94 protein-coding genes, 3 tRNA genes and 2 pseudogenes (1 of these 99 only partly in view) are annotated in these 113977 nt (G+C 72.7%); 46 read left to right on the forward strand and 53 right to left on the reverse strand.

The window, feature by feature from the left end; all coding sequences use genetic code 11:
- Positions 1-1267, reverse strand: a 1267-nt coding sequence (locus ACH4D3_RS08325) for an MFS transporter (RefSeq protein WP_398317962.1), incomplete at its 3' end; no start/stop codon positions are given.
- Positions 1268-1349: 82 nt separating this feature from the next.
- Between ACH4D3_RS08325 and dusB the strand changes: the two genes are divergently transcribed.
- Positions 1350-2516, forward strand: coding sequence for a tRNA dihydrouridine synthase DusB (dusB, locus tag ACH4D3_RS08330; RefSeq protein WP_398317965.1), 1167 nt, complete (start codon positions 1350-1352; stop codon positions 2514-2516).
- Here dusB and ACH4D3_RS08335 read toward each other — a convergent pair whose 3' ends face one another.
- Positions 2517-4313, reverse strand: a complete 1797-nt coding sequence (locus ACH4D3_RS08335; protein ID WP_398317968.1) for a CDP-alcohol phosphatidyltransferase — start codon at positions 4311-4313, stop codon at positions 2517-2519.
- A gap of 482 nt (positions 4314-4795) precedes the next feature.
- Here ACH4D3_RS08335 and ppdK point away from each other — a divergent pair, with 482 nt between their 5' ends.
- Together ppdK and ACH4D3_RS08345 are read left to right on the forward strand one after the other, a co-directional pair.
- A complete protein-coding gene (ppdK, locus tag ACH4D3_RS08340) occupies positions 4796-7525 on the forward strand; it encodes a pyruvate, phosphate dikinase (RefSeq protein ID WP_398317971.1) in 2730 nt (909 codons plus the stop codon).
- Positions 7526-7850: 325 nt separating this feature from the next.
- Positions 7851-8984, forward strand: coding sequence for an acyltransferase family protein (locus ACH4D3_RS08345; RefSeq protein WP_398317974.1), 1134 nt, complete (start codon positions 7851-7853; stop codon positions 8982-8984).
- A gap of 49 nt (positions 8985-9033) precedes the next feature.
- On the opposite strand, the gene ACH4D3_RS08350 is transcribed toward ACH4D3_RS08345, so the two are convergent.
- Positions 9034-9519: an excalibur calcium-binding domain-containing protein gene (locus tag ACH4D3_RS08350; protein ID WP_398317977.1), complete on the reverse strand. Its 486-nt coding sequence runs from the start codon at positions 9517-9519 to the stop codon at positions 9034-9036.
- A gap of 183 nt (positions 9520-9702) precedes the next feature.
- On the opposite strand from ACH4D3_RS08350, the gene ACH4D3_RS08355 reads away from it, so the two are divergent.
- Positions 9703-10635 carry an oxidoreductase gene (locus tag ACH4D3_RS08355; protein WP_398317980.1) on the forward strand — a complete coding sequence of 311 codons (933 nt, stop codon included), beginning with the start codon at positions 9703-9705 and terminating at the stop codon, positions 10633-10635.
- A 40-nt stretch (positions 10636-10675) separates the two neighbouring features.
- On the opposite strand, the gene ACH4D3_RS08360 is transcribed toward ACH4D3_RS08355, so the two are convergent.
- From ACH4D3_RS08360 to ACH4D3_RS08385, 6 genes are all read right to left on the reverse strand, one after another.
- Positions 10676-11443 carry an SDR family NAD(P)-dependent oxidoreductase gene (locus ACH4D3_RS08360; protein WP_398317983.1) on the reverse strand — a complete coding sequence of 256 codons (768 nt, stop codon included), beginning with the start codon at positions 11441-11443 and terminating at the stop codon, positions 10676-10678.
- Positions 11444-11553: 110 nt separating this feature from the next.
- Positions 11554-12138, reverse strand: coding sequence for a TetR/AcrR family transcriptional regulator (locus ACH4D3_RS08365; protein ID WP_398317986.1), 585 nt, complete (start codon positions 12136-12138; stop codon positions 11554-11556).
- Positions 12139-12186: 48 nt separating this feature from the next.
- Positions 12187-12570 carry a nitrite reductase small subunit NirD gene (gene nirD / locus ACH4D3_RS08370; RefSeq protein WP_398317989.1) on the reverse strand — a complete coding sequence of 128 codons (384 nt, stop codon included), beginning with the start codon at positions 12568-12570 and terminating at the stop codon, positions 12187-12189.
- Positions 12567-15182, reverse strand: coding sequence for a nitrite reductase large subunit NirB (nirB, locus tag ACH4D3_RS08375; protein WP_398317992.1), 2616 nt, complete (start codon positions 15180-15182; stop codon positions 12567-12569). The genes nirD and nirB overlap by 4 nt, the downstream gene beginning before the upstream one ends.
- A complete protein-coding gene (locus ACH4D3_RS08380) occupies positions 15182-16414 on the reverse strand; it encodes an NAD(P)/FAD-dependent oxidoreductase (RefSeq protein ID WP_398317995.1) in 1233 nt (410 codons plus the stop codon). Before ACH4D3_RS08380 ends, nirB begins: the two co-directional genes overlap by 1 nt.
- A gap of 138 nt (positions 16415-16552) precedes the next feature.
- Positions 16553-17836, reverse strand: coding sequence for an MFS transporter (locus ACH4D3_RS08385; RefSeq protein WP_398317998.1), 1284 nt, complete (start codon positions 17834-17836; stop codon positions 16553-16555).
- Between the two features lie 133 nt (positions 17837-17969).
- Here ACH4D3_RS08385 and ACH4D3_RS08390 point away from each other — a divergent pair, with 133 nt between their 5' ends.
- Both ACH4D3_RS08390 and ACH4D3_RS08395 read left to right on the forward strand, forming a co-directional pair.
- Entirely contained in the window at positions 17970-18527 is a 558-nt protein-coding gene (locus tag ACH4D3_RS08390) for a TetR/AcrR family transcriptional regulator (RefSeq protein WP_398318001.1), read from the forward strand.
- 60 nt (positions 18528-18587) lie between these two features.
- A complete protein-coding gene (locus ACH4D3_RS08395; RefSeq protein ID WP_398318003.1) occupies positions 18588-19370 on the forward strand; it encodes a sulfite exporter TauE/SafE family protein in 783 nt (260 codons plus the stop codon).
- Here ACH4D3_RS08395 and ACH4D3_RS08400 read toward each other — a convergent pair whose 3' ends face one another.
- On the reverse strand, positions 19371-20279 hold the full coding sequence (locus ACH4D3_RS08400; protein ID WP_398318006.1) for an NAD(P)-dependent oxidoreductase: 909 nt from the start codon (positions 20277-20279) through the stop codon (positions 19371-19373).
- 107 nt (positions 20280-20386) lie between these two features.
- Between ACH4D3_RS08400 and ACH4D3_RS08405 the strand changes: the two genes are divergently transcribed.
- Positions 20387-20776, forward strand: a complete 390-nt coding sequence (locus tag ACH4D3_RS08405; RefSeq protein ID WP_398318009.1) for a winged helix-turn-helix transcriptional regulator — start codon at positions 20387-20389, stop codon at positions 20774-20776.
- Here the strand turns inward: ACH4D3_RS08405 and ACH4D3_RS08410 are convergent.
- Positions 20714-21343 (reverse strand): class F sortase, encoded by a 630-nt coding sequence (locus tag ACH4D3_RS08410; protein WP_398318012.1) that lies wholly within the window; start codon positions 21341-21343, stop codon positions 20714-20716. The two genes, ACH4D3_RS08405 and ACH4D3_RS08410, sit on opposite strands and share 63 nt — an antisense overlap.
- Positions 21344-21461: 118 nt before the next feature.
- The gene (locus ACH4D3_RS08415; protein ID WP_398318015.1) at positions 21462-21995 is read right to left on the reverse strand and encodes a hypothetical protein; all 534 of its coding nucleotides are present in this window, start codon (positions 21993-21995) and stop codon (positions 21462-21464) included.
- A 169-nt stretch (positions 21996-22164) separates the two neighbouring features.
- On the opposite strand from ACH4D3_RS08415, the gene ACH4D3_RS08420 reads away from it, so the two are divergent.
- The 3 genes from ACH4D3_RS08420 to ACH4D3_RS08430 all read left to right on the forward strand — a co-directional run bounded on the left by ACH4D3_RS08420 (position 22165) and on the right by ACH4D3_RS08430 (position 24471).
- Positions 22165-22752, forward strand: a complete 588-nt coding sequence (locus tag ACH4D3_RS08420; RefSeq protein ID WP_398318018.1) for an NADPH-dependent FMN reductase — start codon at positions 22165-22167, stop codon at positions 22750-22752.
- Positions 22753-22884: 132 nt separating this feature from the next.
- Positions 22885-23652 carry an SDR family oxidoreductase gene (locus ACH4D3_RS08425; RefSeq protein ID WP_398318021.1) on the forward strand — a complete coding sequence of 256 codons (768 nt, stop codon included), beginning with the start codon at positions 22885-22887 and terminating at the stop codon, positions 23650-23652.
- Between the two features lie 75 nt (positions 23653-23727).
- The gene (locus ACH4D3_RS08430; protein WP_398318024.1) at positions 23728-24471 is read left to right on the forward strand and encodes an SDR family oxidoreductase; all 744 of its coding nucleotides are present in this window, start codon (positions 23728-23730) and stop codon (positions 24469-24471) included.
- Here ACH4D3_RS08430 and ACH4D3_RS08435 read toward each other — a convergent pair.
- The 4 genes from ACH4D3_RS08435 to ACH4D3_RS08450 form a co-directional block, all read right to left on the reverse strand.
- Complete coding sequence (locus ACH4D3_RS08435) at positions 24420-25349, reverse strand: LysR family transcriptional regulator (protein ID WP_398318027.1); 930 nt, start codon at positions 25347-25349, stop codon at positions 24420-24422. The genes ACH4D3_RS08430 and ACH4D3_RS08435 overlap by 52 nt on opposite strands.
- An 88-nt stretch (positions 25350-25437) precedes the next feature.
- A complete protein-coding gene (locus ACH4D3_RS08440) occupies positions 25438-27081 on the reverse strand; it encodes a M4 family metallopeptidase (protein WP_398318030.1) in 1644 nt (547 codons plus the stop codon).
- Between the two features lie 128 nt (positions 27082-27209).
- The gene (locus ACH4D3_RS08445) at positions 27210-29390 is read right to left on the reverse strand and encodes a molybdopterin oxidoreductase family protein (RefSeq protein WP_398318032.1); all 2181 of its coding nucleotides are present in this window, start codon (positions 29388-29390) and stop codon (positions 27210-27212) included.
- 103 nt (positions 29391-29493) lie between these two features.
- Entirely contained in the window at positions 29494-30180 is a 687-nt protein-coding gene (locus ACH4D3_RS08450; protein ID WP_398318035.1) for a vancomycin high temperature exclusion protein, read from the reverse strand.
- A 165-nt stretch (positions 30181-30345) separates the two neighbouring features.
- On the opposite strand from ACH4D3_RS08450, the gene ACH4D3_RS08455 reads away from it, so the two are divergent.
- The 5 genes from ACH4D3_RS08455 (at position 30346) to ACH4D3_RS08475 (ending at position 37195) form a co-directional block, all read left to right on the forward strand.
- Positions 30346-31134: a sirohydrochlorin chelatase gene (locus ACH4D3_RS08455; RefSeq protein WP_398318038.1), complete on the forward strand. Its 789-nt coding sequence runs from the start codon at positions 30346-30348 to the stop codon at positions 31132-31134.
- Positions 31135-31247: 113 nt separating this feature from the next.
- Complete coding sequence (locus ACH4D3_RS08460) at positions 31248-32522, forward strand: deoxyguanosinetriphosphate triphosphohydrolase (RefSeq protein WP_398318041.1); 1275 nt, start codon at positions 31248-31250, stop codon at positions 32520-32522.
- A 140-nt stretch (positions 32523-32662) separates the two neighbouring features.
- Positions 32663-33928: an NAD(P)/FAD-dependent oxidoreductase gene (locus tag ACH4D3_RS08465; protein WP_398318044.1), complete on the forward strand. Its 1266-nt coding sequence runs from the start codon at positions 32663-32665 to the stop codon at positions 33926-33928.
- A gap of 29 nt (positions 33929-33957) precedes the next feature.
- Positions 33958-35883 (forward strand): DNA primase, encoded by a 1926-nt coding sequence (gene dnaG, locus ACH4D3_RS08470; RefSeq protein WP_398318047.1) that lies wholly within the window; start codon positions 33958-33960, stop codon positions 35881-35883.
- A 121-nt stretch (positions 35884-36004) separates the two neighbouring features.
- Positions 36005-37195: an RNA polymerase sigma factor gene (locus ACH4D3_RS08475; RefSeq protein WP_398318050.1), complete on the forward strand. Its 1191-nt coding sequence runs from the start codon at positions 36005-36007 to the stop codon at positions 37193-37195.
- A gap of 90 nt (positions 37196-37285) precedes the next feature.
- Here the strand turns inward: ACH4D3_RS08475 and ACH4D3_RS08480 are convergent, their stop codons facing one another.
- The 4 genes from ACH4D3_RS08480 to ACH4D3_RS08495 form a co-directional block, all read right to left on the reverse strand.
- Positions 37286-39214 (reverse strand): ABC transporter ATP-binding protein, encoded by a 1929-nt coding sequence (locus ACH4D3_RS08480; RefSeq protein ID WP_398318053.1) that lies wholly within the window; start codon positions 39212-39214, stop codon positions 37286-37288.
- A complete protein-coding gene (locus ACH4D3_RS08485) occupies positions 39214-40947 on the reverse strand; it encodes an ABC transporter ATP-binding protein (RefSeq protein ID WP_398318056.1) in 1734 nt (577 codons plus the stop codon). Before ACH4D3_RS08485 ends, ACH4D3_RS08480 begins: the two co-directional genes overlap by 1 nt.
- 139 nt (positions 40948-41086) lie before the next feature.
- Positions 41087-42535: an FGGY-family carbohydrate kinase gene (locus ACH4D3_RS08490; RefSeq protein ID WP_398318059.1), complete on the reverse strand. Its 1449-nt coding sequence runs from the start codon at positions 42533-42535 to the stop codon at positions 41087-41089.
- Positions 42536-42579: 44 nt separating this feature from the next.
- On the reverse strand, positions 42580-42885 hold the full coding sequence (locus ACH4D3_RS08495) for a YtxH domain-containing protein (protein WP_393636358.1): 306 nt from the start codon (positions 42883-42885) through the stop codon (positions 42580-42582).
- 149 nt (positions 42886-43034) lie between these two features.
- Here ACH4D3_RS08495 and ACH4D3_RS08500 point away from each other — a divergent pair.
- From ACH4D3_RS08500 to ACH4D3_RS08510, 3 genes are all read left to right on the forward strand, one after another.
- Positions 43035-43107: transfer RNA gene (locus tag ACH4D3_RS08500), tRNA-Asn, on the forward strand.
- Positions 43108-43112: 5 nt separating this feature from the next.
- A tRNA-Asn gene (locus ACH4D3_RS08505) sits at positions 43113-43185 on the forward strand.
- A gap of 199 nt (positions 43186-43384) precedes the next feature.
- Positions 43385-43458, forward strand: a tRNA-Ile gene (locus tag ACH4D3_RS08510).
- A 394-nt stretch (positions 43459-43852) separates the two neighbouring features.
- On the opposite strand, the gene ACH4D3_RS08515 is transcribed toward ACH4D3_RS08510, so the two are convergent.
- Both ACH4D3_RS08515 and ACH4D3_RS08520 read right to left on the reverse strand, forming a co-directional pair.
- Positions 43853-44437 (reverse strand): HD family hydrolase, encoded by a 585-nt coding sequence (locus ACH4D3_RS08515; RefSeq protein WP_398318062.1) that lies wholly within the window; start codon positions 44435-44437, stop codon positions 43853-43855.
- A gap of 12 nt (positions 44438-44449) precedes the next feature.
- On the reverse strand, positions 44450-45562 hold the full coding sequence (locus ACH4D3_RS08520) for a helix-turn-helix domain-containing protein (RefSeq protein WP_398318065.1): 1113 nt from the start codon (positions 45560-45562) through the stop codon (positions 44450-44452).
- A gap of 164 nt (positions 45563-45726) precedes the next feature.
- Here ACH4D3_RS08520 and ACH4D3_RS08525 point away from each other — a divergent pair, with 164 nt between their 5' ends.
- From ACH4D3_RS08525 to ACH4D3_RS08545, 5 genes are all read left to right on the forward strand, one after another.
- Complete coding sequence (locus ACH4D3_RS08525; RefSeq protein ID WP_398318068.1) at positions 45727-46233, forward strand: hypothetical protein; 507 nt, start codon at positions 45727-45729, stop codon at positions 46231-46233.
- A complete protein-coding gene (locus ACH4D3_RS08530) occupies positions 46230-46616 on the forward strand; it encodes a DUF6415 family natural product biosynthesis protein (protein ID WP_398318071.1) in 387 nt (128 codons plus the stop codon). Before ACH4D3_RS08525 ends, ACH4D3_RS08530 begins: the two co-directional genes overlap by 4 nt.
- Positions 46617-46759: 143 nt before the next feature.
- Positions 46760-47965, forward strand: a complete 1206-nt coding sequence (locus ACH4D3_RS08535) for a hypothetical protein (RefSeq protein WP_398318074.1) — start codon at positions 46760-46762, stop codon at positions 47963-47965.
- Positions 47962-48891, forward strand: a complete 930-nt coding sequence (locus ACH4D3_RS08540) for an NAD(P)-binding domain-containing protein (protein WP_398318077.1) — start codon at positions 47962-47964, stop codon at positions 48889-48891. Before ACH4D3_RS08535 ends, ACH4D3_RS08540 begins: the two co-directional genes overlap by 4 nt.
- Entirely contained in the window at positions 48888-50021 is a 1134-nt protein-coding gene (locus ACH4D3_RS08545) for a hypothetical protein (protein WP_398318080.1), read from the forward strand. Before ACH4D3_RS08540 ends, ACH4D3_RS08545 begins: the two co-directional genes overlap by 4 nt.
- 326 nt (positions 50022-50347) lie before the next feature.
- On the opposite strand, the gene ACH4D3_RS08550 is transcribed toward ACH4D3_RS08545, so the two are convergent.
- Positions 50348-50545, reverse strand: a complete 198-nt coding sequence (locus ACH4D3_RS08550) for a hypothetical protein (protein WP_398318083.1) — start codon at positions 50543-50545, stop codon at positions 50348-50350.
- A 355-nt stretch (positions 50546-50900) separates the two neighbouring features.
- Positions 50901-51129 (reverse strand): annotated as a pseudogene (locus ACH4D3_RS08555) (IS5/IS1182 family transposase); the annotation flags it as partial.
- A 748-nt stretch (positions 51130-51877) separates the two neighbouring features.
- Here ACH4D3_RS08555 and ACH4D3_RS08560 point away from each other — a divergent pair.
- Positions 51878-52306, forward strand: a complete 429-nt coding sequence (locus tag ACH4D3_RS08560) for a VOC family protein (protein ID WP_398318086.1) — start codon at positions 51878-51880, stop codon at positions 52304-52306.
- A gap of 88 nt (positions 52307-52394) precedes the next feature.
- Here the strand turns inward: ACH4D3_RS08560 and ACH4D3_RS08565 are convergent, their stop codons facing one another.
- Entirely contained in the window at positions 52395-52841 is a 447-nt protein-coding gene (locus ACH4D3_RS08565; RefSeq protein WP_398318089.1) for a hypothetical protein, read from the reverse strand.
- 186 nt (positions 52842-53027) lie between these two features.
- Between ACH4D3_RS08565 and ACH4D3_RS08570 the strand changes: the two genes are divergently transcribed.
- From ACH4D3_RS08570 to ACH4D3_RS08585, 4 genes are read left to right on the forward strand one after another with little or no spacing between them, the layout of a single operon-like run.
- The gene (locus tag ACH4D3_RS08570; protein WP_398318092.1) at positions 53028-53546 is read left to right on the forward strand and encodes a DUF2617 family protein; all 519 of its coding nucleotides are present in this window, start codon (positions 53028-53030) and stop codon (positions 53544-53546) included.
- A complete protein-coding gene (locus tag ACH4D3_RS08575) occupies positions 53543-53938 on the forward strand; it encodes a DUF4247 domain-containing protein (protein WP_398318095.1) in 396 nt (131 codons plus the stop codon). Before ACH4D3_RS08570 ends, ACH4D3_RS08575 begins: the two co-directional genes overlap by 4 nt.
- A gap of 49 nt (positions 53939-53987) precedes the next feature.
- Positions 53988-54428, forward strand: a complete 441-nt coding sequence (locus ACH4D3_RS08580; protein WP_398318098.1) for a DUF350 domain-containing protein — start codon at positions 53988-53990, stop codon at positions 54426-54428.
- Between the two features lie 49 nt (positions 54429-54477).
- A complete protein-coding gene (locus ACH4D3_RS08585) occupies positions 54478-56073 on the forward strand; it encodes a polyamine aminopropyltransferase (protein WP_398318101.1) in 1596 nt (531 codons plus the stop codon).
- Positions 56074-56183: 110 nt separating this feature from the next.
- On the opposite strand, the gene ACH4D3_RS08590 is transcribed toward ACH4D3_RS08585, so the two are convergent.
- The 14 genes from ACH4D3_RS08590 to ACH4D3_RS08655 all read right to left on the reverse strand — a co-directional run bounded on the left by ACH4D3_RS08590 (position 56184) and on the right by ACH4D3_RS08655 (position 74113).
- Positions 56184-58415: an MMPL family transporter gene (locus ACH4D3_RS08590; RefSeq protein ID WP_398318103.1), complete on the reverse strand. Its 2232-nt coding sequence runs from the start codon at positions 58413-58415 to the stop codon at positions 56184-56186.
- 168 nt (positions 58416-58583) lie between these two features.
- Positions 58584-59561, reverse strand: a complete 978-nt coding sequence (locus ACH4D3_RS08595; RefSeq protein ID WP_398318105.1) for a hypothetical protein — start codon at positions 59559-59561, stop codon at positions 58584-58586.
- 12 nt (positions 59562-59573) lie between these two features.
- Positions 59574-60029: a hypothetical protein gene (locus ACH4D3_RS08600; protein WP_398318108.1), complete on the reverse strand. Its 456-nt coding sequence runs from the start codon at positions 60027-60029 to the stop codon at positions 59574-59576.
- Positions 60026-60736, reverse strand: a complete 711-nt coding sequence (locus ACH4D3_RS08605; protein WP_356859024.1) for a vWA domain-containing protein — start codon at positions 60734-60736, stop codon at positions 60026-60028. The genes ACH4D3_RS08600 and ACH4D3_RS08605 overlap by 4 nt, the downstream gene beginning before the upstream one ends.
- 73 nt (positions 60737-60809) lie before the next feature.
- Positions 60810-61925, reverse strand: a complete 1116-nt coding sequence (locus tag ACH4D3_RS08610) for a protein kinase (protein WP_398318111.1) — start codon at positions 61923-61925, stop codon at positions 60810-60812.
- A complete protein-coding gene (locus ACH4D3_RS08615; RefSeq protein WP_398318114.1) occupies positions 61922-62965 on the reverse strand; it encodes a serine/threonine protein phosphatase in 1044 nt (347 codons plus the stop codon). The genes ACH4D3_RS08610 and ACH4D3_RS08615 overlap by 4 nt, the downstream gene beginning before the upstream one ends.
- Positions 62962-63741, reverse strand: coding sequence for a hypothetical protein (locus tag ACH4D3_RS08620; RefSeq protein WP_398318117.1), 780 nt, complete (start codon positions 63739-63741; stop codon positions 62962-62964). Before ACH4D3_RS08620 ends, ACH4D3_RS08615 begins: the two co-directional genes overlap by 4 nt.
- Positions 63742-63967: 226 nt before the next feature.
- Entirely contained in the window at positions 63968-64123 is a 156-nt protein-coding gene (locus ACH4D3_RS08625) for a hypothetical protein (protein WP_398318119.1), read from the reverse strand.
- Positions 64124-64200: 77 nt separating this feature from the next.
- Positions 64201-65628 (reverse strand): GAF domain-containing protein, encoded by a 1428-nt coding sequence (locus ACH4D3_RS08630; RefSeq protein ID WP_398318122.1) that lies wholly within the window; start codon positions 65626-65628, stop codon positions 64201-64203.
- 77 nt (positions 65629-65705) lie between these two features.
- A complete protein-coding gene (locus ACH4D3_RS08635) occupies positions 65706-66794 on the reverse strand; it encodes a rod shape-determining protein (protein ID WP_398318125.1) in 1089 nt (362 codons plus the stop codon).
- 169 nt (positions 66795-66963) lie between these two features.
- Positions 66964-70992: an SAV_2336 N-terminal domain-related protein gene (locus tag ACH4D3_RS08640; RefSeq protein ID WP_398318128.1), complete on the reverse strand. Its 4029-nt coding sequence runs from the start codon at positions 70990-70992 to the stop codon at positions 66964-66966.
- The gene (locus tag ACH4D3_RS08645) at positions 70992-72017 is read right to left on the reverse strand and encodes an AAA family ATPase (RefSeq protein ID WP_398318131.1); all 1026 of its coding nucleotides are present in this window, start codon (positions 72015-72017) and stop codon (positions 70992-70994) included. The genes ACH4D3_RS08640 and ACH4D3_RS08645 overlap by 1 nt, the downstream gene beginning before the upstream one ends.
- 48 nt (positions 72018-72065) lie before the next feature.
- Positions 72066-73730, reverse strand: a complete 1665-nt coding sequence (locus tag ACH4D3_RS08650; protein WP_398318134.1) for a trypsin-like peptidase domain-containing protein — start codon at positions 73728-73730, stop codon at positions 72066-72068.
- Positions 73727-74113 carry a CU044_2847 family protein gene (locus ACH4D3_RS08655; protein WP_398318941.1) on the reverse strand — a complete coding sequence of 129 codons (387 nt, stop codon included), beginning with the start codon at positions 74111-74113 and terminating at the stop codon, positions 73727-73729. The genes ACH4D3_RS08650 and ACH4D3_RS08655 overlap by 4 nt, the downstream gene beginning before the upstream one ends.
- A 226-nt stretch (positions 74114-74339) precedes the next feature.
- Here ACH4D3_RS08655 and ACH4D3_RS08660 point away from each other — a divergent pair, with 226 nt between their 5' ends.
- On the forward strand, positions 74340-78005 hold the full coding sequence (locus tag ACH4D3_RS08660) for a S8 family serine peptidase (RefSeq protein WP_398318137.1): 3666 nt from the start codon (positions 74340-74342) through the stop codon (positions 78003-78005).
- 249 nt (positions 78006-78254) lie between these two features.
- Here the strand turns inward: ACH4D3_RS08660 and ACH4D3_RS08665 are convergent, their stop codons facing one another.
- From ACH4D3_RS08665 to ACH4D3_RS08675, 3 genes are all read right to left on the reverse strand, one after another.
- Positions 78255-79631 carry a carboxyl transferase domain-containing protein gene (locus ACH4D3_RS08665; RefSeq protein ID WP_398318140.1) on the reverse strand — a complete coding sequence of 459 codons (1377 nt, stop codon included), beginning with the start codon at positions 79629-79631 and terminating at the stop codon, positions 78255-78257.
- Positions 79624-81081, reverse strand: a complete 1458-nt coding sequence (locus ACH4D3_RS08670; RefSeq protein WP_398318143.1) for an acyl-CoA synthetase — start codon at positions 81079-81081, stop codon at positions 79624-79626. Before ACH4D3_RS08670 ends, ACH4D3_RS08665 begins: the two co-directional genes overlap by 8 nt.
- A gap of 98 nt (positions 81082-81179) precedes the next feature.
- Positions 81180-82571, reverse strand: coding sequence for an SLC13 family permease (locus ACH4D3_RS08675; RefSeq protein ID WP_398318146.1), 1392 nt, complete (start codon positions 82569-82571; stop codon positions 81180-81182).
- Between the two features lie 233 nt (positions 82572-82804).
- Between ACH4D3_RS08675 and ACH4D3_RS08680 the strand changes: the two genes are divergently transcribed.
- Complete coding sequence (locus ACH4D3_RS08680; protein WP_398318148.1) at positions 82805-83512, forward strand: FadR/GntR family transcriptional regulator; 708 nt, start codon at positions 82805-82807, stop codon at positions 83510-83512.
- Positions 83513-83523: 11 nt separating this feature from the next.
- On the opposite strand, the gene ACH4D3_RS08685 is transcribed toward ACH4D3_RS08680, so the two are convergent.
- The gene (locus ACH4D3_RS08685) at positions 83524-84126 is read right to left on the reverse strand and encodes a hypothetical protein (protein WP_398318150.1); all 603 of its coding nucleotides are present in this window, start codon (positions 84124-84126) and stop codon (positions 83524-83526) included.
- Between the two features lie 99 nt (positions 84127-84225).
- On the opposite strand from ACH4D3_RS08685, the gene ACH4D3_RS08690 reads away from it, so the two are divergent.
- Positions 84226-84999 (forward strand): IclR family transcriptional regulator, encoded by a 774-nt coding sequence (locus tag ACH4D3_RS08690; RefSeq protein ID WP_398318152.1) that lies wholly within the window; start codon positions 84226-84228, stop codon positions 84997-84999.
- Complete coding sequence (locus ACH4D3_RS08695) at positions 84996-85856, forward strand: SMP-30/gluconolactonase/LRE family protein (protein WP_398318155.1); 861 nt, start codon at positions 84996-84998, stop codon at positions 85854-85856. Before ACH4D3_RS08690 ends, ACH4D3_RS08695 begins: the two co-directional genes overlap by 4 nt.
- A 54-nt stretch (positions 85857-85910) precedes the next feature.
- On the opposite strand, the gene ACH4D3_RS08700 is transcribed toward ACH4D3_RS08695, so the two are convergent.
- From ACH4D3_RS08700 to ACH4D3_RS08715, 4 genes are all read right to left on the reverse strand, one after another.
- Entirely contained in the window at positions 85911-87317 is a 1407-nt protein-coding gene (locus ACH4D3_RS08700) for an FAD-dependent monooxygenase (protein ID WP_398318157.1), read from the reverse strand.
- Positions 87307-88518: an MAB_1171c family putative transporter gene (locus tag ACH4D3_RS08705; protein ID WP_398318160.1), complete on the reverse strand. Its 1212-nt coding sequence runs from the start codon at positions 88516-88518 to the stop codon at positions 87307-87309. The genes ACH4D3_RS08700 and ACH4D3_RS08705 overlap by 11 nt, the downstream gene beginning before the upstream one ends.
- 103 nt (positions 88519-88621) lie before the next feature.
- Positions 88622-89806: an MAB_1171c family putative transporter gene (locus ACH4D3_RS08710; protein WP_398318163.1), complete on the reverse strand. Its 1185-nt coding sequence runs from the start codon at positions 89804-89806 to the stop codon at positions 88622-88624.
- Positions 89803-90330, reverse strand: a complete 528-nt coding sequence (locus ACH4D3_RS08715) for a toxin (protein ID WP_398318166.1) — start codon at positions 90328-90330, stop codon at positions 89803-89805. The genes ACH4D3_RS08710 and ACH4D3_RS08715 overlap by 4 nt, the downstream gene beginning before the upstream one ends.
- A 269-nt stretch (positions 90331-90599) precedes the next feature.
- On the opposite strand from ACH4D3_RS08715, the gene ACH4D3_RS08720 reads away from it, so the two are divergent.
- Genes ACH4D3_RS08720 through ACH4D3_RS08735 form a run of 4 tightly spaced genes read left to right on the forward strand, consistent with a single transcriptional unit; the run spans position 90600 to position 95296 of the window.
- The gene (locus ACH4D3_RS08720; RefSeq protein WP_398318169.1) at positions 90600-91958 is read left to right on the forward strand and encodes an extracellular solute-binding protein; all 1359 of its coding nucleotides are present in this window, start codon (positions 90600-90602) and stop codon (positions 91956-91958) included.
- A complete protein-coding gene (locus tag ACH4D3_RS08725) occupies positions 91955-92896 on the forward strand; it encodes a carbohydrate ABC transporter permease (protein WP_398318172.1) in 942 nt (313 codons plus the stop codon). Before ACH4D3_RS08720 ends, ACH4D3_RS08725 begins: the two co-directional genes overlap by 4 nt.
- Positions 92893-93762, forward strand: coding sequence for a carbohydrate ABC transporter permease (locus ACH4D3_RS08730; RefSeq protein ID WP_398318175.1), 870 nt, complete (start codon positions 92893-92895; stop codon positions 93760-93762). Before ACH4D3_RS08725 ends, ACH4D3_RS08730 begins: the two co-directional genes overlap by 4 nt.
- Positions 93763-93790: 28 nt before the next feature.
- Positions 93791-95296, forward strand: a complete 1506-nt coding sequence (locus ACH4D3_RS08735; protein ID WP_398318178.1) for an alpha-N-arabinofuranosidase — start codon at positions 93791-93793, stop codon at positions 95294-95296.
- A 24-nt stretch (positions 95297-95320) separates the two neighbouring features.
- Here ACH4D3_RS08735 and ACH4D3_RS08740 read toward each other — a convergent pair whose 3' ends face one another.
- Positions 95321-98074, reverse strand: coding sequence for a beta-galactosidase (locus ACH4D3_RS08740; RefSeq protein WP_398318181.1), 2754 nt, complete (start codon positions 98072-98074; stop codon positions 95321-95323).
- A gap of 97 nt (positions 98075-98171) precedes the next feature.
- Here ACH4D3_RS08740 and ACH4D3_RS08745 point away from each other — a divergent pair, with 97 nt between their 5' ends.
- Entirely contained in the window at positions 98172-98630 is a 459-nt protein-coding gene (locus ACH4D3_RS08745; RefSeq protein ID WP_398318184.1) for an RrF2 family transcriptional regulator, read from the forward strand.
- Positions 98631-98684: 54 nt separating this feature from the next.
- On the opposite strand, the gene ACH4D3_RS08750 is transcribed toward ACH4D3_RS08745, so the two are convergent.
- Positions 98685-100253: a substrate-binding domain-containing protein gene (locus tag ACH4D3_RS08750; RefSeq protein WP_398318187.1), complete on the reverse strand. Its 1569-nt coding sequence runs from the start codon at positions 100251-100253 to the stop codon at positions 98685-98687.
- 252 nt (positions 100254-100505) lie between these two features.
- On the opposite strand from ACH4D3_RS08750, the gene ACH4D3_RS08755 reads away from it, so the two are divergent.
- The gene (locus ACH4D3_RS08755; RefSeq protein ID WP_398318190.1) at positions 100506-101474 is read left to right on the forward strand and encodes an arabinan endo-1,5-alpha-L-arabinosidase; all 969 of its coding nucleotides are present in this window, start codon (positions 100506-100508) and stop codon (positions 101472-101474) included.
- A gap of 40 nt (positions 101475-101514) precedes the next feature.
- Here the strand turns inward: ACH4D3_RS08755 and ACH4D3_RS08760 are convergent, their stop codons facing one another.
- The 4 genes from ACH4D3_RS08760 to ACH4D3_RS08775 form a co-directional block, all read right to left on the reverse strand.
- A complete protein-coding gene (locus ACH4D3_RS08760) occupies positions 101515-102726 on the reverse strand; it encodes a helix-turn-helix domain-containing protein (RefSeq protein WP_398318193.1) in 1212 nt (403 codons plus the stop codon).
- Positions 102727-102910: 184 nt separating this feature from the next.
- Positions 102911-103852, reverse strand: coding sequence for a hypothetical protein (locus ACH4D3_RS08765; RefSeq protein ID WP_398318196.1), 942 nt, complete (start codon positions 103850-103852; stop codon positions 102911-102913).
- Positions 103853-103887: 35 nt separating this feature from the next.
- On the reverse strand, positions 103888-105486 hold the full coding sequence (locus tag ACH4D3_RS08770; protein ID WP_398318199.1) for a DUF6801 domain-containing protein: 1599 nt from the start codon (positions 105484-105486) through the stop codon (positions 103888-103890).
- A gap of 113 nt (positions 105487-105599) precedes the next feature.
- Positions 105600-106232 (reverse strand): hypothetical protein, encoded by a 633-nt coding sequence (locus ACH4D3_RS08775; protein WP_398318201.1) that lies wholly within the window; start codon positions 106230-106232, stop codon positions 105600-105602.
- A 652-nt stretch (positions 106233-106884) separates the two neighbouring features.
- On the opposite strand from ACH4D3_RS08775, the gene ACH4D3_RS08780 reads away from it, so the two are divergent.
- The 8 genes and pseudogenes from ACH4D3_RS08780 to ACH4D3_RS08815 all read left to right on the forward strand — a co-directional run.
- The gene (locus ACH4D3_RS08780) at positions 106885-107895 is read left to right on the forward strand and encodes an ABC transporter ATP-binding protein (protein WP_398318204.1); all 1011 of its coding nucleotides are present in this window, start codon (positions 106885-106887) and stop codon (positions 107893-107895) included.
- Between the two features lie 8 nt (positions 107896-107903).
- Positions 107904-108656 (forward strand): annotated as a pseudogene (locus tag ACH4D3_RS08785) (MlaE family ABC transporter permease); the annotation flags it as partial.
- Between the two features lie 6 nt (positions 108657-108662).
- Positions 108663-109469 (forward strand): ABC transporter permease, encoded by an 807-nt coding sequence (locus ACH4D3_RS08790; protein WP_115741938.1) that lies wholly within the window; start codon positions 108663-108665, stop codon positions 109467-109469.
- Position 109470: 1 nt separating this feature from the next.
- Positions 109471-110727 carry an MCE family protein gene (locus tag ACH4D3_RS08795; RefSeq protein WP_398318207.1) on the forward strand — a complete coding sequence of 419 codons (1257 nt, stop codon included), beginning with the start codon at positions 109471-109473 and terminating at the stop codon, positions 110725-110727.
- Positions 110724-111788 (forward strand): MCE family protein, encoded by a 1065-nt coding sequence (locus tag ACH4D3_RS08800; protein WP_398318210.1) that lies wholly within the window; start codon positions 110724-110726, stop codon positions 111786-111788. The genes ACH4D3_RS08795 and ACH4D3_RS08800 overlap by 4 nt, the downstream gene beginning before the upstream one ends.
- Positions 111785-112834 carry an MCE family protein gene (locus ACH4D3_RS08805; protein WP_398318213.1) on the forward strand — a complete coding sequence of 350 codons (1050 nt, stop codon included), beginning with the start codon at positions 111785-111787 and terminating at the stop codon, positions 112832-112834. Before ACH4D3_RS08800 ends, ACH4D3_RS08805 begins: the two co-directional genes overlap by 4 nt.
- Complete coding sequence (locus ACH4D3_RS08810; protein ID WP_398318216.1) at positions 112831-113844, forward strand: MCE family protein; 1014 nt, start codon at positions 112831-112833, stop codon at positions 113842-113844. The genes ACH4D3_RS08805 and ACH4D3_RS08810 overlap by 4 nt, the downstream gene beginning before the upstream one ends.
- A protein-coding gene (locus ACH4D3_RS08815; protein WP_398318219.1) for an MCE family protein crosses the window boundary here: on the forward strand, positions 113841-113977 show its start. It continues 1060 nt past the right edge of the window; 137 of the gene's 1197 nt are visible here — the first part of the coding sequence; the start codon lies at positions 113841-113843; its stop codon lies beyond the right edge, outside the window. The genes ACH4D3_RS08810 and ACH4D3_RS08815 overlap by 4 nt, the downstream gene beginning before the upstream one ends.

Genomic DNA, 113977 nt, shown 5'->3' on the forward strand with positions numbered 1-113977 from the left:
ACGAGGACGCGCCCACGCCCGTCGCCAGCACCGCGCCGACCACCGCCACGCCGAGGGTCTGGCCCAGCTGGCGGCTGGTGGAGGCGACGGCCGCGGCGACCCCGGCCTGGGCCCGGGGCATGCCGGAGACCGCGGTGTTGGTGATGGGCGCGTTGACGAAGCCGAAGCCGATGCCGAACAGGACGTAGCCGAGAAGGAGCGTCACGTCGGAGGTCTCGGCCTCGAAGGCGGCGAACAGCGTGCCGCTCACGGTCAGCGCGCCGCCCGCGATCAGCAGGGGCAGGCGCGGTCCCCGGCTGCCGACCAGCCGGCCGGAGAGCGGGGCGCACAGGAAGGTCGGGACGGCCATCGGCAGCATCCACAGACCGGCCTCCAGGGCGCTCAGTCCGCGCACGTTCTGGAGATACAGCGTGGACAGGAACAGGAAGCCGCCCAGCGCGGCGAACGCGCTGATCGCTATGACGGTGGCCCCGCTGAACGGCGCCGACCGGAAGAAGCGCAGCTCGATGAGGGGATCGGCGCGACGGGGCTCGTGCAGGAGCAGGCCGAGCAGCGCGGCGAGCGCCAGTACCGCGAAGGGCAGCACGGTGAGGAACCCGGCGTTCGGCGCCTCGATGATCGCGTACGTCAGGGAACCGAACAGCACGATCACCATCAGCTGGCCCAGCGGGTCGGGGCGCCGGGCCTTCGGCGCGCGGGACTCGGGGACGAAGCGCAGGGTGAGCAGGAGGGCGGCCAGGCCCACCGGCAGGTTGACCCAGAAGATCGAGCGCCAGCCGACCGACTCCACCAGCACCCCGCCCACCAGGGGACCGGCGGCCATGGAGATGCCGACCACCGCACCCCAGACACCGATCGCGCGGGCGCGCTCGCGCGGGTCGGTGAAGGTGTTGGTGATGATCGACATCGCGACCGGGTTGAGCATCGAACCGCCCACCGCCTGCATCATCCGGAAGACGATCAGCGAGGACAGGTCGGGGGCCAGCGAGCACAGCAGCGAGCCGAGAGTGAAGATCACCAGGCCGGTCATGAAGACCCGCTTGCGGCCGATCCGGTCGGCGGTGGAGCCGGCCAGCATCAGCAGCGCGGCCAGCACCAGCGTGTACGCGTCGATGGCCCACTGCAGGCCCGACGTGCTCGCGTGCAGGTCGCGCTGCATGGAGGGGAGGGCGACGTTGAGGATCGTGTTGTCGATACTCACGATCAGCAGGCTCATGCAGCAGATGGCGAGCACGAGCATGCGGCGGCGATGGGTCAGCTCGGGCATGAACTCCAGCCTACGCCCATTTCGATAGTGCGACTAACTAATGACTGATACATGATCTCCCCGGGTGCGTGACAATGGGGGAATGTCCACGCTCACCACGCCCGCCCCCGAGACCACCGCCGCGCCGCTGCGGATCGGCCCGCACACCGTCACGCCGCCCGTGGTGCTGGCGCCGATGGCCGGGATCACCAACGCGCCGTTCCGCACCCTGTGCAGGGAGTTCAGCGGGGGCAAGGGCCTGTTCGTGAGCGAGATGATCACCACCCGGGCGCTGGTCGAGCGCAACGAGAAGACCATGCAGCTGATCCACTTCGACGCGACCGAGACCCCGCGCTCGATCCAGCTGTACGGCGTCGACCCGGTGACCGTCGGCAAGGCCGTCCGCATGATCGCGGAGGAGGACCTGGCCGACCACATCGACCTGAACTTCGGCTGCCCGGTCCCGAAGGTGACCCGCAAGGGCGGCGGCTCGGCCCTGCCGTACAAGCGGAACCTGCTGCGGGCCATCGTCCGCGAGGCCGTCACCGGCGCCGGTGACCTGCCCGTCACGATGAAGATGCGCAAGGGCCTCGACGACGACCACCTCACCTACCTCGACGCCGGGCGGATCGCCGTCGAGGAGGGCGTCACCGCCATCGCCCTGCACGGCCGCACCACCGCCCAGCACTACGGCGGCACCGCCGACTGGGACGCCATCGCCCGCCTCAAGGAGCACGTCCCGGAGATCCCCGTCCTCGGCAACGGCGACATCTGGTCCGCCGAGGACGCGCTCAGGATGGTGCGGGAGACCGGCTGCGACGGCGTCGTCGTCGGACGCGGCTGCCTCGGACGGCCGTGGCTCTTCGCCGACCTGGTCGCCGCCTTCGAGGGGCGCACCGACTCCTTCGTACGGCCCACCCTGCGCGAGGTCGCCGACGTGATGGTCCGGCACGCCACGCTCCTCGGGGAGTGGATCGGGGACGAGGCGCGCGGCGTCATCGACTTCCGCAAGCACGTCGCCTGGTACCTCAAGGGCTTCGCCGTCGGCTCCGAGATGCGCAAGCGGCTCGCGATCACCTCCTCCCTGGCGGCGCTGCGCGCCGGACTCGACGAACTCGACCTCGACCAGCCCTGGCCCACCGGCGCCGACGGCCCCCGCGGCCGCACCTCCGGCAACAACCGGGTGGTCCTGCCCGACGGCTGGCTCAAGGACCCGTACGACTGCGCGGGCGTCGGCGCGGACGCGGAGCTGGACACCTCCGGCGGCTGATCAGCCCCCCGCCCCGGTGGGGTGCGGGGTCGAGCCGTACGCCGTCAGGAAGCGGTCGCGGAAGGAACTCATCTTCCACACCGGGGCGTCGTGGGCCGGTTTCAGCCCCTCCGTCCAGTTCCAGCCGTCGATCGCGTCGAGCACCTTCGGGTCCCTGGCGACGATCGACACCGGGACGTCCCGGCTGGCCTTGTTCCCGCTGACGCGGGCGAGGGGCTGGTGGTCGCCGAGGAAGACGAGGACGGTGTCGTCGGTGCCGTAGCGCTCCAGCCACTGGGTGAGGCTGGTGACCGAGTACTGGACCGACTTGCCGTACTCCTCCTTCGAGCGGGCGGAGTCGGTGATGATGTCGGGCGCCTTCACGCCCGCCGCCTCGATGCCCTCGTACACCGACCCGTCGCCGACCTCGTCCCAGCCGACCATCCTCGGGATCGGCGCCCAGGGCTGGTGGCTGGAGGTGAGGATGACCTCCGCCATCAGCGGCCGGTCGCGCTTCCTGCCGTGCTCCAGGCGCTGGAACGCCTCCAGCGCGTACTGGTCGGGCATCGTCGACCAGCTGAACTTCGGCCCCCGGTAGCCCATGTCGAACGCGTCGTAGACCTTGTCCAGCCCGTGCCAGTCCGCCTCCGGCCAGGCCTTCTGCACCCCCGGCATGATCCCGACCGTGTCCCAGTCGCCGGTCTTGCGGAACGCCTTGGTGAGCGTGAGGTGGTCGCCCGCGGTGACGGTGCGGTAGCGCTGCTGGTTGTCCACCCACAGGCCGGACAGGAAGGTGGAGTGGCCGAGCCAGCTGCTGCCGCCGTACGTCGCCGAGGTCAGCCAGCCGCTGCGGGCGTGGAAGCCCGCCTTCGCCAGCGCCCCGGTGCTCGTGTCCAGGGTCCGGCCGACACCCGGTGCCATCACCGGGTCCTCGATCGCGCTGCGGCCGTAGCTCTCGATGAACGTGAAGATCATGTCCTTGCCGCGCAGGTCCGGCACCAGCTCGGCGCCGGGTGTGGCGCCGAAGCGGTCCGCCTTCGCCTCCTTCGCGAAGGCCGCCTCGTCCCGCAGCGTGTCCACGACCCGGTGCGCCTGTGCCTCCATCGCCCGGGAGGCGCTGGTGGTGGCCACCGGCACGCCGAAGGTCTGCAGGCCCAGCGAGGCGCAGGTCATCCAGACGGTGGCCGTCATCAGCGCGCCCCGGGCCGCCCGCTCCCGGTGCGCGGCGAGCAGTTCGCCGAGCCGGACCGCCGCCAGCGCCATGCACACCAGCAGCGAGACGGCCAGCGCGACGGCGCCCACCGCGGCCCAGGCCGCCGTCGCCCCGCCCATCGAGTCCGCCACGAACGACTGGGCGTCGTCCAGCAGGCCCCAGTCCAGGACGAGGTTGAAGTTCCGGCCCAGGTACTCGGTGAAGCCCATGTCGAGCAGGTTCAGCACGGTCAGCGCGCCCAGGGCGGTCCCGAACAGCGCGGCCGCCACCAGGCGCGGCACCCGGGGCAGGCAGAGCAGCAGCACCGCCGCGACGACCGCCTCCACCGGAATCCGTGCGAAGCGGTTGGGCTCCAGGGCCGCCGACGTGTTCGGCAGCAGCAGCGCCCCGAGCACCAGAATGGCCGAAAGAGCCGTGGTGACCCGGCGGACCACGACGGCGGCGCGCGGGTGCCGGGAGCGCCACGCGCGCCGGTGGGCGAGGCGGGCCCCGAGGGCCTTGAGGGCCGCGACGGCCTTCAGCGGGGCGGGTCCGGGTGCGCCAGGGGTGTCGGGGTCGTCGTCGGCTGTCTGCGGCGGCCGGCGGAAAGGCGTGATGACGGGCACCCGAAGGTCCTTCCGTGCGAAACCCGGTGGACGGCGGGCCCCGGCGAGGGGGCCGGGACCCGCCGCACTCTCGTACGGCCGGCACCGGCGGTCCGTTCACGGGTCCGCATGGTGAAATCCGGCGGTCTGTGGGAGCGTGATTCTCGCCACCTCTGATAGGGGTGGTGCTCAGATGAGCGGATCTTGGGCGACTCCACTTCTCCAAGGTGTGGCACTGAGTGCCATGCATTGATCGTTCATCGAGCGAACTCAAACGTAGATAATGGCGCTCAGGTGAGCGGATAGTTCGGCGTACGAGCGTTCATGTGTTCAAGAAGTGAAAACACAAGCGGTCGGTCGCTTGCCAAGCCTTGACTTTCGATCCGCTGGCGGACGGGTGGTTACAGGCGCATGACGCACACGTGGACGTACCCACAGGCCTTTGATCTGGGTACATTCCTCGCCGTCAGGGCAGCCACCGCGTCCTCGAGGAGTCGAGACCCGTGTCGGAAAACAAAGATCCCCAGGTAGCGAACGCAGCGAAGTTCGTTTACGACTTCACCGAGGGCAACAAGGACCTCAAGGACCTCCTCGGCGGCAAGGGCGCCAACCTCGCCGAGATGACCAACCTGGGTCTCCCGGTCCCTCCCGGCTTCACGATCACCACCGAGGCCTGCAAGACCTACCTCGACAGCGGCGAGGAGCCCGCGGCACTGCGTGACGAGGTGAGTGCGCACCTCGACGCCCTCGAAGCGAAGATGGGCAAGAAGCTCGGCCAGGCCGACGACCCCCTCCTCGTGTCGGTCCGCTCCGGGGCCAAGTTCTCCATGCCCGGCATGATGGACACCGTCCTCAACATCGGCCTCTCCGACAAGTCCGTGCAGGGCCTGGCCAAGCAGGCCGGCGACGACCGCTTCGCGTGGGACTCCTACCGCCGCCTTATCCAGATGTTCGGCAAGACCGTCCTCGGCGTCGACGGCGACCTCTTCGAGGAGGCGCTGGATGCGGCGAAGACGGCCAAGAAGGTCGCGGTCGACACCGAGCTGGAGGCCGCCGACCTCAAGAAACTCGTCACCAAGTTCAAGAAGATCGTCAAGACCGAGGCCGGCCGGGACTTCCCGCAGGACCCGCGCGAGCAGATGGACCTCGCCATCAAGGCGGTCTTCGAGTCCTGGAACGGCGAGCGCGCCAAGCTCTACCGCCGCCAGGAGCGCATCCCGCACGACCTCGGCACCGCCGTCAACGTCTGCTCGATGGTCTTCGGCAACCTCGGCCCGGACTCCGGCACCGGCGTCGCCTTCACCCGCGACCCCGCCTCCGGCCACCAGGGCGTCTACGGCGACTACCTCCAGAACGCCCAGGGCGAGGACGTCGTCGCGGGCATCCGCAACACCGTCGCGCTGGCGGAGCTGGAGCGGATCGACAAGAAGTCGTACGACCAGCTGATGCAGATCATGGAGACGCTGGAGAACCACTACCTGGACCTGTGCGACATCGAGTTCACCATCGAGCGCGGCCAGCTGTGGATGCTCCAGACCCGGGTCGGCAAGCGCACGGCGGGCGCCGCCTTCCGCATCGCCACCCAGCTCGTCGACCAGGGCCTGATCGACGAGGCCGAGGCCCTCCAGCGGGTCAACGGCGCCCAGCTCGCCCAGCTGATGTTCCCCCGCTTCGACGACGAGGCGAAGGTCGAGAAGGTCGGCCGGGGCATCGCCGCCTCGCCGGGCGCGGCGGTCGGCAAGGCCGTCTTCGACTCGTACACCGCCGTCAAGTGGTCCCGTTCCGGCGAGAAGGTCATCCTGGTCCGCCGCGAGACCAACCCCGACGACCTGGACGGCATGATCGCCGCCGAGGGCATCCTGACCTCGCGCGGCGGCAAGACCTCCCACGCGGCCGTGGTCGCGCGCGGCATGGGCAAGACCTGTGTCTGCGGCGCCGAGGAGCTGGAGGTCGACACCAAGCGCCGCCGGATGACCGTGCCCGGCGGGCACGTCGTCGAGGAGGGCGACGTGATCTCCATCGACGGCTCCTCCGGCAAGGTCTACCTCGGTGAGGTGCCGGTCGTGCCCTCCCCGGTCGTCGAGTACTTCGAGGGCCGCATGCACGCGGGCGCCGAGGACGCCGACGAACTGGTCGAGGCCGTGCACCGGATCATGGCCTTCGCCGACCGCAAGCGCCGGCTGCGGGTGCGGGCCAACGCCGACAACGCCGAGGACGCGCTGCGCGCCCGCCGGTTCGGCGCCCAGGGCATCGGCCTGTGCCGCACCGAGCACATGTTCCTCGGCGACCGCCGCGAGCTGGTGGAGCGGCTGATCCTCGCCGACACCGAGGCGGTGCGCGAGGAGTCCCTGAAGGAGCTGCTGCCGCTGCAGAAGCAGGACTTCGTCCAGCTCTTCGAGTCGATGGACGGCCTCCCGGTCACCGTCCGCCTCCTGGACCCGCCGCTGCACGAGTTCCTGCCCGACATCACCGAGCTGTCGGTGCGGGTCGCGCTCGCGGAGTCCCGTCAGGAGCCGCACGAGAACGAGCTGCGCCTGCTCCAGGCCGTGCACCGGCTGCACGAGCAGAATCCGATGCTGGGCCTGCGCGGTGTCCGCCTCGGCCTGGTCATCCCCGGGCTGTTCACCATGCAGGTCCGTGCCATCGCCGAGGCCGCGGCCGAGCGCAAGGCGGCCAAGGGCGACCCGCGCGCCGAGATCATGATCCCGCTGGTCGGCACCGTCCAGGAGCTGGAGATCGTCCGCGAGGAGGCCGACCAGGTCATCGCCGAGGTCGAGGCGGCCACCGGCGCCAAGCTCAAGCTGTCGATCGGCACCATGATCGAGCTGCCGCGCGCCGCGCTGACCGCCGGACAGATCGCCGAGGCCGCGGAGTTCTTCTCCTTCGGCACCAACGACCTGACCCAGACCGTGTGGGGCTTCAGCCGCGACGACGTCGAGGCCAGCTTCTTCACGGCCTACCTGGAGAAGGGCATCTTCGGCGTCTCCCCGTTCGAGACCATCGACAAGGACGGCGTCGGCTCCCTGGTCGCCGCCGCCGCGAAGGCCGGGCGCGCCACGCGTCCCGACCTGAAGCTCGGCGTCTGCGGCGAGCACGGCGGCGACCCGGAGTCGGTCCACTTCTTCCACGAGGTGGGTCTGGACTACGTCTCCTGCTCCCCGTTCCGGATCCCGGTGGCCCGCCTGGAGGCCGGCCGGGCGGCGTCGCGGTCCAAGGGCAGCGACCACCGGTAACACCCGAAAAGCGACCACCGGTAACCCCTGAAAGGGGTCAAAGGCCCCGGAGCCGCCGTCTGTCACCCGACCACCCTCACCGATCGGCGGCGGCTCCGGACCACGAGAAAAGGCGGCACCCGTGCGGGGGTGCCGCCTTTTGTGACACGTGCAACGGTGTGAATTCCTGTCTGCTGAGCAGCAGCAATCTGTCAGCAGACTCGGAGGCCCCTGGCAGCGGACAGCGGCCGACACCCGGAACGGTGGTTGGATGACCCAGACGGATCACAGGGAACCGGCCGGTACGGCCCACCGTGACGGGAAAGGGGACAGAGCGGCGGGAAAGGTGCCCAGCCCCCGGACCGGCGCGGCGGAGACGGTCCCCGAGGCCGGGCCCCCCGTGGCCCGCAACCGGCTCGCGGCCCTGGACGGACTGCGGTTCCTGGCGGCCCTGTCCGTGGTCTTCTTCCACTTCGTCGGTCAGGTGCCCTCCACGATGCGGACCATGTGGGGCCGCCCCGTCGAGAGCGTCTTCCCCGAGGCCCAGGGCTACTTCGCCTACGGCCGGCTCGGCGTCGAACTCTTCTTCCTGATCAGCGGGTTCGTCATCTGCATGAGCGCGTGGGGCCGCACCCCGCGCGACTTCTTCATCTCCCGCGTCACCCGGCTGTACCCCATGTACTGGGTGGCCATCGCGATCACGGCCTGCGTGATCTACTTCGCCGGTGACCCGTTCGGGCAGCCGCACCCGCGGGTGATCTTCGCCAACCTGACGATGCTCCAGACGCCGCTGGGCGTGGAGAACCTGGACTCCGTCTACTGGACGCTCTGGCCCGAGCTGTGCTTCTACCTCACCTTCGCGGTCGTGGTGTGGAAGGGCCTGACGTACCAGCGCGTGGTGATCTACTGCGGCCTGTGGACGGTCGCCGCCGTGCTGGCCCCCGGCGCCGACATCCACCTGCTCACCCTGCTGGTGAACCCGCCGTCCGCGCCCTACTTCATCGCGGGCCTGGCCTTCTACCTCATGTACCGCTACCGCCCGACCCCGCTGCTGTGGGGCATCGTCGCCATGTCGTGGCTGCTGGCGCTGCACTACCTGCTGACGCCCGGCGGAGGCCGTCTGGACTGGGACGTGTGGCAGCCCGGGCGCGGCTGGCTGGTCCTGGTCATCACGGTGTTCTTCCTGCTGGTCGCCGCCGTCGCGCTCGGCTGGACCAGCCGCATCCGCTGGCGCGGACTGACCGTCGCGGGCACGCTGACCTTCCCGCTGTACCTGCTGCACGACGCCATCGGCGTCAACGTCATGCACCACTTCGGCGACCGGGCCGACCCGTGGGTCGTCGTCTGCGTCACCGTCGCCGCCCTGGTCGCGCTGTCCTACGTGGTGCAGCGGTTCGTCGAGCGCCCGGTGGCCCGGGCCGCACGGCGCTGGCTGAGCAGCGCCGCGTTCAGCCTCCGGGCGCCGGAGCCCCGCCGCTGAACGACGGGGCTCCAGGGGGCGCGCGACGCGGGCCGGGGCGCGGGGCGGTTCAGGCCGCGCCGTCACTCCGGCGGCGGCGCGCGGCCAGCAGCAGTCCGCCGCCCGCGAGCACGACGGCCGCGCCGCCCGCCGCCAGGTACGGGGTGCTGTCGTCGCCGCCGGTCTCGGCCAGGTCGGTGCCCTGCTGCCCGGTGGCCTCGGCGCCGCCGTCCCCGCTCCCGGAGTCCTGCCCGCTCCCGGCGCCCGCCGCGTCGTCCGTGTCCTCGGCACCGGTGTCCTTGGCGCCGGTGTCCTTGTCGTCGGCGGGCACGAAGCCGGCCGGCGGCTTGTCGCAGCCGACGCCGTCCTTGTCCCGGTCCAGGTGGTCGCCGTAGTGCTCGTCGCCCTTCGGGATGTTGGAGTGGCCGTTCTCGTACGCCTCGGAGCAGTTCTTGAACGGGTGGGCGCCGTCGTGGGCCTGGGCGGCGGCGGCCGGCAGGGCGGCCAGGGCGAGTGCGGCGACGGTGACGGCGGCGGGCTTGCGGAGCAGCTTCATCGAGAGTCCCGGGAATGGTGTGGATGGGCGGATATGAGGTGACGAAGCTATTGAGGTGACCGAGATGTGGTGGGGATATGAAGGACTCGTGATGAGAACGTGACGTGACCGGACGGTAGCTCTCCGCTCAGGGCCGCCGGGCGCGTACGGTGAGACGGGTCAGGACCGGGGAAGGAGCCGCGGATGACCGGCTGGAGCACGGGCGACATCCCCGATCTGGACGGGCGCGTCGCCGTCGTCACCGGGGCCAACGGCGGCCTCGGCTACGTGATCGCCCGGGAGCTGGCGCGCAGGGGTGCGTCCGTCGTGCTCGCCTGCCGCAGCGAGGAGCGGGGGAGCGCCGCAGTACGGCGCCTGCTGGGCGAGGTGCCCGACGCCGCCGTGGAACCGGCGCGACTGGACCTCGGGGACCTGGCCTCGGTCCGGGAGTTCGCCTACGGACTGCCGTACGAGCGGGTCGACCTCCTCGTCAACAACGCCGGGGTGATGGCGCTGCCGCACGGCACGACGGTCGACGGCTTCGAGACCCAGTTCGGCGTCAACCACCTGGGGCACTTCGCGCTCACCGGGCTGCTGCTGCCCTCCCTGCTGGCCGCGCCCGGCGCCCGGATCGTGACCGTCTCCAGCTTCCTGCACGCGCTGGCCAGGGTCGATCCGCGCGACCTCAACAGCGTGCGGCGGTACGGGCGCTGGACCGCCTACGCCCGCTCGAAGTCCGCCAACCTGCTCTTCACCCACGAGCTGGCACGCCGGCTCGCGGCCCGGGAGGGCGCCTCCGACGTCCGCGCGGTCGCCGCCCACCCCGGATACGCCGAGACCGGCCTGTCCACCGCCGCGCCCCGGGCCGAGGGGCGCCGGCTCACCGAGCGGGTGGTGCGGCTCGCGAACCGGGTCGTCGCCCAGAGCGCCGAGGACGGCGCGCTGCCCGTCCTGTACGCGGCGACCGCGCCCGGCGTGCCCTCCGACTCCTTCACGGGACCGTCCTTCGCGATGTGGCGCGGGACGCCCGCACCGTCCTGGCGGGCGTCCTGGACCACCGACGACGCGATGGGGGAGCGGCTGTGGGCCGCCTCCGAGCGGCTGACGGGCGTCATCTACGAGGCGCTGCTGCCCTGAGGAGCGGGCCGGGGGCCGGGGCGCCCCCCGGCCCCGGCGCTCAGGCGGTCTGGCCGCCGTCCACCACGAGGTCGGTGCCCACCACCGACGCCGCGTCGTCCGAGGCCAGGTACAGCACGGCCGCCGCGATCTCCGCCACCTCCGAGACCCGGCCGAGCGGCGTCTCCTCGCGCATCCGCTCGGCCCGCCCGGCCTCCGTCTCGCCCGGCCGCAGGGACATGGAGGTCGCCGTGGCGCCGGGGCTGACGGCGTTGATGCGGACCCCGTCCCCGATGTGGTCCAGGGCGGCGCCCCGGGTGAGGGCCGAGACGGCCGCCTTCGTCGCCGCGTAGGCCGCGGCGCCGGGACTGCGCTTGTGCGCTCCGAAGGTGGAGGCGATGTTCACGATGGTGCCGCCGCCCGGCTGGGTGCGCATGTGCCGGACCTCGGCGCGCAGGGCGAGGAACACGCCGGTGACGTTGATGTCGAGCTGCGTGTGCCAGTCCTCCTCGGACAGCTCGGCGACGGGCGCTCCGCCGCGGAAGACGCCCGCGTTGTTCACGGCGACGTCGAGGGAGCCGAAGTGGTCCACTGCCGCGGACACCAGGGCGTCCACGTCCTCGCGCCGGGTGACGTCCGCGGTGACGGCCAGCGCCTTGCCGCCCGCCCCCTCGACCAGGGCCGCCGTCTCGTCGAGCGGTCCCCGGGCGCGCCCGGCGACGACGACGTGCGCGCCCTCGGCGGCCAGGGCGAGGGCGACGGCCCGTCCGATGCCGGAGCCCGCGCCGGTGACGAGGGCGGTCCTGCCGGTGAAACGCTGGGTGGTCATGAATCTCCCCTTTTCTTGACCTTCTTGACCTGCGTGACCAGTTTTCTTGACCGATCGGTTCAATATGTGGCCGTGAAAACACCCCTCCGGCAGAGGGGCGTGTCCGGGTCTCAGTCGAGCAGTGCGAGCGCCTGTTCCGCCGCGTCCCGCATCCTGGCCGGGTCCGGCGAGGCCTTGCCGACCACCCGCATGCCCTGGAGCAGGACCAGCAGCATCCGGGCGAGGGCCAGCGGATCGCGCCCCGCGGGCAGGTCGCCCTCGGCGCGGGCCCGGGCCAGCGCCGTGTGCAGCACGGTCTCCAGCCGGTCCCAGTTCCGCTCGACCCGCCGGGCGGCGACCGCGTCGTGCGGGGCCAGCTCGGCGGCGGTGTTGGTGACGAAACAGCCGTGCAGGCGCGAGTCGTCGGCGCTCGCCTCGGCCGCGTAGCGCCGCACCAGGGCCCGCACGCCCGGCAGGGCCGGGCCCGGCCGGGACAGGTCCGCCAACAGGTCCGGGAGCAGCCCCTGCTCGTAGTGCGCCAGCGCCTTCAGATACAGCTCGCGCTTGTTGCCGAAGGTCGCGTAGATGCTGGCCCGCCCGACGCCGAGGTGCTCGACCAGGTCAGCCATCGACGTCGCCTCGTAGCCGCGCCGCCAGAACAGCTCCAGGGCTGCCCACAGCGCGGCGTCCGGATCGAACTCCTTGGTCCTGGCCACGAACCGCAGCCTAGGGCCATCTGAAACGATCGGTCAAGAAAGCCTGGCTCAGGCCGCCTCGACGGCCTTCACGGCCTTCACTTGGTACGTCTCCACCCGCATCGCCTCGTCGTCCAGGCACTCCCCGGTCGTGAGGTCGAAGCGCTGCTTGAGCAGCGGGGAGGCGACGAACGGGCGGCCCTGGTGGGTGCCGGTCAGGCCGCGGGAGAGGACCGCCGCGCCGGTGAACGGGTCCCGGTTGTCGATGGCGTACAGCCCGCCGTCCCGGTCGCGGAACAGGGCCACCTGGCCGCCGTCCGGCAGCAGGGCCGCCACGCCCCGGCCCGGGAGCAGGGCGCCGAGGTCGCAGGCCGTGAACCAGTCGTCCGGCAGCCGCAGCCGGACCTTCAGGCCGGTCGTGTCGGGGGCGAGGGTCTCGGGTGCCAGGGTCATCGCCGGGTGCTTCCTTCCAGGAGGTCGTCCGCCGAGGCGGGCCGCCGGCCGATGTCCAGCAGCGGCAGGTCGGGCTTCATCTGGTCGCGCTCGGGCACGAAGCCCACGACCGGGTCGGGGGTGTCGGGGGCGTTCACGAAGGACACGAACCGGGCCAGCTTCTCCGGGTCGTTGATCGTCTCGGCCCACTCGTCGCGGTAGTGCGCGACGTGGGCCGACATCAGGGACTCCAGCTCGTCGCAGATGCCGAGCGAGTCGTGCACGACGACGTCGCGTACGTGGTCCAGGCCGCCGGGGATGCGCTCCAGCCAGGTGGAGGTGCGCTCCAGCTTGTCGGCGGTGCGGATGTAGAACATCAGGAACCGGTCGATCAGGCGGACCAGTTCGGCGTCCGAGAGGTCCTGCGCGAGCAGGTCCGCGTGGCGCGGGGTGGCCCCGCCGTTGCCGCCGACGTACAGGTTCCAGCCGTTGGAGGTGGCGATCACGCCGAAGTCCTTCGACTGGGCCTCCGCGCACTCGCGGGCGCACCCGGAGACCGCCGACTTCAGCTTGTGCGGGGAGCGCAGGCCCCGGTAGCGCAGCTCCAGGTCGATCGCCATCCGCACCGAGTCCTGGACGCCGTAGCGGCACCAGGTCTGCCCCACGCAGGACTTCACCGTGCGCAGCGACTTCCCGTACGCATGCCCCGACTCGAATCCGGCGTCCACCAGCCGCGCCCAGATCAGCGGCAGTTGCTCGACGCGGGCGCCGAACATGTCGATGCGCTGGCCACCGGTGATCTTCGTGTAGAGCCCGAAGTCCCGGGCGATCTCGCCGATGACGATCAGCTTCTCCGGCGCGATCTCGCCGCCCGGGATGCGCGGGACGACGGAGTACGAGCCGTTGCGCTGGAGGTTGGCGAGGAAGTGGTCGTTGGTGTCCTGGAGCGCGGCCTGCTCGCCCTCCAGGACGTAGCCGCTCGCGCCGATGGCCGGGGCCAGCGAGGCGATGATCGAGCCGACCGCCGGCTTGCACACCTCGCAGCCCTCACCGCCCCGCGCGCCCTCCCTGCCGTGCCGGTCCAGCAGCTCCCGGTAGGAGGTGATCCGCAGGGCGCCGACGATCTCGTACAGCTCCTCGCGGGTCTGCGCGAAGCAGCCGCACAGCCCCTTGTCGACCTCGACGCCGCTCGCCTCCAGCTCGGCGGTGACCAGCTGGCCGAGCACCTTCACACAGGAGCCGCAGCCGGTACCGGCCCTGGTGCACTTCTTCACCTCGGGCACGGTCGTGCAGGAGTGCTCGGTCACCGCGCCGCGAATGGTGCCCTTGGTGACGTTGTGGCAGGAGCAGATCACCGCGTCGTCGGGCAGCGCGGACGGGCCGAGCTGGGCCGGGGCCCCGGCACCGGCGGGCAGCACGAGCGACTCGGGGGAGACCGGCGGGACCGAGCCGGTGAAGGCGCGCAGGGTGCCGTACGCCTCCGCGTCACCGACCAGGATGCCGCCGAGCAGCGTGCCGTCGCGGCCGACGACCAGCTTCTTGTACAGGCCCGCGCGGGAGTCGGAGTAGACGACGTCAAGGCAGTCCTCGGCGGTGCCGTGCGCGTCGCCGAAGGAGGCCACGTCCACGCCGAGCAGCTTCAGCTTGGTGGACAGGTCGGCGCCGGTGAAGGAGGCCTCCTGGGCGGCGATGGTGGCGGCGGCCGTCTCGGCCTGCTCGTACCCGGGCGCGACCAGCCCGTACACCCGCCCGTCGGCGGCCAGCGCGCACTCGCCGATCGCGAACACCCGCTCGTCGGTGACCGTGCGGCAGCGCTCGTCGACGCTGATGCCGCCGCGCTCGCCGACCGCCAGCCCGCAGTCCCGGGCGAGCTGGTCGCGGGGCCGGACACCGGCGCTGAACACCACCAGGTCGGCGGCGAGTTCGGAGCCGTCGGACAGCTTCATGCCAGCGACGGCGCCGTCCTCGCCGGTCACGATCTCCTGGGTGCCGACGCCCGTGTGGACGGACAGGCCCATCTCCTCGATGGTGCGCAGCAGCGCCGCGCCGCCGCCCTCGTCCACCTGCACCGGCATCAGGCGCGGCGCGAACTCCACGATGTGCGAGGTGAGTCCGAGCCCCTTGAGCGCACCGGCGGCCTCCAGGCCGAGCAGCCCGCCGCCGACCACGGCACCGGTGGTCGCCCGGGTCCTCGCGTACGCCTCGATGGCCAGGAGGTCCTCGATCGTGCGGTAGACGAAGCAGCCCTCGGCGTCCTTGCCGGGCACCGGCGGGACGAACGGGTAGGAGCCGGTGGCCAGGACGAGGACGTCGTACTCGACGACCAGCCCGGAGCGGGCGGTCACCTCGCGCGCCTTCCGGTCGACGGTCTCCGCCGGGTCCCCGACGCGCAGCTCGATGCCGTGCTCGTCGAGGAAGGCGAGGTCGGTCACCGACAGGTCCTCGGGGGTCTTGCCCGAGAAGTACGAGGTGAGCTGGACGCGGTCGTAGGCGGGGCGCGGCTCCTCGCACAGGACGACCACGCGGTGCGTGCGGGTCAGGCCGCGCTCGGCGAGGGCCTCCAGGAAGCGCTGGCCGACCATGCCGTGGCCGACCAGCACGATCGTCGGGGGGTTCCCCGGGGTGGCGGTCATCAGGAGCCTCCGTCTTGGGTGAGCAGGTGGAGCAGGGGGCCGCCGTCGGAGGGGAGCGGCTCTGCTCCCTCCCAGGCGCGCGCCAGCGCGCCGACGGTGCCGAGTTCGCCGACCAGGACCCCGCCCACCAGCCGGTCGTCACGGACGACGACCTTGCGGTAGGTGCCCCGGGTGGCGTCGGCGAGCTGCACGACGTCGTCGCCGGGGCGGGGGTCGGTCTCGCCGAACGCGGCGAGGTCGAGGGGGTCGAAGGGGCTGTCCGCCCCGGTGAGGGTGAGCCGGGTCAGGGCGCGGGTGCCGGTGTAGTGCCGGGCGGCGGTCCCGCCGTCCGCGAGCAGTCCGGCCAGCACCCCGGCCTGTTCGAGGGCGGGCGCGGCCAGGCCGTACACGCGGTCCGCGTGCTGGGCGCAGTCGCCGATCGCGCGGATGTGCGGGTCGGAGGTGCGCAGCTCGTCGTCGACGAGGACGCCCTTGCCGACCGCCAGCCCCGCCTCCCTTGCCAGCCCGACCCGCGGCCGGACCCCGCAGGCGAGCACCACCAGGTCGGCGCCGAGGGCGTACCCGTCGCCCATCTCCACCGACCGCACCGCACCGCCGACGCTGCGCACGTCCCGTACCCGGCACTCGGTGTGCACCTCCACGCCGAGCCCCTCCAGGTGCCGCCGCACCAGCGCGGAGGCCGCCGGGTCGAGCTGCCGCTCCATCAGCCGCTCGGACTGCTGGGCGAGGACGACCTGGGCGCCGCGCACGGCCAGCGCACGGGCCGCGGACACCCCGAGCAGCCCGCCCCCGATCACGACGGCCCGCACCCCCGGCCGCACCGCCTTCGACAACCCGAGGCAGTCATCCATCGTCCGGAACGCGTGCACGCCCTCGGGCAGCTCGTGGTCCGGGGTGAACAGGCCGCGCAGGGGCGGCAGCACGGCGTTGGAGCCGGTGGCCAGGACCAGCGTGTCGTAGGCGATCACGGAGCCGTCGGCGCAGCGCACGGTCCGCCCGGCCCGGTCGATGCCGGTGACCCGGCCGCGCAGCAGCCCGGCGGGCTCCGGCAGGGCGATCACCTCGGGGCCGTACCGTCCGGCCAGCACCTCGGCGAGCAGCACCCGGTTGTACGGGCGGTGCTCCTCGTCGCCGAGCGTCAGCGCGGGCGTGCCCAGCTCACCGAGCCGCCGGGCGAGCGTCACGCCCGCGAGTCCGGCGCCGATCACCACCACACGCGTTTTCGAGGTCATGGCACCGAGCGTGCGGTGCGGGTGTTACCCGGCCGCATCCCTTCTGTTTCCCACGGGGAACGCTGCCCTCAGCGGGCCCGGCCGGTGCGTGTGAGGGGCTCCGGCAGCAGCCGCCGCCGACGTGCGCCGGTCACCCGGTCACCCCTCGGTGCGCTGTCCCGGCCGCTCCACGGCGAGTTCGGCGCGGACGCCGGTTTCGGACGTGCGGTGACGGGAGGCGCGGGTACCGGCGGCAGGGGCCGCGAAAACGGCCGTTGCGACGAACGCCAGGACCACGACCATCGCCGGACGCAGTCCGTAGTGATCGCCCAGGAAGCCGAGGGTGGGCGGTCCCACCAGGAACGCGATGTAGCCGATCGTCGCCACCAGGCCGACCCGGGCGGTCTCGTCGGGCCCCGAGTCGCCCGCCGCCGACAGGGCCACCGGAAAGCCCAGGGACGCGCCCAGTCCCCAGAACAGGACGGCCGCCGCGGCCACGACGGCGTTGTCGGAGAAGATGACCAGGCACAGACCGATGGCCCCGGAGACCGCGCTGGCCCGCACGACGGTCGCCCGGCTGTACCGATTGAGGAAGAACGTGCCGCCGAAGCGGCCCAGGGTCATCGCGGCGGCGAACCCCACGAAGACGAGCGAGCCGACGGCGGCGTCGAGACCGTGGCCGTCGACCATGAGCAGCGGCAGCCAGTCGTTGGCGGCGCCCTCGGCGAGAGCCATGGCCAGGACGATGACCCCGATCATCAGGAGCCGCCGGTCCTTCCACACCTGCGGGCCCGCGGGCCGCGCGGAGTCCGAGGCGGGCGCCGCGGCACGGACGCCGGTCCCGGCCGGGACGGCACCGATGGCGTACCCGAAGATCGCGGCCGTCACCGCGGCCACCGCCAGGAGGTGCCAGTGGGCGGGGAACGCCGCGGCGGTGGCCGCCATGCCGGCCAGGCCGCCGATGACGGTGCCCAGGCTGAAGCACCCGTGCAGGGTGGGCAGCACCGCCCTGCCGGTGATCCTCTCCACGTCGGCACCGTCCACGTTGATCGCCACCTCGCCCGACCCGACCCCCACGCCGAACAGGCACAGCCCCGCGGTGACCAGGGGCGCGGAGCCGAGGGCGCTGCCCGCGCCCACCACGACCACGCTCGCGACGACGAACAGGGTGCCGAACGCCGTCACGGGTCTGGTCCCGAACCGCGACACGAAACGGCCGGAGCAGAGGATGCCGGCCATCGAGCCGACGGACAGACCGAACAGCACCAGCCCCATCTGCCCCGTGGACACGCCCAGACCGTCACGGACGTCCGGGGTGCGCGTGATCCATGAGGACATGGCGATGCCGTTGAGGAAGAAGAAGAGGTACAGCGCCCGGCGGCGACGGCGCACGGCACGGTCTGTCAAGGAAGGGCTCCGCCGGTGTTGGAGACAATGAGTCACGGGCGGGCGACGGTCCCGCGCCACCCACCGAGTATGCACAAATGTACACACCGGATCGGCGACCGAGAAGACCGAGACGACCGAGCAGACCGAGCAGACCGAGCAGACCGAGCAGACAAGGCGGACAACGGCGATGACAGGCAGCACTCGTGGCCCCAACGACCCCCGGCGCCGCGAACGCATCCTCGACGCCGCGCTCGACGTCGTCGCGGAGCACGGCGCCATCAAGGTGACCTTCCGCAAGATCGCGGAGGCGGCGGGCGTACCGCTCGGGTCGCTCACCTACTACTTCGACGACATGCAGCACCTGCTGACCGCCGCGTTCACCCGGCTCGCGGAGACCGTCTCCACCCGATACGGCGCCCTTCTGGAGGCCGCGCGGACCCGCCAGGAGGCCGAGGAGGCGGTCGTCGAGATCATCTGCGGCAAGGTCTGGGGGACCGACCGCAACCTCCTGCTCAGCTACGAGCTCTACGCCTTCGCCACCCGCAATCCCGAGGTGCGCGCCGTCATGCGCTCCTGGATGCAGGCCAGCCGGTCCTCCCTGGCCAGGCACTTCGACCCGCTCACCGCACGGGCCCTGGACGCGCTGGTCGAGGGATTCTCCATCCACAACTCCGTCGACCCGCGGCCCACCGAGCGCGAGGAGGTCGCCGCCGTCGTCCGTGCCGTCGTCGACGCCGGGGCGTGAACCTCAGAAGTCCCTCATCTTGATGGACGGCACATCCATCCCGTCCATAGGGTCGCGATCATGCCCGACATATCGCTGACCACGGTCGTCCTGCTCTGCCTCGCCGCACTCGCGGCCGGCTGGATCGACGCCGTGGTCGGCGGCGGCGGCCTCCTGCTCCTGCCCGCGCTCCTGCTCGGCCTGCCCTCCGGCACCCCGGCCGCGCACGCGCTCGGCACCAACAAGGCGGTCGCCATCGTCGGCACCACCGGCGCGGCGGTGACCTACGCCCGCAAGGCGCCGGTGGACGTGCGCACCGCCGTACGCATCGGCCTGGCGGCGCTGGCCGGGTCCTCGGGCGGTGCCTTCTTCGCCGCCGGGATGAGCACCGAGGTCCTGAAACCGGTGATCATGGTGGTGCTGCTCGCGGTCGCCGCCTTCGTGATCTTCCGCCCCGCCTTCGGCACCGCGCCCGCCACCGGCCCGGCCACCCGCCGCCAGATCCTCGCCGCGATCGGTCTGGCGGGCCTCGGCATCGGCTTCTACGACGGCCTGATCGGCCCCGGCACCGGAACCTTCCTGGTCCTGGCCCTCACCGCGCTGCTCCACCTGGACCTGGTGACCGCCTCCGCCACCGCCAAGATCGTCAACTGCTGCACCAACGCGGGCGCCCTCGCCACCTTCGCCTGGCAGGGCGCGGTGCTGTGGCAGCTGGCCGTCCTGATGGCCGCTTTCAACCTGGCCGGCGGCATGTTCGGCGCCCACACCGCCCTCAAGAAGGGCAGCGGCTTCGTCCGCGTCGTCCTGCTGACGGTGGTCTTCGCGCTCGTGGTGAACCTGGCATGGGAGCAGTGGGTGGCCTAGTCAGGCACGGTCCGTCGCCGCCCGGCGCAGGCTCAGCAGCTCCACCACCCCGGTCGTGTCCTCCTGCCCGTGCCCCTCGGCGAGCCGTCGCTCCATCAGGGTCAGGTACGGCGTCAGCAGCTCCGCGCTCACCCCCTGCTCCTCCGCCGTGCGCAGCAGGGTCGCGCTCCCCGCCACCTGCATCGCCAGGTTGGAGACGACGTCCTTGCCGTAGTCGCCGCTCGCCAGTTGCCCGGCGGCCCGGTGAGCCGAGCCGGACATCGCGCCGAGCCAGGACACCAGCAGCGGTGCGAAGTCCTCCGGGGCGATGTCCTCCGGGCCGATCAGGGCGAAGGCGTGCGCCATGCCCGCGAACATGCCGTACATCGCGCTCAGCAGCGCCACGTCGTGCAGCGCCGCGAATCCCGGGTCCGTACCGACGTAGCGCGTACCGGCCGGCACGGCGAGTGCGTCCCGGTGCTCGTCGAACAGCTCGGCGGAGCCGCTGTAGAGGATGTATCCGCCGGAGTCGGGAGACCCGATCATCGGCGGCACGGCCATGATCCCGCCGTCCAGGAAACGGGCCCCGCGTTCCCTCGCCCACCCGGCGCGGGCGCGGCCCTCGGCGGGCGTCCCGGTGGTGAGGTTCACCAGGTCCCGCCCGGTCAGGTCGGCCCCGTCGAGGGCCTCGCCGACCGAGGCGTCGTCGAGCAGGCAGACGATCACCAGGCGGCTCGCGGCCACCGCCTCACCGGCGCTCGCGGCGACCCTCGCCCCCTCGGCGGCGAGGGCCCCGGCACGGGCCGGGGTGCGGTTCCAGACGGTCACGGGATGGCCGGCGGCGAGCCAGGCGCGGGCCAGCGCGGCCCCCATGGCGCCGGTGCCGAGGACGGTGAGCGGAATACGGGCGGCGGGTGTCTTGTCAGTCATGATGATCAGGTTCCGACGGGGCCGGTGACCGCTCAAGTACCTACTTCGGAGTGGGTGGTTACCCCGGCGGAAGCGTGCAGGCAGCGGGCAGGGACGGGGTGACGGGTATGGGGAGCGCACGGCGGCCGGGGGCGTACCACTGCGGGGTCGACGCGGCGATCGACGTGATCGGCGGGAAATGGAAGGTACTGATCCTCTGGGCCCTCGGTGAGGGCGTGTACCGCTTCGGCGCGCTGCGCCGCGCGCTGCCGGGCGTCACCGAGAAGGTGCTCGCCGCGCAGCTGCGGGAGCTGGAGGCGGACGGCATCGTGCACCGCGAGGAGTACGGCGAGGTGCCGCCCCGCGTGGAGTACTCGCTGACCGCCCGGGGCGTCGCCCTCAACGAGGCGCTGGTGCCGCTCGGCGCGTGGGGCAGGCAGCACGTGCTGAACGCGTCACCGGCTCCCGGTCAGGTGGGCGAAGACGACCACGTTGCCCTGGTATCCGGTACTGCGTGAGTAGGGGCCGCCGCAGGTGATGACGCGCAGTTCGGGGCGGTCGGCGGCGCCGTAGACCTTCTCGTCGGGGAAGGCGTCGGCAGCGTAGACCTCCACCGCGTCCACGGTGAAGACGGCGACGCCCCCGTCGCGCCGGTCGATCTCGATCGCCGAGCCCTTCTCCAGGGCGCCGAGGCGGTAGAAGACGGCGGGCCCCTCGGCGTTGTCGACGTGCCCGGCGACGATCGCGGTGCCCTTCTCGCCGGGGGTGGTGCCCGCCTCGTACCAGCCGGCGAGGTTCTTCTTCCCGGCGGGCGGCACGTCCAGGCTGCCGGTGCCGGTCAGGCCCAGGCCGGTGAGCGGGGCATCCACGCCGATCGCCGGGATGCGGACGCGGTCCGGCGGGGAGGGCGGCAGCGCCGGTGCGGCGGCGCCCCGGTCGGCCGGCCCGGGCCGCTCGGTGCGGGCCTGCGCGGCCGACGGCTGCGGCGGGGCGTCGGTGCGGGCGCCGCCGAGCAGCAGCCACGCCCCCGAGCAGAGGGCGACGGCGGTGACGGCCGCTATCGCGGTGTCCTTGACCCTGCGCATGACGTCCCCTCTCCCTCGGATCCCTGGGACCCCCGGCCCCCTCCGGGCCGCGAGGGGCGTCGGACCCGGAGGGGGTGGGGAAGTGCGGTACCGGCGGACGGGCAGCGGAGGGTGCCCGTCAGATCCCGTCGCCTCTCGCCCGGCGATGCAGGAGCCAGGTACCGCCCGCGGCGGCGACGGCGAGAGCCGCCACACCGGCCGCGGTCTGCACGGGATCGGGGCCAAGAGCGCCGCCGACCCCCGTCTTCACGCTTCCTCTGGGGTACACCTGCTCGGCGGCCGAGGACAGCGTGACCACCAGGTCGCCCGTCACCCGCCGCTGATCGTCCCCACAGGTCGCGACGATCTCGTACGTCCCCGGCTGCGCGCTCGGCGGCACCTCGAAGCGGCCGGTCGCCTCCCCCTCGCCGGTGCCCGGCGCCAGCGGGAACGCGCCCGCGCCGACCGCGCTCGCGTCACCCGCCGCCGAGCCGCCCTCCCCGCAGGCCGCGGTCGTCACCTCGGCCCGCTCGCCCGGCACGACCGAGGCCGGATACACCGTCAGACCCCCGGTGCCGACGGTCTCCCCGGCGTACACCGGGGCCGCGGTGGTCAGACCGACGGCCGCGGCGGCGAGCGCGGTACCGGTCAGCAGGCGGGCGGTACGTCGCATCGGTGCTCCTTTGAGCTCTTCGGTGGCCCCTGCCCTACCGAGGAAAGGCGCACCGGCCCCGGCCCGCTCCCCGGGCGGGTGTGAACGGGTGACCGGTGCCGCCGAACGGGCCCGGTGGCCCGGGCCGCGGATTGACCTCAAGCAAACTTGAGGTGCCAGGCTCGCCCGCATGACCACAACGACCGCGCCGCTGCGCGTGACCCTGCTCGTCGGCAGCAACCGCCACGGCCGCTTCGGCCCCGTCGTCGCCGACTGGCTCCTGGACCACCTCCGGGCCCACGACGACCTGGTCCCCGAGGTGGTGGACGTCGCCGGGACCGAGCTGCCCACGACCTTCGCCCCGACCCCGGAAGCGACCGCCGCACTGGCGGAGATCACCCCGAAACTGGCGGACTCCGACGCGTTCGTCGTGCTGACCCCCGAGTACAACCACTCCTTCCCGGCGGGTCTGAAGAACGTCATCGACTGGCACTTCACCGAGTGGCGGGCCAAGCCCGTCGGCCTGGTCTCCTACGGCGGTCTGGCCGGCGGCCTGCGGGCCGCCGAGCACCTGCGCCAGGTCTTCGCCGAACTCCACGCCGTCACCGTCCGCGACACCGTCTCCTTCCACAACGCGGACGCGTCCTTCGACGACGAGGGCAGGCTCAGGGACCCGTCCGGTCCGGACGCGGCGGCCAAGACGATGCTCGACCAGCTGGTGTGGTGGGGCCGGGCCCTGCGGGAGGCGAAGGAGAAGCGCCCCTACGACGGCGCGTGAGACGTCACGGAAACACCGCCCGGCTGCCATAGGAGCTTCCTATGGCAGCCGCTGCAATTTCGTCTTTGCCTCCCTTCGATTTCCGGACCTACCGTGTGGGAGTCATCATGCGAAGGCGAAAGGGAAAATGCCATGGCCGTGCAGGAAAACGCGTCGGAGAACAAGGAACTCGTAGGAAAGCGGGCCCTGGTCACCGGCGGCACGCGCGGAATCGGAGCGGCGATCGTCCGCGGGCTCCTGGACGCCGGCGCCGAGGTGGTCACGACCGCCAGGTCGGCGACGGTCCCCGCGCCGGAGGGGGCGCGCTTCGTGCAGGCGGACGTGCGGACCCTCGCCGGGGCACAGGCGCTCGCCGGGGCCGCGCGCGAGGCGCTGGGCGGGGTGGACATCCTGGTCCACAACGCGGGCGGGGCACGGCCCCACAAGGACGGCCTGGTCATCCCCGACGAGGAGTGGCTGGACACCCTGCACCTCAACCTCCTCGCCTCGGTCCGGCTGAACTCGCTGCTGGTACCGGGCATGCGGGAACGGCGCTCGGGGGCGATCGTGCACATCTCCTCCGCCGCGGTAGCTCCCCCCGCACCCCCGTTCCTGCACTACCAGGCGGCGAAGGCGGCGCTGGACAACTACAGCGCCGGGCTGGCCGCGACGCTGGCCCCCTCCGGCGTCCGGGTCAACACCGTCAGTCCCGGCCGGACCTCCACCCCCGGCGGAGAGGAGACCCGGGAGCACTGGGCGCGCCTCGACGCCGGACCGGCCCCGAGCGGCACCGCCCCGCTGGGGCGCGACGGCCTGCCCGACGACATCGCCCACGCGGTGCTGTTCCTGGTGTCCGACCGCGCGGGCTGGGTGACCGGAACCAGCCTCGCGGTGGACGGCGGGGAATATCCCAGGGGCTGACCTCCAAAGGGGTGGAGCCGGAAAGTGCAGCTGAAAAAAGTGAAGCTGGAAATCCTGCGGAAAAGGGATTCGGAAATGGGTCAGTACAGCAACAGGAATGCCGTGATCACGGGTGGCGGCAGCGGCATGGGTCTCGCGATGGCGGAACTGCTGGTGGCCGACGGCGCCCGGGTGGTGATCACCGGTCGTTCGCAGACCACGCTCGACGCCGCGCGGGAGCGGCTCGGCGAGAACGCGGTGGCCGTCCGGGGCGACGTGGCCTCATTGCCGGACCTGGACGCCCTCACCGACCGGGTGAAGGCCGAACTGGGCACGGTCGACGCTCTGTTCGTCAACGCGGGCATCGCGACCCTCACGCCGCTCGACTCGACGACCGAGGAGGCGTACGACGAGCTGTTCGCGATCAACGTCAAGGGCGCCTGGTTCACCGTGCAGAAGCTCGCCCCGCTGCTGAACACGGGCGCCGGTGTCGTCCTCACCACCTCGGTCGCCAATGTCGTCGGCCTGGCGGACACCAGCGTCTACGCGGCCGGGAAGGCGGCGCTGCGCTCGATGGCCCGCAGCTTCTCCCGCGAGCTGCTGCCCCGCGGCATCCGGGTCAACGCGGTCAGTCCGGGCCCCGTCGACACCGGGGCCCTGGACGCGGCGATGACCGCCGAGGAGGCCGAGCGGTTCAAGGCGGAACGGGTCGCGGACAACCCCATGCGGCGCTTCGGCACCCCCGAGGAGATCGCCCGGGCCGCCGCCTTCCTCGCCTTCGACGCCACCTACACGACCGGCGCCGAGCTGGCCGTGGACGGCGGTGCCACCCAGCTCTGAGTGAACCGGTACCAGGTCTCCTGGCGCAGGAACTCCAGCAGCGCCGTCTCCGCCGGGCCCGCGCCGGGCCGGACCGCGGCGACCACGGGCTGGGACACGGCCGGGGACACCGGGCGCACCAGGTGCTCGTGACCGGGGGGCACCGCGGAGGCCGGGACGAAGGTCACCCCGAGGCCGTGGGCGGCCCAGCGCACGGCCGTCGCCGTCTGGGAGACCCGGGCGACGGTGGTCGGGGCCAGCCCGTTCTCCCGCAGCACGTCCACCAGGACGCCGTCGAGCGCGCTGGCCGGGTCGAACCGCACCCACGGCTCCCGCTCCAGGTCCCGCAGCGCGACCCGGTCCGCGGCGAGCTGCGGGTGCCCGGCCGCCAGCACCACGACGAACTCCTCGTCGCCGAGGTGGTGGCCGTCGTACAGGCCCTCGTTGCACGGTCCGGCCATGATGGCGAGGTCCAGCACGCCGCCGCGGGCCAGCCGCTCCAGCTCGGTCGGGTTCGGCTCCTCGAAGACGGTGACCTCCAGGCGCGGGAAGCGGCGGCGCAGCGCGCTCAGGGCGCCCGGCAGCTGCCGCGTGCCCAGGCCCATCTGCACCGCGACCACCAGCTCGCCCGCCAGCTCCTCGGAGCCGGCCCGCGCCGTCGCCCGCGCCCGGCGCGCCGCGTTCACCGCGATCTCCGCGTCCCGCAGGAAGGCGCGACCGGCCACGGTGGGCACCAGACCGGTCGGGGTGCGGGAGAACAGCTCCACACCGAGGTCCCGCTCCAGACCGCGGATCTGCTGGGACACCGAGGGCTGGGCGACGCGCAGCGCCTCGGCCGCGGCCGTCACCGAGCCCTCCTCGGCGACGGCCAGGGCGTACTCGAACTGCCGCAGGCTCATCGGCTCCCGTCCCGTCGTTCGTGCTCTCGTCGCAAGCGTAAGTGAGCGCGGGCGGGACGGGCGCCGGACGACCGAAGATCAGTCGGGGTCAGTCGACGTACACCGCGCTCCAGGCCGCGCCGACCGCGGCGTACTCGGCGCTGTCGGTGCCGTACAGGTCACCGGCCGCGCTCAGGGTGGCGGCGCGGGCGCCCGCGTAGTCGGTGGACGAGGTCATGTACACCGTCAGCGCCCGGTACCAGATGTCGCCCAGCTTGTCCCGGCCGATGCCGGAGACCGTGGACCCGTCGCAGGTCGGGGAGTCGTACGCCACGCCGCCCACGGTCCGCGCACCGCTGCCCTCGGCCAGCAGATAGGCGAAGTGGTTGGCGACGCCGGAGGAGTAGTGGACGTCCAGGTCGCCCAGCGAGGTGCTCCAGCAGTCGGCCGAGCTGCCGTCCCGGCTCGGCCGGTCCAGGTAGCGCAGGGCGTCCCGGCCGAAGCCGTCCCGGACCACTTTCTCGCCGATTCTGTAGTCCCCGGGGTCGGCGGAGTTGTCCGCGTGCCACTCCACGAGCGTGCCGAAGATGTCCGAGGTCGCCTCGTTCAGGCCGCCGGACTCGCCCGAGTACGTCAGCGCCGCCGTCTTGGACGTCACCCCGTGCGACATCTCGTGCCCGGCGACGTCCAGCGAGACCAGCGGCCCGAAGGTCGTCCCGTCACCGTCGCCGTACGTCATGCAGAAGCAACCGTCGTCCCAGAAGGCGTTGTTGTACTTGGTGCCGTAGTGCACGCGGTTGTACGAACCCTTGCCGTCGCCCGCGATGCCGCTGCGCCCGTGCATGTCCTCGTAGTAGTCCCAGGTGGCGTCCGTACCGTACTGCGCGTCCACCGCGGCCGAGGCGCGGTCGTCCGCGGTCCCCGTGCCCCAGTGGTTGTCGGCGTCGGTGAACGGCGTCGCGGGCGCCCGCACCAGGCAGACGGTGAGGAGGCACAGGTCGGTCCGGTTCTCCGCGTCACCCGTGTACGTGCCGCCGCGCGTCGGGTCCTGGAGCCGGTACGACGACCCGGACGGCGTCGTCTCCAGCGGCACCGTGCCCCCGTACAGCGACTTCCCGTCGCCGGACGCCGACTCGACGGTGTCCCAGGCGTCGATGCGGGCGCCCGTGCCCGCGTCGGTCAGCACGGTGCGCGCGACCGGGTTGCCGAGGGAGTCCAGCGCCGCCGCGTCGGTCCGCCAGGCCAGCCTCGGGGTGCCGTGCAGGGCGTCGACGACCAGCTCGGGCCGGGCGGTGAGCTTCTTGAGCAGCTCGCCCGGATTGGCCGCGCGCAACGCGTTCGAGGCCAGGTCGGCGGCCTTCGGTGCCGACAGCTTCGGCGTGACGGTGGGCAGGGAGAGCGGGGTGTCCGTCGCGCGGTCGGCGCCGCGGAAGCCGCCGTCGGGGGCGAGGTGGACGACGAAGTCGCCGCCCAGGACGGGAAGTTCGCGGTAGGTGCGGTCGTAGCGGACGTGCTGGGTGCCGTCCTCGTCGACGATGACGTCGCGGACCTCGGTGTCCTGATCGTCCGTCAGGCCCAGGGCGGCGGCGTGCTCCGACAGGGCGGCCGCGGCGTGGTCGAGGGCGGTGGCGCGGGCGGGTCGGCCGGCCGCCGCGGCGCCGGGGGCGAGGGCTGCGATCAGCAGGGTCGCGGTGGTGGCGGCGGTACCGGCCAGGGCGAGACGGGAACCCCTGACGTGCCGTATTCGGCTCATCGATCTCCTCGGGACGGGCGCGCTCTCGGCGCGCCTGCGGGCGCTGGTGCTGACTCGGATTCAAGGATCCGGGACATGACATGTCCATAGCGCTCACGTGGAGATCATGAGAGGAGAGGATGACGCCGCTAGGGCGTCACCGTTTCCACCCGCACCGCGCACACCTTGAACTCCGGCATCCGCGAGGCCGGGTCCAGGGCCGGGTTGGTCAGGGTGTTGGCGCGGCCCTCGCCGGGCCAGTGGAAGGGCATGAACACGGTGTCGGGCCGGATGCCGGTGGTGATGCGGGCCGGTGCCACCGCCCGCCCCCGCCGGGACACGACCGCCAGCGGGTCGCCCTCGGCCGCCCCCAGCCGTGCCGCCAGCCGCGGGTGCAGCTCCACGAACGGGCCGGGCGCGGCGGCGTTCAGCTCGGCCACCCGCCGGGTCTGCGCCCCGGACTGGTACTGCGACACGACCCGCCCGGTGGTCAGCAGCACGGGGTACTCGTCGTCCGGCTCCTCGGCGCTCGGCCGGTGCGTGACGGGCGCGAAGCGGGCCCGCCCGTCGGCGGTGGCGAAGCGGTCGAGGAAGAGGCGCGGGGTACCGGGGTGGGGCGCGGCGCGGAGGCCGGTACCGGCACCGGTGTTGGTGTTGGTGTTGGTGTTGGTGTCGGCAGTGTGCGTGCCGTCGGCCGCCGGTTGTGCCGGGCAGGGCCAGAAGACGCCGTTCTCCTCCGCCAGCCGCCGGTAGCCGATCCCGGAGTAGTCCGCCGGGCCGCCCGCGCTCGCCCGCCGCAGCTCCTCGAAGACCTCCTCGGGATCGGTCGGGAACCCCTTCTCCACGCCGAGCCGCCCGGCCAGCCCGTGCAGCACCTCCAGATCGCCGCGCACCCCGTCCGGCGGCGTGATCGCGCGCCGCCGCAGCAGCACCCGCCCCTCCAGGCTTGTCGTGGTACCCGTCTCCTCCGCCCACTGGGTCACCGGCAGTACGACGTCCGCGAGTTCCGCCGTCTCGGAGAGCACCACGTCGCACACCGCCAGGAAGTCCAGCGACCGCAGCCGCTCCTCGACGTGCGCGGCCCGGGGCGCGGACACGACCGGGTTGGACCCCATCACCAGCAGCGACCTGACGTCCGTCCCCAGCGCGTCCAGCAGCTCGTACGCGCTGCGCCCCGGCCCCGGCAGCGCGTCGGGGTCCACGCCCCACACCTCGGCCACGTGCCGCCGGGCCGCCGGGTCGGTCAGCTTGCGGTAGCCCGGCAACTGGTCGGCCTTCTGCCCGTGTTCGCGCCCGCCCTGCCCGTTGCCCTGCCCGGTCAGGCAGCCGTACCCGGACAGAGGCCGCCCGGCCCGCCCGGTCGCCAGGCACAGGTTGATCCACGCGCCCACCGTGTCCGTGCCCTTGGCCTGCTGCTCGGGTCCGCGCGCGGTGAGCACCATCGCCGCCTCGGGCGCACAGAACAGCCGTACCGCCTCCCGGAGTTCGGGGACGGACACCCCCGTGATCCGCTCCACGTACTCCGGCCAGTGCGCCATCGCCGCCGCCCGCGCCTCCTCCCAGCCGGACGTGCGCTCCTCGACGTACGCCTCGTCGACCCGGCCCTCGGCGACCACCAGGTGCAGCATGCCCAGCGCGAGGGCGAGGTCGGTCCCGGGCCGGGGCGCGAGGTGCAGGTCGGCCTGCTCGGCGGTCTTCGTCCGGCGCGGGTCGACGACGATCAGGGTGCCGCCGTTCTCCCGCAGCTCGGTGAAGTAGCGCAGCGAGGGCGGCATCGTCTCCGCCGGATTCGACCCCACGAGGATCACGCACCCGGTCCTCGGGACGTCCTCCAGCGGGAACGGCAGCCCCCGGTCGAGCCCGAAGGCCAGCGTCCCGGCCGCCGCGGCCGACGACATGCAGAACCGCCCGTTGTAGTCGATCTGCGAGGTGCCCAGCACGACCCGGGCGAACTTGCCCAGCGCGTACGCCTTCTCGTTGGTCAGCCCGCCGCCGCCGAACACCCCGAGCGCGTCCGCGCCGTACCGCGCCCGCGTGCGCTCCAGGTTCCCGGCGATCCGGTCCAGCGCCTCGTCCCAGCCGGCCGGCACCAGCGCGCCGTCGCCCGACCGCACCAGCGGCGAGGTCAGCCGTGCCCCCGGCGCCAGCACCGCCGCCGCCGTACGCCCCTTGCCGCACAGCGCGCCCCGGTTCACCGGGAAGTCCGTCCGCTCGGACACCTCGACGGTCCCGCCCTCGACGGGCGTCAGATTCATCCCGCACTGCAGGGCGCAGTACGGGCAGTGCGTGGGGGTGGTGATGGCGGGGTTGCGCGTGCCGGTGTTCTGCATGCCGCCCAGCCTGCGGCTGCCGTGTTACGCGACCGGGCGGCGCCCTGTTACACGGCGGGGACGGCGACCTCCCCGCCCCCGCCGGGCCGCGGTGAGGGAGGCGTCATCCGGCGTCGGCCAGGGCCCGCGCCACCCCCGGCTCCCTCGGCCCGAGGAAGTGCGGATCCGGCTCGAACACCGCGTCCAGCGCCGCCTTGCCCGCCGCGAGGATCTCCCGGGCGCCCCCGTAGTACCAGGTCACGTCGTGCTCGTCGTCGACCCCGACGCCGTACGACGCCACCCCCGCCTCCTGGCACAGCGCGACCGCCCGGCGGATGTGGAAGCCCTGGCTGATCAGCACCGCCCGGTCGACGCCGAAGATCTTCTTCGCCCGGACGCAGGAGTCCCAGGTGTCGAACCCCGCGTAGTCGCTCACGATCCGCCCGTCGGGCACCCCGTGCCGGACCAGGTAGGCGCGCATGGCGTCGGGCTCGTCGTACTCCTCGCGGCTGTTGTCCCCGGTCACCAGCACCACCTCGATCCGCCCCGCCCGGTACAGCCGCGCCGCCGCGTCCAGCCGGTGCGCGAGGTACGGCGACGGCTCCCCGTCCCACAGCCCGGCCCCGAAGACGACCGCGACCTCGGTGCGCGGCACGTCGGCGGCGGTGCGCAGCCGGTCGTCGGTGACCAGGTGCAGCCACGCGCTCGGCAGCAGCGCCAGCACGCACCCGGCCATCACGGCCCGCACCAGCCGCCGCCGCCCCTTGAGGGTGCGCGGCAGGCGCGGTCTGCGAAGTCTCGGGCGGCGCATCTCGGACGGTCCCTCCCCGGTCGGTTCCTGCCACCAGGGACGCCCGGGGAGTCCGTCCGGTTCGCCGACCGCTCACACGGACGGTCCGGCGCCGTGTGAACCGACGGAAAATCCCCGTGACACCCACGCAACGGGGAGGCAATATCCGGCCGCCACCCTCGGAGCATGACGGCGACGACAGTGGCGACGACAGCGACGAGCAGCAGGACCGCAGCGGCCACCGGCGGCACCCCCGCCCTGGTCGTCGTCGCCCACGGCAGCCGCGACCCGCGCGCGCTGAGCACCGTACGGGCCCTCCTCGACCGGGTCCGCGCCCTGCGCCCCGCCCTGCCGGTGCACCTCGGCCACGTCGAGCTGAACGAGCCCCTGCTCCCGGACACCCTCACCGCCCTCGGCGACGGGGCGGCGGTCCTCGTCCCGCTCCTGCTCAGCCGCGGCCACCACGTCAAACGGGACATCCCCGACATGGCCGCCGCCTCCCCGGCCCGCACCCGCGTGGCCGCCCCGCTCGGCCCGCACCCCCTCCTGGTGAACGCCCTGCACGCCCGCCTCACCGAGGCCGGCTGGCCCACCCACCCGGGCCCGGACCACGCCGTCGTCCTCGCCTCGGCGGGCTCCCGGGACCCGGAGTCCCGGGCCGACACCGCCCGCACCGCGGACGCCCTCGCCGCCCGCCTCGGCGTCCCGGTTGTCCCGGCGTACGCCTCGGCGGCGACCCCGACGGTCCCGGAGGCGGTACGCGCCTTGACTGCCCGGGGCCACCGCCGGGTGGCCGTCGCCTCCTGCTTCACGGCCCCGGGCCGCTTCGCGACCGAGTGCACGGCAGCGGCCCCGTGGATCGCCTCCGCCCCCCTGGGCACCCACCCGTCGATGGCCCGCCTGCTGCTCCACCGCTACGACGAAACGCTGATGAAGGACGGCGCCATGAAACGCCGGGCACTGGCAACCCCCTAGGGGCGCGGGGAACCGCGCGACAAGCCACGACGCAAGCCGCACTCGCCCGACAACCGCATCCGGCAGACGAGTAGGCCCCCCACCTGTCACACCTTCCGCATACTGTTCACGACATGGAAGGCACCGCACCCCCCGCCCCGTACGACCCCACGTCAGTGGCCCGCTACGCCCCCGAGCCCGACAAACGCCCCGGTCGCACCGCCTTCCAGCGCGACCGCGCCCGCATCCTGCACTCCGCCGCGCTGCGCCGCCTCGCCGGGAAGACGCAGGTCGTCGCGCCGGGGGAGGGCAGCCCCCTCTGGGACGCCAGCCCCCGTACCCGCCTCACGCACTCCCTGGAGTGCGCCCAGGTCGGCCGGGAGCTGGGCGCCGCCCTCGGGTGCGACCCGGACCTGGTAGAGGCGGCCTGCCTCGCGCACGACCTGGGCCACCCGCCCTTCGGGCACAACGGGGAACAGGCGCTCAACGCCTTCGCCGAGGACTGCGGCGGCTTCGAGGGCAACGCCCAGTCGCTCAGGCTCCTCACCCGCATCGAGCCCAAGCGGTTCACCGAGGACGGCTCCGTCGGGCTCAACCTCACCCGCGCCACCCTCGACGCCGCCACCAAGTACCCGTGGCCCCGCGGCGCCCACCCCGCCGCCCCCACCTCGCCCAAGTTCGGGGTGTACGACGACGACCGGCCCGTCTTCGAGTGGCTCCGCGAGGACGCCCCCGGCGCCCGCACCTGCTTCGAGGCCCAGGTCATGGACTGGGCCGACGACGTGGCGTACTCCGTGCACGACGTCGAGGACGGCCTGCACGCCGGTCACATCGACCCGAACTGCCTGCTCGCCGACCCCGAGCGCGAGGCCGTGTTCGAAGTCGCCGTCGGACGGTACGTGCCCGCCGGCACCGACCACGCCGAACTCGCCGCCGCCCTCGACCGCCTCCTCGCCCAGGACTGGTGGCCGCACGGATACGACGGCTCGGCGGCCGCCCAGGCGCGGCTGAAGGACGCCACCAGCCAGCTCATCGGCCGTTTCTGCCTGGCCGCCGAGGCCGCAACCCGGGCCGCGTACGGGGGCGGCCGGCTCACCCGCTACACCGCCGAACTGGTCGTGCCCCGCGAGACCCGCATGGAGTGCGCCGTCCTCAAGGCGGTCGCCGTCCGCTACGTCATGCAGCGCACCGAGCAGGAGCGGCTCCGCGCCGACCAGCGGATCGTGGTCGCCGAGCTGGCCGAGGCGCTCACCGCCCGCGCGCCGGACGGGCTCGACCCCCAGTTCCGCGCGCTGTTCGACGCGGCCGCCGACGACCGGGCCCGCAAACGGGTGGTCGTCGACCAGATCGCCTCCCTCACCGACGCCTCGGCCCGTTCGCTTCACGCCCGCCTGACGGGGCATCCATGAGACTGGCGGCGGGACAGGCATGGCACAGGCATGGCCCGGATCGCGGCATTCCGTGGCCTGATCGGGGCACTGCCCCTTCCCGCACCACGCCACGTGCGGGACGCTCGCATGTGGCGGCACCCTGACGAGGAGGCAAACAAGTGGTCGACGCGGATCAGACATTCGTCATCGTCGGAGGCGGCCTGGCGGGCGCGAAAGCGGCCGAGACGCTCCGCACGGAGGGTTTCACCGGCCGGGTGATCCTCGTCTGCGACGAACGCGACCACCCCTACGAGCGCCCGCCGCTGTCCAAGGGCTACCTCCTGGGCAAGGAGGAGCGCGACAGCGTCTTCGTGCACGAGCCCGCCTGGTACGCGCGGCACGACATCGAGCTGCACCTCGGCCAGACCGTCGTCGCGATCGACCGCGCCGCCAAGACCGTCCACTACGGCGACGACGGCACCCATGTCAGGTACGACAAGCTGCTCATCGCCACCGGCGCCGAGCCCCGTCGCCTGGACGTCCCCGGCACCGGCCTCGTGGGCGTCCACCACCTGCGCCGCCTGGCCCACGCCGAGCGCCTCAAGGGCGTCCTCGCCTCCCTCGGCCGGGACAACGGGCACCTGGTGATCGCCGGTGCGGGCTGGATCGGCCTGGAGATCGCGGCCGCGGCCCGCGAGTACGGGGCGGAGGTCACCGTCATCGAGCCCGCCCCGACCCCGCTGCACGGCGTCCTCGGTCCCGAGCTGGGCGCCGTCTTCGCCGAGCTGCACGAGTCGCGCGGCGTCCGCTTCCGCTTCGGCGTGAAGCTGACCGAGATCGTCGGCCAGGACGGTGTGGTGCTGGCCGCCCGCACCGACGACGGCGAGGAACACCCCGCGCACGACGTACTCGCCGCGATCGGCGCCGCCCCGCGCACCGCGCTCGCCCAGGCCGCCGGGCTGGAGATCGCCGACCGCGCGCACGGCGGCGGCATCGTCGTCGACGACCACCTGCGCACCTCCGACCCCGACGTCTACGCCGCCGGTGACGTCGCCTCCTTCCACCACGCCCTGTTCGACACCAGCCTGCGCGTGGAGCACTGGGCCAACGCCCTGAACGGCGGTCCGGCCGCCGCCCGCGCGATGCTCGGCAAGGGCCTCGCCCACGACCGCGTGCCCTACTTCTTCACCGACCAGTACGACCTGGGCATGGAGTACTCCGGCTGGGCGCCGGCCGGGTCCTACGACCAGGTGGTGATCCGCGGGGACGCGGCGAAGCGCGAGTTCATCGCCTTCTGGGTGAAGGAGGGCCGGGTGCTGGCCGGGATGAACGTCAACGTGTGGGACGTCACGGAGCCGATCCAGCAGCTGATCCGCTCGAAGTCCCAGGTGGACACGGAGGCCCTGGCGAATCCGCACGTATCCCTCGAAAGCCTCGTCGCCTAGCTGTCAGTCCGCCCCCGTAGACTTCACGCGTGGCAGGACGGATCAACGACGAGGACGTGAAGGCGGTACGGGACGCGGTCCCGATCGACGCCGTCGTCTCGGAGTACCTCCAGCTGCGAGGCGCGGGCGGCGGCAACCTGAAGGGGCTGTGCCCGTTCCACGACGAGAAGTCGCCGTCCTTCCAGGTCAGTCCGAGCAAGGGGTTCTTCCACTGCTTCGGCTGCCAGGAGGGCGGCGACACCATCACGTTCGTGATGAAGATCGACCACCTCACCTTCTCGGAGGCGGTCGAGCGCCTGGCCGGCCAGGCCGGCATCACCCTGCGCTACGAGGAGGGCGGGTACAACCCCTCCCACCAGCGCGGTGAGCGCATCCGCCTGGTCGAGGCCCACAAGATCGCCGCCCAGTGGTACGCGGAGCAGCTCGCCACCGGCCCCGAGGCGGACACCGGCCGCGCCTTCCTCGCCGAGCGCGGCTTCGACCAGGCCGCCGCCGAGCACTTCGGCGTCGGCTACAGCCCCCAGGGCTGGGACCACCTCACCCGCTTCCTGCGCGGCAAGGGCTTCAGCGACAAGGAGCTGCTGCTCTCCGGCCTGTCCCAGGAGGGCCGCCGCGGCCCCATCGACCGCTTCCGCGGCCGGCTGATGTGGCCCATCCGCGACATCGGCGGCGACGTCGTCGGCTTTGGCGCCCGCAAGCTCTACGAGGCGGACAACGGCCCGAAGTACCTGAACACCCCCGAGACCGCGATCTACAAGAAGTCCCAGGTCCTCTACGGCATCGACCTCGCCAAGAAGGACATCGCGAAGGCGTCCCGCGCCGTCGTCGTCGAGGGCTACACGGACGTCATGGCCTGCCACCTCGCCGGTGTGACGACGGCCATCGCCACCTGCGGCACCGCCTTCGGCGGCGACCACATCAAGATCCTGCGCCGGCTGCTGATGGACAACGGCTCGGCCCGCGTCATCTTCACCTTCGACGGCGACGCGGCCGGACAGAAGGCGGCCCTGCGCGCCTTCGAGGACGACCAGAAGTTCGCCGCCGAGACCTACATCGCCATCGCCCCCGACGGCATGGACCCCTGCGACCTGCGCCTGGCCAAGGGCGACGACGCCGTCGCCGACCTGGCCGAGCCGCGCACCCCGCTCTTCGAGTTCGCGCTGCGCCAGATCGTCGCCCGCTACGACCTGGACACCCCCGCCGGTCGCGCCGCCGCCCTGGACGAGGCCGCGCCGGTCGTCGCCCGGATCAAGAACAGCGGCGCCCAGCACGAGGTCGCCGTGCAGCTCGCCGGCATGCTCGGCATCCTCGACACCCAGTTCGTGGTCAAGCGGATCGCCCAGCTGGCCCGCTGGGCCCGCGACCGCGGCGGCAAGGGCCCCGCCCCCGACCAGCGGCAGCGCGGCGGCGGCCCGCAGCAGCAGGGCGGACCCATGGCGGCCACCCCCCGGGGCCCGGCCCTCAACCTTCGCAACCCGGTCTTCGCCACCGAACGCGAGCTGCTCAAGCTCGCCCTCCAGCGCCCCGAGCTGGTCTCCCCGGCCTTCGACGCGTACGGCGTCGACGAGTTCACCGCCCCGCCCTACGCCGCCGTACGCGAGGCGATCATGGAAGCGGGCGGCGCCGAGTTCGGCGTCCCGGACCCGCAGGACTACCTGGTCCGGGTCCGCGAGGCCGCCCCCGACGACGCCGTCCGCGCCATGGTCACCGAACTCGCGGTCGAGGCGATCATGCTGCACCGCGGCGTGAAGGGCGTCGACGAGGTCTACGCGGGCGCCCAGCTGGTCACCGTCCGCCGCCGCGCCGTCGAGCGCCGCATCCGCGACATCACCGGCCGCCTCACCCGCCTGTCCGGCCACGGCGACCCCGCCGAACTGGCCGCCGTGCAGAACGAGCTGTGGATCCTCCAGCAGTACGACCAGAACCTGCGCGAACACGGCGCCGCCGCGCTCTAGACCCCCGGTAACACCCGCGGGTAACCGTGCGGTCACGCCCCGGACGCAAAAAGTCACCGCACGCCCCTCGTGGCGGCGATGTGTCGTACCCCACACTGGGGGGCGGTACCTGAGTGCACGCGTGCGAGGCGGACAGCGGCGAGCGAGCCGGCTCCGCCCCCCGACGTACCGCCGCCGGTCCCCGCCGGCCGCGTCCATCCTGGAGGTCGCCCCCGTGCAGACCCAGACCCTCACCCAGACCGACACCGGTGCCGGCGGCGCGGAGCCGGACGCGGAGCGCGGTGTGCTCCTCGCGATGCCCGCGCAGCCCGGCGCCGGAGCGGCCCTGCCCCACCCCGGCGCCCCCGCGGACGTGCCCGAGCACCCGGAACCGCCGCCGCCCACCCGTACCGAGTCCGGCGGGCCCTCCTCCGACCTGTTCCGGCAGTACCTGCGCGAGATCGGCCGGATCCCGCTGCTGTCCGCGGCCGAGGAGGTCGACCTCGCCCGGCGGGTGGAGGCCGGACTGTTCGCCGAGGAGAAGCTGCGGCGGACCCCCGACCTGGACAGCCGCCTCGCCCTCGACCTCGACCGGCTCGTCGTCATGGGCCGCCTCGCCAAGCGCCGCCTGATCGAGGCCAACCTGCGGCTCGTGGTGTCGGTCGCCAAGCGGTACGTGGGGCGTGGCCTGACCATGCTGGACCTGGTCCAGGAGGGGAACCTCGGCCTGATCCGCGCCGTCGAGAAGTTCGACTACGCCCGCGGCTACAAGTTCTCCACCTACGCCACCTGGTGGATCCGCCAGGCCATGTCCCGCGCCCTGGCCGACCAGGCCCGCACCATCCGCGTCCCCGTCCACGTCGTGGAGCTGATCAACCGGGTCGTCCGCGTCCAGCGCCGGATGCTCCAGGAACGCGGCTACGAACCGACCCCGCAGGAGGTCGCCGCCCACCTGGACCTGGCGCCCGAACGCGTCGGCGAGGTGCTGCGCCTGGCGCAGGAGCCGGTGTCGTTGCACGCCCCGGTCGGCGAGGAGGAGGACGTCGCCCTCGGCGACCTCATCGAGGACGGCGACGCCGCCAGCCCCGTCGAGTCGGCCGCGTTCCTGCTGCTGCGCCAGCACCTGGAGGCGGTGCTCTCCACCCTCGGCGAACGCGAACGCAAGGTCGTCCAGCTCCGCTACGGCCTGGCCGACGGCCGCCCCCGCACCCTGGAGGAGATAGGCCGCCTCTTCGGCGTCACCCGCGAACGCATCCGCCAGATCGAATCCAAAACCCTCAACAAACTCCGCGACCACGCGTACGCGGACCAGCTGAGGGGCTATTTGGACTGAGGCGCGAGGTGCGCCGTCGCGCCGCAGCCGCGGGCAATCGTGCCGCAGGGCGGCACGGGTGGGCGCGGCACCCCGACGCCGGGCAACGGCCTAACCCACCTCAGCCACAGCCTCCGCGAACTGAGCCTTGTACAGCCGCGCGTACGCACCATCCGCCGCGAGCAACTCGGAGTGCGCCCCCTGCTCCACGATCGCCCCGTCCTCCATCACCAAAATCGTGTCCGCGTCCCGGATCGTCGACAGCCGGTGCGCGATCACGAACGACGTCCGCCCGTGCGCCAGCTTCGCCATCGCCTTCTGGATCAGCACCTCCGTCCGCGTGTCCACGGACGAGGTCGCCTCGTCGAGCACCAGGATCACCGGGTCGGACAGGAACGCCCGCGCGATGGTGATCAGCTGCTTCTCACCCGCGCTCACCCCCGTGCCCTCGTCGTCGATCACCGTGTCGTAGCCGTCCGGCAGCGTCCGTACGAACCGGTCGGCGTGCGCGGCCCGCGCGGCCTCCTCGATCTCCCCGCGGGTGACCTCCCGCGAGGCCCCGTAGGCGATGTTCTCCGCGATGGTGCCGCCGAACAGCCAGGTGTCCTGGAGCACCATGCCGATGCCGGCCCGCAGCTCGTCCCGGGACATCTTCGCGACGTCCACGCCGTCCAGGGTGATCCGGCCGCCGGACACCTCGTAGAACCGCATCAGCAGGTTGACCAGGGTCGTCTTGCCCGCCCCGGTCGGGCCGACGATGGCGACCGTGTGGCCCGGCTCCACCTTCAGCGACAGGTCCTCGATCAGCGGCTTCTCGGGGTCGTAGCGGAAGGACACGTGGTCCAGCTCCACCCGCCCGCGCAGGTCCTCGGGCCGGGCGCCCGGGATCGGGTCCGCCGACTGCTCCTCGGCGTCCAGCAGCTCGAAGACCCGCTCCGCCGACGCCACGCCCGACTGCACCAGGTTCGCCATCGACGCGACCTGCGTCAGCGGCATCGAGAACTGCCGGGAGTACTGGATGAAGGCCTGCACGTCGCCGATGGACAGCTGGCCGGAGGCCACCCGCAGCCCGCCGACCACCGCGACCAGCACGTAGTTCAGGTTGGACACGCACATCATCAGCGGCTGCATGATCCCGCTGTTGAACTGCGCCTTGAACCCGGCCTCGTACAGCGCGTCGTTCTGCTCGGCGAACTGCTTCGCCGACTCCTCCTGGCGCCCGAACACCTTCACCAGCGCGTGCCCGGTGTACATCTCCTCGATGTGCGCGTTCAGCTGCCCCGTCGAGCGCCACTGCTGCACGAACTGCGGCTGCGACCGCTTGCCCACCCGGGTGGCCACCACGAACGACAGCGGCACCGTCACCAGGGCGACCAGCGCCAGGATCCAGGAGACGTAGAACATCATCGCCAGCACGCCGATGATGGTGAGCAGCGAGTTGATCAGCTGGCCCATCGACTGCTGGAGCGTCTGCCCGATGTTGTCGATGTCGTTGGTGGCGCGGCTGAGCACCTCGCCGCGCTGGCGCTTGTCGAAGTACGACAGCGGCAGCCGGGACAGCTTGGTCTGGACGTCCTCGCGCAGCCGGAACATCGTCCGGTTCACCGCCCGGTTCACCAGCCGGGTGGCCACCGCCATCAGCAGTCCCGCCACCGCGAACGTCGCCAGCGCGAGCAGCAGCACCTCGCCGACCGCGCCGAAGTCGATGCCCTGGCCCGGGGTGAAGTCCGTGCTGCGGAGCATGTCGGCGACGTTGCCGTCCCCGTGCTCGCGCATGTTGTCCAGGACCTGCTCCTTCGTGGCCCCGGACGGCATGTCCCGGCCGACGATGCCCGCGAAGACCAGGTCGGTGGCCCGGCCGAGGATCTTCGGCCCGACCACGTTGAGGCCGACGCTGACGACGACGCACGCCAGCAGCGTGAACAGCGTCGCCCGCTCCGGCCGGAACTGGGACACGAGCCGTTTGCTCGACCCCTTGAAGTCCATCGATCGCTGGTCGGGGCCGCCCCCGGCCATCATGCGACCCGCAGGCCCGGCCATCAGGCAGCCTCCGCTTCCGTCAGCTGGGAGAGCACGATCTCCCGGTAGGTCTCGTTGTCCGCCATCAGCTCGTGGTGCCGGCCCACGCCGACCACCCGCCCCTCGTCCAGCACGACAATCCGGTCCGCGTCCCGGATGGTCGCCACCCGCTGCGCCACGATCACCACGGTCGCCTCGGCGGTCTCCCGGGCCAGCTCGGCCCGCAGCGCCGCGTCGGTGGCGTAGTCGAGGGCGGAGAAGGAGTCGTCGAAGAGGTAGATCTCCGGGCGCTGGACCAGCGTCCGTGCGATCGCGAGGCGCTGGCGCTGACCGCCCGACACATTGGTGCCGCCCTGTGCGATCGGCGCGTCGAGCCCGCCCTCCAGCTCGGAGACGAACTCCTTGGCCTGCGCCACCGCCAGCGCGTGCCACAGCTCCTCGTCGGTGGCGTCCGGATTGCCGTAGCGCAGATTGGTCGCGACGGTGCCGGCGAAGAGGTACGGCTTCTGCGGCACCAGGCTCACCACCTTGGCCAGCGTCTTCGGGTCCACGGTGCGCACGTCCACCCCGTCGACCAGGACCTCGCCGTCGGTCGCGTCGAAGAGGCGGGGGACCAGACCCAGCAGCGTCGACTTGCCGCTGCCGGTCGAGCCGATGACGGCGGTCGTCTCGCCCGGCTTGGCCACCAGGGCGATGTTCCTGAGCACCGGCTCCTCGGCACCGGGGTAGCGGAAGCCCGCCTCCCGGATCTCCAGGTGCCCGTGCCGGCGCAGCTCGGTGACCGGGGCCACCGGCGGCACCACGCTGCTCTCGGTCTCCAGGACCTCCTGGATGCGCTCGGCGCACACCTCCGCGCGCGGCACCATCATGAACATGAAGGTGGCCATCATCACGGACATGACGATCTGCATCAGGTAGGCGAGGAACGCCGTCAGGTCGCCGATCTGCATCCCGCCGCTGTCGATCCGGTGGGCGCCGAACCACACCACCGCGATCGACGACAGGTTCACCACCGTCATGACCACCGGGAACATCAGCGCGAGCAGGTTGCCGGTGCCGAGGGCCACCTCGGTCAGCTCGGTGTTGGCCTTCCGGAAGCGCTGCTGCTCGTACTCGTCGCGCACGAAGGCGCGGATGACGCGGTTGCCGGTGATCTGCTCGCGCAGCACCCGGTTCACCGTGTCGAGGCGCACCTGCATCTTCCGGAACAGCGGGCGCAGCCTGCGCACAATCAGCGTGACGCAGATCGCCAGCACCGGCACGACTCCGAGCAGTACGCCGGACAGCGGCACGTCCAGGCCGAGCGCCATCACGATGCCGCCCACGCACATGATCGGCGCCGACACCATCAGCGTGAACGTCATCAGGGCCAGCATCTGGACCTGCTGCACGTCGTTGGTGGTCCGGGTGATCAGCGAGGGCGCGCCGAAGTGGCCCACCTCGCGCGCAGAGAAGGACTGCACCCGGTCGAAGACGGCACCGCGCACGTCGCGGCCGAGGGCGGCCGCGGTGCGCGCCCCGTAGAAGACCGCACCGATGTTGCAGACCACCTGGGCCAGCGAGATGCCGATCATCAGGGCGCCGTAGCTCAGGATGTAGCCCGAGTCACCCTTCACGACGCCGTCGTCGATGATGTCCGCGTTCAGGGTCGGCAGGTAGAGGGAGGCACAGGTCTGCAGGAACTGCAGCGCCACCAGCAGGGCGATGGGTTTCTTGTAGGGCCTGAGATAGGTCCGCAGTAGTCGTATGAGCACACTGAGTCTCTCGGAGTCGGCGACAGGGGCCGCGGTTGGTTGCCCCTGGCCCCTATCGTCGGACACTCCACCCGCGTTACCTCAACCGATTAACCCAAGAGCGCGGCAAATTCCGGCCTACGAGCGGTAAGCCCCGGCGTCAGAGCGCGCCCGGGTGCGTCTGCTCGCGCACCGACACGAACTGCTGGCGCACCGCCTGCCCCACCGCCAGCTCCGCGCCCGGCTCCAGCACCTGCGCCACCGCGCCCTGCCAGACCGGGGGAGTGCGCGGGTCGAGGGTGCCCTGGGAGACGCCCAGTGCCCAGGCCGCCTGCCGGGCCGAGCCGATCGCCGCGTAGTCCGCGGGCTGCGGTACGACGACCTGCGTCCCGAACAGCGCGGGCGCCGCCGCCTGCACGGCCGGCAGCTCGGCCGCCGCACCCAGCAGGAACACCCGCCGCACGTCCACGCCCCGGCCGCGCAGCACGTCCAGGGCGTCGGCGAGACCGCACAGCATGCCCTCGAACGCGGCCCGGGCCAGGTGCTCGGGCCGCATCGACTCGCGCCTGAGCCCGGCCAGCGTGCCGGCCGTGTGCGGCAGGTTCGGTGTCCGCTCGCCCTCCAGGTAGGGGAGCAGCACCAGCCCGTGCGCGCCGGGCGTCGACTTCATCGCCAGCTCGGACAGGCCCTCCAGGTCCCCCGTGCCGAGCAGTTCGGCGGTACCGCGCAGGACCCGGACCGCGTTCAGCGTGGTGACGACCGGCAGGTGCATGCCGGTGGCGTCCGCGAGAGCGGTGATCATCCCGGACTGGTCGACGAGCGGCTCGGTGTGCACGGCCATCACGGACCCGGAGGCGCCGAGCGACACCACCGCGTCCCCCAGCCCGATCCCGAGCCCGAAGGCGGCGGCCTGGGTCTCCCCGGTCCCGGCGGAGATCAGCAGCCCCTCCGGCGTCGTACCGGCCGCGTCGGCCGGGCCGATCACCTCCGGCAGGATCGCCTGGTGCCCGAGCGCCAGCTCGACCAGGTCGGGCCGGTATCCGCCGGTCGCCGCCGACCAGTACCCGGTGCCCGACGCCCCGCCCCGGTCCGTGGTCCGCCGGACCGGCCGCCCGAGCAGCTGCCACACCAGCCAGTCGTGGGCCTGGAGCAGTACGGCGGTCCGCGCGGCGGCCTCCGGCTCGCTCCGGGCCAGCCAGCGCAGCTTCGTCACCGGCTGCCCGGTCTGCGGCACCGAACCCACGGCCTGCGCCCACGCCTCACGCCCGCCGAGCGCGTCGATCAGGTCGGCCGCCGCGACCTGGGAGCGCTTGTCACCGCCGACCATGGCCGGGCGCACGGTGTTGCCCTGCGCGTCCAGCGGCACGACCGAGTTGGCCTGCGCCGACACGCCGATGGCCTGCACGCCCTCCAGGAGCCCGCCGCCCGCCGCCTCCCCGAGGGACAGCAGCCAGGCCTGCGGATCGACGTCCGCGGGCCGGCCCCCGCCCTCGGGGCTCTCCAGCGGGTGCGGCGCGTAGCCCTGGCGCAGCACGGCACCCGTGTCCGAATCGCAGACGACGATACGAGTGAAATCGGGCGAACTGTCCAACCCGGCGACTATCCCCATACCCGAAATTCTGCCGCACCGGCCGAGGTCCCCGTACCGGGACCTCAGGTGTTGCTGGTGCCCCAGTCGTCGGGACCGCTGCCGTTGCTGCCGCGCTCCCGCAGCGAGCGGACCCGGTGGGCCACCGAGTCGGGCATCCGGTCACCGACCTTGTCACTCACCACGTGGTACGCCCTGTCGGCGAAGTGCCTGCCCTGCTGGGCGGCGGACTCCGCGGTGTTGCGCACGGCCGGGTTCTGCGCGACCTGCTGCGCGGACTTCCGCAACTGCTCGTAACGCTCCCGCCCGGCCTTCGTGCCGAGCACGTAACCCACCGCTAGTCCGACGACGAACGTGAGCCGGTAACGCATGGCGGCCACCCTTCCCTTCACTGGCTCCGGGGGTGCTGGCGAGTACCGATTGGCGGAGCACCCCCCTGCTTGCGCTAATGTATGTGTCGCAGCGAGCGCGCGCCCCCTGGCGGATACCCAGGCAGACGCGTTCGATGCGACACCGACATTCCTCGGTAGCTCAATTGGCAGAGCAGCCGGCTGTTAACCGGCAGGTTACTGGTTCGAGTCCAGTCCGGGGAGCTCGGTCCTCCGTAGCTCAATTGGCAGAGCAGCCGGCTGTTAACCGGCAGGTTACTGGTTCGAGTCCAGTCGGGGGAGCACCGTGAACGAGGACCCTCCGGGGTCCTTTTTCATGTGCCCTCGAGACTGCCTTCGAGACCCGGGAACCACGCGGCACGCTGCGGAGTCTTCAAGGTCATGAGGGCAGCCGTGGAAGCCGACCATCCGAGGCAGGAGATCGTATGAGCGGCTATGCTGCGGCAGACGGCGCGCACACATGTACGCGACACGCCGCTATGGGGCGGTAGCTCAGCCGGTTAGAGCAGCGGACTCATAATCCGTCGGCCGTGGGTTCGAGTCCCACCCGCCCCACTCGTACGTCTTGCCGCAGGAACGTTCTCACCTGCGGTGCAGGCTGAAACCTCCTCGGTGGGAGAGCCCTCTCGCACGGGTAAAGATCATCTGCTCGCTCGATGCTTGCTCGAAGGGTCCGGCAGGACCGCCGTGGCAACTCGGGTGCTTCCCCAGCCGACGGCGCCAGGAATCGACGAAGGGGCCCAAAGAAGCGCCCCTCTCTCGTGACTGAGGTATCAGCGCTCGGCCGGCCGTGCGTGGTGCTGTGGCTCGCGCCGGAGGTCGTCCCGCCACCCACAAGTACGGCGAAGGGGCCCGCAGCCCCCTCTGCGACTTCTGCGACGCCAACGTCGTGGCGAGGTGGAGGCGCGAAGCGGGCAGGGCGGCTGGTCTCGGCCCTTAGGGAAGCCGGTCAGCGCTTCGTTTCGCCCAGGGCTGTGCGGAGCCAGTCGAGGGAACCGGACTCCAGGACGGCGTCGGCGAGTGCCTGGCCGCTCTTGGTGACGATCCGACCGCGGCTGTTGTCGATCCACCGTTGCGCGTTCTCGTATCCCTGGGCTCGGTATTCGATGCCCTGGATCATGCACTCCAGCTTGTCGGCGTCCCTGGCACACACCGCCTCCGGGGACTCGCGCGCCTCGTACTCGCCGATCAGGTCGGTCACGGACTGCGCCAGCGCCTCGGGCATGCCGGCTACCTGATCGGAGGCGATCGCGCGCGGGTCGGCTTCGCCATCGGTGTACCTCTTACCGAGGTGGTTGACGTCCCCGGTCCGGGTCTCGCCTGTGTCGTGCCAGACGGCGAGGAACGCGGCCCGCGCCGGGTCGGCGCCCTCCAGCTTCGCGATGACGGACGCGATCAGGCTGGTACGCCACGAGTGCTCGGCCACCGACTCCGGGTCCCGGACGCCCGCCATCCACCAGCCGGTGCGCTTCGTCTGCTTGAGCGTCCCCGCCTCGTACAGGAAGTTCGCCACCGCGGAAAGGTCGTCTGACACTTCGGGCTCCTCTCACGCCTCGGCGAGGCGGATTGCATAGCGGATACTCTCCAGCTCCCGTTTGCCACGTGGCGAGAGCTCCCGGCTATCCAACATGATCGGTAACCGGTCGCGTAGGGCGCGTGCGGCAGCTCCTGATCGCAGGAGGCTCGGCCGGAGTTGGAGCAGGGCCCACACGCTGTGGACGTTGAGGTCCACGTATCCGTGCTCGGGTGCGATGCCCTGGACGAGGTGGTCGAGTAGCCGGTCTCCGGGCCAGGGGCGCGGTGTCCGGTCGGCGATGAAATCGTCGGACAGTTCGACGTGCTGCATCTCGCCGACCCAGTACGCCCAGTAGTTGAGGTTGGCGGCCTCGCCTGCGTCGTCCTGGAGGGCCGTGTCGATCCAGTGGTCCATGCGGTCGCGGTCACCTCGACGGGCGGCGACGGCTGCCACTGAGCGACCGTTGAGCCAGCCCGTGAGCCAGTCGTCGGGGCGTTCGGTCCGTTGCTGATGGGCGAGCCAGTCAGCGGTGTCCGTGGCGGTGTCGTATCCGGACAGGTAGAGGGCCTGACGGCGTACCAGGAACTGGCCGGGGCCGCGGGCCTGCTCGGCGGTGGTCCGCATCTCTGAGAAGAAGCGCCGGCGCTCCTCCCGGGAGAGCTGCGGCCCGGACGGTGCCGGGCCACGCCGCGACCGGGCAGGGGCGGGCAGGGCCCGCACCGGCTCCGGGGGCACGCCGTTGAGTGGCCACGCCAGCACGGCGCCCAGCTCGCGCTGCATCACCATCACCGCGAGGGGGCTCTCCTCGACGAGGGCCTCCTCGTCGAGGACGGTCGCGAGGAGGACGTCTGCCTCCAGGGCCCGCTCCCACGTCTGGAGCAGAACGGCCGAGGCGCCCATCAGCATCAGCTTGCGCCGGTAGACGAGCATCTGTCCGTACGGAACGGCGGCCAGCGGCCGACGCGCGGTCTCCCACCCAGCGACGGTGTCCAGGCTCACGCCCAGGTATTCGGCCGCCTCCTCCTGCGTATAACCCTGCTGCTCCCTTATGACGCGCAGGACGTAGCCGGAGATGAGGCCGGCGCGGGGCCGCGGAGGCGTACCCGTACTGGCGGTCAGGGTTCGGTTAGGGCGAGGCCGCATGGGGTGTCCATCCCGACGGTTAGAGCGCAAGCCACCTGTACTCGCAGTCAGTTCCAGCCCCGACCTGCGGTTTCTAGTGTCGAGGCCATCACGGAACCGAGCGTAGAGGGAGGCAGCCAGACATGGGACCCGTTCGGCAGGTCGACGGCTCGAAGGTGGCAGTCGTGAACACGGCCGGGGCGCTGCTACAGGCCCGGGACAGGGCCGTCTCGAACTGGCTGCTCGCCGCTGCGGACAACCGCGACCGGGCCCAGAGGGAATGGAATGACCGAGGAGTGGTGCTGCTGCGCTGCGGCGGAGCGTTCACCGCCATCCGTATCCCCGCCCCGTTGATCACCGCCGCCGCCGGCAGCGAGGAGCGAGCCGAGGTGAGTGCCTACCTGAGTGCGGCTCTCCACCGTGGTCCGGCCTTCGTCGACCAGACCGCAGGCTGGTACTACTGCCTCGTCCCCGCGAAGGCTTGCGAGACCTGGCGAGAGCCCGAGACCGAATGCTTCGGCGATGACCTCTACCTCGGCGTGCCCTGCCCGGGAATCGACTTCCAGCACCCCCGGGCGCGCTCCTGCTGGGTAGTCCCGATGGACGGCCCCGCCGACCTGTGCAGCCCCGACACGATCAGACAGCTCATCGACGCGGCGAGGAAGACGACGGCCGAAGCAGGCGCGCAGTGAAGCCCGCAGAGCCGACGCCAGACCCGCGGCAGGACTGGACGGAGGCACTGAGCATCACCTCCTACCTGCCGTTGCGCGTACCGGACCGCGAGCAGGTCGACCAACTGACCGCGCGCCTGTGGGCGCACGTCGGGCACCTCGTGCTGAAGGTGGATGAGGCGATCAACGATGAGTGCCACGACATCGCTGACCGGGAGACGGCCCGCTGGCTCCTCGGGCGGGTCGACCACGCCCTGAGCCAAGGCCCTGGCCCGGACAACCGCACGGCCGCCGTCCACCTCGAAGATCTTGCCCTGAACTGCCGTGCTCTGTCCGCGATCTACTCGCACAAACAAGAGACCGGGCAGCTCGCGGCCATCGCTCTCCCGTCCACAGCGTCCTGACTGTCGGCCTTCCAGTCGTGGCCGTGCTGCCCGGGCCATGCCCCTCCGGCGGGTCTGAACCTCCGGTAGTCCGCAACACCCGTCGGGCGGCCGGAGCCCTTTCCCCTTTGCCACCGCGAGCAGCCCCAGAGGAGGCGTTCGTCGTGACCATCGACGCCCATGCCGCTCCCGCCTTGACTCGGCCCACCGTCGCCGAGGTTTTCGTCCACGCCGCCGCCCGGATCCACCAGGCGGCCGCCGGGATATGGCCTGGCGAGCCCGTGCTCCTCGACGCCCATGTCCCCAGCGTCACCGGGTACGTGCACCGTGCCCGGGTCGGGGATCGCGTCCTGTACGGCAAGACGTCCATCCTGGGCGTCTCCCTCGTCTCGCTGCTGCGCGGGACGCGCGGCTCCTGGCCCACGGTGCTCCAGGCACAGCAGGAGTACGAGCAGCGGCCGGACGGGCTCCTCGTCCGCGAGGCCGCACAACTGCGGATCCTGTCTGACCCGAGCGGGCCTCAGGTCTGCCCGGTCGCCGGTATGCGGGACGGCGTCATCTTCACCGAGGCGGTCCCCGGCCCGACCCTCACGGACCTCCTCCTAGTCATGCCCGAGCGGACACGTGAGCTGATGGAGCAGCCCCTCGCCGAGCTGCGCCCCCTGCACCGGCCGGGTGCCGCCCGGCGCCTGGACCCGGCCGGGGCGATCGGAGAGCGCAGCATTGCGGGGACGTTTCAGCGGAAGTTCAACGAAGGGGCGGACACGTACGTCGACGACCTCGGCGCCGAACACTGCGACCCCGAGACCAGAGCGGCGATCGTCGAGCTGGTTCGCGCGAGCGTGTCCCGGCTGCGCAGGCTCCGGATGACGCTGCCTGCCCCGGTGGGCACGTCCCTCGCGTTCGGGGACCTGAAGCCCGAACACGTGGTGTTCCCGGCCGGTCCTGACTGCCGGCCGGTGCTCCTCGACCCCGGGCTCCTGCGGGGGAGTCCCATGGTCGACCTGGCGAAGTTGCTGAGTCGGACCGTGCTGGTCCTCATCACGCACCGGCCCGGTCCGGCGATCACCCGTCAGATTCTCGCTGGCCTCGCGCTCCTGGCCCTCACACGCGCCGGGCACCTGTCCGCCAGGGAACGGCGGCCTTGGCTACGGCACCTGCTGACGCTGTGGCTGATAGACACCCTGAACATCACCACGACGTATCTGTCCGCGCCGGCCGCGCTGCCGCTGCCCCGGCTCGGGGCGGCTGTCGTCGACCGGGCGCTTGCACTGTGCCTCCTCGTCGACGCGGTGAGCGCCGACCTCCTCGACGGCGGTCCGGGCATGGGGGACAGGAGCCTCGGCAGGATCGCCGAGGTGGCCGCGTGACGGCCCGGGTGCCCGCCGTGGGCGTCATCGGTACCGGCGCCGTCGGACAAGCCATCTGCGGCGCTCTCGTGGCCGCCGGGCTGTGCGACCGACTCCTCGTGGCTTCCCGCACCGTGGAGCAGGCCGCGGCCCTCGTCGACGACCTCGACGACATGCGTACGGCGCTCAGCTCCCCGGTGCGGCCGACCGCAGCCGAGGCGGAGGAACTGCGCGCGTGCGCCGCCGTCGTGGTCGCTGCCCGAGCGGCGTTCACGAACACCCGCAGCCGCGACGTCCGGATGGGTGGGGCGCAGGTCAACTCCCCCGTCATCCGGTTCCTCGCCGGGCAGTTCACCGGCTACCCGGGAACGGTCCTGGTCGTGACCAACCCGGTCGACCTCCTGACGCGCCTGTTCGCCGAGGTGTCCGGCTGCCCGAGGGTGTTCGGGATCGGGTCCGGTCTGGACACGGCGCGCTACCGGCTCACCCTCGCCCGGCTCCTGGACGTGCCCGTCGGCGCGGTCGCCGGGCACGTCATCGGCGAGCACGGGGAGGCGCACGTCGTCTGCGCCTCGTCCACGACCGTCAACGGCATGCCCGTGCCCGTCCCCCTCCAGCAGGTTCGGGACGAGCTGAGGGCCCGCCCCGGACGGATCAACTTGGGGATCGGCCGCACACGGTCCGGCCCTGCCGGTGCGGTGGCGTCCACGCTGCGCCTGGCCTGCGGTGTCGAGGACGGCACGACCGAGCTGTCCGCACCGCACGGGCAGGCGTGGCTCGGAATTCCGGTGCGCTTCACCGGGGGCCAGCCCCTACCGTCGTTGCCTCCGCTGGACGCTGCCGAGGCCCGGCAGCTGGAGGCCGCGAGTTCCAAGCTGCACGCCGCATATCCGGCGGTGCGCGGTGTCCCGTTGCAACCCCTCCCCTCCGGAAGGAATGGATCATGACTGCTCATGCCGTACGCCTGGAGAGCGCCGGTGCGACCGTGACCGTCGTCTCTCCCGAGCGGGCCGTCACCGACTGGTCGGCCCGGTACTTCGGCCCGTGGTGGAAGGCGGCCGAGGTGCCGTCGGAGAGCGTCTGCGCGGGCGCCGTCGTCACCGCAGCGGTCGACACCAAGCAGTACGACGACGTGGCGTTCAACGTGACGCAGGTTCCGCACACCAGCACCGAGTACGCGCGGGCTCAGCTCCTCATCGCCCGGGACGTGTCGGCCGGCACCGTGCGGGCCGTGAGCCCGAAGCAAGGGCTCGCCTACCGGTCCGAGCCGGGCGCCGGGCGCCTGGACGTGGTCGGCTGTCAGACCGAGGAGGTCGCCACGGCGACCGCCCGCCTCGCCCGCGAGGCGATGCGCGGCCAACTGCTGCGCGACGGGTGGGCGGTGCTCCACGCCTCGGCGGTCGTCGACGAGAGTGGACGAACCGTCCTGACCCTCGGCGACAAGGGCGCGGGGAAGACGACGACGGCTCTCGCTCTCGCGGCCGGCGGCGGGTACGGGCTCCTGGCGAACGACCGAGTGTTCGTCCGCTCCAACGCCAGGGGAGGTGTGGACGTTCTGCCGTGGCCGTCGGCCGCCGCGCTCGGGCTCGGGCTGCTGAAGGCCCTCGGCTGGTTCGGCGAGGTGCGCGAGCGCCTGGCGGCCGGGGAGTCGCTGCACCCGACGCAGGACGGCCGGGTCACCGAGGCGATCCGGAAGGGGGACAGCACGCCCCTGTGCGAGGGCGGCAAGGAGCTGAAGACGCAGGTGTTTCCCGACCAGTTCCCGATGTGGTTCGGGATGCCCCTGGCGATCGAGGGCGAGGCCGCGGTGATGGTGTTCCCGCGGGTCGAGGCCGACGCAGTCCCGGCCGTCGAGGAGACCAGTCGGACCGTGGCTGATGCCGACTTCATGAGCGGGCGGACCGAGGACCGCTACCCGGACGTCTTCGGCCTGCTCGGCGTTGACGGCGGCGGGGCCGACGGCGCGCGGAGCAGCGTGGTCCGGCTCCTGGCCGATCTCCCGCATTATGCGGTTGTTCTCGGCCACGACGTGAGGGCGAACGCCCACCTCCTTGCGAAGGTCACAGGGCGCGCTTGACGGCCGAATTCACTCGTGCACGTGAGTTGCCCAGGGCGACCAGCGGGACCCGTGTCGTTGACGATGGGCGCGAACGTGTGGGCCCAGCAGACTTGTTGCCGGGCCCACACCTCCTTATACGGAGTGGGCCGCCTCCCCGGACGAGTGGAAGTCGGATACGCCCCCTCAGCGCCCCCTAGGGCCCGTTTTCAACAGGAGACACGTGCCCCCGGACTGATCCTTACCAAGCCGAGTACTGTACGAGTTGACGGCACCGGGTGTGGCACAACCACGTCCTTCGTGCAGGTGCAGCGTGGTCGGGCGCCTCTCGGAGCGCCCGACTTTGGTCAGCGGCGGGTGTGGACGGTGAGCTGTGCGCCGCCGACTGCGGCTGCCAGGGTCGTGGCGGCGACCTCGTTGCGGGTCAGGGCAAGAACGAGAATTGTGATGAGGATCGCGAGGGTGGTCACGTCCGGCAGCCACGGGTAGAGACGGGTAGGAGGAATCTCCGTACCAGAGGCGGTACGGTCGGTGGACGACGGCATGGTTCTGCACTCCTTTCGACGGGAAACGGCAGCCCGCCGTCACGGCGAAGGGGAGGCCCCTGACGTGCGAAGCAGCTTTCTCAGGGCATGGCTTCGCCCGGCGCAAGGGGTCTCCCTTCGTCACACGAAGGGCGTCGCAAGAGACTATGGCGCCCCTGCCACTGGCCGCCACAAGGGTCCTTCACTCGACCGTGTGGGGCACGGATGCCCAAGAGTTGACGCAGACCTGGGGGTTGCATGACCGCGCCCACTGACCCCCTATGACGAGCGCGACAGTCCCTCTGCGGAGACCAGCCAAACCGCATGTCGTGAGCACTGCACGCGAGGGTCGCTGCACCAGTAAGAGGTCCTGACAAAGGCGTTGGACGTGGCGGTGGGTGATCAAGCAGACAGCGAGTCCGAGGAAGGCTTCGTGGATGTCGTCGCGTCGTTCCCAGCGGATGAGCAGGCGGCGGTACTTGTGGTGGCCGTAGCCCGCGGCCGGCCGGCCGCGCATCGGGGCGTCGGCGGGGTCTGGCGACCTGGCCTGCGACGGCGGGAACCTTGTCGAGCAGCGGCTCCAGTTGGATGAGGTCGTTGCGCGACCGATACGAGGTCCTGTGCGATGGCGTATCTGCCTCGTCCGGTGTGGGCGCGAGCCGACCGCGACGACCGCGGAACCCTGCGGCTGTTTGATCCCTTACGGCAACTCTGCGGCCCGTTGCGGCCGCCGGACAGCTCATCCGATCACTGGCTGCACCGTCGTCGCCCTCGACGACACCCGGCAGCCGACGAGCCTCCGCCGACGGGGGGACGGGCGCCCGGCAGGCACGCCCACGGGTTGGTGTCCTGCGATGGGACGTGCCGTCGTCGTCTCGGTCCTGGTTCAGTCTCCAGCGCTGCCGCCGTCGCCACCCGCGCCGAACCCGCCCGCCCGCAACTGCCGTGCGGCCTTCACCCAGTCAGCGCGTCGTACCCCGGCGACCTGACAGGATCGACACCACGGCGTCCAGACCTGACAGAATCCCCAGGACCGCCACCACCCGCGAGTCCCGCCGCTCAGGTCGCGCACGGGGGTGCGCTCCAACGAATCCCCGCCCCTCCCGCCAACCGAGGCTTTCCCGCCATTCCGCGGAAGTCTGTCGAGCGGCGGTTGTTTGCCGTTGCTCGCACGTGTGACGTTTCGCCAGGGACACTCCGGCGTTGTACGGCTTCCCGCACTCGGGGCACGTGAATACGGCCACGGTGTCGCCCTCCGATACAGGGTCAGGCCTGCCATCGTATCGAGCGCTCGGCCGGTGCCCTCATCCAGCGAGGAAGTGGACAGCGGAGCGGTCTTGGTAGGGTCCGCCGGTGTCTTCGGTCAGGCAGTTCCAAGTCACCTTCGATTGCGCGGAACCCGAGCGCCTCGCTCGCTTCTGGTGTGAGGTGCTGGGGTACGTCGTCCCGCCGCCACCGGAGGGGTTCGTCACGTGGGACCAGTACAAGCGCTCTCGGCCGCCTGCGGAGCAGGACGCCTGGTTCGCCTGCATCGACCCGTCAGGTGTGGGCCCGCGGCTGTACTTTCAGCGCGTCCCCGAAGGAAAGGCGGTCAAGAACCGGGTGCACCTCGATGTGCGGGTCGGCACCGGACTCGTGGGCGAAGAGCGCCTCGCCGCGCTCGAGGCCGAGCGCGCACGGCTGGTCCCACTCGGGGCGGTACACGTGCAAACGCTGTATGACGGCAACGATGCGTGCATCCCGATGCAGGACATCGAGGGCAACGAGTTCTGTATCGACTGAGCATGCTGCGGTGACGCCGTTCGCGTGCTGGCGCGGTGCCGCGCCTGGCGGTATCGACGTCGACCCACGGCCTGGCCGCGGGCCCCGCTCACTTCTGGCCGTGGGTGTTCTCGTGGGCGGCAGTCACATCCGGTGCGTGTGGCACGACCACGATCTGTACATCGTCCTCGTAGACGACCCGTCCCGGGTCTGCGGAGCGCAGAGCCCGGCAGTCGACGCCGTGAGAGGAAAGGATCTCCAGGTAGCCGGCGACGCGAGCGAGGAGATGAGTGGCTGACGGCTTGAACCATGCCGCCGCGCCAGGGTTGATCTCGTCGTCGTAGACGTGGGGGTCAACGGTCGAGGGATCGGTGTACGCGGCGTCGTACCAACTGTTGTTGCCGCGCCGGAAGGCCTCCTGCTCGTCCGAGAGCCTTCCCTCCCTCGCCAGATTGTTGACGAGCCCGAACACGCCGGTGAAGTGGCCTCGGCTGTTCCGGTGAGGCGACTGGAACCGTACGTACTGGACCTCACTGTCGCTGTCGGTCATCCCCATCGGTGCATCTTGCCACTGCTCCTCTCGTGATCCCGTGCCTTCGTGCAGGGGAGGCAAGCGCGGGTATAGGGATGAATCGCTCTTGTGAGTACGAACCCGGGACTGATCGAGGGCCGCCTTCCAGCCACCGCTGACGTATGTGTCATACTCGGCGCCGCTCGTAGCACTATCGGACCGGGGGGCCGCATGCACGCCGTATCTCTGCAAGCTGCCTTCCTGGATACGGCCGCGGATCAGCTCTGCTTCTCGTTGGACCTGGCCGAACTGCCGGCGCTTGCCGAACGTGAGGTGTCCGTGGGAGGGCTCGCCGTGCGACTGAGGCTGCTCGGGGCTTCCCATCAGGTCTTCGCGGGCCCGGTGCGGGAGACCGTGGCGTGCCTGCCGGGAGCGGTCAGGGGGCTGCCGACGACGCTCACCCGGCGGCCCGCGGGGTGGACGTACGACTTCAGCGCCGTCACGGAATGCCTGGAACCCGGGGAGTTCAGCGCCCGGGTCGCGGACGCCCTGAGCCGCGCCGACGAGGCGGAGCACAGTCTGTGCGGGGTCTTCCCCGGGTCTCCGGAAGCGGTGACGGCGGTGGTCGTCGAGGCGTGCGGCGAGGGATCCGGCGGGGCGGACCGCCCGGGGCTGGTCTGGCGTACCTGGCACAGCTATCCGCAGGACGGGCACATCGTATCGACGCACAGCCGGCTGGAGGCTCGATGAACAGGCCCCGACTCCTTCCCGGGGCGGTGGCGGCCGTGCTGGTCACGGTCCTGCTCTCCGCCTGCTCCAGTGACGGGGAGGACGGCGTCCCGCGCAGCTGGATCGGCAAGACCTACTCCGCCGGCGGGAGCGGGTGGCTCGACGAGAACAGCTCGCCGGCCAAGGTCGCCGACGCGATCGACGGCCACCGCGACGCCCTCGACCGGGCATCCGGCGGCGGCAGCGAGTTCCTGCGCTACGGCGACGACATGGTGACGGTCTCGCCGTACCGGAACGGCAGCACGATCGAGATCGAGGACTACCGCAACGGCTACCGCCGGCATCACCAGCACCTCACCTACTGGCCCAACCCGAGCAGCTTCCGCGGCGGCGGCCCCGGCTCCGGCAAGTGACGTCCGGCGCCGTCCGACCCCCGACGACGCCCTCCAGAAAGGCAACGCAGTGACCGAGATCTTCGAGTCGGCCGGTCAGGCCCTGCTCTACGGGGTCGTGGGCCTCGCCGTGATGGCCGTCGGCTTCGGCGCCCTCGACCTCGTCACGCCCGGCAAGCTCTTCCACGTGGTGTGGCGGGACCGCAACCGCGGCGCGGCCGTGCTCCTCGGCAGCCAGTCCGTCGCCGTCGGGCTGGTCATCATGTCGGCCATCCGGGCCAGCGAGTCCGAAGAGGGCCTGGGATACGGCCTGTTCAGCACCCTCCTCTACGGTCTGGCCGGGGTGCTGGTGATGACGCTGGTCGGCATCGTCATCGGCATCGCGACGCCGGGCCAGATGGGCGCGGTCGCCCTGGACGACGGCGACGACAACCGTCCGCACCCCGCCGCCTGGGTGCAGGCCGGCATGTACCTGGGCACCGCCGCCATGGTCGGCGCGGCCCTCTCCTAGGGCCGTCCGCTCCCAGGACCACCACGAGGACCACCGCGAGGCCACCCCCATGAGTTCCGCCCTGGACGACCGCGCCGTCGCGGCGCCCCCGCGCCCCCCGGCCGGCCACCACACCCGGGGGGCGCGGTTCCTGCTGCTGCTCGCCGTCTTCCTCTGCGCGGCCTGCGGCCTCGTCTACGAACTGGCCCTGACCGCGCTGGGCAGCTACCTCATCGGCAACTCGGTGCTCCAGACCTCCGTGGTCATCTCCGTGATGGTCTTCGCCATGGGCGTGGGCTCGCTGGCCGCCAAACCGCTGCGCCACCGTCCCGTCGTCGCCTTCGCGGTGGTGGAGGGAGTGCTCGCGCTGGTCGGCGGCCTGTCCGTGCTGATGCTGTACGCGGCCTTCGCCTGGCTCCAGCTCTACATGCCCGCGATGATCGTGGTGTCCCTGGTGGTGGGCCTGCTCATCGGCGCCGAGATCCCGCTGCTGATGACGCTGCTCCAGCGCATCCGCAAGCAGGAGGCGAGCAGCGCCGTCGCCGACATGTTCGCCGTCGACTACATCGGCGCCCTCGTCGGCGGCCTGTGCTTCCCGCTGTTCCTGCTGCCGACCTTCGGCCAGTTGAAGGGCGCGCTGGTGGTCGGCGCGGTCAACGCGGTCGCCGGGGTCATCGTCGTGGTGTTCATCTTCCGCCGCCAGACCGGCCGGCTGGCCAAGGCCGGGCTGCTGGCCGGCGTCACCCTGGTGCTCGCCGCGCTCGGTACGACGTATGTGCTGGCGGACGACCTGGAGATGTCGGCGCGGCAGCACATGTACGCGGACCCGATCATCCACTCCGAGACCACGCAGTACCAGGACATCGTGGTCACCCGCTCCACCGCCTTCACCGGCGAGCCCGACGTACGGCTCTTCCTCAACGGCGACCTTCAGTTCAGCTCGGTCGACGAGTACCGCTACCACGAGTCGCTGGTCCACCCCGCGCTGTCCGGCCCCCACTCCAACGTGCTGGTCATGGGCGGCGGTGACGGGCTCGCGCTGCGCGAGGTGCTGCGCCACGAGGGCGTGCGGCACGTCACCCTGGTCGAACTGGACCCGGCGATGACCCGGTTGGCGCGCACCTTCGAGCCGCTGCGCAAGCTCAATCACGGTTCGCTGGACGATCCGCGGGCCGAGGTCGTCAACGCGGACGCCTTCACCTGGCTGCGCGAGGCCCGGCAGCAGTACGACACGGTGATCATCGACTTCCCGGACCCGGACTCGGCGTCGCTGGCGAAGCTGTACTCGGTGGAGTTCTACGATCTGCTCCGCCGGGTGCTGGCGCCGAACGGCCAGGTCATGGTGCAGAGCGGATCGCCGTTCTTCGCCCCCAAGACCTACTGGTCGATCGCGAAGACCATCGAGACGGCCGGGTACGCGACGACGGAGTTCCAGATCGACGTGCCGAGCTTCGGCAACTGGGGCTTCGTCCTCGCCCGCCCCGGAACCGAGGCCCCGCCGCTGCGGCTCGCCCCGGACACGCCGAAGCTCCGCTACCTGGACGAGGCGGTGCTGAAGGCGGCCACCGTGTTCCCGGTCGACCGCCGCCGCACCGACGTACGGCCGAGCACCCTGATGGACCCCGCGGTGCTCGAATACGTTCAGGACGAGTGGCGCGACTACTGAGTCGGGTCGGCGCGGGGCGCCGCGCGTCGCGTCCGGCAGCACGGCCGTGCCCGCCTCCGCGGGGGTACGGAGGCGGGCACGGTGCCCGGGAGCGGGCGGTCCCCGCGCGGTCAGACTCCGGTCGGATCCTTCTCGTACGTCCGCTCCGCCACGGGCGCCGGCTCATGGCCGCCCTCGCTGAGGCCGAAGCGGTCGTGCACCTTGCGCAGGAACGGCGGGGCGTACCAGGCCGAGCGGCCGAGCAGGCGCATCGCGGCGGGCACGAGCACCCCGCGGACGGCGACGGCGTCGATGAGGATGGCCAGCCCGCTGCCCAGACCGAACATCTGCATGTAGCTGATGCCGGCCGTCCCGAAGGCGAAGAAGCTCACCGCCAGCAGGCAGGCCGCCGCGCTGACGATCCGTCCCGTGTGCCCGAGGCCGTTGACCACCGCGGTCTCGTTGTCCGCGCCCTGGTCGTGCAGTTCCTTGATCCGGCTGGTGACGAACACCTCGTAGTCCATCGAGAGGCCGAAGGCGATGCAGAACATCAGCAACGTCATCGACACCTCCATCGGCTGCGGCGTGAAGCCGAACAGGTCCGAGAAGTGGCCGTCCTGGAACATCCACGTCATGACGCCGAGCGCCGCTCCCAGGCTGGCGATGTTGAGCACCAGCGCCCGCAGCGGCTGCACCACGCTGCCGGTGAACAGGAACAGCAGAACGAAGGTGGTGAGCGCGATCAGGCCGCCGGCGAGCGGGATCAGGCCGGTGATGGATTCCTTGGAGTCGACCAGCGCGGCGTCCCTGCCGCCCACCAGGGGCTCCGTCCCTTCGGGTGCCGCGACCGCCCGGACGTCCTTGACCAGGTCCTGGGCCGCGTCCGACATCGGGACCAGGTCGCTCACCACGTTGATCCGCTGCGCCTTTGGGCGGCCGAGCGCGGCGTTGCGCGGACCGGGCGCCTCGGCCCGCCCGCCGGTGTAGGTCCCGGTGGACGCCTCGACGCGGACGACACCGTCGAGTCGGGACAGCTCGCCCGCGTACGAGCCCAGCGGCGCCGTGCCCACGGACTCGTCCATGACCACGTGGACGGCCGCCGCGTCACTGCCGTTGAAGTTCTCTGCCAACTGGGCCGAGACCTGGCGGCTCGGCGCGTCCTCGGGCAGCGAGCGCTCGTCCGCGATACCGATGGAGATGCCCAGCAGCGGACTCGCCGCCACCAGCAGCACCGCGAGCACCGGCAGCGCGGTGAGGGCGGGGCGCCGCATGGCCGTGCGGGCCAGCCGTCCCCAGAAGGGCACCCGGGAGTCGTCCCGCCGCACCGTCCTCCCCGCCCACGGCAGCCGCCCCTTGTTGACCCGGTGCCCCAGGACGTTGAGCAGGGCCGGCATCACGAACAGGGTGCTGACGGCGGCGATGGCGACCACACCGACGCCGGCGTACCCGAACGAACGCAGGAAGTACTGCGGGAACACCAGCAGCGCCGCGAGCGCGACCGCCACCGTGGCGGCGGAGAAGGCGACCGTACGGCCCGCGGTGTTCACGGTGTGCCGGACGGCGTCGTCCACGCTCGCGCCCTTCGCGAGCTGTTCGCGGAACCGGCTGACCATCAGCAGCGCGTAGTCGATGCCGAGACCGAGACCGAGGGCGGTGGTCAGGTTGGTGGCGGTGATGGAGATGCTGGCGACGCTGCCGAGGAGGAAGAGTTCCGCGAACGTACCCACGATCGCGATGAGCCCGATGGCCAGCGGCAGCAGGGCCGAGACCACACTGCCGAAGACGAACAGGAGCAGCAGGAGGGTCAGCGGCAGGGCGATCGACTCGGCGAGGACCAGGTCCTCGCCGGAGTAGGTCCCCATGTCGTCACCCACGGCCGCGGTGCCGCCGGCCTCGACGGTGAACCCGCCGTCCCCGGCGCCGGTGTACTCGTCGATGATCTCCTTGGCGTTCTCCCGCTCCTCGGTGTCGCCGCCCTTCACATGGGCGAGCACCATGGCCTGCTCGCCGTCCTCGGAACGGAGGTCCGGATTGCCCGTGTCCCAGTACGAGATCACGTTCGCGACCGTCTCCTCCTCCTTGAGGCCGGCCGCCAACTCCTTCCCCTGCTGCCGGGCGCTCGCGGCGTCGACGCCGCCCTCGGGGGCACGGACCAGCAGGACCAGGTTCGACTCCCCGCCGAACTTCTCGGTGATGACCGTCCTGGCCCGGCTGGACTCGGAGGACGGATCGTCGAAGCCACCGGGCAGGAGCTTGCCGAACGCGCCGGCGCCCAGAGCTCCCATGAGGACCACGGCCACGGCTGCGACGACGAGTACCAGCCGGGACCGGCGGATCGCCAGTTCGGCTATGCGGTCAAACACGCACTCTCTCCTTGCGTTCTCACGGCGTGAACCCATGGCCCGCGCTGGTGGTGGGGGTGCGGCGGAGCCGCTGCCCCGTCGCCGGCCATGACGCTATCCACGCCGCAAGTGGCTTTGGCAGTGCGAGAATTTCCTGACACCGTCAGGTGGTTCTTGTACCGGCACGCTTCAGTCGACGGTCGCCTCGGGGACGAGCTCGCCCTGCCAGATCTCCTTGCCGTCCTCGTCGTAGGCCGTCACTTCACCGTCACGGAAGTGGTAACTGGTCCCCTGCGGCCGGAAGTCCACCACGTAGCCCTGCTCGGACTCCCTCGCCTGCGTGGGGTCGCCGTACGGTTCACCGTCCTTCATCCTGGCGAAGTAGAAGACCTTTCCCGACTCGGTCCGGCAGAAGGCGTACCGCTCCTCCAGGTCGTCCCTGCTGTAGGCGGCGACGAGTCGCGCCCCGGAGCCCTCCGGCAGCATCTCGGCCATCGGCTTGGGGCAGGGGCCGCTCGCCGAGGGCGCCGGGGAGGGTTTCGAGGAGTCGGAGCCGGTCACGAACGAGGTCACGGCCGACCAGTTGAGGATCAGCAGAACGATCGGGGTGATGATGGCGGCCGCGAGGAACAGCAGGCAGCCGCACCCCGCCACCAACTCCCCACGGGTGGCCTCCCTGGGGGGTGTCCGTACGGGGACGGGGTCGCTGCCGAAAAGGGCCTCTACCGGAAGGGACTTGGCGGCGACCGACCAGCGCGTGCCGCACCTGTCGCACCTCATGGCGCCGACCACACGGTGCGCGCAGAGGGGGCACTCCCACACGAGTCCCCGCACGGTCGGGCTGCCCGTTCCGGTCACGTCGACGCGCATGCCGGGCGGCGTTCTCCTGCCGCCCGTGGCGGGCAGGTCCGTGACGGGTGCCCGCTTGGCGGGGGCCGACTTCCTGGCGGCGGCCGGTTTCCTCGTGGCGGCGGGCTTCTTGGCGGCCGCGGTCTTCTTCGGTACGGGCCTCTTCGGTACCGCCTTCTTCGGCACGGCCTTCGTCGGTACGGCCTTCGTCGGTACGGTTTTCGCAGCGCGCGGCGTCTCACAGACGTCGCACACCCGCACCGCGGCGTCGTTGTACGTGTCGCAGTCCGAGCACTGCCAGGTCGGCCCGGCCACCATGCCTCCCTGAACTCACGAGTCCGCGACGGTCAAGCGGGCCATGACCGAGCGGAACAGGTCCCGTGTCACCGGTGAGACGGGCGAGCCCAGCCAGTCCCGGCTCTCCTCCCGCTCGACGGCGGACGGCTCGGCGTCGTCCCACCAGGAGGCGGAGACGTCCTGGACGCGGTACGTGTGGGCGAACCACTGCGCGAACTGCCAGGCGGGCTCTGCCTGGTCGGCGCCCACGACGATCTCCGCCACCAGGTCGCCGGTGCTCGCCCCGGCGGGCCGGAACCGGAACGCCAGCCGCAGGCTCCCGTCGTGTCCGTCCAGCCGGCCCGCGATCGAGAGACAGCACTCGGGCTCCATGTACAGCCGGCCGCCGACACCGCCCGCGCTGCCGTCCCGGCGGCTCCAGGAGAAGACCAGCCACCGCCGCCCGTCGAAGTCCAGCCGGACGCCGTCGCCCCGCAGCCGGAAACTCACAGGCTGTTCGCGATCGTCTCGATGATCTCGTCCATCTCGAACTCCTCCAGCCCCTCCCCGGCCCTGGAGGGGAAGTGCAGCGTGAGGTCCCACTCCTCCCCGATCGCCTCCTGCCAGGGCTCCTCCTCGGGAGCGAAGAGGACGAGCCGCTTCGCCGACTGTTCCATCACCGCCGTCTGGCTGCGGGCGTATCCCCATTGCTCGAAGAGATCGTCCATGGAGCGCGGAATGTTCCGCGGATACGTCTGGGCGGTGACACCCACCGTGCCGAGCGGGTGGGCGGGAGCGTCGGTGAACATGACGATGACGTGGCGGCGCCGGTCGAGCCCCGTCTCCCAGGGGGAGTTGATGGCCAGGGCCAGCGCCTCAAGACCGGACTCGGGGATGTCCCCGCCGCCGCCCGCCTCGAGGTTCCGCACGAAGTTCTCGAATTCCGCCACCTGCTGGGGCAGGCGCAGGAACTCCGTCTGCTCGATCGCGTCGGAGGGGTCGTCCCCGAAGTCCCGGAAGGCGATGAGCCGCAGCCGCAGCTGGCTGATCTCCTTGCTCTTCCTCGCCATCACTTCGTTCAGCCGCTGATGGAACCGGAGCGAGTTGTTCTTCACGATGTCCAGTACGGGATACATGCTGCCCGTGGCGTCGATGCACATCACGATGTCGACGGCGTACTGCAGGTTGCCGTGGTACTTCTCGATCTCCGCGCTCACGCGTTGCTCCTCGGTCTCGGAGGGGGAAGGAGGGAGGGAAAGGAGGGAGGGGACAGGGAGGGAGAGGACAGGGTCACGGGGCGGGACGGCTGCCGGGGAGATCGTCCCGGTGGCGGCCGAGGTTGATCCTGACCCTGGACTTCTTCGGTCCGTCGTCCGTCACGGCCGGCGGCCGGTGTCCGGAGCGGTCCGGCGGGTTGAACTGCACCCGGCTCCTGCGAGGTCCGTCGGACGTCGCGGAACCGGCGCGCTCTGGGCCCGGACCGGGGGCGGCCGGGCGTGGCTGCGGTGTGCTGTGGAGCGTGCACAGCTCGGTGTCCGTCAGCGCCGCCAGGAACGCGGCGACGGTGGGCCGGTCCTTCGGGTCGGCCGCCGTCATGGCCGCGATCAGCTCCTGCGTCGGGGTGCCGAGCCGTTCGTCGGCGACCAGCGGCTCGGCCGCGTTCACCGCGTCCGCCGGGGATCCGTAGCGGCCGGAGTACGCGGGCAGCGAGCCGGTCAGGTAGAGGTGCGTCATCAGGCCCAGCGCGAACACGTCCGCGGCCGTCGTCAGGTCCCGGGCCGGTACGGACTCGTCGCCGCGCACATAGCGCCGCCACTCCGGTGCGCCGAACAGCGAGTCACCCGCGATGTCCTCGCGGGCCGGAGGACGGCCGGAGAGATACGAGTCGTCGAAGTCGATGAGCTTGGCCGTGTGGAAGGCGGCGGCCTTCCGCTTCTGGACCAGGACGTTGGCCGTCTTCAGATCGCCGTGCACCACGTCGATGTCGTGCAGCAGCCGCAGGCTGATCGCCAGCGTCCTCAGCAGGACCGCCTTCTGCTTCGTGCCGAGCGAGTGCGGATCCGCCAGGCCGGCGGTGTCTATGCGTTCGGTCACCTTGTAGTAGGTGCTGCCCGCGTGGAAGAAGTCGGTGGCGAGCACCAGGTTGCCCGCGCCGCTGGCGTCGGGACGCAGCAGCTTCATGATGCTCCGGTGCCGTTCCTCGAATTCCCGGCACGTCTCCAGCCTGATGCGCCGGCTCGCGGCGCTGCCTGCGGAGCCCTCGCGGGGGCGCTTCGGTTCCAGGAAGCGCTTGAGGAAGTACTCCTTGCCGTTCTTCTCGGCGAAGGCCCACACGCATTTGCCGCCGTCGGCATTGGTCGGCTCGGTGACGACCCGGTACCCGCCGATCACATCACCCGGCTTCACTCACGCACCTCCGGCATGAACTTCTCGTACGAGGGTCGGTAGGTCCGCCAGGTCCGGTCCTGCCAGCCGCGCACCGCCTCCGGGCCGTGGCCCGGCGGGACGTCGAGGTACCCGCTCCGGACGACCTCCGCGTGCCGCTCGGCGAAGGCTTCCCGCAGTCGGCCGAAGTCCGCGAAGCCGAGGGCCGCGAGGGAGAGCGACGCGTCGTCGCCCGTGGCCGGCTGGATGGCCCGGCGCAACAGCTCGGCCCACTCGCCCACGTCCCGGGCCCGCCCGAGCGTTTCGAGCAGCAGGCACTCGAACTGCGCGGGCGTGTGCACGTAACCGAAGAAGCCGTCGGTGGCGGCCAGCAGGACGCACGGCTCGTGGAACTCGCCGCGGTGGGCGGACAGGGTGAAGTCGCGGTCCGCGCAGATCACGTTCGTCATCGGCGGGTCCTGCCGGAGCTGGGCGAGGGCGTCGTCCTCCCGGGTGTCGTCCCGGGTGAGCGCGTGCAGTCCGCCGACGGGAAGCAGGGCGTACGACCGGGAGTCGCCGGCCCAGACGGTCTGCCAGTGGACGCCCTCGTCACCGGCCCGGTACCGGACCGCGGCCAGGGTGGTGGGCAGTACGCGGCGCATGGACCCGGTGATCTTGCTCCGTGCTCCCGTCGGAGCCGCGTGCAGCATGGTCCGCAGGCAGTGCTTCAGGTGCGGCAGGGAGTCCGCCTCCTCGGAGGCCGCGACGCGCTGGAACCAGCACTCCGTGGCGAGTCGGGCGACCCGGGCACCGGCCCAGGCACTGGTGTACGTCGCGCCGTCGGGCCCGCGCCAGGCAGGGGCCGCTCCGGAGCCGCCGGAGCCGTCGAAGACGGCCAGCAAGCCGTTCCCGGTGGGCCGGTGGTACGCCGCGAGCGGTTCGGCGTCCTCACCGTGGCCGGGGCGGCGCTCCGTCCAGACGACGAGGGCCTGGAGGCTGCCCTCGGCGGCCGACCAGGTCAGATGGCCGGAAGGGGAGCGAGGACGGCCCGGCGGAAGGGTGGGCCTGGGCGGAATGATCACGTGCGTCCACCGTCCCGGCGGTCGCGCCGCCCGTCGTCCGTCGTCCCGGCGCCCCGCACCCTGCTCACGCGACGCTCCGGCGCGGACACCGGGGGCGGCGGCGCGTCGGGCGGCCGGGAGGGCCTGGGCGGTGGCAGTGGTTCCTCCTTGCGTGCCACCACCTCGCCCGGCAGTACGCCGGATCCGCCGAGCCCCGGCGGCGCCGCGGGCGGGCGGTGCGGTATTCCGCGCACGCGGCTTTTGCCGGGTCCGGCGGACGGTTCCCGGCGGGGGAGCAGTTCGGCCCGGGCTCCGTGCAGCCGGATGTCCGCGTCCCCGGTGAAGTCCCGCAGGGCGGCGTTCAACGCGTCCTGCAGTGCTGCCCGGGACCGGCCGGCGCCGTATCCGCGCGACACGTTCCGCAGCCGTTCGCGAAGAGGGCCGTGCCATACGGCGCTCATGTCCCGGATGCCCCGTGCCACCACGGCGCCGGGGTCGGCCACCCGGCACATCAGCTCCACCCGGCAGTGGAACGGTGCGGACGCCCCGCGTCCGGCCAGTCGCAGATCGAGAACCAGCCGGTGCTCCGTCGTGTCGACCAGGAACATCCGCCGGTACCCGCCCGCCCGGAGCTCGGGCACCGGCTCTCCCGCACGGACCGTGCGCATCGGCCCGGCGTCCGGCACCAGTACCAGCGCCCTGCCCGGCTGCGGCGTCGGCAAGGGGCCGGGCGGACGGGCCCGGGGCAGCGTCCGGCCCTCGACCACCGGGTCGTACGTCGGCGCACGCGTCACCATGCCGGCTTCCGGTGCCCGGCCGCGGCCCTTCGGTGTGCCCCCGCACGGCGCTCAGCCATGGCGCCTTCCGCCATACGTCTTCCTCCCGTGGGACACGCGGCGCGGGGCTGCCGCTCCGGCGGGGGGCCGTACTCGTCCCCCGACCCACGAAGCGCCCGCCCTGATCGTTGAGCCGCTGAGTGATCTACAGGGCCTGCGCTGCCGATTTCAGCGTGTCCCGAGTTGTTCAGCAGCCCGTTCCGGGCGGCTGAACAACTGACGCGTTCTCGTCTTCGTCGTCCCGTTCGCCCTCCGCCTGGGAGGGCGTGGTGTGCGGCACCTCGGGGGTGTCCGGCTCGTCGTCGCGTTCGCCCTCGGCCTGGGACGGGGTCGGCTCGCTCATCGTGGTACCTCCTCCTGCCGGGCGGTCACGGCACGGGTACCCCGTCCGGCGGAGCGGCACCATCGGCCCGGCAGTACCTAGAGCGGCGCCCACCAGGTGACCGTCGTCCCCCGCCCCTCGCCCCCGGCGCCCGTGCCGTCGTCGGCGACCCGCAGGCGCACGCCGTCCCGGCCCTCCGGCGAGCGGGCCGGCGTCTCGACGGTGACCTCGACGCGGGAGACGTCCGGGCGCGCCGACGCGGCGGCCAGCGCGTCGCGCAGGGCGGTGAGCAGGCGATCGGCGACCCGGTCGGGCACCCGGGCGTCGACGGGGCCCCTGAAGTGCGTGGACGGCGCGGTGCCGAGCCGGGCGGCGGCGGACGCGGTCTCGCGCAGGACCCGGCCGCGCAGCCCCGCCGGAGGGCCCGCCGGGGGCTGCTGGAGGGTGAGGATCGCCGTGCGGACCTCACGGACCGTGGAGCGCAGCTCGTCCACCGCGCGGCCGAGGATGTCACCAACGTCGTCGGCACCCGGGCGGCGCTGGGTGGACTCCAGCATCATGCCGGTGGCGAACAGCCGCTGCACGACCAGGTCGTGCAGGTCCCGGGCGATGCGGTCGCGGTCCTCGTAGACCGCCAGCCGCTCCCTGCCGCGCCGGGCGTCGGCCAGCACGAGGGCGAACGCCGCCTGCGAGGCGAACTGCGTCGCGAGCAGCCGCTCCAGGTCCGTGTACGGGCGTCCGCCGCGGCGGCGGGGCAGGGCGAGGGTGCCGATGAGCCGGCCGCCCGCCTGCAGGGGCAGCATCATGCTCGGCCCGAACCGGTGCCGTACGTGGGTCGTCATGCGCGGATCGGTCGCCGAGTCCTCGATGAACACCGGCTCGCCGCCCAGGAGCTGTTCCAGTACGGGGCTGCCCGGCGCGATGGTCGCGCCGACCATGCCGTCCGGGTCGTCGGGCGTGGAGGCGGTCACGATCGCCATGCCGCCCTCGGCGGTCGGATGCAGGATGACACCGGCCGAGGCGCCGGCGAGCAGCCGGGCCCGTTCGGCCACCGTGGTCAGCGCGTCGCCCGCGCCCTCCTCGGTGAGCAGCGCGGTGGTGACGGCGGCCGCGCCCTCGATCCAGCGTTCCCGCTGCCGGGCCGTCTCGTACAGCCGGGCGTTGCCGATCGAGACACCGGCCTGGGTGGCCAGGACCCGCAGCAGCTGCTCGTCCTCGATCGTGAACGGGGCCGCCCCGGGCCGCCCGGTCAGCCGCAGCTCGCCGAACTCCTCGTCCCGCACGTGGACCGGCATCCGCAGCAGGGGCGCCGTCTCCGGTACGGGGCGGTCCGGCCCCGGGGTGCGGATTCCGGCGAGGCCGCCCGCGTCCGGGTCCGCGACGACCAGGACCGCGCGGTCGGCACCGGTCAGCTCGGCGGCGCCGTCGACGATGTGCTGCAGTACGCCGCGCAGGTCCAGGGCGGTGCCGACGTCCAGGAGGGCCTCCAGGAGACGGGCCAGTCGGGGCGCGGGCTGCGCGGTCATGCGTCGGGCTTCCTCGGTTCCTCTGCTCCCCGGTTCCTCTGTTCCCCGGTTCCCCGGTCGCCGACCGGTGGCGCGGATCAGTCGGAGTCGGAGTCGGAGAGCGGGTCGGAGCCGGCGGTCGTCGGGTGCAGGACCAGCGGCTCCACCCGGCCCTCCAGCATGCTGCCGAGGCCCTGGACCGCGCACACGTCGGGCCGCTCCGCGATGTGCACCGGCATGCCGGTGGCCTGACGCAGCATCTGGTCGAAGCCCGGCAGCAGCGCGCTCCCGCCGACCATCATGATCCCGCGGTCGGCGAGGTCCGCGACCAGGTCGGGCGGGCAGTCCCGCAGCACCTTGCCGATGCCGTCGAGCACGGCCGTCAGCGGGGTCTGGATGGCGTTGCGCACGGTGGCGGTGTCCACCCGCACACTGCGGGCCAGCCCGGTCGCCACGTCCCGGCCGTGGATCTCGGTGGACGCCGGTCCCTGCGGGGTCAGCCCGTTGCCGGACAGGGCGAGCTGCAGCGGGCGCACGGACTGGCTGGGCAGCACCAGCTCGTGCTGGTGGCGCAGCAGCTGCACGATCGCGTGGTCCACGGCCTCGCCGCCCACCGGAACGCGCACCGCGGTCACGATCGAGCCCAGGGAGAGCACCGCGACCTGCGTGGCGTGCGCGCCGCACACCATGATCATGGTCGCCTCGGGCTGCTCCACGGGCAGTCCGCAGCCGACCGCCGCCGCGATGAGCGTGTCGACGAGTTCCACGCGCCGCGCGCCGAGCCCGACCAGTGTCTCGATCGCCGCGCGCTGGGACAGCGGATCCGCGTCGTGCGGGGTGCAGACGGCGGCCCGCAGCCGGGGCTTGCGGCGCAGGGCGCGGCGGATCCGGTCGCCGAGCAGGTGGCGCAGCATGCGCTGGGCCATCTCGATGTCGACGACGGTGCCGCCGGAGACGGGCCGCACGACACGGATGTAGCCGGGGGTGCGGCCGGTCATCTTCTCCGCGAACTCGCCGACCGCGATGAGCGCGCCCGTGCGGGTGTTGACCGCCGCGGCGGACGGCTGGTCGACGACGAGCCCGGCACCCTTCACGTACACGCGAGTCCGCGCCGCGCCCAGGTCGACGGCGAAGTGGCAGCGGCGCAGCGCCTCCAGACTGGCGGTATTGGCAGTACTGGCGGTCATGGCGAATCCTCCCGAGAGCGCGGACCGTGCGGGGCCGCCCGGTGGCCGGCCTCTTAGGCACCGATCGTGCGCGGCCGCGCGGGCGGGCGCCCGCTGGAGGGGGCCGGGCGGGGGGCCGCTGAACGAGGGGCGTTCCCGGCGCGGCCCGGGAGGACCGCGCCCGGCCGGGTCAGCGCGGGTCCGCCGCCGGGCCGGGGCGCCCGCCGTCCCCGACCAGGTGGTACCAGCCGGTGTCGTCGGCCAGCGGGCGGAAGAGGTCCGGCGGGAAGGCGGGCCCGTCCTGGGCCTCCTCGCGCACCTCGTCGTAGTACAGGGAGTCGGAGAGCGCGACGACGGCCTGCGCGGAGGAGGCGTCCAGGACCGCGCCGACCGCATCGGCGTCGGCCCGGCCCAGCGACTGCTCCCCGGTCCCGTCCAGCCCGAACTCCACCTGCCAGAACTCGATCCGCAACCGCAGGCCGGCCAGGCGGGCCAGCCGTCCGGGCAGACCCTCGACGGTCGCCCTCAGGAGCGGGGCGGCCTCCGCCCGCGGCGCCAGCAGCACGTGCGGGCCGCCGGGTTCGTCCACCAGTTCGTAGGCGGCGGCGTCCGTCCCGCTGTCCGCCAGCAGGTCCACGACCAGGCCGTGCAGTGCCGCGCGGGCGTCGCGGTCCGCCGGGCCGTCGGCGAGGGTGTAGCGGGCACAGGCGCGGAAACCGGTGTCGAAGTCGGTCCAGGGCGGCTCCTCCGGTTCCTCTTCCTCCGGTTCCGGATCCCCGTCCGGATCCAGTTCCAGTTCCGGCTCTGGCTCCGGTTCCGGTTCCGGGCCCTCGCCGCGCAGCGCTTCCCGCGGTGCCGCCCGGCTCTCCGCCCGTTCCTCCCTCGCGTCCCGGGCCGTGTCGTGCTCGGCGTCGTCGTCCAGCAGGGGCGTCCAGAGGCCGTCCTCCGTGGGGAAGGGGCCCTCCGGCAACTCGTCCGGCGCGGACACCATCGACTCGGGGGCGTCCGGCTCCGCGCGGCGCCACTCGTACTCGGTCCACGGCGACGCGTCGTCCACCGGCTCGGCGTACTCCTCGCGCAGCTCCCGGCCCAGTGCCGTCAGGGCCGGGCTCCGTCCGCCGGACAGCTCGTACTCCTCGTACACCTCCAGCGCCTCCTCGTCCCGGCCCTGACGGCGCAGGGCGATCAGGTAGAGGCGGCGGAAGTCCTCCCGGTGCGGGTGGGCGCGCAGCAGCCCGGACAGTTCGGTGGCGGCCCGGTCGTACTCGCCGAGCACCAGGTCCAGCTCGGCGCGCTTGGTGTGCAGGGCGAGCCGCAGCCGCAGCAGGCGGGTCCGGGCGGTGCGGGCGGCGGGACCGGGCACGTCCGCGAGGGGCTCGGCGTCGCCCCACAGCGACAGCGCGCCGGAGACCAGGCCGTGCGCCTCGGCGAGCGCGCCCTCCAGCCGGGCCGCGTCGGCGCGCCGCACCAGCTCGTCGCAGCGCACCAGGTCCAGCTCGTCGGCGCTGGTGTGCAGGGCGTAGCCGTGGGCGGCCGTGGCCAGGACGCCCGGGCCCAGGATCTCCGCGAGCCGCTTGGCCAGCCGGGTCGTCTCGCCCCGCGGGTTGCGCGGCTCGTTGCCCGGGTCCCACAGGCCCCACCGCAGCTCCTCGTGGGTCACCGTGCGGCCGTGCTTGAGGAGCAGCATCGCGAGCAGCGCGCGCACGTCCCGCGGCAGGTCGGCCGGGCCGTCCGGGAGGCCGACCCGCAGCGGGCCCAGGGCCCGGTACCGGCGCGGCGCGTACGCCTCGCCCGCGCGGGTGAGCAGCGCCGGGTCCCCGAGCAGTTCGAGGCCCCGGGCCTGGGCCGCCGGCGACGGAGACAGCAGCTGGTCGAAGGCGTGCGCGCAGTGGATCCGCAGGGCGGTGGGCAGCCGGTCCAGGCGGCGGGAGTCGATGGGGACGGCCGGGCGCGAGATCCCCGACGTCAGCCGCAGCAGCACCTCGCACAGGGCGCGCAGGTCCGCGGAGCGGGCCCCGGGGGCCGAGGCCAGACCCGGTTCGAAGAGGCTGAGCCGGACCGTGCCGTCCGGCAGGAGGACCACCCGGGACGCCTCCAGGCCGCCGTGCGCCAGACCCGCCCGGTGCAGGGCGGTGAGCGCCCGTGCCAGCTGCGCCCCCACGGACACCGTCAGCGGCACCGGCAGCCGTCCGTCCCCGGACCGGGTGAGGGCGCCCAGCGCTATGCCGTCGAGGTGCTCCATGACGACGTACGGGACGTCGCCCTCGATGCCCGCGTCGAGCACGGTCACCAGGTTCGGGTGGGAGAGCCGCGTCAGCCGGCGCGCGTTGCGCAGGAACGCCTGGCGGGCGGCCGCGTCGGGCGCCGGGTCGTGCAGCCGGATCACCACCGTCCGGCTCGCGGGCGCCGGGCGGTCCGCCGCCGTCCGGTCGGACGCGGTCCGGTCCGGTGCCGTCCGGTCCGGTCCGGTGTCCTCCGCCAGCCAGATCCTGCCGGACGGGGTGAGCCGCCGGGTGGGCCGGTAGCGGGCGCCCAGGCCGGGAGGGAAGGGCGAGGGGGCAGGGGGCCGCTCCCGCACGGTCAGCTGCCGGGCGCTCTCCTCGCTGATCGTCGCGAACGACTCGCCCGTGCCGGCCCGCTCGGTGCCCTCCCGGGAGGGGATCAGCGCGCGGAACTCGCCCGGCGAACGCCCCGCCCGGTCGTCGATCAGGCCGCCGGTGCGCAGCAGCAGGTCGTGGGTGCGGTTGCGGGCGGTGCGGGGCAGCCCGCGCAGGAGCAGCTCGCGCACCCCGGGGCGGAAGGCGTAGGAGCCGGGCGGCCCGGCGACCGTGGTCAGCAGTCCGCCCAGGATGACCTCGGCCAGGTGCTGGGGCCGCGGATCCGGCTCGACCGCGGCCTGCACCAGCCGCATCACGGGCAGGTCGGGGCGGCCCAGCGCGAGGTGGCCGGCCAGCCGGTAGGCCGGCGGGGAGGCGCTGGCGCGGAAGCGCAGGACGAGTTCCTCGGGCGACAGCCGCGCCACGTCGGTGCGGTCGTCGGCGTCGGCCGGCAGCGGGTGGTGCAGCGCCGCGGCCGCACCCGGGTACGGGGTGCCGCCCGGGCTCGCGACCAGGGCGGCCCAGTTCGCCAGCCACTCGGGCCCGGGCTCCAGCACGGGGACGTGCACGGTCCCCTCGGGGGCGCGGGGCGCGGCGGTGTCGTACGGCGTGAAGGCGAGCGAGGCGCTGGGCGCCGCCCGGTGCGGGGCCGACAGCCGGCCCGGGACCGGTGGCAGCGCGGTGTCCCGCCACAACTGCTCGGGCAGCGGCTGGAGAACCGCCAGGGGCGTGCGGCGCGCCCAGCGGCGCAGCGTGGCGAACCACCGGATGCCGTCCGGGCCCGCGCGCCACTGCGGTCCCATGCAGTCGCTGATCAGCAGCATCACCGTACGGCCGTCGGCGGGGAGCTGGGCGCCGTCGCCGCGGACGGTGCCGTCGGGGTCCGCGCGGTGCAGGGTGACGGTGCGGAAGACGCCCGACTGGGCCAGCGCGGCCTGCAGTTCGCGCACGAGGGGCTGCCAGACGGGCATCGTGGGACCCGCGTCCTGCACCAGGTGCAGGCGCAGCCACCGTTCCCGTACGGGGCGCAGCACGGGCAGCCACCACTCGGGGCCGGCGCCGAGGCGCGCGATGCGGTCGGCGGTCGCGGCCTCGTCCACCTCGTGGCCGACGGGCGCGTCGGCACGGCGCTTCAGCGGACGCAGGGCACGCTGCAGCGCCAGCGTGCGGCGCAGCATCGGCGGTGCGGGCGCGAGCAGGGCGCTGTGCGGCTGCGCCGCCGAGGTGCCCGGGGCGGGGGCCGGGGACGGCAGGCGCAAGGGGGTGCGGGGGGCTTCGGAGCGGGGAGCGGGCCACACCGGCCCGTCGCCCCGGGGCCCTTGCCCCGGCCCCCGGTCCTCGTCCGGGTCCCGCTCCCGCTCCCGGTCGCCCTCCTGGTCCCGGTCACGCTCCCGGTCGCCGGGCCTGTCCCGCTCCTGCTTCCGGTCCGGCTCCCGTTCCTGTCGCCGGTCCCCCTCGGGGGCCTGATCCTGAGCCGGGGTCTCCATCTGACCGGCCAGCCACAGGAGTTCGGCCAGCTCCAGCGGCGTCGGGCGGGCACCGGTGGCCGTCGCCCGGCCGAGGAGGTCGGCGAGGCGGGGCAGGGGCGGCGGGTCCGGTGCGCCGGGGCGGTCGGTGGGCATCAGAAGGCGTCGGGCTGCGCGGACCGGCCGAGGTAGGGCATCAGCTGCTCGGCCAGCTCGTCCAGGGAGTCGGCGCCCAGACCGGAGGAACGGGCCAGGTAGATGGCGTTGAGCAGCTGGTCCGTGGCCAGTTCGCCGCTGCCCACCCGGGACAGGAACCGGTGGATCAGCTGCCGCGCGTACCCGTCGGGCTCGCCCAGGTGGGCGCGGACGATCTCGGCGAGGTGGTCGTCGTCGGGCTGCCGCAGCCGCAGTGAGACGCAGCGGCGCAGGAAGGCGGGCGGGAACTCGCGCTCGCCGTTGCTGGTGAGGACGACGAAGGGGAAGGCGCTGCACCGGACCCGGCCGCGCTCCACCGGCACCCGCTGGTCGGTGCCGTCGACCAGGACCTCGGCGTGGCCGTCGGGGATGTCCCGGGAGGCCCGGACGAGTTCGGGGATCTCGTACTGGCCCTCCTCCAGGACGTGCAGCAGGTCGTTCGGCAGGTCGAGGTCGCTCTTGTCGATCTCGTCGATGAGCAGGGCGCGGGGCCGGGCGTACGGCAGCAGGGCGGTGCCCAGCGGGCCCAGCCGCAGGTGGTCCTCGACGCCGGTGGCGGCGGCGGGGGCGTCGGACGGCCGCGTGGTGTGGCGCGCGGCGTAGAGGCGGGAGAGCGGGTCGTAGGTGTAGAGGCCGTCGCCCAGGGTGCTGCGGCTGGTGATGTTCCACCTGAGCACGGGGCCGAGGCGCAGTTCACGGGCGACCGCGTAGGCGAGGGACGACTTCCCGGTGCCGGGCGGACCGGTGACCAGCAGCGGACGGCGCAGGTACAGGGCCGCGTTGACCAGTTGCACCGTGTCCTCGGTGGCCTGGTAGGTCGCGGCACGGTGGGCGCGGTCGGGCGAGGCGGCCGCGCCGTCGCCGTCCGCGTCCGGCGGATCGAGCACGGGGCCGCCGTCGAAGGCCCGCCAGGGCGGGGGCGGAGGGAGCCGGGTGATGCCGTCGTGGGGGGCAGGCGCGCCGGTGTAGACGGGCCACAGGGGCATGGGTTCTTCTCTCCGTGCGGTCGGTGCGGTGATGGGATCGGTGGCGGTTCAGCCGACCGGGGAGTGGAGCAGGGCGGGCGGCTCGGCGAAACAGCGGGGGTCGTCCCACAGGAGCTGGACGTCCCGCGCCCAGTGCTCCTCCGGGACCTCCGCCGCGTCCGCCGTCTCGCGCAGCTCCATGACCAGGCGGGGCAGTTCGGCCGGCGGCACGCCCGCCACCGACGCCGCCAGCTCGTCGAGGAACGCAGTGCCGGAGCAGCGGCCGTCGGGTCCCTCCTCGCCGGGGCACTCCCGCAGCGGCCACAACAGCACGGGGACGGGCAGGTTGAGGCCGACCTCGAAGTACTCCGGTGCCGCCGAGGGCGGGGTGGCGAAACCGGCCAGCTCCGCGTCGTCCCGCAGCCGTTTGCGCAGCCCGGCCGGCCGCTCCCGGGTGCCGCAGTCCACGCGGTGCAGGGTGCCGCCCGTGCCGGACCCGAGCCTGCGCCACTTCTTGTGCAGCTGGTGGCGGAGGCGCCCGCTGCGATGGCGGTACCGGTCGGTCACCACCAGCGGGTAGGCGCAGCCCAGCGGCGTGGAGTCGTCCTCCCCGCACTCCCAGTGCGCCACCGGTTCGTTCAGCCACTCGCGCGGGAGGACGAAGGTGAGCAGTTCGTCGGCGCCGGGATCGAGCTGGGTGAACGCCTCGTCGATGCGTTCCTGGACGAAGGACCGCACCGCGCCGCGGGCCAGCCGGCGCGAACCCACCGGGCGGCGGCGGCCGTCCCGGTAGGCGGACACCTCGACGGTGACCTGGTCGGCACCGGCACCGCTGCGGTCGATCTCCACGACGATGGGCGACCAGGTCGCGGGCCGCGGCGCCGGATCGGGCGGGGCGTGCAGCCGCTCGGTCAGCCGGTCGGCGAAGCGGGCCACGGCCGCCGGGTCCGGCACCTCCCACTGCACGTAGGCGGCGGCCTCCCGAAGGGAGCCGAAACCACCCTCCGGCAGCGGCGGGTCGAACGCGTCCATCGCGGACACGTACAGCCGGTTCGGGTCGCAGTCCAGGCCGCTCTCCTCGGCCCGGCGCACCAGCGCGTACAGCCGCCTGCGGGCGTCCGCCCGGTGGCCGGGGGTGGGCACCAGCTCGCCCAGATCCGGCCAGTAGCGCGCCATGACCTCGACGGGCAGCATCCTGCCGACCCGTACGTCCCGGGCGCCGGCCACGGCGGAGACCATGCCGACGACCGTGCCGTCGGCCAGCGTGAGCGCCGCGCCGCTGAACCCGGCGGCCAGCGGCTGCCCGTGCGCCGTGACGGCCTCCAGCTGGACCCACTCGTCGGAGATGAGGGGCCCGGGCAGGGCGCGGTAGGAGGCGAGCATGCCCTCGTCGTACCCCTTGGGGAAGCCGTAGGCGATCAGTTCGGGGACGGGAACGGTCCGCTCCGTGCCGGGCCGGGCGAAGACGGCCGGGGTGAGCGGCACCTCCCGGTCCAGCTCCAGTACCGCCAGGTCGCCGAGGTCGGCGGCACCCTCCCGCCAGCCGCCGTGCACGACGACCGTGCCGGACAGCTCGCCCAGCTCCCGGCGGCCCGGGAAGGTCACCGTCACCGGCGCGCGGTCGGCCCACCGGACGACATGGGCGCAGGTGAGCAACCGGCGGGCGGAGACGAGGAATCCGGCGCCGACCTCCCGGCCGCACTCGACGCGGGCGTGCCACGCGGCACCGCTCATGACAGCGCGGCGGCGTCCGGGGTCCCGGGACCCGCCGGGGACGGCCGCGGTTCGGTACGCGCGGCGGACGGCTCGGGCGACCAGCTCAGCCGCACCACCAGATGGCCCTCCGCCGAGCCCTTCGCGATGACCGCCCCGGCCTCCGCGCTCAGCTTGACCCCGAACTCCAGCTCCACGGCGTCGGGTCTGAGCGAGCCGTCCCGGAAGACCCGCAGCGCGGACGCGGCCGCCGCCCGCACGCCGTCCAGGGAGTCCTCGAAGGTGCGGGCCGCGCGGGCCGGACCGTCGCCGCGCGAGACCAGCCGCGCCCCGTCCTCGTCCTCGACGCCCTCGACGACCACCCGCACGCCGTCCTCGGTCCTGAACTCGACCAACCCGTCCATGACGCCGCTCGCTCCCCGTGTGCCGTACGTGTCCGTGCGCAGCACCATTGTGACGGACGGTACTCGGCCGTGTCCCGTCCCCGGCCGCCGGTCCGTTCGGACGCTGGCGGAAACCCGCCAAGGCGACCAACCGCCGCTCCCGGGCAACTCCCCAGCCCCGCAAGCCCCCTGAGACTGCTCCCAGCACTCTTCACCGCACTCTACGACGACACGAAGAGAGACGTGGATGAGCACAGGACCAGTCAGACGCGGGGCGACCCTCCTGTCGGCGGGACTCGTGATCGCGCTGCTGCCGGCCGGGACCTCGGCGGCGCAGGATCCGCCCCCCGACCCGGCGCGCTCCCGAACGGCGGCCGCCCGCACGGCCGCCGCCGCCGACGCGGCCCGCACCGTCACCCTCGTCACCGGCGACCGGGTGACCGTCACCGACCTCGGCGGCGGCCGGAAGACGGTCGCGGTCGAGCGGCCCGAGGGCGCCACCGGGGCCGTGCGCACCAGCAGCTCCGGCGGCCGGACCACCGTCGTACCGGACGAGGCCCTGCCGTACCTGCGCGACGGCAGCCTCGACGAACGGCTCTTCGACGTCGGGGAGTTGCTGGAGCAGGGGCTCGCCGACGGCGAGACGGGCGAGCTGCCGCTGATCGTGACCTACGGCAAGGGCGCGCGGGCCGCCACCCCGCGGGGCGCCGAGCGGACCCGGTCGCTGCCCAGCGTGCGCGGGGCCGCCGTGGAGGCCGACAAGGGGCGCGCATTCTGGCGGGAATTCACCCGTGGCGGCGCCGGTGTCGAGGGCGTGTGGCTCGACGGGCGGGTCACCGCGGACATGGCCGAGTCCAACGCGCAGATCGGCACGCCCGAGGCCTGGGAGGCGGGGCTGACCGGCAAGGGCGTCACCGTGGCAGTGCTGGACAGCGGCGTGGACGCCGGGCACCCCGACCTCGCGGGGCGGATCGCGCAGAGCAAGAGCTTCATCCCCGGCGAGGAGGTCGCCGACCGGCACGGCCACGGCACGCACGTCACCTCCACCGTGGGCGGCAGCGGCGCGGCCTCCGACGGCAAGGAGAAGGGCGTCGCGCCCGGCGCCACGCTCGCGGTCGGCAAGGTGCTGGACGACGAGGGCTTCGGCAGCGAGTCGGAGATCATCGCGGGCATGGAGTGGGCCGCCCGGGACGTGGACGCCGACATCGTCTCCATGAGCCTCGGCTCCACCGAACCCAGCGACGGCACCGATCCGATGGCCGAGGCCGTCAACTCCCTGTCCCGCGAGACCGGCGCGCTGTTCGTGATCGCGGCCGGGAACACCGGCGCCCCCTCCTCCATAGGCTCGCCCGGCGCGGCCGACGCCGCCCTCACCGTGGGCGCGGTCGACTCCGCCGACCAGGCCGCCTGGTTCACCAGCGCCGGACCTCGGTACGGGGACAACGCGCTCAAGCCCGACCTGTCGGCCCCGGGCGTCGGCATCCTCGCCGCCCGCTCCCGGCTCGCCGAGGGCAGCGGCGACTACACCAGCATGGACGGGACGTCGATGGCGACGCCGCACATCGCCGGCGTGGCAGCCCTGCTCGCCGAGGAGCACCCGGACTGGACCGGCGCGCGGCTCAAGGACGCGCTGATGTCCACGTCGAAGGAACTGGACGCTCCCGCCTACCAGTTGGGCGCGGGCCGGGTCAGCGTGCCGGAGGCCGTCGGCGCCGGCGTCACCGCCACCGGCAGCGCCGACCTGGGCTTCTACTCCTGGCCGTACGAGGCCAACGAGCCGGTCACCAGGGCCGTCACCTACACCAACTCCTCCGACACGGACGTCGAGCTGAAGCTGTCCGTGCGGGGCGCCCCCGAGGGCGTCGCCACCCTCGCCGACACCTCCCTCACGGTGCCCGCGCACGGCACCGCCTCGACCACGGTCACCGGGGACGGATCCAAGGCGCCGGTCGGCAGCACGAGCGGGCAGGTCGTGGCGGCCGACGCGAGCGGGAAGACCCTCGCGCACACCGCGTTCGGGCTGGTCAAGGAGGGCGAGCGGTACACGCTCACCGTGCACGTCAAGGACCGCTCCGGCGCTGCGACCCCGGCCGACCTGACGGTCCAGCAGCTCACCGAGGGCGTCGACCCCTTCCCGGCCCACGTCGGAGAGTCCGGCACCCTGAAGCTCCGGCTCAAGCCCGGCACGTACAGCCTGTCGTCCTTCCTGGACGTGCGCGGCAGCCACGGCGCCGACTCCCTCGGCCTCGGCTTCCTCGCCGCCCCGGAGGTCGTCGTCGACCGGGACCGCGAGATCACCCTGGACGGCCGCGAACTGCGCGAGATCGGCGCCGACGTCGACCGGCGCACCGAGACCCGGCAGCTCCTCATGGAGTACGACCGCAGCGCGAACGGCTCCGACCTGTTCGGCGCGGTGCAGGTGCCGCTGACGTACGACAGCATCTTCGCCGCGCCGACCGGCAAGGTCGCCCGGGGCGACTTCGAGTACCGCACGGTGTGGCGGCTCGGCAAGCCGCTCCTCGAGGTCAAGGGGATCGGCGAGGCGACCGTCCAGTCCGGCGGCACCCTGATCGAGGGCCGCACCCGGCTGCCCCTGGTCGACGTCGGGGCCGTCGGCGCCGGGCCCTTCCCGGACGGCGTACGCGGCAAGGCGGTGCTCGCGAAGCTCACCGACGGGACCGAACCGGCCGCGCTCGCCCGGGCGGCGCAGGAGGCGGGCGTCAAGGCGCTGTTCGTCACCGACGACGCCCCCGGACGGCTGATGTCGTGGTGGGGCACGGACGACAACGCCGACCGGCCGCTCCAGATCGCCACCGTCTCCGCGGCCGACGCCCGCCGGCTGCACGGGGCCGGACGGGTCGACATGACCGGCACCCGCAACACGCCCTACGTGTACGACCTGTCCGAAGGACACGAGGGCGCCGTGCCCGACCGGGACCTCACCTACGAGCCGGGCCACCGCGACCTGGCCGTGCTGCGCGCCAAGTACCACGGCGACGAACCGTCCAGCGGCGGCGAGTTCCGGTACTCGATCACCGACACCTTCCCGATCGGTCTCGGTTTCCGGGAGCGGATCGACTACCCGGTCGAGCGCACCGAGTACGTCTCCACGGGGCCGGACCAGCTCTGGCACGAGACCGTGACCAGCGCCGACGGGGCGTTGGAGGAGCGCGGCGGACTGTCCGGGTACCGGGGAGGCTCGCGTGCGGAGCTGAACTGGTTCAAGCCGGTGTGGCACCCCTACCTCGGCACCGGGCTCGGCTGGGGACAGCAGCGGGCCGGGAACCGGCTCCAGTTCAACGCGCCCGGCTGGGGCGACTCGGGACCCGACCACACCGGTTTCGGCGACGTGTGGAGCGAGGGCAGCGGCATGACGCAGACCACGTCGGTGTACCTGGACGGCGAACTGGTCGACCAGGGGCCGAGTTCCGCCGCGTACGTGTGGGACGCCCCGGCCGACGAGCACGCCTACCGGCTCGTCACCGACACGACGCTGGACGCGGCACGCTGGCCGCTGGCGACGAAGGGCCACTCGGAGTGGACCTTCCGGTCCGCGGCCACGCCGGACGACCGGTGGACGTTCCTGCCGCTGATCAACCTCTCCTTCGACGTGGACACCGACCTCGCGGGGAAGGTGCGCGCCGGCAAGAAGCTGCGGGTCGGTCTCGACGCCGCGTACGTGGCGGGCGCCCCGGACACCGGGAGGCTCGGCGGCGGAAAGCTGGAGGCGTCCTACGACGGCGGGGCGACCTGGCACCAGGTCCGGCTGCGCGGCGGTGACGGGGAGGCGTCCTGGCACGGGACGCTGAGCGTGCCGCGCGACGCCGAGCACGTCTCGCTGCGGGCCTCGGCGCGCGACGACCGGGGCGGCTCGGTCACCCAGGAGATCGTGCGCGCGGTGGCCGTGCGGTAGGCACGCGGACGGCGCCGCCTCCCTGGGACGGGGAGGCGGCGCCGTCGGGTTCTCGGACCGTCAGACCAGCCAGCCGACGAAGTGGACGAGGCCGGCGAGGATGTCGGTGAGAAGGTTCATGATCGTGCAGCTCCTTGCGCTGTTCATGTGCGGGACCGCGGGGCCCCGCCGGGACTACCTGGGACATGTGCGTCAACTACGGTCTGCAGCCCGTTGCTTGCACACCGTAAGTATCGTTGGTCCCTGCAGTCACATACGCTCTTCAGAGCGACGATCACCTGTTCCAGGGAACACCTGCTCGCTTGTTCGGATCACGCCAAGCTCGGCCAAGTCCTGCGGACGCAGCCGCAGTTGACCGGCCGTCGCCTCCACCTCCGCCGGCGGGCGCTTCAGGATCGCCGCCGCGTGCTCCGGCGCGATGACGGAGAAGTAGCTGTCCGGGGTGGCCCACGTGCTGCCGGGCGCGGCCAGCGCCAGCGCCCCGCCCGAGCCGCCCTCGCCGATCACCAGCGTGGTGACCGGCGTACGCACCGAGGCCACGGCGCCGAACAGGTCCGCGATCGCCGGGCCCGCCCCCGCCCGCTCCGCCTCCGCGTCGTTGGCCGCGCCCGGTGTGTCCACCAGGGTCAGCACCGGGATGCCGAGCCGGTCCGCGAGGTGGACCAGCCGGGTCGCGGTGCGGTACCCGGCGGGCCGGGTCGCCGTGCCCGTCTGGGCGGCGTACGCCACCGTCCGCCCCGCGTGCGCGCCGAAGCCGCACAGCATGCCCTCCGGGTCCCGGCCGCCGCAGCGGTCGCCGGACAGGGCGACGCGGTCGGTGAAGTAGGCGTCCAGGTACGCCCCGGCACGCGGACGTCCGGCGGCGCGGGCCCGGCGCACCGCGTCCCAGCCGCGGGCCGGCAGGTCCCGCGCGCCCAGCGGCCGAGGCACCGGTGCCGGTTCGCCGGACGGCGCCGTCAGCAGCCGCAGCCACCGCCCCAGCGTCGCGCGCAACTCCCCGGGCGGCACGACCGCGTCCGCGCTGCCCGCCGCCACCTGTGCCTCGGCCGTGTACGCCGCCGGGTCCGCGTCCGGCGGCCGGACCCGCGACCCGGCGAAGCCGACCTGGGCGCCGGGCAGGGCGAGGACCACGTCGGCGCCCGCGCCCAGCGTCGCCCAGCCGCCGCCGGTCGCCGGGTCCCGCACCACCGCGATCTGCGCGAGACCGGCCGCGCGGGTGAGCGCCGACTGGCGGGCCACCCGCTGGAGCTGGGTCAGCGCGAGCATCCCCTCCTGCATCCTGCTGCCCCCGGTCGCCACCAGCGGCACCACCGGCAGCCGGTGTTCGCGGGCGTACGCGTACGCCGCCTCAAGACGGTCGCCGGTGCGGTGCCCGAGCGAGCCGCCGAGGAAGCCGAACTCGAAGGAGACGAGCACGGCGCGGGTGCCCTCCACCAGGCCGGTGCCGCAGACGACGGACTCCGTCTCGCCGGTGCGCTCGGCGGCGCGGGCCCGCGAGGCGTCGTAGCCGGGCCAGCCGAGGGGGCCGTCGGGCCGCCACGGGCCGTCCGCGTGCGGGAGTTCGGTGAAGGTGGCGTCGTCGGTGACCAGGGCGAGGAACTCCCGCGCGGTCGGGCGCTCAGCCACGGTCCAGCGCCCGCTTCATGATCTTCCCCATGTCGTTGCGGGGCACCGCGTCGAGGTACCGGACGACGCGCGGCCGCTTGTGCGGGGCGAGCCGGGCGGCGACGTGGTCGGCCAGCGTGCCGAGGGAGGGCGGCGCGGCGGGGTCGGCCGGGACGATCCAGGCCACGATCCGTTCCCCCAGGTCGGGGTCGGGCTCGCCGGTGACGGCGGCCTCCCGGACCTGCGGGTGTTCGAGCAGGGCGTTCTCGATCTCCCCGGCCCCGATCTTGTACCCCCCGCTCTTGATCAGATCGGTGGCCTTGCGGCCGACGATGCGGACATAGCCGTCGGGGTCGCGCACCGCCATGTCGCCGGTGCGGAAGAAGCCGTCCTCGGTGAAGGCGGCGGCGGTGGCGTCGGGGCGGTTCAGGTACTCGGTGAACAGGTTCGGGCCGCGCACCTGGATCTCGCCGACGCTCTCCCCGTCGAGCGCCGCGATCGGCGTGCCGTCCTCCTCCACCAGCCGCAGCTCCACACCGGGCAGCGGCACGCCCACCGTCCCGGCGCGCGGCTCGCCGTCGGCGCGCACGCTGGTGTTCATCAGCGTCTCCGTCATGCCGTACCGCTCGATCACGCGCCGCCCGGTGGCGCCGGCGATCCGCTCGTGGTCGTGCACCGGCAGCGCGGCCGACCCCGACACCAGCAGCCGGGCCCCGGCGAGCGCCTTCGCCAGCTCCGGGTCCTCGGGGAGCGTCTCGGCGATCCGGTGGTACATCGTCGGCACCCCGAAGAGCATGGTCGCGCCGTCGTTCAGCTCCCGCGCCGCGCCCTCGGTGGAGAACCTGCCCAGGTGCCGCACGGACCCGCCCCGGCGCAGCGGGCCGAGGATGCCGAGGACCAGCCCGTGCACGTGGAACAGCGGCAGCCCCTGCACCAGCACGTCCTCGCCGGTCCACTGCCACGCGTCGGCGAGCGCGTCCAGGGTCGTCGAGAGCGCCCGCCGGGGGATGACGGCGCCCTTCGGCGGTCCCGTGGTGCCGGAGGTGTAGACGACGAGCGCGGGGTCGCCGTCGTCGGCACCGTCCTCGGGGACCGCCCCGCGGGCCCGCACGTCGACGTCGACGCGCTCCAGGGCCCCGAGGGCGGGCGGGAGTTCGGCGTCCGGGGGCGCCAGGACGAGCGAGGGCGCGCTGTCGGAGAGGATGTGCGCGAGTTCCTTGTCGCCGGACTTCGGGTTGAGCGGTACGGCGGCGACCCCGGCCAGCAGCGCCGCCACCACGGCGACGCCGGTCTCCATCGCCGGGGTGGCCCAGACCGCGACCCGGGCGGCGCCGCCGAGCCGCCCGGCCGTGGCGCCCGCCGCCGCGGCGAGTTCCGCGTAGGTCAGGGAGCGCTCGCCGAACCGCAGCGCGGGCCGGTCGGCCGCGGCGCCGGTCGGGGCCGGGGAGAGGGCCGGGAAGAGAGAGGACACGCGTCGTACTCCTTAGCTGTTGCCCGAGAGCGGTCGCCGGCCGTTGCCGGCGAGCTGTCGCTCAAGACTGCCGGTTCACCGAGGGGGTCCTGGAGGTCCTACCCGAAACCGGGCACGACCAGCACCAGCCAGGCCAGCGCCGGCACGGCCGCCACCACGATGCCCCCGTAGACCATCAACTGCCGGAAGAAGCGGTCGCGGTCCACGTCCGGGGCCGCGGCCAGCACCAGCGCGCCGTTGGTCGAGAACGGGCTGACGTCCACCACCGTCGCCGACACCGCGAGCGCCGCCACCATGCCGGCCGCCCCGATCTCGCCCTGCGCGAGGAACGGCACCGCCAGCGGGATCAGCGCGCCCATGATGCCCACGGAGGAGGCGAAGGCCGAGACGATGGCGCCGATGTAGCAGAGCAGCACGGCGGCCAGCAGCGGGACGCCGATGCCGCCGACGCCCTCACCGGCCCAGGTGATGGTGCCCATCTCCTCCAGTACGCCCACGTAGGTGAGGACACCGCAGATCAGCAGCACCGTGGACCAGGCGATCTCGCCGACGGCACGGCGGCTGTCGTCCGGCCAGGCGGTGCTCAGCACCACGGCGAGGGTGACCGCGGTCAGACCGGCGTCCAGGTCGAAGCCGAGCACGGCCACGACCAGCGCGACCAGGGCGACCAGGGTGGCGATGCGGGCGGGGGTGAGGCGGATGCCGGTGCCGTCGGCGCCGCCGCCGGTGTCCTGGTCGGGGCGGACGGCCACGGCGGTGGGGGCGCCGCCGCCGGACCCGGGGGCCGCGCCGCTCGTGCCGCCGGTGGGCTCGGTGCTGCCGGTGGGCTCCGTGCCGGTGCCCTTGCCGGGGGCGCCGTCGCCCTCCGGCGGCACCGCCCCGCGCGCCCACAGCTTCCGCCCGCCGAGCACCGCGAACAGCACGGCGGCGATGAGGAGGTTGGCGACCAGCGAGGCCAGGAAGAGGCCGATCTCGCTGCCGGGGAGCTTCTCCCGCTCCACGATGCCGTTGACGATCGAGCCGTAGATGCTGATCGGCGAGAACCCGCCGGCCTGCGCGCCGTGCACCACCATCGTGCCCATGAGCAGCGGGCTGATCGAGTACCGGGTGGCGAAGCTCAGGGCGATCGGCGCGACGATCGCGACCGCGGCCGGACTGACCGCGCCGATCGCCGTGAGCGCGCCGGTCAGCGCGAACATCACCCAGGGGATCAGCGCGACCCGACCCCTCACCAGCCGGACGGCCGCGTGCACCAGCCAGTCGGTGGTGCCGTTGGCCCGGGCGATCGCGAACAGATAGGTGACGCCGACGAGGACGACGAACAGGTCGCCGGGGAACCCGGCGAAGATGCCGTCCGCGTCGAGGTCGGCGACGAGCGTGCCCACCCCGAACGCGGCGGCGAAGGCGAGCGCGCCCATGTTGACGGAGCGGGTGGTGGCGATGACGAACACCACGACGAGGACGAGGATCGAGATGAGTTCGGGGGACATGCGGGGGCTCCCGAGTGCTGACCTGACTGCCGATGGGAATGGCCGAGAGAAGGGCTGAGAAAGTGGCTGAGGAAGTGGACGAGTGGCTGAGCCACTTGGGTGGTGCGGTTGGCTGGTCAGCGTGGGCCCGGCCCGGGGTCACGTCAAGGGGTCGCGCAAGAATTGGCTCAGCCACTCGGCCACCGGGCCACCCTCGGCCCCGGTGCTACGCTCCCGTCGAGAGGGGGGACCTCATGACCGACGCCCTGCGCCCCATGACCAGACAGCGCCTGTACGAACAGGTGCTGGAGCGGCTGCGCCAGTACGTCGCCGACGGCGGCCTGCGGGCGGGTGACCGGCTGCCGCCCGAGCGGGACCTGGCCCAGCGCCTCGGTGTCAGCCGCGCCTCGGTGAAGCAGGCGATCGTGGTCCTGGAGGTGCAGGGCCTGGTGGAGGCACGGCACGGCGGCGGGACCTATCTGGTCCGGGACAGCCTCGATGTCGAACCCGTCGAGAAGATGGTCGAACGCCGCCGACGCCTCCCGGACGTCCTGGAGGCCAGGGAGGCACTGGAGACCAAGCTCGCCGAACTGGCCGCCGAGCGCCGTACGGAGGACGACCTCGCCGCCATGCGGTCCGCGCTGGCCGTGATGGCCGAGGAGATCGACCGGGACGGGCACGGCGTCGAGGGCGACCGGCTCTTCCACGCGGCGGTGACCGCGGCGGCGCACAGCAGCCTGCTCGCCGAGTTCATGCGCTCCATCGCCCACCAGATCGCCGAGAGCCGCACCGAGTCCCTGCGCCAGCCCGGCCGCCCCGGCCGCTCCCTGGCCCAGCACCGGGCGATCCTGGACGCCGTGGCCGCCCGGCAGCCCCGGCAGGCGGCCGCCGCGATGCGCCGCCACGTCCGTACGGTCGCCAAGGTCCGCCTGCTGGACTGGGACCCGGAGGACGAGCGCTGACCGGGCCTTCGCTATGCGCCGACGGCCGTGCGCTGGAGCAGCCCCCAGGTGAACTCCGCGACCACCTCGTGCCGTACGCCGTCGCGGTCCGGGGCGGTGAAGGCCAGCCCCCACCGGGTCGGGGCCGAGCCCTGGAGCGGCCGGGCGGGGGCGAAGGCGCGGGCCGCCTCGTCGACCGTGCAGGACCAGGGCGTGAGGTCGTCCAGGGTGCGCAGTTCGGGCCGCTGCGCGCCGGGGGCGCGGACCAGCCACTCGGTCCAGACGACGCCCTTGTCCGCGACGAGCACCTCGAAGCGCAGGTCCGGCCACAGGGGCAGCGCCCACTGCCGGGCCTCGCACTCCAGGTCGCCGATCCGGCGCGGCGCCACCGACTCCGGCTCGCCCAGGACGGAGCGGTACCGGGCGGCGGCCGAGCGGGACCGGGGTGAGTGGAGCATCGCCTGCCAGCGCCGGTTGGCCTCGCGCATGTCCGCGACCGACGCGCCCAGCTCGCGGCGGGCGTCCTCCACCGGGCCGGGGTTGTGGTCGGCCATGCGACGCAGCAGGACGAGCTGGAAGTCGCGCGGGGTGAACGGTTTCGCTGGCTGCTTTCCGGTCGGCATGGCCACCATCATCACCCGCCCATTGCCCAGGCAAACGCGGTATGAGTAGCCTGTGTTCGTTATTCCGATCGCCTGTTGAAATCTCGAACACACCTAGGGAGGGGGCTGGACATGGGACGCCTCGTGCCGGCCGTGACCCGGGCTCTCGACATACTGGAGCTCTTCCTCGACGGGGACGGCACGCTCTCCGCCCCCGACATCGTGCGCAGGCTCCAGCTGCCGCGCACCACCGTGCACGAGCTGGTCACCACGCTCGCCGCCCGCAAGTACATCGTCCCGGTCACCGGGCAGTCCGGACGGTACCGGCTCGGCGTGCGTCCGTACCAGCTCGGCGCCCGCTACGCCGAGCACCTCGACCTCGCCGCGGAGGGCCAGCAGGTCGCCCGGTCGGTCGCCGAGACCTGCGACGAGACGGTGCACGTGGCGATCCTGGAGGACACCGACGTCATCTACATCGCCAAGGTCGACTCCACCCACGCGGTGCGCATGGTGTCCGCGGCCGGCCGCCGGCTGCCCGCGCACTGCACGTCCGTCGGCAAGATGCTGCTGGCCTCCCTGCCCGAGCCGGAGGTCGCCGAGCGCTTCCCCGACGGCGCCGAGCTGACCGCGATGACCCCGAACAGCATCACCGACCCGGCCGCGCTGCGCGAGGCCCTGGCGGCGATCCGCGAGCGCGGTACGGCGGTGGAGAGCCGCGAGTCCAACCCGGACGTGTCCTGCGTGGCCGCCCCGGTCCGCGACCGCACCGGCCGGGTCGTCGCCGCGCTGTCGATCTCCGTGCCCATGATCCGCTGGAGCGAGGAGCGCCGCGCCGAACTGGAGCAGCTCGCCGGCAAGGGCGCCGCCGACCTCTCCGAGCGGCTCGGCCACCGGAGCGCGGCATGACGGCGACCGGCACGGCCTTCGAGGTTGCCGTCCACGAAGAGGCGTCCCTCGGCGAGGGCCCCACCTGGGACCCGGCCACGGGCCGCCTCCTGTGGCTCGACATCCTGAACTCCCGCGTCCACACCCACGACCCGGCCACCGGCCGGCGCACCGTGCGCCGCACCGACCAGCACGTGGGCGCCGTCAAACCCCGCGCGGGCGGCGGCCTGGTCCTCAACCTGCGGGACGGGATCGGCCTGCTCGACCCGGACGACACCTTCCGCTGGCTGCACCGCGAGCCCGTCCCCGGCCGCCGCGGCAACGACGCCGCCGTCGCCCCCGACGGCAGCCTGTGGGCGGGCACCATGCGCTACGACGAGGCGCGCGGCGGGGGCACGCTGACCCGGTACACCGGCGACGGCACCGCCGAGACCGTCCTCGACGACGTGACGGTGAGCAACGGCACCGGCTGGAGCCCCGACGGCACGCTGATGTACTACGCCGACACCCCGACCCGCCGTGTCGACGTCTTCGACGTCACCGCGGACGGCCGGGTCGCCGGCCGCCGCCCGCTGGCCGCGATCGAGGACGGCGCGGGCTTCCCCGACGGCCTGTGCGTCGACGCCGACGGCTGCGTGTGGGTCGCCCTGTGGGACGGCGGCGCGGTACGCCGCTACACCCCCTCCGGCGACCTGGACCGGGTGATCTCCCTCCCCGTCCCCCGGGTCACGGCCTGCGCCTTCGGCGGCCCGGACCTCGCCGACCTGTACCTCACCACGGCCCGGGTCGGCCTGCCGGACCCGCACCCGCTGGCGGGCTCCCTGCTGGTGGTGCCGGGCGCGGGACGGGGGGTGGCGCAGCCGGCGTTCGCGGGGTGACGTCCACCGCCGTCCGGCGACCGTCGCGAACGGCGGCGACCGGACGGCCTGCGCTCACGCCCCGGTGCGGTCCAGCCCGTCGAGCACCGCGCGCTCGCCCGGGGTCAGCGGCGGCCCGGTCAGCAGGGGGAGCGGCGGCCCGGCGAGCGCGGCCAGGACCGCCGACGGGTGGAACAGGCGGGTCGGCGGGGTGCGCATGCTGGTGACGTCCCAGAGCGCCGAGGCCGCCGCGAAGGAACCGGTGGCCGCCCTCGTCATGCGCCGCGTGTACGCCGTCGCCGCCCGGTCGGCGATCCCCGGCCGCCCGCCGCCGCGCGTCTGCGGGTAGAGGACGTCCTGCCCGACGGCCATGGCCCAGGCCGCGTCCACCGGGCGCGCCGCACCCCGCAGCACCCGCCGGGCCAGGCCGGGGGCGCCGAGCCCGTCGGCCCGGTCCAGCTCCCGGCCGAGGACGCGGGCGCCGAACGCGGCCACCGACATGCCCTGCCCGTAGGCCGGGTTGAAGGTGCCGAGCGCGTCGCCGAGGACCACCAGGCCCTCCGGCCAGTCGGGCACCTTGTCCAGGTAGTGCCGCACATTGCTGGTGGACCGGCTCAGGTGCACGTCGGTGAGCGGTTCGGCACCGGAGATCAGCCGGCCCACGATCGGGTCCGGCAGGCCGAGCGTGTACCGCAGGAAACCCTCGGGATCGGCCGGTGGTTCACCGCCGCGCGTGCCGCCGCAGCTGACCAGCCAGCGGTCGCCCTCGATCGGCATGACCATGGCGCTGCGGCCCGGCCGGGAGACGTACGGATCGGCGTGCACGACCGTCAGAGGGAACCGCTCCGCCCCGGCCGGTACCCGGTACACGCGCGAGGCGTTGACCAGCCCCGAGTCCACGGTCCGCGTCCGGACGCCGGACAGCCCGAGCCCGTCCAGCCAGGGGAGGATCCGGGTACCGCGTCCGCTCGCGTCGACGACCAGGTCGGCGTCCAGGTCCTCCTCGCCGCCGGGCCCCGACGCCCGCACGCCCCGCACCCGCCCCGCGGACCCGGTCAGGCCCACCACGGCCGCCCGGCGCACCTCGACGGCCGTCCCTTCGAGCACCGCGGCCCGTACCGTCCAGTCCACCAGTGCCCGGGTGCAGGTGAGCATGACGGGGCCCGCGCGCCGCCACCGCCGCAGCCAGCCCTCGGGGCTGCGGGCCAGCACGCCCGAGCTGAGGGACACCTCGTGCGCCCCGGCGGCGAGCAGCCGCTTGCGAAGGCCCGCGCCGGGCACGATCTCCTCCATCGCCGTCAGCCCGCCGGGCATCAGCAGGTGCGCGTGCCGGCCCTGGGGAAGACCCCGGCGCTGCCGGGGCCCGTCGGGCAGCTCGTCGCGGTCCAGTACGACGACCTCCGCCACGCCCGCGTCGGCCAGCGCGGCGGCGGCCAGCATTCCGGCCAGTCCGGCACCGACGACGACTGCTCTACGCGACATGGGGCTCCTCGGGTTCGGTCAGGGGTCCGGTCAGGGCGGACGGGTCCGGGCCGCCGGGTGCGGCGGCCCGGCCGGGCGGGAGGTGCAGTGCCTGCGACAGTTCCACCAGCCCGCTCGGGCCCGGTACCTCGGTGGCGTGCAGCCGGTAGGAGCCGGTGGCGTCCGGCGGTTCCTCGTGCGCGGTGGCCCGGCGCGCCGCGTCGGCGAGCATCGCCGCCTCCGCCGCCAGCCGCGCCTCGTGCGGGGAGCGGCCCGCGCGCAGAGCGGCGTCCCGCGCACTCTCGCGGACCCGGTGGTCGAAGTACGGCGCCAGGGTGAGCAGGGCGTCGTGGATGGAGACCTCGCGCCACTGGAGCCGGGCCCGGGGGAGCTGCCACCGGACGGACGGCTGCCGGGGAGCCGTGGACGCCGACTTCACCAGCGACCACAGCGGACCCAGCCGCCGGTAGTCGTCCAGCCCCCGCCAGTGGGCGAGGACGGAAGGCAGCAGCCTGGGCAGGGCGAACCCCACGGAACACACCAGCGCCGCCAGCGACGCCATCGGCGGGGCCACGTTGGTGGACAGGAAGTCGAGGTCGTGACCGGTCCACCGCGCCACCACGGCCGTGTACTTGGTGAACTGGAACCCCACCAGGTCCAGCAGCGCGCCCAGCAGGATGAGCCGCAGCCCGACCCGCAGCAGGCCGCCCACCTCACGGCTCCACTTGACGCAGACGGCACACATCACCAGCATCGCCGCGCTGTGCCCGAGCAGGTACAGCAGGATCATCTCCCGCATGAACGGGGTGCCCGCGTAGTACGTGTCGAGATCGGTCAGCCGCTCGGTGTCCGAGTCGGCGAGCAGGAACAGCGCGACGATGGCGGCCACCAGCAGGCCGTACGCCGCCATGCTGCGCAGCACCGCGCGCCGCACCACCGGCCGGGGGCCGCCCCGCCAGTTGATCAGCAGCACCAGCACCGCGCAGCTGTAGGCGGAGAGCATGCCGTAGGTCAGCGGGGCCCCGAAGTTGGTGACGCCGGTGAGTTCGTTGACGGTGCCGAGGGTGGCCGGGGCGGCGCACACGAAGACCAGGGCACCGAGGACGATGGCCACGCAGGTGGACAGGGCCAGCGGATTGCGGACGGCCGTCCGGGGGCGGCGGAACAGCAGCACCGAGGTCATGCCGAACACCACGGCCGCCAGGTAGACGACGAGACTCACGTCCGACCACTCCTTACGTGCGGAACCTGTGCGACCCGGCCGTGCCGGACGCCCGCGCGGCCGCCCGTGCCACCCGTGCCACCCGCGGTGACGCCGCCGGCCGTCACGCGGTGCCCGCCGTCGTCCTGCCGCTCGGGGCGGTGGACGCGGCCGGTACCCGCACCGCTCCGGCGAGCACGTCGGAGATCCGCGCGAGCGCCGCCGGGTCCGGCGACGGGGCCAGGGGGCGACCGGTGCCCGCGGCGGGCGGCAGCACCTTCCCGGGGTCGGCCTCGGTGCGCAGCGCGTCGACGATCACCGCGGCCCAGGCGCTCGCCCCGGCCAGTTCCGGATCGCCCGTCGCCGCCAGCGTGTCGGCGCGGGTCCGGTCGTACAGGTCCCGGTCGCAGTACGCGTCCAGGTGACCGAGCGCGTTGTGGATGCTCGTGCGGCGCCACATCAGGAGGGTGGCGGGCGAGGCGAACCGCGGGCGCGGCAGCCGCAGCGCCCGGCGCACGAGCAGGTCGTCCAGGGCCCGCTCCAACGGCGCCAGCCGGGCGTACGCGCGCGCCGCCCGCCGCCACTCGGCCACCCGCGGCGTCACCAGCGGCACCAGTACCCCGACGACCACCAGCAGCGCGCCGAGACCGGCGGCGGCCGGGGAGACCGTGGTGCCGAGCGCCGACCAGTCGCGCCCGGACCAGCGGGCGCCCACCGCGACGAGCTTGGTGGCGCTGTAACCGGCGCCGCACAGCGAACCGGCCCCGATCAGCGTCAGACCGGCCCGCAGCCCGCCGCGCACCTGCCGGGACCAGCGCAGCGCGGACACCGTCGTGACGGTCGCCGCGGACAGGTGCGCGACCAGATACAGCACGATCATCTGGGCGATGAACGGGGTCGTCGCGTAGTAGGTGTCCAGATCGGTGCGGCGCTCCACGGGCGCGTCGCCGAGCGCGAAGGTCAGCGCGATGCCGAGGACCACGACGGCGTAGGCGAGCGTCCACCGGCGGGCGGTACGGCGCACCCGGGGACCCCCGCGCCAGTGCACGACGAGGACCTGGGAGGCGGCGCAGTATCCGGTGATCGCCGCGTAGGTGACCGGTGCAGCGAGGTTCGGCACGCCGCTCAGCCGGTTGACGGCTCCGACCGTCGGCGGCGCCCCGAGCAGGAAGCAGAGCCCGGCCAGTCCCAGCACCGCGCAGATGGCCCGCAGATAAGGATCGTGCCGGTGCCGCAGCAGGTCGGGGGCCCGCACCGCGAGGCCGAGCCAGAGCGCGGTGCAGCTCAGATAGTTGATCAGGCTGTTCATCCGGTCGTCCCGCGGTAGTTGAGCGCGGCCCCGATGCGGGCGGCGAGGCTCTCCGGGCCGGCCGGACCGCCGCCCTCGGCGGCGAACACCGAGTCGGTCGAGGCGTCCAGCCAGGTGCGCAGCCGGCTGCCCATCAGCATGCCGAAGCGGTCCGCCTCCTGTTCCTCGGCCAGGGAGAAGTCGCTGCGCGCGGCCACCGCCCGGGACCGGCCGTCCGCCTCCGCGCCGCCCTCCGTCCGACGGCGGCTCATGTGCCACACCTCGTGGCACAGGATCACGATCTGGTGCCACACGGCCGCGCGTTCGTCGACCACCACGTCGTCGTGGCTCTCGCGTTCGAGCCACAGCCCACTCGCGGTGTGCGGCGGGAACGCCGCCCGGTGCACGACCACCTCACGTCCCCGCCACGCGCTGACGGAGGCGACGAGTGCCTCGAACAGCACCTCGGGATCGGCCGGCACGGCCACCTCGATGGGGTCGATGAGAGCGTCAGCGAGACGCCGCATCTCCTTCCTGGTACGCACCGCTGTCTCCTCGTTCCCCCGGCCGTCCTTCGGTCACCCCTGCAATATGCCAAGACGCGTGGCCTCCGGGCCAGTTCCCGGGGCCCTGTCGGTCGCGAGGTGGCCGAGACGGTGCCCTCCTGCGGCCTCCCGCCCCCTGTGAAGACCGGCCCGATCCTGCCCGAACCATTGACGGGCAAGCGCTTCCCACCTACGTTCCCGTTCGAAGTTACGAGCGACATCCGAAATATCGAACGACCGTCCTTGAATGTCGACAGATGGGGCAGGGCATGGGACGACCTGGCCTGAATCGCAGGCACTTTCTCGCCGCGGCCGGCGGCCTGACGGTCGCGGGCAGCTTCGGCTTCGCGGCGCTCGGCACCGGCGCCGACGCACTCGCCTCCAAAGCGGGCACCCGGGTCCGCTACTGGAACCTCTTCAGCGGCGGCGACGGATACAACATGATCGCGATGCTGGACTCCTTCCGCGCGGACCACCCCGGCATCGACGTGAAGGACTCCACCCTCCAGTGGGGCAGCCCCTTCTACACCAAGCTCGCCATGGCCGCCGCCGGCAACCGCGCGCCCGACCTCGGCGTCATGCACCTCGGCCGCGTCACCGGCTTCTCGCCCGGCCGCCTCCTCGACCCCTGGGACCCCGCGCTGCTCGCCAAGTACGGCGTGCGCGAACAGGACTTCAACCCGGAGCTGTGGAAGCGCGCCGTGATCGACGGCAGGCTCTACGCACTGCCGCTCGACATCCACGTCCAGCTCTGCTTCTACCGCAAGGACGTGCTGAGGAAGGCGGGCCTGCTCGGCGAGGACGGCCGGATCGTGCCGGTCGGCTCCACCGAAGAGTGGTTCGACGTGCTCAAGGAGGCCAGGAAGGCCACCGCGAAGGGCCTGCAGACCATCGGCCTGTGGCACAACGACCAGAACTTCCAGTGGTGGTTCTTCGTCGCCTTCTACACCCAGCTCGGCGGCACCTGGTTCAACGACGCGAAGACCGAGGTCACCTTCGACACCGACAAGGCCGCCCAGGTCCTGGAGTTCCTGCGCAAGCACGTCGCCGACGGATACGCCAACCCCTCCTTCGGAGGCGGCGCCGGTGCCGAACAGTTCGTCAACGGCTCCCCCTTCGCCTGGGAGGGCAACTGGTCCGTGCCGGTCTTCGACGCGGCGAAGCTCGACTACGGCGCCACCCCGCTGCCGCCCGTCTTCGGCAGGCGCGCCACCCACGCCGAGTCCCACTCCTTCGTCCTGCCGCACCAGGCCGACCGCGGCGGCGCCACCAACGAGGGCGCGCACCGGCTCGCCGCCTACGTCGTCAAGCACGCCCGGCAGTGGGCGGCCGGCGGACACATCCCGGCCTACACGCCGACCCTGTCCACGGCCGCCTACCAGAAGCTCCAACCGCAGAACGAGTACGTCTCGGCCATGGACCACCAGGCCACCGAGCCCAAGGTGTGGTTCGCCGGGTCCACCGGCATCCTCGCCCAGCGGGTCGGCCCGGCCGTGGTCTCCTCGACGACGGGCTCCTCGAAGCCCGAGGCCGCCGCCCGCCGGATGAAGGGCACGCTCACCGAACTGCTCGCCATGAAGAACCCCATGGACGGCCGCACCGCCGCACAGGGAGGTGCCGCCGCATGAGCGCCACCAGTGCCGAGACGATCGTCCGCCCGGCGCGGGCGAGGACCGCCGCCGACAGCGCCACCGTCCGCCGCAGGCAGGGCTTCCAGCACGGCGGCTGGTTCGTGGCCCCGTTCCTCGCGCTCTTCGCGCTCTTCGTGATCTGGCCGCTGCTGCGCGGCCTCTACCTCAGCTTCACCGACGCCAACATCTCCGGCGACAGCGCGAACTTCATCGGCCTCGACAACTACCGCGAGGCCCTGAAGGACCCCCTGATGTGGGACGCGCTCGGCCACAGCGCGTACTTCACGCTGCTCGTGGTGCCCTGCATCACCGTCCTCGCCCTCCTCCTCGCGATGCTGGCCCACCACATCGAGCGCGGCAAGTGGCTGTGGCGGCTCTGCTTCTTCCTGCCGTTCCTGCTGCCATCCACCGTCGCCGCGAACCTGTGGCAGTGGCTGTTCAACCCCGGCACCGGCATGGTCAACCACGTCTTCGGCCTCGAAACACCCTGGCTGACCGACAAGTCGTACGCGATGCTCGCGGTCGTCATCACCACCCTGTGGTGGACCGTCGGCTTCAGCTTCCTGCTCTACCTCGCCGCGCTCCAGGGCATCCCCGCCCACCTCTACGAGGCCGCCAAACTGGACGGCGCGAACGCCTGGCACCGCATCCTGCACATCACGCTGCCGATGCTGCGCAACATCACCGGCCTCGTCCTCGCCCTGCAGATCCTCGCCTCCCTCCAGGTCTTCGACCAGGCCGTCGTCATGCAGGACTTCGGACCCGGGCCGGAGGGCTCGACCCGCACCTTCGTGCAGTACACGCTCGAACAGGGCTTCACCAGCTACCGCGTGGGCTACGCCTCCGCGATCTCCATCATCTTCTTCGTGATCGTCGCGGCCGTCGCCCTCGCCCGGATGTGGCTGCTGCGCAACCGTGAGGAGGGCGGCCGATGACCACCGCCGCACCGCCGGTCCGCACCCGCCCCCGCCCCCGCCGGAGCTGGACCCCCGGCCAGATCGTGCTCACGCTCCTCGCCGCCGCCGTCTCCGCGGTGTTCCTCGCCCCGCTCGCCTGGGCCCTGTTCACCTCGCTCAAGTCGGAGACCGAGGCGGTCGAGGTGCCCACGCACTGGCTGCCGCACGACTGGACCGGGCAGGCCTGGAAGGCCCTCTTCGAGACCGGCAACATCACCGACTGGTTCGTCAACTCGCTGGTCGTGTCGGTGTGCGTGACGACGGTCGTGCTGCTGGTCGCGGCGCTCGCCGGATACGGCTTCGCCCGCACCGAGTTCCGGGGCAAGGGCGTCCTGATGGGCGTGGTGATGGCGGGCCTCATGGTCTCCCCGGCCGTGCTCGGCGTCCCGCTGTTCACCACCGTCCAGCAGATGGGCATGGTCGACACCTACTGGGGCATGATCCTGCCGCAGTGCGCGCCCGCCGCGATGGTCTACATCCTCTACAAGTTCTTCCAGGGCATCCCGCGCGAGCTGGAGGAGGCTGCCTTCATCGACGGCGCGGGCCGCTGGCGCGTCTTCTTCACGATCATCGTGCCGCTGTCGCGCCCCTCGCTCGCGGCGGTCGGCATCTTCACCTTCATCAGCTCCTGGAACAACTTCCTGTGGCCCTACATGGTCACCAACAACCCCGACCTGATGACCATGCCGAACGGCATCGCGACCGTGATGAACTCCTACGGCATCCAGTGGGCCCAGCTCATGGCCGGCGGCCTGATGGCCGGCCTGCCGCTGATCGTCGTCTTCGTCTTCTTCCAACGCCAGATCGTGGCGGGCGTCGCCCACACGGGCCTGGCCGGCCAGTAGCCCCCTCACCCCGTCCCGAAAGGAAAAGATGCGCCCCGCCCGCTTCACCCTCGACCCCGCCTTCACCGTCGGCGCCGTCAACCCCCGTCTCTTCGGCTCCTTCGTCGAGCACCTCGGACGCTGCGTGTACACCGGCGTCTTCGAGCCCGGCCACCCCACCGCGGACGCCGACGGCCTGCGCCAGGACGTGCTGGAGCTGGTCCGGGAACTCGGCGTCACCGCCGTCCGCTACCCCGGCGGCAACTTCGTCTCCGGCTACAAGTGGGAGGACTCGGTCGGCCCGGTGGCGGACCGCCCGCGCCGCCTCGACCTCGCCTGGCGCTCCACCGAGACCAACCGCTTCGGCCTCTCCGAGTACATCGCCTTCCTGAAGAAGATCGGCCCGCAGGCCGAGCCCATGATGGCGGTCAACCTCGGCACCCGCGGCGTCGCCGAGGCGCTGGAACTCCAGGAGTACGCCAACCACCCCTCCGGCACGGCCCTGTCCGACCTGCGCGCCGAGCACGGCGACAAGGACCCCTTCGGCATCCGGCTCTGGTGCCTGGGCAACGAGATGGACGGCCCCTGGCAGACCGGCCACAAGACCGCCGAGGAGTACGGCCGCCTCGCCGCCGAGACCGCCCGCGCCATGCGCCAGATCGACCCGGACGTCGAACTGGTCGCGTGCGGGTCGTCCGGGCAGTCGATGGAGACCTTCGCCGAGTGGGAGGCGACGGTCCTGAAGGAGACCTACGACCTGGTCGACCACATCTCGCTGCACGCCTACTACGAGCCGCACGACGGGGACGTCGACTCCTTCCTCGCCTCCGCCGTGGACATGGAGTCGTTCATCGAGAACGTCGTCGCCACCTGCGACCACGTCGGCGCCCGCCTCAAGTCGAAGAAGAGGATCAACCTCTCCTTCGACGAGTGGAACGTCTGGTACATGTCCAGGACGCAGGCCGAGGTCGGCGCCCTGGACTGGCCCGAGGCGCCCCGCCTGCTGGAGGACAACTACAGCGTCCTGGACGCGGTCGTCTTCGGCTCGCTCCTGATCGCCCTGCTGCGGCACGCCGACCGCGTCACCGTGGCCTGCCTCGCGCAGCTCGTCAACGTCATCGCGCCGATCATGACCGAGCCGGGCGGCCCGACCTGGCGCCAGACGACGTTCTTTCCCTTCTCCCAGGCCTCGAAGTACGGCCGCGGCGAGGTGCTCGACGTCCGGGTGGACTCACCCACGTACGAGACGGGCAAGTACGGCGAGGCCGACCTGCTGCACGCCACCGCCGTGCGCGCCGAGGACGGCTCGGTGACCGTCTTCGCCGTGAACCGCTCGCGCACCGGCGCCCTCCCGCTGGAGGTCGCCCTGAGCGGCCTGGCGCTGACCGAGGTCGTCGAGCACAGCGCCCTCGCGGACGCCGATCCCGACGCCCGCAACACCCTCGCCGAGCCCGACCGCGTGGTCCCGCACGCGGTCGACGGCACCGCCCTGCGGGACGGCCGGCTCACCGCAGCCCTGGAACCGCTGTCCTGGAACGTGATCCGGCTGCGCTGACAAGGACCCGGACCCGGACCCGGGTCAGCCGCGGCGCCGGCCGGGGGAGGGGACGGGCTTCACCGGCACTCCTCCGGCCGCGCCGCCCAGCGGCTCCAGGCGCACCGAGCCCGGTCCCGACGGCGCGCCGCCGCCGGACAGGACCGCGAGGGCCAGGGTGTTGGCGGCGGCACGGGTGCGCAGGATGCCGTTCGGCAGGACGAAGGTGTGCGGGGCGCCCGTGCGGCCGCCCCCGTACGCGCCCAGGTTCCAGCCGTTCAGGAACACCTGGACGCGGTGGGCACCGGTGCCGCCCCCCGGGGTTCCGTCCAGGCGCAGCCCCACCGAGGCGTCGACCTCCGGCGGGACGTCCAGGCGGAACGTGGTCCGGTACCAGGTCACGCCCTGGCGCCGGTCCCCGCCGGGCAGCGCCGCCGGGGATACCCGCTCCCACTCGCCGTCGTCGTACCCGGGCAGGTGCCAGCCGTGGCGCTCCCCGTACAGCCCGCCGTTGTTGAGCGGCCCGCGCACCGGGTCGGGGGCGGCCGCGCCCATGATCCGCCAGCGCACCTCGGGCGAGGCGCCCTCGAAAGCGGCCGACGTCAGCCCGCGGGCCTCCCGGTACGCGTCCTGACCGTGCTGTGTGCGCCGGACCAGGACCGACAGGACGGAGGCGTCGTCCCCTTCGCCGGCGCGCAGGTCCGCCGGCAGCCCGAAGTCGGCCGTGCCGGCCCACGTGCCCTTCCCGTCGCCCGCCCCGCCCGGCTGGTGGCTGCCCAGCGGCACCCCGTCCAGCCAGGCCATCAGCAGGCCGTCCGCGCCCGTGCGGTACGAGAGGGACACCCGCTCCAGCCCCGTGGCGCCGGTGAGGCGGGCGCGGTACCAGACGTCGCCGTAGTGGAAGCCGTAGTCGTCGGCGAAGAGCACCGGCCGGCCGTCGGGGACCGGGGTCGTGCCGTGCGTCGTGCGCCGGTCGGCGACCGTCCACCCCTCGTCGCCGTAGTCGGGCCGGGACTCGAAGTTCTCCGTGCGCCGGCGCCAGCCGTCCAGCGCGGGCAGCGCCAGGTCGGGCACGCCCGGCAGCGGCCACACGGCCATCAGGCTCAGGGCGCGGCCCAGGCCCGACTGCACCGCCTCGCCGTTCCAGGTGACGTCGGTGATGCCGTGCGGCGCCCACACCTCCAGCTCGCGCTCGGCGACCGTGTCACCGGTCAGCCGGATCGTCGCACCGTCCAGGGCCGCCTCGCGCAGCAGCTCCGGTCCGCGCACCAGGACCCGGCCCGACGGGGTCTCGTACGGCCACAGCCGCAGCGAGGCCGCGTCGTCGGCGACGATCAGCAGCAGGGTGCGGTCGGTGTCGCCGCTGCGCACCCGTACCCGGGTCAGCCGGTCCTCCTGGAGCGGCACCGTCACGTGCAGCTGCCCGCGGTCGAAGGCCCAGGCCGCCTCCTCGTCCAGCCGGGTCGGCCACGGCTCGTCCGGACAGTCCAGGACCAGGTGCGCCATCTCGCCGGCCCGCCCCACGAACGCGGCGATGTCCAGCCGCCCGACGCTCATGGCCAGCATGGGCTGCACGGTGGCGTACGCCAGCTTGCGCCCCGAGCCCAGGCGCAGACCGGTGGCGAAGAGCTTGGCGTCCCGGGCGGGCACGGTGACCTCGACGTCGGCCCCGCCCATGGCGAGGGTCGTGGTGACGTCGGCGGCGGAGTCGTTGCTCAGGACGTAGGCGTGCGCCCCGGTGTCCGGGTCGGCCAGATGCCCCACCCGGACCCGGGCGTCGGTGGCCCGGACCGCCGCCGCCTCGGTCATCCTGGTGAAGTCCGGTACGTGGCGCAGCAGCTGACCGAGCTGGTGGAGCGGCGCGAGCCGGTCCGTCGGCCGCCGTGCCTCGTCGATCGCCGCGGTGGGGTCGTAGGTCGGCGAGGGCGCCGAGGGCGCGGACAGCCAGCCCCACGAGGTGCCGCCGAACGCCATGCCGACGTCGTGCAGGGGGTTCCCCCGCGCCAGGCGGTCGAAGTGGACCCGCCGTGCCTCGGCGGCGTCCCGGACCTGCCCCGGCTCCGGACGGGCGAGCGGCGTGTCCCCGTGCAGCAGGGGTACGTCGATGCCGTCGGCGCGCATCCTCGTGCGCAGGAGGTCCAAGTCGGCCCGCCCGGGGGCGTCGGCCCGGTAGAGCAGCACCGTGCCGGTGCCCCGGGTGAACAGGTGCCGGGCGGCGACGGCGTTGACCCGGCCCAGCCACTCCTCGGCGTGGCGCCGGTACGCCGGGTCGGTGCTCCCGGCCCGGCCCCCGACGGTGGTCAGCCAGCCGGGCAGGCCCCCGGCGTCCACGTCGGCGCCGATGTACGGGCCGGGGTGCAGGACGACGTACAGACCGCACTCGGCGGCCGTGCGCAGGAACAGGTCGAGGTCGCGGACGCCGGTGAAGTCGTACGCGCCGGGGGCGGGGGAGTGCTGGTTCCAGGCGAGGCGGATGCCGACCGCGTTGTGGCCGTAGGCCCGCATCTTCTGGAGCACGTCGCGCCACAGGGACGGGCTCGGCAGCCGGAAGGGGTGCAGCTCGCCGGACCACAGGGCCAGCGGCCTGCCGTCCACCAGCAGCGAGCGCCGGTCCAGCGCGACCCGGTGGCGCGCGCCGTCGGCGCCGGGCGGGCCGGGCGGCGGCCCGGCGGGCGCGGGGCCCGGGGCGCCGGAGGCGGACAGCGCCGTGCTGCCGCCCAGCGCGAGACCGAGGACGGTGGTGCCCGCGAGGGCGCTGAACGCTCGTCTGCCGAGCCTGCTGGGCCTGCTGAGCTCCAAGGGAGCCTCTCCTGTAGCGCGCGTGTCTCCGGCCCCGCCGCCTGCGCGGGACCGCCTGTGCCGGGCCATTGTCCCAGCGGACGCCACAATGGTCGGCATGAGGATCTCGGCGCGTGCGGACTACGCGGTACGGGCGGTACTGGAACTGGCCGTCCGGCAGGACGGTTCCCCGGTCAAGGCGGAGGACGTGGCCGCCGTCCAGGACATTCCGCACAAGTTTCTGGAGGGGATCCTCGGGGACCTCAGGCGCGGCGGCGTCGTGGAGAGCCGGCGCGGCGGGGGCGGCGGGTACCGGCTGGCGCGCGGGGCGTCGCAGATCACGGTGGCGGACGTGATCCGGGCGGTGGACGGCCCGATCGTCTCGGTGCGCGGGGAGCGGCCGACGGAGCTGGTGTACACGGGCACGGCGGGGCCCCTGCTGCCGCTGTGGGTGGCGCTGCGTGCCAATGTGCGCAGGATCCTGGAGGGCGTGACGATCGCGGACCTCGCGGCGGACGCGCTGCCGGACCCGGTGCGGGACCTGGCGGCGGAACCGGCGGCGTGGGAGAACCCGTAGGCCGGCGCAACCGCCCGGAGTCCTGACCGGGCCGCCGCGGGCCCCTTCAGGGCGTCACCCCGCGGCGGGCGCACCGTCCGGCCGGCACAGCAGCGGCTTGTCCAGCTCGGCGCAGGGGCGGTGGCCCTTGGAGCGGACGATGTCCTTGCCCACCTCGTCGGCGAGGTAGCGCAGGAAGCCCGCCGCGATCGAGTCGGCCGGCGGTTCGCCGTAGGTGTAGGCGATCTCCGTCTGCCAGTACGGGTACGCCCCCTGGTCGGCGCCCTCCAGGGTGGCCGGGTAGCCGTCGATGCGGATCTGCCGGACGTCGTCGTGCGCGGCGGCGGCGCCGACCTCGCTGTGTCCCAGGGCCCCCGGGGTCGAGGCCACCGTGTCCAGCAGCGTCCCGGTGCCGCCCACCTCGCAGCGGCCCGGCCGGTCGCGGTCGAGCCCCGCGCAGTCGGGCGTGGTGACCGCCGGGAGGGGGCGGCCGTCGAGGACCTGCTGTTCGAGCGTGGTCCGGGTGCCCGAGCCGGGGTTCCGGCTGACCAGGTGGATGGGGACGTCGTTGCCGCCCACCTGGCTCCAGTTGGTGACGGGCCCGGCGTAGATGTCCCGTACCTGCTTCAGGGACAGGTCCTCGACCCCCGCCTCCTTGTGCACGACCAGGGTGAACAGGGACAGCGCCACGGGCCTCGGCAGCAGTCGCGGGCGGCCGTCGGACTTCGGTCCGTCGCTGAACGTCAGTCTGTCGCCGAGGCCCCGGCCGTCCGGGAGCCGGGCGGCCGCACCGGCGGTGGCGAGGCTGTCCAGCCCGTCGACGCTGCCCTTGAAGGAGGTGGCGGTGAGCGGGATGCGGGCGTCCGGGCAGGTCCGCTCGTACTGCTCAGCGGCCTCCCGCAGCACCGGCGCGAAGGCCGTGGAGCCCGACAGGTGCAGGGTCCCGGCCGCGCAGTCCAGCGGCGCGGCCGCGTCCTCGCCCCCGGCCAGGGTGAACGCCGACTGGGTGGCGCTGACCAGGATCAGCGAGGCGAGCAGCCAGCGGACCTGGCGCGAGGCGAAGGGGTAGTACGCGGTCTTCCTGATGTTCCCGCCGCGCACCCCGCCGACGATCCCGGCCGTGACCTCCGGCTCCGGGAACTCGGGCTCGGTGAAGCCCTCCTCGCGGTCCAGGACCGCCAGGACCTTGTAGTGCGCCCGGCGGTTGAGGATCACCTTCGGCAGCTTGACCTCCCCGCCGGTGGTCTCGAAGCCCTCGGCCCCCGGCACGAAGAAGGTGGGCGGCACCTGGGGGCTGCGCTCGGTGACGGTCATGCCGACGACGCGGCGGCCGGGGAAGGCGATGCGTATGCCCACCGGGTCGCTGGCGGGAGCGACGTAGTCGGCGGCGACGACGGGGCTCCAGCCGGCGTTCTCGATCCGCAGCAGGACGACCGAGGGGTCGCGCAGGGTCGTACCGTCCCACTGCATGCGCTGCAGCACCGTGGTGTCGGGCCCCGAGGCGGCCGAGTCCCGGATCGTGGTGTCCAGCTGGACGCGGTAGCCGAGCCGTTTGCGGCCCGCCAGCACGAACTCCCACAGTGCGGCCGCCACGGGCACGGCCAGACCCAGGACGGCGGCCAAGGACCCCCAGGACAGACTCACGTCCGGCTCCCCCTCAGGACGGTGACACGGGAGGCCATGGTGGCGGGGGAGCGGCGGGAGGGGGCGCGACTCCGGTGACTCCACGGTTCGAATTCACGCGCCGGCCACCTTCGACACCCGCTGTTTTCCGGACATCAACCGCCGCCGGTGCTCCGGGCATTGACGCGCAAGCGCTTCGATTCTAGGTTCCGTCACGGCGTCACGTCCGACATCACGAATATTGTTCGAGATATCGACCAACAGGAGCCCCCCATGCGTCGCAGACGAGCCGCACTCCTCGCCCTCCCCACCGCCGCCCTGCTCGCCCTCGTCCCCTCCACGGCGTCGGCCTACCCGAACCCCGGCCGGGTCACCGGCTCCGTCGTCACCCACGACCCGACCATGATCCGCACCTCGTCCGGGCAGTACCGGCTCTACGCCACCGGCGGCGGCATCAGCAGCAAGGCGTCCTCGGACCGCACCGCCTTCTCCGCGGGCGCCGACGCCTTCGGCTCGCGGCCCGGCTGGTGGTCGCGGTACTCGTCCGTCCCGGAGGCCTGGGCGCCGGACATCTCGTACCACGGCGGCAAGTACCTCATGTACTACTCCGTCTCGTCCTTCGGCTCCAACACCTCCGCCATCGGCCTCGCGGGCTCCACCACCGCAGCGCCGGGCAGCTGGAGCGACTACGGCATCGTCTACACCTCGGACTCCGCCAGCGACTACAACGCCATCGACCCGAACCTCTTCGTCGACGACGACGGCAAGTGGTGGCTGTCCTTCGGCAGTTGGTGGACCGGCATCAAGATGATCCGGATCGACCCGGCCACCGGCAAGCAGCTCGCCTCCGACACCGCCCGCCGCTCGCTCGCCTCCCGCCCGACCGGCACCAAGGCCGTCGAGGCCCCGTACGTCGTCAAGCGGAACGGCTACTACTACCTCTTCGCCTCCTACGACACCTGCTGCGCCGGTACCAGCTCCACCTACAAGGTGAAGGTCGGCCGGGCGACCAGCGTCACCGGGCCCTACCGGGACCGCAGCGGCGTCGCGATGACGGCGGGCGGCGGGACCCCGGTGCTGGAGTCGCACGGCAGCGTCATCGGCCCCGGCGGGCAGTCGATCACGAACGACGTGGACGGCGACCTGATCGTCTACCACTACTACGACGGCGACGACAACGGCACGCCCAAGCTCGGCATCAACCTCCTGGACTGGAGCAGCGGCTGGCCCGTGGCGTACTGAGCCGCCAGCCGGTGCGGACGCGCGCACCGGCCCCCGGTCGTCACTCCGGGTCGTCGTGGCCGCGCAGGTGCAGCGAGCGGAGGGCCACCTCGATGGCGAAGCGGTGGTCGGGGTCGGCGAGCCGGTCGCCCAGGTAGGTGTCCAGCGTCCGCAGGCGGTAGCGGACGGTCTGCGCGTGCACGCCCAGCAGCTCGCCGACCTGCTCCGCGGGCGCCCGGGTGGACACGTGCACGCGCAGCGTCTCCACCAGCCGGTCGCGCCGCCTGGCCGGCAACTCGTCGAGCGGGGCCAGTTCACGGGCCGCGACCCGGTCGACCAGGGCGGAGTCGGACAGCAGCCACAGGGTCGTCAGGTGATCCTCGCAGCGGATCAGCGGGGCGTCGGGTATGACATCGTCGTCAACGAGCTGCAGCACGCGGCGGGCCCAGCGGACGGAGTCGGCGGCCTGGCCGACCGGCACGGTCAGGCCCACCGCGGCGCGGGTGCCGGCCAGGGCCGTGCGGATCATGTCGAGGCGGGCGGGGGTGAGGTCCCCGGGCACCAGCAGGTGCGGCTGCGGTATGTCGAGGTCGGCGAGGACGTCCCGGTCGAGCGCCGCCTGGATGTGCTCCGGCGCCGGAGGGTGCAGCGCGACCAGGAAGCAGGAGCGGGGCAGCTCCCAGGCGGCGGCCTTGCACAGTTCGGAGACGGCCGTGCGGGGCAGCGGCGAGGAGGCGAGCAGGAAGTGCAGTAACTGTCTTCGTAACGCGGACTCCTCGGAGGCGGCCCGCTCCCGGACCTCCGCGTATCCCTCGCGGGTGATCGCCTCCAGCTCCTCGACGTAGGCGAAGAGGGCGTCGGCGAAGGCGAGGATCAGCGAGGGGGAGAGGCTGTACTGCCGGCCCAGCGTCTTGGCCCGGCGCAGCGCGATACGGGCGCCGAGCCGGTAGGCCCCTTGCAGGACCTCCAGGTCGCGGCCCTCGTAGGCCTCCACCCGGCCGAACCTGCGCAGCAGTTCGTCCCGCAGCTCCGAACTGCTGGAGGGATCGGCCACCCGGTCCACGAAGGCGGTCAGCGCCTGCTCGACGCCCTGGCGGATCGCGTCCCCGTCCGGGCCGTTGAGCAGCCTGCCGTACACCGGATAGCTGCGGGTGACCTCGGTGCGTATCTCGTTCAGCAGCCCCGGGAGCAGCGGACGCATGAAGGCCGCGAACTTCTTGGGGAGGGGGTCGAGCGGTTCACCGAGCACCGAAGGACGCGCGATTGAGGGCATGAGTGATCCCTTGCCGTCGACATGTCCGGTGGGGTGGGCCGACCGGGCCCCGCCCTCGGCGGGCGGAGCCTGGACCGGTCCACTGGGCGTTCACCGGTCTGGCAGAGCTGAAGGTAAATCAACTTTGTTGTGTTGTACATCTCTTGGGGAGGAATCGTGTCCCGGTTGTGTGTGCCTTTGGCTGTTACTCGACGGCGGAGTGCCAGTTCTCGGCCAGCACCTTGCCGGCGTCGGGGACGACGGTGCCGGGTGCGTTGAGTCCGGTGAGGTGGGTCCGGGTGTCGTTCAGGGTGACGCTGTTGTTCCCGGAGGCGGAGGGCAGCCCCGTCTTCGCGTTCACCGCGAGGTTGATCAGACCGACGTTCAGGCCGCAGCCGGTGGCGCCGGGCACCGCGAAGGTGCTGTCGTTCTGGGTGGCGCCGGTGAGGTTGATCCGGCTCATCTCGCCGGCCGCGTCCGCGGTGCCGTCGCCCTGGAAGAAGGTCATGCCGAACTCGGGGTAGTCGCGGTTCTCCGGGCGCAGCACGATCGGGTTCGCGGCCGTCCCGATGTAGCAGTTGTCGCCGAGCAGCGGGTTCTCCAGGTGGATGCGGACCGGCAGGGCGACGATGGGCAGGTCGGTGAGGACGCCCGCGGTCTGGTCGAAGGCGTAGGGCGTGCCGGCCGACTCCATGGTCGCGGTGATCTTGTTGAGGCTGGAGTTCTCCAGCGACTCGCAGATGCCCGTGATGACGAATATGTCGCTCGGGCACATCAGACCGAGCAGTCCGCCGGGCACGGTGGCCGGCTCGGCGACCAGCGCGCCGGAGGCGGGGGCGACCACCCTGCTGGTGCCGTCCGCGTTCTGGACGACGCCCATCTGCAGGTTGGTTCTGCCGGTTGTCACGGTGGTGTCGCCCAGCTTGATGGTGCCGCTCGCCGAGCTGGACACCACGCACTGCGGGGTCTTCTCGAAGCCGTCGGCGTTCAGCATCGCGGGGGCGTCCACGGGGCAGCGGGTGAAGGGGGCCCACTCGCCGTTCAGCGCGGGGTCGGCGGCGGTCGCCGTGCCCAGCGAGGCGAAGGCGCCGAGCGCGGTGAGCGCGGACACGGTGGCGAGCCGGGTGCGGGTGGAGATCGGGCGCATGGTGGTGACCTTCCGTGGAGGTGGGAGATGGGGGATCAACGCTCGGCCACGGGGATCTCGTAGGGCTGGAGGTCCTCGGTGCACTGGCCTTCGTTCTCGGGGCTCGGGAAGACGGGGGCGGCGATCGCGCACGTCTGGCCCTGGACCTGCTTGATCTGGTTGCCGGGACCCGAGACGGAGGCGGTGAGCAGGCGGTCGAGGTCCTCGCCGTCGGTGCCGCAGCCGGTGAAGGCGGGGATGGTCGTCTCGCCGGACAGCACGCCGCCGCTCAGGAGCAGGTAACCGGTGGCCGGCAGGCCGATGATCTGCTCGCCCCGGCCGTAGAGCACCAGGTGGTCGCCGGGGAAGTTCGCGGGGTCCGGGTCCTCGGAGGTGAGGGACGTCTCGGTCCGGCACCCGGAACCGACGTCCAGGGGCGTCCCGTTGACCTCCAGGTCCAGTACGTGCAGGACCAGCGGGGCCCGGACGTAGGTGTCCGTGATCGTGGTGAAGTCGGACAGGCGCATCTTCATGCGCGAGTCGATCCGCATGGTTCCCGTCTGCTCCAGCACCATGGTGGCCTTCACCGGGGCGAAGTCGAAGGACAGGAACGTCGCTTCGAAGGGCGGGGTCTGCTTGCGCTCCCGGTAGTGGAAGTTCGCGTACGACAGGGTGTCGAAGATCAGGTACTCCGGATCCGGCGGACCCGGCACGGGCAGCCCCTGCTCGATCAGCACGCAGGACGGCGGGAGGTACGCGGCGCCCTTCATCTTCTTCACGTTGGCGTAGCCGGTGACATAGGCGTTGAGCGACACGTCCGTGGGCGGGTGCTGCTCGTCGTAGCGGCAGGGCGGGACGTCGTCGCGGTCCGCGGCGGCGCCGGGGGTGTTCTCCAGCACCTCGGGCGAGCGCTCGGACTGCCGCTCCGGCCGCCGGTCCCCCGCTCCGTCCGGCTGTCCGCCGTCCGGCGCCCCGGAGGACTCGGCCGGTCCCGACGAGGACGGCGAACCGCTCGGTGCCTGCTCGCCCGCGCCGACCGGTACGGTGGCCAGCAGCCCCTGCTCCGGCGCGTCCTCGGCGAGGGCGCAGTCGACGGTCAGCGAGCCGGGGTCCGCGGTGGCCGGGTCCGCCGCCTTGAGCGCCAGGTCGATCGAGAGGGCGCCCGCGGAGAACGTCAGGTCGCCGTCGCTGCGGCCGGCCACCGAGGGGACGTCGCCCCGTGTCACCAGCGTCAGCGGACCCGACCCGGGCAGCGCGACGGGCTCGGCGCCGCCCCGCCAGGTCGCCGCGGCCGTGGCCTTGTTCTGGGCGACGCCGACGGCGAGCCGGGTGGCCGCCCGTACCTCGGCCGCGTCGCGCGCCGTGAGGTCCGCGACCGCCTCCGCCGGGAGCTCCACGGTGGTGGTGACGTCGGACGGCGTGAACGCCTCGCCGGCCTCGGCCCGCTCCGGGAAGTCGGCCGAGACCCGGACCGTCGCGGACAGCTGCCCCGAGGGGAGGGTGCAGACGTAGGGGAGTTCGGCCTCGACCTCCTGGGTGCCGGAGGCGGTGGCCGTGGTCGGGACCAGGGCGGCGAGCACGACGAACGCGGCGATCGACGTGGTGCGGGCACGGACCCGGGACGGCCGCGGGGCGGCGGCTGGCGTGGCTTTCATGCGACTCCGCTCGGATGGCTCGGGACAGGGCGCCGGTCTGCTCGGGCGCGCGGCACGGGGCCCGCGAACGCCCGGCCGGGGGGCCGGCCGGGCGTTCGGGGCTGGACGGCGGCCTACGGGTTGGAGCCGACGATGGTGGGGATGGCGCCGGTGCTCGCCACCGTGACGGCGTAGTTGCCCTTGAAGGTGGGCTTGGTGGCGGTCGTGACGATCGCCCCGCAGTTGACGGGGTTGCTGACCGCCAGTTCACCGGAGGTGCTGTTGATCGCCAGGACGCCGGTGGAGTTGGTGTACGTGCCGGAGGCCTGGCCCGTCACCGTGAACTTGCAGGCACCGGCGGTGACGTTGGCCTCGACGTTGCCGACATAGCCCTTGGTGACACCGGTGGAGGCGTCGTAGTCCACCGCGACGACGTCCCACGGGGTGACCGACGTGGTGGTGACGTTGCCCAGGACGCTGGTGCACGGCGAGCCGGACGCACCGAAGTTCATGGTGGTGATGTCGGCGACGTCCCCGGGGTTGCCGGTGGTGCTCGCCATCGTCCCGGCCGCGGTCGAGGTCGTGCACGTCATGGGGATGGTGGCGGTGAGCACGATGTTGCCGACGTTCACGGCCTTGAAGGCGGCCGGCGAGGGGTTGACCGTCCACACCGTGGAGGGCGCCGCCGAGGAGGGGGCGGCGGCGAGGCCGAGCGCCGACGCGGCCGCACACACCACGAGGGCCGACCTTCTCATGTTCTTCTTCATGACTCGGACTCTCCTTGAGGGTTGACCGGATTGGGCCGTGACGTTACTCGTCGGAAACATAGCCGAACAATGCGGCCGTCCATGATTCTTTGAAAAGTGGAACAAGCTGTTTCCGGGGTGAGTGAAACGCGATTCGGCTTAGTCATCCGATGCCAAGGCCGAGGCGTTCGGCTCGCGGTGGTCCTGCTCCGTCACCGTCCCACGCGAGGGGGTTCCGATACTCACCCGATGACAAGTAGCCGGCGGGTTCTTGTGCCTTCCCTGACAGGTTCCGGATGGCCGAAGTCGGTATCCCGGAAAACTCCGGACCCGGTGTTGCCCGCCGAGGTTACTCGGCCGTAACGTGCCGGTGCGGTGCTCGGTTCCAGGTCGGTGGCCCCCGTCGGCCGGAGCCATGGCGGACGCGTTCTGGCCCACCCTCCATCGGGCCGGGGGGTCCGCCGGCGGGGTCCCGCGGGATCCACACCCCCCGGAACCGCGAGACCCTGCCCTGTCTCCCCGGAGACAAGTGCGGGGCGGCGAGGTTGTCAGCGCGGTGACAAGTTCCGCGGGGGTGCCGAAGATCCGTGCCGCACCCGTTGTCAGTGCGCTTCGGGCCGACTTAACGTGCGGGCCCGCAGCGCGTATCCGATTGGCGTCCGCTGGAGGTGATATGGGAATCGAAGTAGTGGTCGAGGGCCTGACCAAGTCCTTCGGTAAGCAGAGCATCTGGCGGGACGTGTCACTCACTCTTCCGGCGGGAGAGGTCAGCGTGATGCTGGGCCCGTCCGGAACCGGTAAGACCGTTTTCCTGAAGTCGCTCATCGGGCTGCTCAAACCCGAGCAGGGCCGTGTCCTCATCAACGGGGTGGACATGGTGAACAGTCCGGAAAGGGACATCTACGAGACCCGGAAACTGTTCGGTCTCATGTTCCAGGACGGCGCCCTCTTCGGGTCCATGTCCCTTTTCGACAACATCGCCTTCCCGCTGCGCGAACACACCCGCAAGAAGGAGTCCGAGATCCGCCGCATCGTCATGGAGCGGATCGAGGTGGTCGGGCTGCTGGGCGCGGAGGGAAAGCTTCCGGGAGAGATCAGCGGAGGCATGCGCAAGCGGGCGGGGCTGGCCCGCGCGCTCGTCCTCGACCCGCAGATCATCCTGTGCGACGAACCGGACTCCGGTCTCGACCCGGTCCGCACCGCCTACATCTCCCAGCTGCTGATCGACCTGAACGCGCAGCTCGACGCGACGATGCTGATCGTCACCCACAACCTCGACATCGCGGCCACCGTGCCGGACAACATGGGGATGCTCTTCCTGCGCCAACTCGTCACCTTCGGCCCGCGCGAGGTGCTGCTCACCAGTGACGAGCCGGTCGTGGCCCAGTTCCTGGGCGGCCGGCGCGAGGGACCCATCGGGATGTCCGAGGAGAAGGACGCGGCCACCCTCGCCGCCGAGGCGGACGCCGCCCCCGCGGCCCCCGCCGCGCCCCGGGTGATCGTCCCGCAGCTGGAGCCGTCGCCCGGCCTGCCGCCGAGGCAGGCCGTGGCCCGCCGGCGCAAGCGTGTCATGGGCATGATCGACTCGTTGCCGTCGGCCGCGCGGTCCGCCATCCGGGACACCTACGCCAAGAGTTCCGAGGCGGCCACCCTGCCGATGCCCACCGCCGGGAGCGGCGCGTGATCACCGGCGCGCTGCGGCAGACCGGGCGGCTCTTCGCGCTCGCGGCGGAAGTCGTCCGGGCCGTGTTCCGAAGACCCTTCCAGTTCCGCGAGTTCGTCGAGCAGTTCTGGTTCGTCGCCAGCGTGACCATCCTGCCCGCCGCCCTGGTCTCGATCCCCTTCGGAGCCGTCATTGCGCTCCAGGTCGGCTCCCTGACCGAGCAGCTCGGCGCCCAGTCGTTCACCGGCGGCGCCAGCGTCCTCGCCGTCGTCCAGCAGGCCAGCCCGCTCATCGTCGCGCTGCTCATCGCGGGCGCCGGCGGCTCGGCGATCTGCGCCGACCTCGGCTCCCGCAAGATCCGCGAGGAACTGGACGCCATGGAGGTCATGGGCGTCTCCCCGGTGCAGCGGCTGGTCGTGCCCCGGGTGCTGGCCGCGATGGGCGTCGCGGTCCTGCTCAACGGCCTGGTCTCGGTCGTCGGTATCCTCGGCGGCTACTTCTTCAACGTCATCATGCAGGGCGGCACCCCCGGCGCGTACCTCTCCAGCTTCTCCGCCCTCGCCCAGCTGCCCGACCTCTACATCAGCGAACTCAAGGCGCTGGTCTTCGGGTTCATCGCGGGCATCGTCGCCGCCTACCGGGGCCTCAACCCGCGCGGCGGCCCCAAGGGCGTCGGCGACGCCGTCAACCAGTCCGTCGTCATCACCTTCCTGCTGCTCTTCTTCGTCAACATGGTGATGACGGCCATCTACCTCCAGATCGTCCCGCCGAAGGGAGGCTGAGGTCCGATGGCCTCCCCGCTCGTCTGGCTCGACCGCTCCGGCGACCAACTGCTCTTCTACGTCCGGGCCCTGCTGTGGGTCCCGCGGACCCTGCGCCGCTACCTCAAGGAGGTGCAGCGCCTCCTCGCGGAGGTGGCCTTCGGCTCCGGCGGCCTCGGCGTCATCGGCGGCACCATCGGCGTGATGATCGCGATGACCCTCTTCACCGGGACCGTCGTCGGAATCCAGGGCTACGCGGCCCTCGACCAGATCGGCACGGCCGCGTTCACCGGATTCGTCTCCGCCTACTTCAACACCCGCGAGATCGCACCCCTCGTCGCCGGACTCGCCCTCTCCGCGACCGTCGGGGCCGGCTTCACCGCACAGCTCGGCGCGATGCGCATCAACGAGGAGGTCGACGCGCTGGAGGGCATGGGCATCCGCTCCATGCCCTACCTCGTCACCACCCGCATCATCGCCGGCGTCGTCGCCATCATCCCGCTCTACGCGATCGGGCTGCTCTCCTCCTTCCTCGCCTCCCGCTACGTGACCGTCCTGTTCAACGGGCAGTCCCGGGGCACCTACGACCACTACTTCAACCTCTTCCTCTCCCCGACGGACGTGCTGCTCTCCGTCCTGAAGGTGCTGATCTTCAGCGTGATGGTGATCGTCGCCCACTGCTACTACGGCTACCGCGCCTCCGGCGGCCCGGCCGGTGTCGGCGTCGCCGTCGGCCGCTCCGTGCGCAACGCCATCGTGCTGATCAGCGTCACCGACTTCTTCCTGTCGCTGGCCCTGTGGGGCGCGACCACGACCGTGAAGGTGGCGGGGTGAGATGAGCCGACCGGAAGGACAGACCCTGCGCCGCCGGCTCGCCGGAGTCGTGTTCGTACTGGTGCCCGCCCTGCTGATCTGGCTGGCCGTCGCCGTCTACGACAAGAAGTTCACCGACTCCGACCCGGTGGTCGTCGAGACCGGCAGCGCCGGCAACCAGATGCACCCCGGCGCCGAGGTGAAGCTGCGCGGCGTGGTCGTCGGCGAGGTCCGCGCCATCGACGCCACCGGCGACGGCGCCCGGCTCACCCTCGCCATGAAGCCCGGCGCGCTGGACGACGTACCCTCCGACGTCCGCGCGCAGATGCTGCCCACCACCCTGTTCGGCGAGCGGTTCGTGGCCCTCGTACCGCCCGCGAACCCCTCGCCCGAGCCGTTGGCCGCCGGAGCCGTGGTCCCCCAGGACCGGTCCGCGAACGCCATCGAGCTCCAGCAGGTGCTCGACGACGTGCTGCCGATGCTCACCGCCGTCCAGCCGCAGAAGCTCTCCGCGACCCTGTCCGCCGTCTCGCAGGCCCTGGAAGGCCGCGGGGAGCGGCTCGGCGACACGCTCACCCTGCTGGACGAGCACCTGGCGGAGTTCAACCCCCACCTGCCCGCCCTCAACCGCGACCTCAAGGAACTCGTGAAGGTCAGCCATGTCTACGCGGACGCCGCGCCCGACATCATCACGGCGCTCACCGACTTCACCACCACCAGCGGCACCCTCGCCGAGCAGGAGGCGGAACTCGCCGCCACCCTCGGCGCCACGACCCGGACGGCCGAGGACGTGACCGCCTTCCTGCACAAGAACAAGGACAACATCATCCGGCTCGGCGACACCAGCCGCCCCACGCTGGAACTCCTCGCCGAGTACTCCCCGGCCTTCCCCTGCACCCTGCGCACCCTCGCCGAGTTCGTGCCGGCCATGGACAAGGCGCTCGGCAAGGGCACCGACCGGCCCGGCATCCACGTGGACGTCACCAGCGTCGCCTCGCGCGGGGCCTACCGACCCGGCCGCGACACCCCGGTGTACGACTCCGGCGGCGGGCCCCGCTGCCCCTCCGTGCCCTACCTCGGCGCCCTGCCCCGGCCCACCGCACAGGCCGCCACCCCCGCGGCCGAGCAGGACCTCGGGCCCGCCAACTCCCCGCAGGAGAACGACCTCGTCAACGAACTCCTGGCCCCGGCCGCCGGGAAGAGCCCCGGCGACCTGCCCGACTGGAGCAGCCTGCTCGTCGGCCCCGTCTACCGCGGTACGGAGGTGACCCTCGGATGACCGGCGCCGACCTCGCGCACACCCGGCGCCGTCCGCTGACCGGACCGCTGGTCAAGTCCCTCGTCTTCGTGGTGGTCACCGCCCTCGCCACCACCGTGCTCGGCCTGAGCGTGGCCGGCACCAGTGTCGACTCCGGCACCGGCACCAGCACCTACAAGGCGCTGTTCACCGACGTCACCGGGCTCGTCGACGGCGACAGCGTGCGGATCTCCGGGGTGAGCGTCGGCGAGGTGACCGACGTACGCGTCGTCGACCGGCGCACCGCGCAGGTCACCTTCACCGTCCGCGACGACCGCACCCTGCCCCGGTCGACCACCGCCGCCGTGAAGTACCTCAACATGGTCGGCCAGCGCTACGTCTCCCTCGGCCGCGGCAGCGGCGACCTCACCGGCACCCTCCCGGACGGCGGCACCGTCCCGCTGGAGCGCACCACGCCCGCGCTCGACCTGACCCTGCTCTTCAACGGCTTCAAGCCGCTGTTCGAGGGCCTGTCCCCGAAGGACGTCAACGAACTCGCCGGATCGATCGTCCAGGTGCTCCAGGGCGAGGGCGCCACCGTCGACAGCCTGATCCGCCACGTCGGCTCGCTCGGCACGACCGTCGCCGCCAAGGACAAGGTGATCGGCGAGGTCGTCGAGAACCTCACCACCGTCCTGGACACCCTCAACGACCGCGAGGACGGCTTCGACGACCTCGTGGTCACCCTCCAGAAGCTCGTCACCGGCTTCAACCAGGACCGCAAACCCCTCGGCGAGGCCGTCGCCGCCATGGGCGACCTGACCACCGTCACCGCGGGACTCCTCGAAGACGGACGCGCCCCCCTCAAGCAGGACATCCGCGAACTGGGCCGGCTCTCGGCGGGCCTCGGCGAACACACCCCGCAGATCGAGGACTTCCTGGAGAAGAGCCCCGCCAAGATGACCGCCCTGACCCGCCTGTCCTCCTACGGCTCGTGGTTCAACCTCTACCTCTGCGAGGCGCGCGTGAGCGGAGTGAGCACCTCCGACGGCTCGAAGCCGCCGACCGGCATCGCGATCACCGAATCGAGGTGCCGCGGATGACGCGCCCCCGCCCCCGCATCAAGCCGGTCAAGGAGCGCAACCCCGTCGCCGTCGGCGTCGCCGGACTGCTCGTCCTCACCCTGATCGGCCTCCTCGTCTACAACGTCGACCGGCTGCCGTTCGGCGGCGGCACCACCTACAGCGCCGACTTCTCCGAGTCCGCCGGCCTCGACGAGGGCGACGAGGTGCGCATCGCCGGCGTCAAGGTCGGCCGGGTCACCTCGGTCGCGCTCGACGGCGCCAAGGTCAAGGTCACCTTCGAGGTCGAGGACGCCTGGCTCGGCGACCGGACGACCGCCGCCATCGCCATCAAGACCGTCCTCGGCGACAAGTACCTGGCGCTCGACCCGCTCGGCTCCGGCCGCCAGGACCCCGGCGCCCGCATCCCGCTCGCCCGCACCACCTCCCCCTACGACGTGACCCAGGCCTTCCAGGACCTCAGCGGCACCGTCGACGACATCGACACCGGACGGCTCGCGGAGAGCTTCGAGACCATCTCCGACACCTTCAAGGACTCCCCGCCGCACGTGCGCAAGGCGGCCACCGGCCTGTCCGACCTGTCGAAGTCGATCTCGAAGCGCGACGCGAAGCTCTCCGAACTCCTCAAGGGCAGCGCGCGGTTCACCAAGACGCTTCAGAACAACAAGTCCAGCTTCGAGACCCTCATCGAGGACGGCGGTCCGCTGCTCGGCGAACTCCGCGACCGCCGCACCGCCATCAGCGCCCTGCTCAAGGGCAGCCAGGACCTCGGCACCGAACTCGGCGGCCTCGTCAAGGACAACGAGAAGCAGCTCGGCCCCACCCTCAAGGCACTCGGCCGCGTCACCAGCGTCCTGGAGAAGAACAACACCCGGCTCGGCGAGACCCTCGCCCTGGTCGGCCCCTACTACCGCCTGGTCGGCAACACCCTGGGCAACGGCCGCTGGTTCGACAGCTACCTGTGCGGCGTCGTACCCCGCGACTACCTGCCCGAGACCTCCCAGCCCGAGACCGGATGCCTGCCGCCGAAACAGCCGGCGGCGGCCCAGGGGAGCGGTGCGCGATGACCCGACGGCGAAAGTTCCTCACCGGGGTGCTCGCCCTCGTGCTCCTCGCCGCCGGCGGCCTGGCCGCCGCCCGGGTCCTGGCCCCCGACGGCACCCGGGTCACCGCCTACTTCGACCGCGCCATCGGCGTCTACGCCGGGTCCGACCTGCGCATCCTCGGGGTACGGGTCGGCGAGGTGGAGTCGGTGGACCCCGAGGGCACCCGGGTCCGCGTCGGCCTCCGCCTGGACGACGGGATCAAGGTACCCAAGGACGCGCGGGCCGTCGTCGTCGCGCCCAGCGTCGTCGCCGACCGCTACGTGCAGCTCACCCCCGCCTACCGCACGGGCCCCGCCCTCGCCGACGGCGCCGTGCTGCCCGCCTCCCGCAACCACGTCCCCGTCGAGATCGACCAGATCTACGACTCCATCACCGAACTCGGCGACGCCCTCGGCCCGGACGGCGCCAACTCCGACGGCGCCCTGTCCGAACTGCTGAAGACCGGCGCCGACAACCTCGACGGCAACGGCGAGGCCATCGGCGACAGCGTCGAGCAGTTCGGCAAGGCCGCCAAGACCCTCGACGGCAGCAGCGGCGACCTGTTCAAGACGCTCGGCAGCCTCCAGACCTTCACCACCATGCTGAAGAACAAGGACACCGACGTGCGCACCGCCCAGGAACGCCTGGACGAGGTCGTCAGCTTCTTCGCCGACAACAAGGACGACCTCACCGGCGCCCTGGAGGAACTCGGCAAGGCCCTCGGCCAGGTCAAGACCTTCATCGAGGACAACCGGGGCGAGCTGAAGAAGAACGTCGACCGGCTGGTCCCCATCACCCGGACCCTGGTCGAGCAGCGCGCCTCGCTGGCCGAGGCGCTGGACGTGGCACCGCTGGCCGCCGACAACGTCGTGAACGCCTACAACCCCGACACCCGCACCCTCGACGGCCGCGCCAACCTCAACGAGATCAGCAGCGGCGGCCCGCTGCTGCCGCTGCCCGTGGCCGGGACGGAGAAGGGGGAGGGACGATGAAGCGCGCGACGCTCCCCGGGGGCCGGGTGGCCGGTCTCACCGCCGGGGGACTGGCCGCCCTCGGACTCGCCCTCGCCCTGACCCTCGGCGGGGTCACCGTCGTACCGAGCGGCTTCGACGGCATCGAGGACCT

Origin of the sequence: Streptomyces sp. NPDC018026 (assembly GCF_044327745.1) — a bacterium.
In the GTDB taxonomy this organism is placed as follows: domain Bacteria; phylum Actinomycetota; class Actinomycetes; order Streptomycetales; family Streptomycetaceae; genus Streptomyces; species Streptomyces rubrogriseus.

What these genes read in the sequence shown, in the direction of transcription:
- dusB (WP_398317965.1), top strand. Translation starts at nt 1,350, where the DNA reads ATGTCCACGCTCACCACGCCCGCCCCCGAGACCACCGCCGCGCCGCTG.
- ACH4D3_RS08350 (WP_398317977.1), bottom strand. Translation starts at nt 9,519, where the DNA reads ATGAAGCTGCTCCGCAAGCCCGCCGCCGTCACCGTCGCCGCACTCGCC.
- ACH4D3_RS08355 (WP_398317980.1), top strand. Translation starts at nt 9,703, where the DNA reads ATGACCGGCTGGAGCACGGGCGACATCCCCGATCTGGACGGGCGCGTC.
- ACH4D3_RS08360 (WP_398317983.1), bottom strand. Translation starts at nt 11,443, where the DNA reads ATGACCACCCAGCGTTTCACCGGCAGGACCGCCCTCGTCACCGGCGCG.
- nirD (WP_398317989.1), bottom strand. Translation starts at nt 12,570, where the DNA reads ATGACCCTGGCACCCGAGACCCTCGCCCCCGACACGACCGGCCTGAAG.
- nirB (WP_398317992.1), bottom strand. Translation starts at nt 15,182, where the DNA reads ATGACCGCCACCCCGGGGAACCCCCCGACGATCGTGCTGGTCGGCCAC.
- ACH4D3_RS08380 (WP_398317995.1), bottom strand. Translation starts at nt 16,414, where the DNA reads ATGACCTCGAAAACGCGTGTGGTGGTGATCGGCGCCGGACTCGCGGGC.
- ACH4D3_RS08390 (WP_398318001.1), top strand. Translation starts at nt 17,970, where the DNA reads ATGACAGGCAGCACTCGTGGCCCCAACGACCCCCGGCGCCGCGAACGC.
- ACH4D3_RS08395 (WP_398318003.1), top strand. Translation starts at nt 18,588, where the DNA reads ATGCCCGACATATCGCTGACCACGGTCGTCCTGCTCTGCCTCGCCGCA.
- ACH4D3_RS08400 (WP_398318006.1), bottom strand. Translation starts at nt 20,279, where the DNA reads ATGACTGACAAGACACCCGCCGCCCGTATTCCGCTCACCGTCCTCGGC.
- ACH4D3_RS08405 (WP_398318009.1), top strand. Translation starts at nt 20,387, where the DNA reads ATGGGGAGCGCACGGCGGCCGGGGGCGTACCACTGCGGGGTCGACGCG.
- ACH4D3_RS08410 (WP_398318012.1), bottom strand. Translation starts at nt 21,343, where the DNA reads ATGCGCAGGGTCAAGGACACCGCGATAGCGGCCGTCACCGCCGTCGCC.
- ACH4D3_RS08415 (WP_398318015.1), bottom strand. Translation starts at nt 21,995, where the DNA reads ATGCGACGTACCGCCCGCCTGCTGACCGGTACCGCGCTCGCCGCCGCG.
- ACH4D3_RS08420 (WP_398318018.1), top strand. Translation starts at nt 22,165, where the DNA reads ATGACCACAACGACCGCGCCGCTGCGCGTGACCCTGCTCGTCGGCAGC.
- ACH4D3_RS08425 (WP_398318021.1), top strand. Translation starts at nt 22,885, where the DNA reads ATGGCCGTGCAGGAAAACGCGTCGGAGAACAAGGAACTCGTAGGAAAG.
- ACH4D3_RS08430 (WP_398318024.1), top strand. Translation starts at nt 23,728, where the DNA reads ATGGGTCAGTACAGCAACAGGAATGCCGTGATCACGGGTGGCGGCAGC.
- ACH4D3_RS08435 (WP_398318027.1), bottom strand. Translation starts at nt 25,349, where the DNA reads ATGAGCCTGCGGCAGTTCGAGTACGCCCTGGCCGTCGCCGAGGAGGGC.
- ACH4D3_RS08440 (WP_398318030.1), bottom strand. Translation starts at nt 27,081, where the DNA reads ATGAGCCGAATACGGCACGTCAGGGGTTCCCGTCTCGCCCTGGCCGGT.
- ACH4D3_RS08445 (WP_398318032.1), bottom strand. Translation starts at nt 29,390, where the DNA reads ATGCAGAACACCGGCACGCGCAACCCCGCCATCACCACCCCCACGCAC.
- ACH4D3_RS08450 (WP_398318035.1), bottom strand. Translation starts at nt 30,180, where the DNA reads ATGCGCCGCCCGAGACTTCGCAGACCGCGCCTGCCGCGCACCCTCAAG.
- ACH4D3_RS08455 (WP_398318038.1), top strand. Translation starts at nt 30,346, where the DNA reads ATGACGGCGACGACAGTGGCGACGACAGCGACGAGCAGCAGGACCGCA.
- ACH4D3_RS08460 (WP_398318041.1), top strand. Translation starts at nt 31,248, where the DNA reads ATGGAAGGCACCGCACCCCCCGCCCCGTACGACCCCACGTCAGTGGCC.
- ACH4D3_RS08480 (WP_398318053.1), bottom strand. Translation starts at nt 39,214, where the DNA reads ATGGCCGGGCCTGCGGGTCGCATGATGGCCGGGGGCGGCCCCGACCAG.
- ACH4D3_RS08490 (WP_398318059.1), bottom strand. Translation starts at nt 42,535, where the DNA reads ATGGGGATAGTCGCCGGGTTGGACAGTTCGCCCGATTTCACTCGTATC.
- ACH4D3_RS08495 (WP_393636358.1), bottom strand. Translation starts at nt 42,885, where the DNA reads ATGCGTTACCGGCTCACGTTCGTCGTCGGACTAGCGGTGGGTTACGTG.
- ACH4D3_RS08520 (WP_398318065.1), bottom strand. Translation starts at nt 45,562, where the DNA reads ATGCGGCCTCGCCCTAACCGAACCCTGACCGCCAGTACGGGTACGCCT.
- ACH4D3_RS08545 (WP_398318080.1), top strand. Translation starts at nt 48,888, where the DNA reads ATGACTGCTCATGCCGTACGCCTGGAGAGCGCCGGTGCGACCGTGACC.
- ACH4D3_RS08550 (WP_398318083.1), bottom strand. Translation starts at nt 50,545, where the DNA reads ATGCCGTCGTCCACCGACCGTACCGCCTCTGGTACGGAGATTCCTCCT.
- ACH4D3_RS08565 (WP_398318089.1), bottom strand. Translation starts at nt 52,841, where the DNA reads ATGGGGATGACCGACAGCGACAGTGAGGTCCAGTACGTACGGTTCCAG.
- ACH4D3_RS08570 (WP_398318092.1), top strand. Translation starts at nt 53,028, where the DNA reads ATGCACGCCGTATCTCTGCAAGCTGCCTTCCTGGATACGGCCGCGGAT.
- ACH4D3_RS08575 (WP_398318095.1), top strand. Translation starts at nt 53,543, where the DNA reads ATGAACAGGCCCCGACTCCTTCCCGGGGCGGTGGCGGCCGTGCTGGTC.
- ACH4D3_RS08585 (WP_398318101.1), top strand. Translation starts at nt 54,478, where the DNA reads ATGAGTTCCGCCCTGGACGACCGCGCCGTCGCGGCGCCCCCGCGCCCC.
- ACH4D3_RS08595 (WP_398318105.1), bottom strand. Translation starts at nt 59,561, where the DNA reads ATGGTGGCCGGGCCGACCTGGCAGTGCTCGGACTGCGACACGTACAAC.
- ACH4D3_RS08620 (WP_398318117.1), bottom strand. Translation starts at nt 63,741, where the DNA reads ATGGTGACGCGTGCGCCGACGTACGACCCGGTGGTCGAGGGCCGGACG.
- ACH4D3_RS08625 (WP_398318119.1), bottom strand. Translation starts at nt 64,123, where the DNA reads ATGAGCGAGCCGACCCCGTCCCAGGCCGAGGGCGAACGCGACGACGAG.
- ACH4D3_RS08630 (WP_398318122.1), bottom strand. Translation starts at nt 65,628, where the DNA reads ATGACCGCGCAGCCCGCGCCCCGACTGGCCCGTCTCCTGGAGGCCCTC.
- ACH4D3_RS08635 (WP_398318125.1), bottom strand. Translation starts at nt 66,794, where the DNA reads ATGACCGCCAGTACTGCCAATACCGCCAGTCTGGAGGCGCTGCGCCGC.
- ACH4D3_RS08640 (WP_398318128.1), bottom strand. Translation starts at nt 70,992, where the DNA reads ATGCCCACCGACCGCCCCGGCGCACCGGACCCGCCGCCCCTGCCCCGC.
- ACH4D3_RS08645 (WP_398318131.1), bottom strand. Translation starts at nt 72,017, where the DNA reads ATGCCCCTGTGGCCCGTCTACACCGGCGCGCCTGCCCCCCACGACGGC.
- ACH4D3_RS08650 (WP_398318134.1), bottom strand. Translation starts at nt 73,730, where the DNA reads ATGAGCGGTGCCGCGTGGCACGCCCGCGTCGAGTGCGGCCGGGAGGTC.
- ACH4D3_RS08655 (WP_398318941.1), bottom strand. Translation starts at nt 74,113, where the DNA reads ATGGACGGGTTGGTCGAGTTCAGGACCGAGGACGGCGTGCGGGTGGTC.
- ACH4D3_RS08660 (WP_398318137.1), top strand. Translation starts at nt 74,340, where the DNA reads ATGAGCACAGGACCAGTCAGACGCGGGGCGACCCTCCTGTCGGCGGGA.
- ACH4D3_RS08675 (WP_398318146.1), bottom strand. Translation starts at nt 82,571, where the DNA reads ATGTCCCCCGAACTCATCTCGATCCTCGTCCTCGTCGTGGTGTTCGTC.
- ACH4D3_RS08680 (WP_398318148.1), top strand. Translation starts at nt 82,805, where the DNA reads ATGACCGACGCCCTGCGCCCCATGACCAGACAGCGCCTGTACGAACAG.
- ACH4D3_RS08685 (WP_398318150.1), bottom strand. Translation starts at nt 84,126, where the DNA reads ATGATGGTGGCCATGCCGACCGGAAAGCAGCCAGCGAAACCGTTCACC.
- ACH4D3_RS08690 (WP_398318152.1), top strand. Translation starts at nt 84,226, where the DNA reads ATGGGACGCCTCGTGCCGGCCGTGACCCGGGCTCTCGACATACTGGAG.
- ACH4D3_RS08695 (WP_398318155.1), top strand. Translation starts at nt 84,996, where the DNA reads ATGACGGCGACCGGCACGGCCTTCGAGGTTGCCGTCCACGAAGAGGCG.
- ACH4D3_RS08700 (WP_398318157.1), bottom strand. Translation starts at nt 87,317, where the DNA reads ATGTCGCGTAGAGCAGTCGTCGTCGGTGCCGGACTGGCCGGAATGCTG.
- ACH4D3_RS08710 (WP_398318163.1), bottom strand. Translation starts at nt 89,806, where the DNA reads ATGAACAGCCTGATCAACTATCTGAGCTGCACCGCGCTCTGGCTCGGC.
- ACH4D3_RS08720 (WP_398318169.1), top strand. Translation starts at nt 90,600, where the DNA reads ATGGGACGACCTGGCCTGAATCGCAGGCACTTTCTCGCCGCGGCCGGC.
- ACH4D3_RS08725 (WP_398318172.1), top strand. Translation starts at nt 91,955, where the DNA reads ATGAGCGCCACCAGTGCCGAGACGATCGTCCGCCCGGCGCGGGCGAGG.
- ACH4D3_RS08730 (WP_398318175.1), top strand. Translation starts at nt 92,893, where the DNA reads ATGACCACCGCCGCACCGCCGGTCCGCACCCGCCCCCGCCCCCGCCGG.
- ACH4D3_RS08735 (WP_398318178.1), top strand. Translation starts at nt 93,791, where the DNA reads ATGCGCCCCGCCCGCTTCACCCTCGACCCCGCCTTCACCGTCGGCGCC.
- ACH4D3_RS08745 (WP_398318184.1), top strand. Translation starts at nt 98,172, where the DNA reads ATGAGGATCTCGGCGCGTGCGGACTACGCGGTACGGGCGGTACTGGAA.
- ACH4D3_RS08755 (WP_398318190.1), top strand. Translation starts at nt 100,506, where the DNA reads ATGCGTCGCAGACGAGCCGCACTCCTCGCCCTCCCCACCGCCGCCCTG.
- ACH4D3_RS08760 (WP_398318193.1), bottom strand. Translation starts at nt 102,726, where the DNA reads ATGCCCTCAATCGCGCGTCCTTCGGTGCTCGGTGAACCGCTCGACCCC.
- ACH4D3_RS08765 (WP_398318196.1), bottom strand. Translation starts at nt 103,852, where the DNA reads ATGCGCCCGATCTCCACCCGCACCCGGCTCGCCACCGTGTCCGCGCTC.
- ACH4D3_RS08770 (WP_398318199.1), bottom strand. Translation starts at nt 105,486, where the DNA reads ATGAAAGCCACGCCAGCCGCCGCCCCGCGGCCGTCCCGGGTCCGTGCC.
- ACH4D3_RS08775 (WP_398318201.1), bottom strand. Translation starts at nt 106,232, where the DNA reads ATGAAGAAGAACATGAGAAGGTCGGCCCTCGTGGTGTGTGCGGCCGCG.
- ACH4D3_RS08780 (WP_398318204.1), top strand. Translation starts at nt 106,885, where the DNA reads ATGGGAATCGAAGTAGTGGTCGAGGGCCTGACCAAGTCCTTCGGTAAG.
- ACH4D3_RS08790 (WP_115741938.1), top strand. Translation starts at nt 108,663, where the DNA reads ATGGCCTCCCCGCTCGTCTGGCTCGACCGCTCCGGCGACCAACTGCTC.
- ACH4D3_RS08795 (WP_398318207.1), top strand. Translation starts at nt 109,471, where the DNA reads ATGAGCCGACCGGAAGGACAGACCCTGCGCCGCCGGCTCGCCGGAGTC.
- ACH4D3_RS08800 (WP_398318210.1), top strand. Translation starts at nt 110,724, where the DNA reads ATGACCGGCGCCGACCTCGCGCACACCCGGCGCCGTCCGCTGACCGGA.
- ACH4D3_RS08805 (WP_398318213.1), top strand. Translation starts at nt 111,785, where the DNA reads ATGACGCGCCCCCGCCCCCGCATCAAGCCGGTCAAGGAGCGCAACCCC.
- ACH4D3_RS08810 (WP_398318216.1), top strand. Translation starts at nt 112,831, where the DNA reads ATGACCCGACGGCGAAAGTTCCTCACCGGGGTGCTCGCCCTCGTGCTC.